Origin of the sequence: Paenibacillus antibioticophila, assembly GCF_000455265.1 — a bacterium.
Taxonomy (GTDB): domain Bacteria; phylum Bacillota; class Bacilli; order Paenibacillales; family Paenibacillaceae; genus Fontibacillus; species Fontibacillus antibioticophila.
Genome location: NZ_HG005140.1, coordinates 153139 through 268481, shown reverse-complemented (window position 1 = coordinate 268481; position 115343 = coordinate 153139). Strand labels below are relative to the sequence as shown.

103 protein-coding genes, 1 tRNA gene and 3 riboswitches (1 of these 107 running past the window's edge) are annotated in these 115343 nt (G+C 50.8%); of the genes, 71 read left to right on the top strand and 33 right to left on the bottom strand.

What is annotated here, in order from left to right; all coding sequences use genetic code 11:
• From TX85_RS15140 to TX85_RS15125, 4 genes are all read left to right on the top strand, one after another.
• A protein-coding gene (locus tag TX85_RS15140) for a carbohydrate ABC transporter permease (RefSeq protein WP_044480355.1) crosses the window boundary here: on the top strand, nt 1-319 show its 3' end. The gene continues 983 nt to the left of window position 1, outside the view; 319 of the gene's 1302 nt are visible here — the last part of the coding sequence; its start codon lies off the left edge, out of view; the stop codon is at nt 317-319.
• Nucleotides 316-1161: a sugar ABC transporter permease gene (locus TX85_RS15135; RefSeq protein WP_044480353.1), complete on the top strand. Its 846-nt coding sequence runs from the start codon at nt 316-318 to the stop codon at nt 1159-1161. Before TX85_RS15140 ends, TX85_RS15135 begins: the two co-directional genes overlap by 4 nt.
• Before the next feature lie 151 nt (nt 1162-1312).
• Nucleotides 1313-3400, top strand: a complete 2088-nt coding sequence (locus TX85_RS15130; RefSeq protein WP_044480351.1) for a methyl-accepting chemotaxis protein — start codon at nt 1313-1315, stop codon at nt 3398-3400.
• 286 nt (nt 3401-3686) lie between these two features.
• Nucleotides 3687-5378, top strand: coding sequence for a glycoside hydrolase family 13 protein (locus tag TX85_RS15125; protein ID WP_044480350.1), 1692 nt, complete (start codon nt 3687-3689; stop codon nt 5376-5378).
• 447 nt (nt 5379-5825) lie between these two features.
• Here TX85_RS15125 and TX85_RS15120 read toward each other — a convergent pair whose 3' ends face one another.
• The gene (locus TX85_RS15120; RefSeq protein ID WP_044480349.1) at nt 5826-7538 is read right to left on the bottom strand and encodes an alpha-amylase family glycosyl hydrolase; all 1713 of its coding nucleotides are present in this window, start codon (nt 7536-7538) and stop codon (nt 5826-5828) included.
• Nucleotides 7539-7886: 348 nt separating this feature from the next.
• Between TX85_RS15120 and TX85_RS15115 the strand changes: the two genes are divergently transcribed.
• From TX85_RS15115 to TX85_RS15105, 3 genes are all read left to right on the top strand, one after another.
• Nucleotides 7887-9281 (top strand): L-cystine transporter, encoded by a 1395-nt coding sequence (locus TX85_RS15115; RefSeq protein ID WP_044480348.1) that lies wholly within the window; start codon nt 7887-7889, stop codon nt 9279-9281.
• Nucleotides 9282-9524: 243 nt separating this feature from the next.
• Nucleotides 9525-9959 carry an NfeD family protein gene (locus tag TX85_RS15110; RefSeq protein ID WP_044480346.1) on the top strand — a complete coding sequence of 145 codons (435 nt, stop codon included), beginning with the start codon at nt 9525-9527 and terminating at the stop codon, nt 9957-9959.
• Entirely contained in the window at nt 9959-10885 is a 927-nt protein-coding gene (locus TX85_RS15105) for an SPFH domain-containing protein (protein ID WP_044480345.1), read from the top strand. Before TX85_RS15110 ends, TX85_RS15105 begins: the two co-directional genes overlap by 1 nt.
• Before the next feature lie 1393 nt (nt 10886-12278).
• On the opposite strand, the gene TX85_RS15100 is transcribed toward TX85_RS15105, so the two are convergent.
• Both TX85_RS15100 and TX85_RS15095 read right to left on the bottom strand, forming a co-directional pair.
• Nucleotides 12279-12950, bottom strand: coding sequence for a PspA/IM30 family protein (locus tag TX85_RS15100; RefSeq protein ID WP_044480344.1), 672 nt, complete (start codon nt 12948-12950; stop codon nt 12279-12281).
• 29 nt (nt 12951-12979) lie between these two features.
• Nucleotides 12980-13204 carry a PspC domain-containing protein gene (locus tag TX85_RS15095; protein ID WP_044480342.1) on the bottom strand — a complete coding sequence of 75 codons (225 nt, stop codon included), beginning with the start codon at nt 13202-13204 and terminating at the stop codon, nt 12980-12982.
• Nucleotides 13205-13455: 251 nt separating this feature from the next.
• Here TX85_RS15095 and TX85_RS15090 point away from each other — a divergent pair, with 251 nt between their 5' ends.
• From TX85_RS15090 to TX85_RS15045, 9 genes are all read left to right on the top strand, one after another.
• Nucleotides 13456-13995, top strand: coding sequence for a flavodoxin family protein (locus TX85_RS15090; RefSeq protein WP_044480340.1), 540 nt, complete (start codon nt 13456-13458; stop codon nt 13993-13995).
• Nucleotides 13996-14149: 154 nt separating this feature from the next.
• A complete protein-coding gene (locus TX85_RS15085; RefSeq protein ID WP_044480339.1) occupies nt 14150-14896 on the top strand; it encodes a glycerophosphodiester phosphodiesterase in 747 nt (248 codons plus the stop codon).
• A 4-nt stretch (nt 14897-14900) separates the two neighbouring features.
• Nucleotides 14901-16094, top strand: a complete 1194-nt coding sequence (locus TX85_RS15080) for an SLC45 family MFS transporter (protein ID WP_044480338.1) — start codon at nt 14901-14903, stop codon at nt 16092-16094.
• 273 nt (nt 16095-16367) lie between these two features.
• Nucleotides 16368-17345, top strand: coding sequence for a diaminopimelate dehydrogenase (locus TX85_RS15075; protein WP_044480337.1), 978 nt, complete (start codon nt 16368-16370; stop codon nt 17343-17345).
• A 427-nt stretch (nt 17346-17772) separates the two neighbouring features.
• A complete protein-coding gene (gene qoxA / locus TX85_RS15070; RefSeq protein ID WP_044480336.1) occupies nt 17773-18717 on the top strand; it encodes a cytochrome aa3 quinol oxidase subunit II in 945 nt (314 codons plus the stop codon).
• Nucleotides 18718-18773: 56 nt separating this feature from the next.
• Nucleotides 18774-20717, top strand: a complete 1944-nt coding sequence (gene qoxB, locus TX85_RS15065) for a cytochrome aa3 quinol oxidase subunit I (protein ID WP_044480335.1) — start codon at nt 18774-18776, stop codon at nt 20715-20717.
• A complete protein-coding gene (locus TX85_RS15060; protein ID WP_044480334.1) occupies nt 20714-21310 on the top strand; it encodes a cytochrome c oxidase subunit 3 in 597 nt (198 codons plus the stop codon). The genes qoxB and TX85_RS15060 overlap by 4 nt, the downstream gene beginning before the upstream one ends.
• Before the next feature lie 10 nt (nt 21311-21320).
• Nucleotides 21321-21605 (top strand): cytochrome aa3 quinol oxidase subunit IV, encoded by a 285-nt coding sequence (gene qoxD, locus TX85_RS15055; RefSeq protein WP_044480827.1) that lies wholly within the window; start codon nt 21321-21323, stop codon nt 21603-21605.
• A 955-nt stretch (nt 21606-22560) separates the two neighbouring features.
• Nucleotides 22561-24060 (top strand): glycoside hydrolase family 43 protein, encoded by a 1500-nt coding sequence (locus tag TX85_RS15045; protein ID WP_044480332.1) that lies wholly within the window; start codon nt 22561-22563, stop codon nt 24058-24060.
• A gap of 1 nt (nt 24061) precedes the next feature.
• On the opposite strand, the gene TX85_RS15040 is transcribed toward TX85_RS15045, so the two are convergent.
• Complete coding sequence (locus TX85_RS15040; protein WP_044480331.1) at nt 24062-24922, bottom strand: helix-turn-helix domain-containing protein; 861 nt, start codon at nt 24920-24922, stop codon at nt 24062-24064.
• Between the two features lie 203 nt (nt 24923-25125).
• Between TX85_RS15040 and TX85_RS15035 the strand changes: the two genes are divergently transcribed.
• The 4 genes from TX85_RS15035 to TX85_RS15020 all read left to right on the top strand — a co-directional run bounded on the left by TX85_RS15035 (nt 25126) and on the right by TX85_RS15020 (nt 30070).
• Nucleotides 25126-26832, top strand: coding sequence for an ABC transporter substrate-binding protein (locus tag TX85_RS15035; RefSeq protein ID WP_044480330.1), 1707 nt, complete (start codon nt 25126-25128; stop codon nt 26830-26832).
• Nucleotides 26833-27123: 291 nt separating this feature from the next.
• Complete coding sequence (locus TX85_RS15030; RefSeq protein ID WP_044480825.1) at nt 27124-27516, top strand: metal-sensitive transcriptional regulator; 393 nt, start codon at nt 27124-27126, stop codon at nt 27514-27516.
• 46 nt (nt 27517-27562) lie between these two features.
• Complete coding sequence (locus TX85_RS15025) at nt 27563-27769, top strand: copper ion binding protein (RefSeq protein WP_071784209.1); 207 nt, start codon at nt 27563-27565, stop codon at nt 27767-27769.
• Nucleotides 27770-27838: 69 nt separating this feature from the next.
• A complete protein-coding gene (locus TX85_RS15020; RefSeq protein WP_044480328.1) occupies nt 27839-30070 on the top strand; it encodes a heavy metal translocating P-type ATPase in 2232 nt (743 codons plus the stop codon).
• Between the two features lie 97 nt (nt 30071-30167).
• Here TX85_RS15020 and TX85_RS15015 read toward each other — a convergent pair whose 3' ends face one another.
• The 3 genes from TX85_RS15015 to TX85_RS15005 are packed head-to-tail and all read right to left on the bottom strand — an operon-like array spanning nt 30168 to nt 31826.
• Entirely contained in the window at nt 30168-30773 is a 606-nt protein-coding gene (locus TX85_RS15015) for a hypothetical protein (protein ID WP_044480327.1), read from the bottom strand.
• The gene (locus tag TX85_RS15010; protein WP_044480326.1) at nt 30754-30957 is read right to left on the bottom strand and encodes a hypothetical protein; all 204 of its coding nucleotides are present in this window, start codon (nt 30955-30957) and stop codon (nt 30754-30756) included. Before TX85_RS15010 ends, TX85_RS15015 begins: the two co-directional genes overlap by 20 nt.
• 14 nt (nt 30958-30971) lie before the next feature.
• On the bottom strand, nt 30972-31826 hold the full coding sequence (locus TX85_RS15005; RefSeq protein ID WP_044480325.1) for an SPFH domain-containing protein: 855 nt from the start codon (nt 31824-31826) through the stop codon (nt 30972-30974).
• A gap of 152 nt (nt 31827-31978) precedes the next feature.
• Here TX85_RS15005 and TX85_RS15000 point away from each other — a divergent pair, with 152 nt between their 5' ends.
• Both TX85_RS15000 and nfsA read left to right on the top strand, forming a co-directional pair.
• Nucleotides 31979-32545, top strand: a complete 567-nt coding sequence (locus tag TX85_RS15000; protein ID WP_044480323.1) for an LOG family protein — start codon at nt 31979-31981, stop codon at nt 32543-32545.
• A 63-nt stretch (nt 32546-32608) separates the two neighbouring features.
• Nucleotides 32609-33352: an oxygen-insensitive NADPH nitroreductase gene (nfsA, locus tag TX85_RS14995; protein ID WP_044480321.1), complete on the top strand. Its 744-nt coding sequence runs from the start codon at nt 32609-32611 to the stop codon at nt 33350-33352.
• 2 nt (nt 33353-33354) lie between these two features.
• Here nfsA and TX85_RS14990 read toward each other — a convergent pair whose 3' ends face one another.
• Both TX85_RS14990 and TX85_RS14985 read right to left on the bottom strand, forming a co-directional pair.
• Nucleotides 33355-34617, bottom strand: coding sequence for an MFS transporter (locus tag TX85_RS14990; protein WP_044480320.1), 1263 nt, complete (start codon nt 34615-34617; stop codon nt 33355-33357).
• Nucleotides 34618-34701: 84 nt separating this feature from the next.
• Entirely contained in the window at nt 34702-35289 is a 588-nt protein-coding gene (locus tag TX85_RS14985) for a DUF2087 domain-containing protein (RefSeq protein WP_044480319.1), read from the bottom strand.
• 264 nt (nt 35290-35553) lie between these two features.
• Here TX85_RS14985 and TX85_RS14980 point away from each other — a divergent pair, with 264 nt between their 5' ends.
• Nucleotides 35554-36168 (top strand): HD-GYP domain-containing protein, encoded by a 615-nt coding sequence (locus TX85_RS14980; protein ID WP_049894980.1) that lies wholly within the window; start codon nt 35554-35556, stop codon nt 36166-36168.
• A gap of 36 nt (nt 36169-36204) precedes the next feature.
• Here TX85_RS14980 and TX85_RS14975 read toward each other — a convergent pair whose 3' ends face one another.
• From TX85_RS14975 to TX85_RS14960, 4 genes are all read right to left on the bottom strand, one after another.
• Nucleotides 36205-37014, bottom strand: a complete 810-nt coding sequence (locus tag TX85_RS14975; protein ID WP_044480318.1) for an ABC transporter ATP-binding protein — start codon at nt 37012-37014, stop codon at nt 36205-36207.
• A gap of 10 nt (nt 37015-37024) precedes the next feature.
• Complete coding sequence (locus TX85_RS14970) at nt 37025-37798, bottom strand: ABC transporter permease (protein WP_044480317.1); 774 nt, start codon at nt 37796-37798, stop codon at nt 37025-37027.
• The gene (locus TX85_RS14965) at nt 37795-38091 is read right to left on the bottom strand and encodes a thiamine-binding protein (protein WP_044480316.1); all 297 of its coding nucleotides are present in this window, start codon (nt 38089-38091) and stop codon (nt 37795-37797) included. Before TX85_RS14965 ends, TX85_RS14970 begins: the two co-directional genes overlap by 4 nt.
• 289 nt (nt 38092-38380) lie before the next feature.
• A complete protein-coding gene (locus tag TX85_RS14960) occupies nt 38381-39373 on the bottom strand; it encodes an ABC transporter substrate-binding protein (protein ID WP_101781181.1) in 993 nt (330 codons plus the stop codon).
• A 185-nt stretch (nt 39374-39558) separates the two neighbouring features.
• Nucleotides 39559-39671: riboswitch (TPP riboswitch) on the bottom strand.
• A 257-nt stretch (nt 39672-39928) separates the two neighbouring features.
• On the opposite strand from TX85_RS14960, the gene TX85_RS14955 reads away from it, so the two are divergent.
• Together TX85_RS14955 and TX85_RS14950 are read left to right on the top strand one after the other, a co-directional pair.
• Nucleotides 39929-40129 carry a cold-shock protein gene (locus TX85_RS14955; RefSeq protein WP_044480314.1) on the top strand — a complete coding sequence of 67 codons (201 nt, stop codon included), beginning with the start codon at nt 39929-39931 and terminating at the stop codon, nt 40127-40129.
• Between the two features lie 95 nt (nt 40130-40224).
• Complete coding sequence (locus TX85_RS14950) at nt 40225-40434, top strand: cold-shock protein (RefSeq protein ID WP_044480313.1); 210 nt, start codon at nt 40225-40227, stop codon at nt 40432-40434.
• Nucleotides 40435-40554: 120 nt separating this feature from the next.
• Here TX85_RS14950 and TX85_RS14945 read toward each other — a convergent pair whose 3' ends face one another.
• Nucleotides 40555-41034, bottom strand: a complete 480-nt coding sequence (locus tag TX85_RS14945; protein WP_044480312.1) for a CcdC family protein — start codon at nt 41032-41034, stop codon at nt 40555-40557.
• Between the two features lie 223 nt (nt 41035-41257).
• Here TX85_RS14945 and TX85_RS14940 point away from each other — a divergent pair, with 223 nt between their 5' ends.
• The 5 genes from TX85_RS14940 (at nt 41258) to TX85_RS14920 (ending at nt 45844) form a co-directional block, all read left to right on the top strand.
• Nucleotides 41258-42307: a lactonase family protein gene (locus tag TX85_RS14940; RefSeq protein WP_044480311.1), complete on the top strand. Its 1050-nt coding sequence runs from the start codon at nt 41258-41260 to the stop codon at nt 42305-42307.
• Nucleotides 42308-42677: 370 nt separating this feature from the next.
• On the top strand, nt 42678-43739 hold the full coding sequence (locus TX85_RS14935) for a sulfate ABC transporter substrate-binding protein (RefSeq protein WP_044480310.1): 1062 nt from the start codon (nt 42678-42680) through the stop codon (nt 43737-43739).
• Between the two features lie 90 nt (nt 43740-43829).
• Nucleotides 43830-44660 (top strand): sulfate ABC transporter permease subunit CysT, encoded by an 831-nt coding sequence (gene cysT / locus TX85_RS14930; protein ID WP_044480309.1) that lies wholly within the window; start codon nt 43830-43832, stop codon nt 44658-44660.
• Between the two features lie 76 nt (nt 44661-44736).
• Nucleotides 44737-45579, top strand: coding sequence for a sulfate ABC transporter permease subunit CysW (cysW, locus tag TX85_RS14925; protein WP_233500762.1), 843 nt, complete (start codon nt 44737-44739; stop codon nt 45577-45579).
• A gap of 43 nt (nt 45580-45622) precedes the next feature.
• Complete coding sequence (locus TX85_RS14920; RefSeq protein WP_044480307.1) at nt 45623-45844, top strand: YezD family protein; 222 nt, start codon at nt 45623-45625, stop codon at nt 45842-45844.
• 117 nt (nt 45845-45961) lie between these two features.
• Here TX85_RS14920 and TX85_RS14915 read toward each other — a convergent pair whose 3' ends face one another.
• Nucleotides 45962-46876: a hypothetical protein gene (locus TX85_RS14915; RefSeq protein WP_044480306.1), complete on the bottom strand. Its 915-nt coding sequence runs from the start codon at nt 46874-46876 to the stop codon at nt 45962-45964.
• Nucleotides 46877-47039: 163 nt separating this feature from the next.
• Here TX85_RS14915 and TX85_RS14910 point away from each other — a divergent pair, with 163 nt between their 5' ends.
• Nucleotides 47040-47678, top strand: a complete 639-nt coding sequence (locus TX85_RS14910; protein WP_044480305.1) for an NAD(P)-dependent oxidoreductase — start codon at nt 47040-47042, stop codon at nt 47676-47678.
• 88 nt (nt 47679-47766) lie between these two features.
• Here the strand turns inward: TX85_RS14910 and TX85_RS14905 are convergent, their stop codons facing one another.
• Nucleotides 47767-48666 (bottom strand): SDR family oxidoreductase, encoded by a 900-nt coding sequence (locus TX85_RS14905; RefSeq protein WP_044480304.1) that lies wholly within the window; start codon nt 48664-48666, stop codon nt 47767-47769.
• 184 nt (nt 48667-48850) lie between these two features.
• On the opposite strand from TX85_RS14905, the gene ssuE reads away from it, so the two are divergent.
• Together ssuE and TX85_RS14895 are read left to right on the top strand one after the other, a co-directional pair.
• Complete coding sequence (gene ssuE, locus TX85_RS14900; protein WP_044480303.1) at nt 48851-49402, top strand: NADPH-dependent FMN reductase; 552 nt, start codon at nt 48851-48853, stop codon at nt 49400-49402.
• Nucleotides 49403-49427: 25 nt separating this feature from the next.
• Nucleotides 49428-50018: an AAA family ATPase gene (locus TX85_RS14895; RefSeq protein WP_044480302.1), complete on the top strand. Its 591-nt coding sequence runs from the start codon at nt 49428-49430 to the stop codon at nt 50016-50018.
• Nucleotides 50019-51319: 1301 nt separating this feature from the next.
• Here TX85_RS14895 and TX85_RS14890 read toward each other — a convergent pair.
• The 3 genes from TX85_RS14890 to TX85_RS14880 form a co-directional block, all read right to left on the bottom strand.
• Complete coding sequence (locus TX85_RS14890) at nt 51320-52036, bottom strand: Crp/Fnr family transcriptional regulator (protein WP_044480301.1); 717 nt, start codon at nt 52034-52036, stop codon at nt 51320-51322.
• Between the two features lie 28 nt (nt 52037-52064).
• Nucleotides 52065-53924: a heavy metal translocating P-type ATPase gene (locus tag TX85_RS14885; protein ID WP_044480300.1), complete on the bottom strand. Its 1860-nt coding sequence runs from the start codon at nt 53922-53924 to the stop codon at nt 52065-52067.
• A 66-nt stretch (nt 53925-53990) separates the two neighbouring features.
• The gene (locus TX85_RS14880; protein ID WP_044480299.1) at nt 53991-54212 is read right to left on the bottom strand and encodes a heavy-metal-associated domain-containing protein; all 222 of its coding nucleotides are present in this window, start codon (nt 54210-54212) and stop codon (nt 53991-53993) included.
• A gap of 209 nt (nt 54213-54421) precedes the next feature.
• Between TX85_RS14880 and TX85_RS14875 the strand changes: the two genes are divergently transcribed.
• From TX85_RS14875 to TX85_RS14860, 5 genes are all read left to right on the top strand, one after another.
• Nucleotides 54422-56203: an ABC transporter ATP-binding protein gene (locus tag TX85_RS14875; protein ID WP_044480298.1), complete on the top strand. Its 1782-nt coding sequence runs from the start codon at nt 54422-54424 to the stop codon at nt 56201-56203.
• The gene (locus tag TX85_RS14870) at nt 56184-58034 is read left to right on the top strand and encodes an ABC transporter ATP-binding protein (protein ID WP_044480297.1); all 1851 of its coding nucleotides are present in this window, start codon (nt 56184-56186) and stop codon (nt 58032-58034) included. Before TX85_RS14875 ends, TX85_RS14870 begins: the two co-directional genes overlap by 20 nt.
• Before the next feature lie 32 nt (nt 58035-58066).
• Nucleotides 58067-58783 carry an AAA family ATPase gene (locus TX85_RS14865; RefSeq protein WP_044480822.1) on the top strand — a complete coding sequence of 239 codons (717 nt, stop codon included), beginning with the start codon at nt 58067-58069 and terminating at the stop codon, nt 58781-58783.
• Between the two features lie 54 nt (nt 58784-58837).
• The gene (locus TX85_RS26545) at nt 58838-58978 is read left to right on the top strand and encodes a hypothetical protein (protein ID WP_233500761.1); all 141 of its coding nucleotides are present in this window, start codon (nt 58838-58840) and stop codon (nt 58976-58978) included.
• A gap of 167 nt (nt 58979-59145) precedes the next feature.
• Nucleotides 59146-59931, top strand: a complete 786-nt coding sequence (locus TX85_RS14860) for a class I SAM-dependent methyltransferase (protein ID WP_044480296.1) — start codon at nt 59146-59148, stop codon at nt 59929-59931.
• Between the two features lie 443 nt (nt 59932-60374).
• On the opposite strand, the gene nrdG is transcribed toward TX85_RS14860, so the two are convergent.
• Both nrdG and TX85_RS14850 read right to left on the bottom strand, forming a co-directional pair.
• Complete coding sequence (nrdG, locus tag TX85_RS14855; protein ID WP_044480295.1) at nt 60375-60896, bottom strand: anaerobic ribonucleoside-triphosphate reductase activating protein; 522 nt, start codon at nt 60894-60896, stop codon at nt 60375-60377.
• On the bottom strand, nt 60893-62869 hold the full coding sequence (locus TX85_RS14850; protein ID WP_044480294.1) for an anaerobic ribonucleoside triphosphate reductase: 1977 nt from the start codon (nt 62867-62869) through the stop codon (nt 60893-60895). The genes nrdG and TX85_RS14850 overlap by 4 nt, the downstream gene beginning before the upstream one ends.
• Before the next feature lie 175 nt (nt 62870-63044).
• Nucleotides 63045-63355: riboswitch (cobalamin riboswitch) on the bottom strand.
• 339 nt (nt 63356-63694) lie between these two features.
• Between TX85_RS14850 and TX85_RS14845 the strand changes: the two genes are divergently transcribed.
• The 4 genes from TX85_RS14845 (at nt 63695) to TX85_RS14830 (ending at nt 65756) form a co-directional block, all read left to right on the top strand.
• Entirely contained in the window at nt 63695-64006 is a 312-nt protein-coding gene (locus tag TX85_RS14845; protein WP_044480293.1) for an MTH1187 family thiamine-binding protein, read from the top strand.
• Nucleotides 64007-64319: 313 nt separating this feature from the next.
• The gene (locus tag TX85_RS14840) at nt 64320-64661 is read left to right on the top strand and encodes a hypothetical protein (RefSeq protein WP_044480292.1); all 342 of its coding nucleotides are present in this window, start codon (nt 64320-64322) and stop codon (nt 64659-64661) included.
• Nucleotides 64662-65156: 495 nt separating this feature from the next.
• Nucleotides 65157-65229: transfer RNA gene (locus TX85_RS14835), tRNA-Thr, on the top strand.
• Nucleotides 65230-65372: 143 nt separating this feature from the next.
• Nucleotides 65373-65756: a hypothetical protein gene (locus TX85_RS14830; RefSeq protein WP_233500760.1), complete on the top strand. Its 384-nt coding sequence runs from the start codon at nt 65373-65375 to the stop codon at nt 65754-65756.
• 134 nt (nt 65757-65890) lie between these two features.
• Here the strand turns inward: TX85_RS14830 and TX85_RS14825 are convergent, their stop codons facing one another.
• Entirely contained in the window at nt 65891-68023 is a 2133-nt protein-coding gene (locus TX85_RS14825) for a methyl-accepting chemotaxis protein (protein ID WP_044480291.1), read from the bottom strand.
• Nucleotides 68016-70544: a GH39 family glycosyl hydrolase gene (locus TX85_RS14820; protein WP_148444371.1), complete on the bottom strand. Its 2529-nt coding sequence runs from the start codon at nt 70542-70544 to the stop codon at nt 68016-68018. Before TX85_RS14820 ends, TX85_RS14825 begins: the two co-directional genes overlap by 8 nt.
• 688 nt (nt 70545-71232) lie before the next feature.
• Between TX85_RS14820 and TX85_RS14815 the strand changes: the two genes are divergently transcribed.
• From TX85_RS14815 to TX85_RS14780, 8 genes are all read left to right on the top strand, one after another.
• On the top strand, nt 71233-72723 hold the full coding sequence (locus tag TX85_RS14815) for a sugar ABC transporter ATP-binding protein (RefSeq protein WP_233500759.1): 1491 nt from the start codon (nt 71233-71235) through the stop codon (nt 72721-72723).
• 21 nt (nt 72724-72744) lie between these two features.
• On the top strand, nt 72745-73698 hold the full coding sequence (locus TX85_RS14810) for an ABC transporter permease (protein ID WP_044480286.1): 954 nt from the start codon (nt 72745-72747) through the stop codon (nt 73696-73698).
• Nucleotides 73699-73733: 35 nt separating this feature from the next.
• The gene (locus tag TX85_RS14805; RefSeq protein WP_044480284.1) at nt 73734-74888 is read left to right on the top strand and encodes a sugar ABC transporter substrate-binding protein; all 1155 of its coding nucleotides are present in this window, start codon (nt 73734-73736) and stop codon (nt 74886-74888) included.
• 67 nt (nt 74889-74955) lie between these two features.
• A complete protein-coding gene (locus TX85_RS14800) occupies nt 74956-75936 on the top strand; it encodes an ABC transporter permease (protein ID WP_158297333.1) in 981 nt (326 codons plus the stop codon).
• Nucleotides 75937-75972: 36 nt separating this feature from the next.
• A complete protein-coding gene (locus tag TX85_RS14795) occupies nt 75973-77676 on the top strand; it encodes a glycoside hydrolase family 3 protein (protein WP_044480282.1) in 1704 nt (567 codons plus the stop codon).
• A gap of 15 nt (nt 77677-77691) precedes the next feature.
• Nucleotides 77692-78570, top strand: a complete 879-nt coding sequence (locus TX85_RS14790) for an alpha/beta hydrolase (RefSeq protein WP_049894979.1) — start codon at nt 77692-77694, stop codon at nt 78568-78570.
• 4 nt (nt 78571-78574) lie between these two features.
• Nucleotides 78575-79243, top strand: coding sequence for a beta-phosphoglucomutase (gene pgmB, locus TX85_RS14785; RefSeq protein ID WP_044480281.1), 669 nt, complete (start codon nt 78575-78577; stop codon nt 79241-79243).
• A gap of 101 nt (nt 79244-79344) precedes the next feature.
• Nucleotides 79345-79446: riboswitch (purine riboswitch) on the top strand.
• A 105-nt stretch (nt 79447-79551) separates the two neighbouring features.
• Nucleotides 79552-80508, top strand: coding sequence for an EamA family transporter (locus TX85_RS14780; protein WP_044480280.1), 957 nt, complete (start codon nt 79552-79554; stop codon nt 80506-80508).
• A gap of 31 nt (nt 80509-80539) precedes the next feature.
• Here TX85_RS14780 and TX85_RS14775 read toward each other — a convergent pair whose 3' ends face one another.
• Nucleotides 80540-81601 carry a YVTN family beta-propeller repeat protein gene (locus tag TX85_RS14775; protein WP_044480279.1) on the bottom strand — a complete coding sequence of 354 codons (1062 nt, stop codon included), beginning with the start codon at nt 81599-81601 and terminating at the stop codon, nt 80540-80542.
• 161 nt (nt 81602-81762) lie between these two features.
• Between TX85_RS14775 and TX85_RS14770 the strand changes: the two genes are divergently transcribed.
• The 8 genes from TX85_RS14770 to TX85_RS14735 all read left to right on the top strand — a co-directional run bounded on the left by TX85_RS14770 (nt 81763) and on the right by TX85_RS14735 (nt 87824).
• Entirely contained in the window at nt 81763-82779 is a 1017-nt protein-coding gene (locus tag TX85_RS14770; RefSeq protein ID WP_049894978.1) for a sulfurtransferase, read from the top strand.
• A gap of 20 nt (nt 82780-82799) precedes the next feature.
• Nucleotides 82800-83189 (top strand): rhodanese-like domain-containing protein, encoded by a 390-nt coding sequence (locus TX85_RS14765; protein WP_044480278.1) that lies wholly within the window; start codon nt 82800-82802, stop codon nt 83187-83189.
• The gene (locus TX85_RS14760; protein WP_049894977.1) at nt 83186-83446 is read left to right on the top strand and encodes a sulfurtransferase TusA family protein; all 261 of its coding nucleotides are present in this window, start codon (nt 83186-83188) and stop codon (nt 83444-83446) included. Before TX85_RS14765 ends, TX85_RS14760 begins: the two co-directional genes overlap by 4 nt.
• Nucleotides 83447-83466: 20 nt before the next feature.
• Nucleotides 83467-84015 carry a TlpA family protein disulfide reductase gene (locus tag TX85_RS14755; RefSeq protein WP_049894976.1) on the top strand — a complete coding sequence of 183 codons (549 nt, stop codon included), beginning with the start codon at nt 83467-83469 and terminating at the stop codon, nt 84013-84015.
• A gap of 17 nt (nt 84016-84032) precedes the next feature.
• Entirely contained in the window at nt 84033-84740 is a 708-nt protein-coding gene (locus TX85_RS14750; RefSeq protein WP_044480277.1) for a cytochrome c biogenesis CcdA family protein, read from the top strand.
• Between the two features lie 56 nt (nt 84741-84796).
• Nucleotides 84797-85918: a YeeE/YedE family protein gene (locus TX85_RS14745; protein WP_044480276.1), complete on the top strand. Its 1122-nt coding sequence runs from the start codon at nt 84797-84799 to the stop codon at nt 85916-85918.
• A 6-nt stretch (nt 85919-85924) separates the two neighbouring features.
• A complete protein-coding gene (gene cysK, locus TX85_RS14740; RefSeq protein ID WP_044480275.1) occupies nt 85925-86854 on the top strand; it encodes a cysteine synthase A in 930 nt (309 codons plus the stop codon).
• A 163-nt stretch (nt 86855-87017) separates the two neighbouring features.
• Entirely contained in the window at nt 87018-87824 is an 807-nt protein-coding gene (locus TX85_RS14735; protein ID WP_044480274.1) for a glycosyltransferase family 8 protein, read from the top strand.
• 100 nt (nt 87825-87924) lie between these two features.
• On the opposite strand, the gene nrdF is transcribed toward TX85_RS14735, so the two are convergent.
• The 5 genes from nrdF to TX85_RS14705 form a co-directional block, all read right to left on the bottom strand.
• On the bottom strand, nt 87925-88884 hold the full coding sequence (gene nrdF / locus TX85_RS14730) for a class 1b ribonucleoside-diphosphate reductase subunit beta (RefSeq protein WP_044480273.1): 960 nt from the start codon (nt 88882-88884) through the stop codon (nt 87925-87927).
• A 43-nt stretch (nt 88885-88927) separates the two neighbouring features.
• Complete coding sequence (nrdE, locus tag TX85_RS14725; protein ID WP_044480272.1) at nt 88928-91012, bottom strand: class 1b ribonucleoside-diphosphate reductase subunit alpha; 2085 nt, start codon at nt 91010-91012, stop codon at nt 88928-88930.
• Complete coding sequence (nrdI, locus tag TX85_RS14720; protein WP_044480271.1) at nt 90999-91358, bottom strand: class Ib ribonucleoside-diphosphate reductase assembly flavoprotein NrdI; 360 nt, start codon at nt 91356-91358, stop codon at nt 90999-91001. Before nrdI ends, nrdE begins: the two co-directional genes overlap by 14 nt.
• Nucleotides 91359-91695: 337 nt before the next feature.
• The gene (locus TX85_RS14715; RefSeq protein ID WP_044480269.1) at nt 91696-91854 is read right to left on the bottom strand and encodes a hypothetical protein; all 159 of its coding nucleotides are present in this window, start codon (nt 91852-91854) and stop codon (nt 91696-91698) included.
• 899 nt (nt 91855-92753) lie between these two features.
• A complete protein-coding gene (locus tag TX85_RS14705; RefSeq protein ID WP_044480267.1) occupies nt 92754-93833 on the bottom strand; it encodes an FAD:protein FMN transferase in 1080 nt (359 codons plus the stop codon).
• 230 nt (nt 93834-94063) lie between these two features.
• Here TX85_RS14705 and TX85_RS14700 point away from each other — a divergent pair, with 230 nt between their 5' ends.
• The 8 genes from TX85_RS14700 to TX85_RS14665 all read left to right on the top strand — a co-directional run bounded on the left by TX85_RS14700 (nt 94064) and on the right by TX85_RS14665 (nt 101947).
• Nucleotides 94064-94456, top strand: a complete 393-nt coding sequence (locus tag TX85_RS14700) for a NusG domain II-containing protein (RefSeq protein ID WP_044480266.1) — start codon at nt 94064-94066, stop codon at nt 94454-94456.
• Nucleotides 94440-94994 (top strand): Gx transporter family protein, encoded by a 555-nt coding sequence (locus tag TX85_RS14695; RefSeq protein WP_044480265.1) that lies wholly within the window; start codon nt 94440-94442, stop codon nt 94992-94994. Before TX85_RS14700 ends, TX85_RS14695 begins: the two co-directional genes overlap by 17 nt.
• A gap of 25 nt (nt 94995-95019) precedes the next feature.
• Nucleotides 95020-95862 carry an energy-coupling factor transporter ATPase gene (locus TX85_RS14690; protein WP_049894975.1) on the top strand — a complete coding sequence of 281 codons (843 nt, stop codon included), beginning with the start codon at nt 95020-95022 and terminating at the stop codon, nt 95860-95862.
• Nucleotides 95838-96722 carry an energy-coupling factor transporter ATPase gene (locus tag TX85_RS14685; protein ID WP_044480264.1) on the top strand — a complete coding sequence of 295 codons (885 nt, stop codon included), beginning with the start codon at nt 95838-95840 and terminating at the stop codon, nt 96720-96722. Before TX85_RS14690 ends, TX85_RS14685 begins: the two co-directional genes overlap by 25 nt.
• A gap of 3 nt (nt 96723-96725) precedes the next feature.
• The gene (locus TX85_RS14680) at nt 96726-97532 is read left to right on the top strand and encodes an energy-coupling factor transporter transmembrane component T family protein (protein ID WP_044480263.1); all 807 of its coding nucleotides are present in this window, start codon (nt 96726-96728) and stop codon (nt 97530-97532) included.
• An 85-nt stretch (nt 97533-97617) separates the two neighbouring features.
• A complete protein-coding gene (locus TX85_RS14675) occupies nt 97618-99615 on the top strand; it encodes a peptidase U32 family protein (RefSeq protein WP_044480262.1) in 1998 nt (665 codons plus the stop codon).
• A 132-nt stretch (nt 99616-99747) separates the two neighbouring features.
• Nucleotides 99748-101088: an aspartate aminotransferase family protein gene (locus TX85_RS14670; RefSeq protein WP_044480261.1), complete on the top strand. Its 1341-nt coding sequence runs from the start codon at nt 99748-99750 to the stop codon at nt 101086-101088.
• Nucleotides 101072-101947, top strand: a complete 876-nt coding sequence (locus TX85_RS14665; protein WP_044480260.1) for a UbiA-like polyprenyltransferase — start codon at nt 101072-101074, stop codon at nt 101945-101947. The genes TX85_RS14670 and TX85_RS14665 overlap by 17 nt, the downstream gene beginning before the upstream one ends.
• A 1185-nt stretch (nt 101948-103132) precedes the next feature.
• Here the strand turns inward: TX85_RS14665 and TX85_RS14660 are convergent.
• The 4 genes from TX85_RS14660 to TX85_RS14645 all read right to left on the bottom strand — a co-directional run bounded on the left by TX85_RS14660 (nt 103133) and on the right by TX85_RS14645 (nt 107713).
• Nucleotides 103133-104116, bottom strand: a complete 984-nt coding sequence (locus TX85_RS14660; RefSeq protein WP_044480259.1) for a polyprenyl synthetase family protein — start codon at nt 104114-104116, stop codon at nt 103133-103135.
• A gap of 161 nt (nt 104117-104277) precedes the next feature.
• A complete protein-coding gene (locus TX85_RS14655) occupies nt 104278-104742 on the bottom strand; it encodes a hypothetical protein (RefSeq protein ID WP_233500758.1) in 465 nt (154 codons plus the stop codon).
• A 128-nt stretch (nt 104743-104870) separates the two neighbouring features.
• Nucleotides 104871-106745 (bottom strand): FAD-dependent oxidoreductase, encoded by a 1875-nt coding sequence (locus TX85_RS14650; RefSeq protein ID WP_044480257.1) that lies wholly within the window; start codon nt 106743-106745, stop codon nt 104871-104873.
• 62 nt (nt 106746-106807) lie between these two features.
• Nucleotides 106808-107713 carry a hypothetical protein gene (locus TX85_RS14645; RefSeq protein WP_044480256.1) on the bottom strand — a complete coding sequence of 302 codons (906 nt, stop codon included), beginning with the start codon at nt 107711-107713 and terminating at the stop codon, nt 106808-106810.
• A 489-nt stretch (nt 107714-108202) separates the two neighbouring features.
• On the opposite strand from TX85_RS14645, the gene TX85_RS14640 reads away from it, so the two are divergent.
• The 5 genes from TX85_RS14640 to TX85_RS14620 all read left to right on the top strand — a co-directional run.
• The gene (locus tag TX85_RS14640; RefSeq protein WP_044480255.1) at nt 108203-109732 is read left to right on the top strand and encodes an HD-GYP domain-containing protein; all 1530 of its coding nucleotides are present in this window, start codon (nt 108203-108205) and stop codon (nt 109730-109732) included.
• A 97-nt stretch (nt 109733-109829) separates the two neighbouring features.
• Nucleotides 109830-111299, top strand: coding sequence for a sensor histidine kinase (locus TX85_RS14635; protein ID WP_044480254.1), 1470 nt, complete (start codon nt 109830-109832; stop codon nt 111297-111299).
• A gap of 103 nt (nt 111300-111402) precedes the next feature.
• A complete protein-coding gene (locus tag TX85_RS14630; protein WP_044480252.1) occupies nt 111403-111780 on the top strand; it encodes a RidA family protein in 378 nt (125 codons plus the stop codon).
• A 164-nt stretch (nt 111781-111944) separates the two neighbouring features.
• Entirely contained in the window at nt 111945-115100 is a 3156-nt protein-coding gene (locus TX85_RS14625) for a DEAD/DEAH box helicase (RefSeq protein ID WP_044480250.1), read from the top strand.
• Nucleotides 115097-115343 (top strand): hypothetical protein (locus tag TX85_RS14620; RefSeq protein ID WP_044480248.1); only part of this gene is annotated, 247 nt, incomplete at its 3' end. The genes TX85_RS14625 and TX85_RS14620, both read left to right, overlap by 4 nt.

The following is a 115343-nucleotide window of genomic DNA, read 5'->3' as shown; positions in this document are numbered from 1 at the left end:
TTATCAGAAATTTAGAATTATTACGCTGCCTATGGTGCTGTTTACCACTGCGCCGACGCTCATTACACAGTTTGCAGGCAATATCAACAACTTTAATATGATCTTCCTGCTCACCGGCGGTGATCCGGTTAAGGGCGACTACCAATATGCAGGTGCGACGGACCTGCTCGTTACCTGGCTGTATAAGCTGACGCTGACCCAGAACAAGTACAATATGGCGTCAGCCGTCGGGATCATTATCTTCGTGATCATTGCCTCGTTCTCGATTTATAACTATCGCAGAACCAAGTCGTTTAAAGAGGAGGACATGATCCAATGAGTAATCGCAAACAAAAAAACGTCGTGCGCTTGGCGCTCAGCTATCTTATGCTGACTATCCTTGCGGTCTGTGCGGTGTATCCGGCACTCTGGATCATACTGGGCTCCGTTCGTCCGGGGAAATCGCTCTACAGCAAGACGCTTATTCCTGAGAGCTTCACCTTGCAGCATTATAGCGAGCTGTTCAATTCCCGCATCATCTTGTTCCCGCAATGGTATATGAACACGCTCAAGATTGCGGTGCTCTCCATGCTGCTCGGCGTCGCATTAACGCTCTTGACAAGCTATGCGTTGTCCCGTTTCCGGTTCAAGAATCGTCAGAATTTTCTATCCATTCTGATGATTCTCGGGATGTTCCCGGGCTTCATGAGTATGATCGCAATCTTCCTGCTCTTGAAGGAATGGTCGCTGCTGGATAATCCTTATGCCCTGGTACTGGTATACTCCTGTGGAGCGCCGCTAGGACTAACACTGATTGCCAAGGGCTTCTTCGATACGGTTCCGCGCTCGCTTGACGAAGCGGCCAGAATTGACGGTGCAGGCAATTTCCGGATCTTTGCTCACATTATATTGCCGCTGTCCCGTCCGATTCTGACTTATCTGGCTCTTCTTCAGTTCGTAGGACCGTGGGTGGACTTTATCTTCGCCCGTCTGATCCTCCGTTCCAAGGAGAACTGGACGCTCGCTGTCGGGATGTGGGATATGGTGGCTTCGCAGCAGAACTCCAACTTTACCGTGTTTGCTGCCGGTGCTGTCCTCATTGCTGTTCCGATTACCATCTTGTTTATGATCATGCAGCGCTTCCTTGTCGAAGGTTTGACTTCGGGAGCGAGCAAGGGGTAAACATCCTTTTGTCCATCAGGGTATAGCTTACTTACAAGGGAGCTATACCCTTTTTTTAATACATATTGATTAAGATCCTTTCACACGCCTGCCTGATCCGGGACCATATTAGTTAAATTTTTATACAAGAGTTAAAAAGGGGAGACACAGGATGAAGCTGCAGTTCAAATCCGTGGGCACGAAGGTGTCTATGATTCTCTTTGTTACGGTTGTTTTTTTGTCTGCAATACTCGGCTACAGTTCCTACTTGATGTCGAAGGAGATCATCCGCGAGCAGGTGGGATTGGCGTCATCCCAGGCGATTGAGCAAGCAGCGGACAAGCTGGATTTCCTGTTCGCACAGTATGAATCCTCCTCCAGACAGCTGGCGGTAGACCAAGCTTTAAAAAGCGACTTGGAAGCGGTTTCGGATGCAAATATCGACATTATCAAGAAGACTGCCGCCGAGACCCGAATCAAGAACAAGCTGGATGCATTGAAGGGCTCTGACAACAGGCTGACAGGCATTCGTCTGATCAATCGCATGGATTCGTCCAAAACTTATTTTTCCTCCGGCGCCAGTGGAACTCAGACCACGGAGAATACCAAGTCCCGAATTCAGAGCATCGTGGATGCGGGCGGCAAGCCAGTCTGGATCCCTGGACTTCAGAAGGGCTTCTTCGAGTCATCCAATGAGCCGACGATTACGATGGGGCGGCTGTTGCAGAACCTGAATAATCAGGAGGCGGAGTATGTGCTGCTCATTGAGATTAAAAGCGAAGCTGTTACCGAGAGCTTGGCGAATTTGAAGATCGGAAATGGCGGCGAGGTCCGGATTGTGAGCCCGGAGCAGGTGATCGTGCATGCTTTCGACAAGAATCTCCTGGAGACGCAATCCTACATTACGGTCAGTGAGGAGCGGATCAGCAAGGGTGAGTCCTTCACCGCGAAGGATGAAGCGGGCACGAATCAGCTTGTTGTCTTCCGGCAGCTGCAATCTGTCAATTGGCGGCTGATCGGTTATGCGCCTGAAAGTGATTTCCTGAGCGCGGCGGACAAGCTGATCGGAGTTACGCTATATGTGTTGGTTGCCTCTATTCTGGTGGCCTTGGCCATTGGTTACTATTTGTACCGGATGGTCGGGAAGCCGCTGCAGAAGCTCTCGACACTGATGGAGCAGGGAGAGCAAGGGAATCTGAAGGTGCGCGCGGGCTTCAAAGGAAAAGATGAAATCGGGCGACTCGGCCATAGCTTTAACCGGATGCTGGAGCAGATTTCGTTGCTGGTGGAGCATACCCGGGGCACGACAGTAGCATTGTTGTCCACCGCAGAAAATTTGTCGAAGGCTTCTCGGGATACCGCGAACACTGCGCAAGAAATTGCTATGGCAACCGGAGAAATTGCTCGCGGAGCCTCCGGGTTAGCCGGAGAGGCGGAAAAAGGAACCGAGTTGGCCGAGGAGATTGGCGTTCAAATGAACCGTGTTGTTGAGCTTAATACCACGATGGATCAATCGGCAGGGCGGGTCATTGAGGTCAGCCGCCAGGGACAGGAATACATGGAGCATTTAGTTGAAAAGACGGAATCTGTTTCTCGAATGACGAGCCTCATTGAGGACAATTCCGATAAATTGAGCAAGAGCACCTATTCTATACGGAATATCCTGGCGCCAATGATTGAGATGACCAAGCAGACCAATATCCTGTCACTCAATGCTTCAATCGAAGCCTCACGGGCAGGGGCAGCGGGTAAAGGCTTTATTGTCATTGCCGATGAGATTCGGAAGCTGTCGATGGCCTCCAACGAATCTATCCAGAATGTATCCGCCATGACCGAGGAAATTCAGGAGGCGATTGCGGCCACGTTGCATGTGCTGGGCGAGGTCACGCCGATGTTTGCGGAACAGCTGGAGTCCGTGAAGGGAGCTTCGTCGATCTTCCGGAATGTTAGCACGGAAATGAACAGCTTCATCGAAGAAATCGAGAACTCTTCGGCTTCCGTGAAGGAATTAATCCGTTCCCAATCGCAATTAAGGGACTTTATCACAAATGTCAGCTCGGTAGTACAGCAGACGAACGCTTCGACGGAGGAGGTTGCCTCGGTCGCCTCAGAGCAGCATGGAGTCAGTGAGGAGCTTGTTAAGCTCTCTAATCGCCTGGAGGAGCTGTCGGAATCCCTCAAGCAGTCGCTCAGTGTGTTTCAGGTAGAAGAAAGTGAAGCAACCAAGCCCGGTGCAGAACGTCCAGAGCATGTTAAATAATAGTAGAATGCTCGCAAAGCCCGTCATTGTTCAAATGGCGGGTTTTGCTTCGTCCTTTGCTTGAAGCGCATTCAATGTACCATCGGATATGACTCGGGAAGCTAGGGGCGATTTATTGATCGTACGTATTCGATCTTTTCTACCTATTGCGCAAACGATTGCGCAACGCATAAGAAACCGCTATAATAAGTTGGACACAACAGCCGAAGTTGAATGCCGATACAGATAGCGGGCAACCCTTAAGATACCGGCATAGAGAAAGAGATTTGAGGAGTGAAGAAACGGCATGAAGAGAACATGGTGGAAAGAGGCAACAGCCTATCAAATTTATCCGCGGAGCTTCATGGACAGCAACGGGGACGGAATTGGCGATCTGCGCGGTATTATCTCCAAGCTGGATTATCTGAAGGAGCTGGGGATCGGGATCATCTGGATCTGTCCGATCTACAAATCACCCAACGATGACAATGGGTACGATGTGTCGGACTATCAGGGCATTATGGATGAGTTCGGCACGATGGAGGATTTTGATGATCTGCTGAGAGAGGTACATGCAAGAGGCATGCGGTTAATCATGGATCTGGTTGTCAACCATACCTCGGATGAACATCCTTGGTTTATTGAATCGCGTTCCTCGCTTGATAATCCGAAGCGGGATTATTATATTTGGGCTGATCCGAAGGACGGCAGGGAGCCGAATAACTGGGCCAGCTTGTTCGGAGGATCGATTTGGGAGTATGACGAGCACACTGGACAATACTTTATGCATGTATTTTCCAGACGGCAGCCGGACCTGAACTGGGAAAATCCCGAGATGCGCCGGGAAATTTACGAAATGATCAACTGGTGGCTCGATAAAGGAATCGACGGCTTCCGTGTCGATGCGATCTCCCATATCAAGAAAACGACGGGATTCCCCGATATGCCTAATCCGAGCAAGCTTCGCTATCTCCCTTCAGAGGCAGGACATATGAACCGTGAAGGGATTCATGAACTGCTGTCCGAGCTGAAGCAGGCGACCTTCGATAAGCATGACATTATGACCGTCGGGGAAGCCAGCGGGGTGAAGGCGTCGGAAGCGGACCATTGGGTCGGTGAAGAGCGCGGGAAGTTCAATATGATTTTTCAATTTGAGCACATGGGACTCTGGCAAAAAAGCCTGGATAACGGACTCGATCTGCCTCGCCTGAAGCAGGTGCTTACCAAATGGCAGAAAGAGCTGGAAGGGACCGGATGGAATGCCTTATTCCTCGAAAATCATGATCAGCCCCGTTCTGTATCGACCTGGGGCAATGACAGCAATTTCCGGATTGAATCCGCAAAGGCGCTGGCTACGATGTATTTTCTGATGCAGGGCACGCCGTTCATTTATCAGGGACAGGAGATTGGCATGACGAATGTGCAATTCCCTTCCATAGAAGATTATGATGATGTCTCGATGAAGAATTGGTATCGGATCGAGAAGGAGAACGGCAAGAGCCATGAGGAGATTATGCCGGTTATCTGGAAGAACGGCCGGGATAATTCCAGAACGCCAATGCAATGGAACAGCACTCCCCAGGCTGGGTTTACAACCGGCACTCCATGGATGAAGGTCAATCCGAATTATGTGGATATCAATGTAGAGTCGTCCCTGCGTGATCCGGACTCTATCTATCATTATTTCAAGAGCTTGATCGCGCTCCGCAATGCTCATGCTACTGCAGTGTATGGCAGCTATGACTTGCTGCTGGCGGAGGACGAGCAAATATATGCTTATACTCGCACACTGGATTCGGAGCGCCTTCTGATCATTACGAACCTTTCCGCCTCTCCGGCAGTCTTTACGATTTCCCCTGAGCTGCTGAACAGGGAGATGAAGACGGATCTGCTTCTAGCCAACTATGGAGAGCAGGCGCAAAACGGCATAGACCTCCAGGAACTGCTGCAATTAACGCTCCGTCCTTATGAAGCTCGAGTATATAGACTGCCAGTATAATAAGGTCCGCACTCGACGATATCGAGCTTGTGGCGGAACAAAAGAGGGCATCCCCAAGTAAAATTCTGTACCCCTTAATAACAAAATAGAGCGGTCTTCACATAGAAACCAAGGAGCTAAGCGGTCTTTTCTCGCTTGAATCCTTGGTTTCTTGCGTCCACTGCGGATTTCTAAGCGAGGAGCGCGGGAAATCCGCTCGGCCTTCAAACTGGTTTTGGCAAGCCTTGAAGCTTTTAGTGACATTGTGCATTAAAATCGCCGCACTATACCCACGCCAGCGATTTTAGTGACATTGTGCATTAAAATCACTTGCACGACCACCTACACCAGCAACTTTAATGCCTTTCGGCACTTATTTCGCAATGCACGGCGTAACCTCACTTTAAAAAAGGTGTCCCAACCATCTATGATAGGGCGCAGTTCAATGACTGGGACACTCTCCTTTCGTTATTGAAGTACGGTTGTAGTGTAGCCTGGAATAACAAGCTGATTGGCGCTGAGCTGTGCACCTTCCCTTGTGGTTCCGGCAATCTTCGTGAATGCCTGCTCTTCATCAGCTTCGAGAAGAAGGGTCTGTTCCTTGCCGGTCAGGTTATGCAGGACCAGTACAGATTCCTGATCATTCTGACGAAGATAAGCAATTACACCGTCATGGCCTGAATCAAATTCCTTAACGGCGCCATCCTTCAATGCACTGCTGACATTGCGCAGGGCGATTAATTTCCGGTAATGCGACAGTAGGGAATCCGGGTCCTGAAGCTGCTCCTCGACGCTGGTTCCGGGCTTGCCGGTATTGAATTGAATAGGTTCCCAGGTGGTCTGCCCAATCCCGGCCCCGCCTGCATGCCACTGCATCGGCTCGCGAATGCTCTCGTCGGGCTTGGCGCCGGTCATGCCGATTTCTTCTCCGTAATAGATGAACGGATTCCCAGGCAGTGTGAGCATTAATCCGGCTGCCATTTTGGCATGATCCGCATTTCCTTCCAGTTGAGTCATCACCCGGTTCATATCGTGATTGGTCAGGAAGGTGGCATCAACGAACTGGCCCTTTGATTTTTCTTCGAACAGCTTATAAGTTCTTTCCAGGGTGAAGGCAATGTTGTTGTCCTTCTCTTGCTTGGCTGCACTTAGAATCGTCTCGGCCAGTCCGAAGTTGAAGCCGGAATCCAGAGCGGAGTCCAAATAATTTGCAATCAGAGCCGGTGAAGGATCCCACACCTCGCCGACGAGATAAGCATCAGGGTTGACTTCCAGCATACTGCTGCGGAATTCTCGCCACCATGCCACGTTCTTGTCCGTGGTCTCTTGCCCTTTATCAGTAATCAGATCCTCATAAATATGCTTGGCCGCATCGAGCCGGAATCCATCCAGTCCCAATTCCAGCCAGAATCGTCCGGTCTCCTTCATCTCCTGACGAACCTCAGGATTATCGAAGTTCAAATCCGGCATGCCTTCCCAAAAAATCCCCATATAGTGGTCGCCTCGCGCTGTATGCCACGGACTTCCGCTTCCGGCAGCACTGGATCCTCCAGTCTGGCGGTTCTGATCCTCCGCCCAGATGTACCAGTCGCGATACGGACTGTTCTTGTCCGCTGCGGCCTCCAGAAACCAAGGGTGCTCTTTACTCGTATGGTTCACGACCAGATCCATAATCACCTTGATGCCGCGCTTGTGAGCTTCATCGAGAAATTCCTTGAAATCCTCCATCGTCCCATAATCAGGATGAATAGCGCGGTAGTCGGTTACATCATACCCATGATAGCTGGGGGAAGGATTGATCGGCATAAGCCAAATTCCTTCGATGCCCAGATCATTGTCTGTATCCGGGTTGCCGTCATTCAGATAATCCAATTTTTCAATGAGGCCCTTGAAGTCACCGATCCCATCTCCGTCCGAATCATAAAAGGAACGGACAAATATCTCATAATATACATCCGAAGGCTGGGTAGCAAGCATCGATACTGGGCTGCCACCAGGGACAGATTCGGAATTGGTCGGTGAATCTGCTTGTTGCGTGCTGTTCGCAGAGTCCCCAGAAGCGGAATTAATTTCCTGACTGCTATGGCCTCCGAGAGTACATCCTGTTAATATCACTATGATCAGGACAGCGCTTCCAAGCCATTTGAGATATCCGGGCTTTGTATTTTTATTACGATTCATTATGAGAGTTGCCTCCATTCAAGTTAGCATTCTATGTCCATCATAACCGAATAACTCGTTTTGTTAAAACGTTTGCACAACCGTAATTCTGACTATTGAAGCAAATTACCTTTTAATCCAACAAATTATTGGGTAAAAGATAGTATTATTGAAAATTACTTATATATACTTCATATATATGGTACCTTCGCATCGGGAGTTATAACGAAAATTCCTAGATAAATTAATCCTATCCATTTAGTATGATATGTGCTAAGATAACAGCTGAACAGATCCAACTTCTTTACACCAAGAGTCAGGTTGCCAATCTGTATGGTTCACAATAATTAGCAGGGGGAGTATTTTAAGATGGGTACATTTCAAGTTATCCTGAATATTGCAATAATGCTGGTATTGCTTGGCGTGCTGGTATGGATGCAAAAGAAACATATTTCATTTACGAAGCGGGTCTTCACCGGCCTCGGGCTAGGCTTGGTATTCGGTGTGATTCTGCAGCTGGTATATAATGCTGATTCGGAGGTGCTTGCAAATTCCACCGACTGGTTCAATTTGGTTGGACGGGGATATGTAGGCTTGCTGCAAATGATAGTGATTCCTTTGATCATGGTATCGATTATCTCAGCGATTGCGAAGCTGAAGGGCAAGCAAAATCTGGGTAAGATCAGCGGTCTGATCATCGCAGTGCTGTTAATTACCACGGCGATTGCAGCTTCGGTCAGCATCATCACGAGTATTGGCTTCGATTTGAAGGCCATCGAGATTGAAGCGGGTGAAGCGGAGCAAGCGCGTGGTGTTGCATTGGAAGAACGTGCGGGATCGGTCGCGAATAAATCTATTCCGCAGCAAGTATTGGATTTCATTCCAACAAATCCGTTTGCAGATATGACTGGTGCCCGCAGCACCTCGACACTGGCAGTGGTTATCTTTTCGGCATTTATCGGGGTAGCCGTACTTGGATTGGATAAGAAAAAACCGGAACAGGCAGACACCTTCCGCAAATTGGTTGACGCTGTCTATGCGGTTGTTATGCGAATTGTGACGCTGGTGTTAAGGCTGACGCCATACGGAATTCTGGCCTTGATTACAAATACGGTGGCAACCACCAATCCGCAAGAGATTCTGAAGCTGATCAAGTTTGTTGGTGCTTCCTATGTAGCGCTTATCGTTATGTTCATCATTCATCTGATTCTGCTCGCATTGTTCGGGTATAATCCGGTGCAGTATGTTAGAAAAGTATTGCCGACACTGATCTTTGCATTCACCTCGCGTTCGAGTGCAGCGACTATTCCGCTTAACGTAGAGACGCAAACGAAACGCCTTGGCGTATCGGACGGGATCGCTAACCTGTCTGCTTCCTTCGGAGCAACCATCGGTCAGAACGGCTGCGCAGGGATCTATCCTGCCATGCTGGCTGTGATGATCGCACCAACCGTCGGTATCGATCCTTTGAGCTGGGACTTTATCCTGACGTTGATTCTGGTGGTTACCATCAGTTCGTTCGGCGTAGCCGGCGTTGGGGGTGGCGCAACCTTTGCCTCGCTGATCGTCTTGTCTACGATGAATCTGCCGGTTGCACTCGCCGGTCTGTTGATCTCGGTCGAGCCGTTGATCGATATGGGGCGCACGGCCTTGAACGTTAACGATTCGATCACAGCCGGTGTCATTACGGGCAAGATTCTGGGCGAGAACGATCAGGACGTCTTTAAACAAAATGTAGATCTGGATAGTGCTGTACAGGCATAAAAGGGTTGAATAGGGAATTCAACAAAAACGCATGAATGTCCCTTTAATGAGCATTGAATAACTAAGCTGCGAGCTGGCGTCGGTACTAAACCGGCGTCAGCTCATTTCGTTTCTGCCGTTAACCTTTACCGTTTCTTACCTGCCTTCCGATAAATAGCTTGCTAAAGAAAGAAATTCCTGATACTTTTTTGTTCGAGCCTCGTATATATTACTATCATGCGGAAAGGTGGTGCATCTGACACAATGGATGCATGGATTGTATGGTTGATAGCCGCAGGTATCATATTGGTGCTTGAAATGTTTACGCTGACCTTTTATATGCTCTGGTTCTGTATAGGAGCCCTGGTGGCGGCGTTAGTGGCATGGATTGCCCCAGATGCATATTTGCTCCAGGTAGTGGCTGGAAGTATCGTGACGCTCGTGCTGACGATCTTCACCAAGCCAATTTCCAAAAAGGTTCGGAGTTCCAAAGGATTTCAGGACACGGGTACCGAATTAGTAGGGAGACAGGGAGTTGTCGTTGATCCGATCGAGCCGGGACAGTACGGAATCGTTAAGGTTGGGAGCGACACGTGGAGTGCCGTATCAGCTCAGTTGCTGGCCAAAGATGAGCGGGTAAGGGTGATTTCACGGAGCAGTACGATTATCGAAGTAGAACGATGGGAGGAATTCACTTAATGGAATGGGCTATTATTGCGGTCATTGCTATTGTTGTTGTTGTCTTTGTCTCACTAACTATCAAGATTGTACCGCAGCAGCGGGTTGGGGTTGTTGAACGTCTGGGTAGGTTCCACAGATTAATGAGTCCGGGTCTGAACATCCTGATTCCGGTGATCGATCAGGTGCGCACGTACCATGACTTGCGGATTCAACAAGCCAATGTACCGCCACAGACCGTAATCACGAAGGATAACGTGCAGGTTCAGATCGACACGATTATTTTCTATCAAGTTGTAGGTCCTGAACAAGCCACTTATGGTATCTCCGATTATGTATACGGGGTTCGCAACATTTCGACAGCAACCATGCGGCAAATCATCGGTAAGATGGAGCTGGACGAAACGTTGTCCGGGCGTGAAAAAATCTCCTCCGATATCCGTATTGCGCTGGATGAAGCAACCGAAAAATGGGGCGTACGGATTGAGCGCGTAGAAGTCATCGATATTAAACCGCCGCTTGATATTCAGGAAGCGATGGATAAGCAAATGAAGGCTGAACGTAACAAGCGTGCGATTGTCCTTGAAGCGGAAGCTGCTAAGCAAGACATGATCTTGCGTGCTGAAGGGGATAAGCAAAGTAAGATCCTCAAGGCGGAAGGTGACAAGGAAGCACGGATTCGCGAAGCGGAAGGTTTGCGCCAAGCGCAAGAGCTGGAAGCCCTCGGGGAAGCAAAGGCGATCGAAGCCGTTGCTGCTGCCGAACAGGCGCGGATCGAAATGCTGCGTAACGCGGCTCTGAATGAACAAGTCCTTGCTTACCAGTCCTTTGAAGCACTCAAAGAAGTGGCTAAGGGGCCTGCTAACAAAATCTTCATCCCTTCGAATGCGGTGGAGACGCTGGGCAGCCTCGGCGCAATGGGTGAACTGTTCAAGAGCGGCAAGTAAAATTTTATTTCATACGGTTAATAAGGAGCATAGCCGACAGGGGAATTCCTCTGAATGGCTATGCTTCTTCGTTTGCCGTTGTCTGCATGTGCAATAATGAGAAACAGTAAAACATAAGAGGGCGAGTTAGATGAGGCAACGTGTGAAGTATGCTTACGATCGCTGTTGTTCGCGGATTTCTATGATTGGACTAGGTTCTAACAAGGGAGAAATCCGCTCACAAAGGCGACCGCTGACGCTCTATGCTTCCGAAGTAGCTTTCTTATAAAAAGGTTTTAACACTGCACACTTTTGCCTTGATTACTTCGCTTTTGCAGTTTAACTGCAATGCAGTCTGCACATAGCTATGCCTAAGCAGCAATAACTTCACCGCTATTAACTTACCTCCCTGTGGCATACAAGCAGGAAACTACGCACAGCCTTGGGCTAAGCGCGAATGGAAGGTTGCGTGATAGCTTATGCACGACGTCAATGACCTACCGCGCCTAAAGTTGCGCCTCCGCCTCACGATGCTCCAAGCCTTGCCCCGAAACCTCGCCTGTCCTGCCAATACTGAAATTTTTTCCGAACTTAACTTGCCCCACCGGCATTCCAGTCTTGTTCTGAACTTCAATTGCCCTACAAGACGATATGAGCACCTCATTCTTCTGCTCATGCTCATCCGGTAACGATTTAATGAAATTACTTCCCTTAAAATCTTCGTTCGACGCACGAACCCACTTTTAGTGAAAAAACTTACCTTAGATCACCAGTAACTAGCCAAACCCGCGTTTTAGCCAACTTTAAGTACAAAAATTTCACTAAATCCGCATTTCAAGCATTTCCGCTGAATTTAAGGTAACTTTTTTCACTGAATGCGTATTTGGTGGGTATATTGCTGAAGTTACTGGAATAACCCTTGCTCTGCGTGCTTGTTGAAATTGGGGCATCCCCTAATAATGATGCGGTGTTGCCTATTTACTGTTTGTAATGTATCAGGCATCAAGATGCTATGCTGATGAACGAGCCTGTAGACTAGGCAAGTGACTCTGGTGCATTCTGCCATCCCTCAGACTTGCGGAGGGACGTGTGGAGCTTCTAAGTGCATTCGGCGGCGCATTACGATGCCGATCTAAAGTGCCTGCGTAAAAGGGTATAAGTGTGAAGGTTGGTGCAAAACGGAGTGGTCGCCTTTACGAGTGGATTTCTACGATACTGTGTTTTATTCAATCAAGAAATCCGCGAGCAACAGCGATCGAAAGCAACCTTCACACGTTACCCCCAGCACGCAGAATCAATCTTCAGACGGCCTCACATGGCTGCGCTCTCGCAGGATAATGCGCAAAGAAGCCGCACCGGAGGTCATTGGATCAAACCATCCGGCACAGCCTCTTAATTAACGCGCGTCTCCGAATTAACCTTCCTTGCGGCTGTTCAGTTGATCCTTAAGCCGCTGCAGTTCATCATTGACGGCGGAGTTGTCTTCTAGAGATGAAGAGCCCTCGGAGCCTGTGCTCGTTGTTCCTCTGAGCTGACTGCCGGCTTCCCATTCCAGAATCTTCTCTTCCATACGCTCGAATCCGCGGGCGGCTGCTCCTGACTCAAGGCCGGAGCTGAAGTTCGGACGTTGCGCCTGGTTCTGTTCTTCGACCTTGCGGGCGCGAGCCGCCAGCTCATTGCGCTTCTCCTTCAAGCGTGCATACTCCTGCTTGCCTTCCTCCAGGCGAATCTCAAGCTCGACCACCCGGCTGCGAGCTTGTGAAGCCTCCTCGCCGTATTGCCCCGCCAGCTCTTCATGGCGAATCTTCGCTGCCGCCGCCGCACGGGCCTTTACATCGTCACCGGCTTCCAGGGCTGCCAAAGCTTGCGCCTCGCTATAGCGTGCCGCTTCCAGGGCATCCTGCTGTTTGCGTTCCTGGATGCTGACATTCATGCGCTGCTCCTTCAAGAGCTTCTCAGCAATCCGAAGGTCTTCCTCCAAATTCCGTAAATACTGTCCGGTCATCAGAACAGGATTCTCCAGCTTATTCAAAGCTTCATGCAAGGTAGCCTTTGTTAAATTGGAAATTCGATCAAATAAACTCATGTTTATACACTCCTTTTGATAATATAGAATTAGAACTGGTTGAATGGATCATCGTAGCTGTAAAAGCCGGTCGGCTCCTTCGGTACGATCAAGCTGGCAATCAGGTAGATAAGGATCGTCGTGCCGAAGCTGCATATACCCAGCACGACAACGATCAGACGAACGACTGTCGAGTCAACTCCGAGGAAGCTTGCAAGCCCGCCGCAAAGGCCGGAGACTTGCTTGTCGGTGGAGGAACGAAATAATTTTTTCATAGGTGACACTCGCTTTCTTGGTTTATTTAAAGGGGATGGTTATGCGGTTCGTTTGTTATTCATGTCTTTATTCTACCGATTTCCGGGTCTCGGCATAACAGGCTGCAGACGGTTTTTGAACTGGACCTAAGGCCAGTAGCCACCTCGTCGCAGGGTCAGGGAGGGGGCGGACGGTGAAGGCTGCGTCGTAAGGATTGCAAATCTTGGAAGGCCATGGCGATGTCATTACAAGCAGGAGGATGTGGAGGAAAATGAGTATTTTGGTGCTGCAGGGAAGTAGTCGAGCGGATGGGAATACCGAGCAATTGACCCGGTTGGCCCTTGAGGGACTCCCTCATAAACAGATTCTGCTTCGCGAGCTGTCTATTTTACCGATTCGGGATCAGCGGCATGAACGAGGAGGCTTTGATCCGGTGGCTGACGATTATGAGTCGGTGATCATGGAGGTGCTCCGCCATGACAAGATTATTTTTGCTACGCCGGTATATTGGTATACGATGTCGGGAGTGATGAAGAACTTTATTGATCGCTGGTCGCAGAGTCTGCGGAGTGCTGACTATGACTTCAAGGCGAGCATGGCGCAAAAGAAGGCGTACGTCATTGCGGTCGGAGGAGATGATCCCCGCATGAAGGCGATGCCGCTAATTCAGCAGATGAAATATTGCTTCGAATTTGTCGGGATGTCATTCGAGTCTTACGTTATCGGCAAAGCCAGCCGTCCGGGAGACATCTTGCAGGATACTCGTGCGCTCTCTGATGCCATGCTGCTGAATCGGGAGCTAGGCTCTTAGGGCAACACTCGCCCTACCTTACAGACCTTTGGCCTGAATTTCAGGCTAAGGGTCTTTGTGTTTATATTCCGGTGACAATGCAGGATTATACTAAGGGTGTGGATAATACATATTTAATCATCTAAAAATGCAGATATATGGAGGAGGAACTGCTTTGTCTGAATTGATAAATTTCGCACATCGTGGTGCGGCCGGGCACCGTCCGGAAAATACGATGGTTTCTTTTCGATATGCTTTGGAGCTGGGCGCTACAGGGATTGAGACGGATGTGCAAATGACCCGGGACGGGCATCTGGTATTGATCCATGATGAGTCGCTGCAACGGACAACAGGATCTCCGGCATGGGTAAAGGACATTACGCTGGAGGAACTGCGCCAGCTGGAGGCAGGGTCTTGGTACGATGAAAAGTACAGAGGGGAGCGGATCCCGACACTGGAAGAATTGCTTGAGCTTGTCCGTCAGGCAGAAAGTCGAGTGGTGTTGAATTTGGAATTGAAGAACGGGCTAATTCAATATCCGGAACTGGAGCGGAAAGTGATTGAGGCCGTGAGAGCCTGTGGATTGTCTGAACAGACGGTCATTTCAAGCTTCAATCATTATTCCCTGGTTGAATGTAAAGCCTTGGCACCCGAGATCAAAACCGGCATTCTCTATATGGAAGGGCTGTATGAGCCTTGGAAGTATGCCGGGGCGATTAGGGCTGAGGCGTTGCACGCCATTCAGTATGCCGTGCGTCCGGAATTTGTTGCTGAAGCAACTGCTCATGGGGTGGCCTATCATCCCTTTACGGTTAATGAAATTCACGAGATGACCGCGCTGATTCAGGCGGGAGTGGCCGGGATGATCACCGACTACCCTGACCGTCTGGCCGGCCTGCTGTCAAACAAAACGGGAGCGTGAAGCAATGAAAAAAACATGGCTGCTGGGACTTGGCTTCTTCAGTATCAGCTTGACCTGGGCGCTGTATAATGCCTTTGTACCGCTGTTTTTGGATAACTATCTGAAAAGTGCGGCATTAATCGGGTTTATGATGACCATTGATAATTATTTCGCCATGTTTTTGCAGCCGTGGATTGGACATCGCAGTGATAAAATTCGTACACGCTTCGGGCGCCGCATGCCTTTCCTTCTGATCGGCATGCCGCTTGGGGCGGTATTTGCCTCCTTGATCCCGCTTCATAACAGCTTTGTGACGCTGGTGCTGTTCATGGTGCTGATGAACTTGTCCATGAGTCTGTTCAGAGCCCCTACCGTGGCTCTGATGCCGGATATTACGCCGGAGGCCAAGCGGACCCGGGCCAACGGGATCATCAACCTGATGGGCGGGATCGGTTCGGTGCTGGCGTTTGGTGTCGGCTCCAAGCTCTATGGAATCGGCTCGTTTGTGCCCTTTTTATTTGCGGGAATCACGATGCTGATCTGTATGGCCGTATTGAAGGCGGTAATCAAGGAGCCCATCGTTACAGGGCTTGCGGTGTCTTCCAAGAGTGAGACTCATCCGCCGGTGCGTATTAAGGATCAATTGGACCGGACGACTTTGTTTATCCTTGGGGCTATATTTTGCTGGTTCGTGGCTTATCAGGGCGTGGAGGCTTTATTTACGTTATATGGAACGAAGCATATGGGCATGACGGATGGAGAGGCCTCGTTTTCGCTGACATTTTTCTCGCTGGCCTTTCTGATCTTTGCGCTGCCAAGCGGATGGCTCGGGGCTAAGTTCGGCAAGAAGAAGGTGATCATGGCCGGTGTGGCCGGGTTATTCCTTGTGTTTGCTTCGATCGTCTTTCTCGACTCCATCCTGATGCTGCGGGTCATGTTGATTGTGGGCGGTGTTTTCTGGGCCTGCATTAATATCAATTCCTATCCTTGGGTGATTTCAACCGGTGCAGAGGAGAGTATCGGGACGCGGACCGGGATCTACTATTTTGTCTCCTCGCTTGCGGCCATTACCTCCCCTCCGCTGCTTGGTTGGGTGATTGATGTGTTCGGGTATTCGGCACTGTTCATAAGCGCCTCAGCGGGGCTGCTGTTGGCCTTGTGCTTCCTGCTGGGCGCCTCCTCCGGCGAGCGAAGCGCAGAGGATCGCAGCGCCGCATAAGAAATTTCTTTACTTTAAATGTGAGTTCAAAAAGTCGGCTTTTCAGCACCGAGAAGGTTGCGAGAATCCGAAGAAGGAGGAACGGAGTGTAGGCAGAACCTACATGAGTACCGGACTTCGAGGGTGAACGCAAGATTCGATGTCGAATCAACCTCTTGAACCCCTTCGTGATCAAAAGATGACTTTTTGAACAACCTCTTTAGTGTCAGCTATTTAAAAAGTTTGCTCGGTGCGCTAAAATGGGACATATTATTTTTGAAGGAGGACAAATAAGTGACCAAGGCCATCAGAGCAGGAATTGTAGGTTATGGAAATTTGGGACGAGGCGTGGAGAAGGCGATCCGGCAAAATCCGGATTTTGAGCTTCGTGCTATTTTTTCCCGGAGACATCCAAATGAGGTGGCAGCGTCACAGGGCGTTGTTCATATTTCGGAAGTAGAAAAGTATAAAGGTGAAATTGACGTGCTTATTCTGTGCGGCGGTTCCGCAACTGACCTGCCAGAGCAGGGACCGGAGCTGGCGGCTTTGTTCAATACGGTGGACAGCTTTGATACGCATGCCAAAATTCCGGCGTATTTCGAGGAAGTGAACGTGGCTGCGCTTCAAGGCGGAAATGTCAGCGTCATCTCAACGGGGTGGGATCCGGGCTTGTTCTCGCTAAATCGACTTCTGGCGGAAGCGGTGCTTCCTGAAGGCAAGGAATATACGTTCTGGGGGAAAGGCGTCAGCCAAGGACATTCCGATGCTATCCGCCGCGTAGCCGGAGTGAAAAACGGTGTGCAGTATACGATTCCTGTCGAAGCGGCAGTCGAACGTGTTCGCCGTGGCGAAAATCCGGAGCTAACCACCAGAGAGAAGCATTTGCGTGAATGTTTTGTCGTAGCAGAGGAAGGTGCAGATCGGTCGCAGATTGAGCGTCAGATCAAAGAGATGCCTAACTACTTTGCCGACTACGATACCACCGTTCACTTTATCAGTGAAGAGGAATTGAAGCGTGACCACTCGACCATGCCGCATGGCGGAACCGTGCTGCGTAGCGGAGTAACGGGTGAGAACAATAAGCAAATTGTGGAGTTCGGCTTGAAGCTGGACAGCAATCCCGAGTTCACAGCGAGCGTACTAGTTGCTTATGCGCGTGCCGCCCACCGCTTATCCCAGGAAGGGCAAAAAGGAGCCAAAACGGTATTCGATATTCCGTTCGGTTTATTGTCACAATTTTCACCTGAAGAGCTGCGTCAAAGATTGCTGTAAGGTGTAATAGAATAGATACAAAACATACAACTAAAGGATCTCCTGTCAATCGATAGGGAGGTCCTTTATTTGATTTTAAAATACATACGTAAGTGATTATTATCACAAGAATCTGTGATGAATATGACAAATTTCCGAACTAAAGGCGTGAAGGAAAGGTTTGTGAACAATTATCAAAATCGCCGAAAACGGTCTAATTCAACCGAATTTGCCCTTAAATCGAGAAATTATTGATTAAATAAAAAAATATAACGCTTTTAATTGTAAATATATTACATATATTCCTTTCTATATGAATTGTCAATGAATCGGGGCTTCCCTAACATAATCTTAGAGTGATGTTTGAGCGTGGTTGGGATCCGTCTGACCATGACATGAGAATTCTACAATGAGAAGTCTTACATTATGAAAGGGGAATCGTAATCCTATGAAGAGGAAGGGACTTCTGCTTGCGGTATTTTCGGCCCTGGTGCTCCTGCTGTCTGGCTGCAGCTCGCTGATGGTACTGAATCCCAAGGGACCGGTAGCCAAGACACAGTCGAATGTTATTATCTTTTCGATCATCGTAATGGCGCTTGTACTGCTAGTGGTGTATGTGTTGTACATTTATATGCTGACCAAATACAGAGCTTCCAAGGCAGCGCCTGACTATGAGCCGCCGCATGAGGAGGGCAACAAGTGGTTGGAAATAACCTGGATCGCGATCCCGGTTATTATCGTGGCTGTGCTTTCAGTTGTTACTGTTCGCAGTACGTATGCAGTTGAAACGGTACCGGCTGGGTATGAGGATCAAAAGCCATTAGTCATTTATGCGGCTTCATCTAACTGGAAGTGGCATTTCAGCTATCCGGAGGAAGGCATTGAGACGGTGAACTATGTGAACATTCCTGTAAACCGTCCAATCGAATTCAGACTTTATTCGTACGGACCGATTACCAGCTTCTGGGTGCCGCAGCTTGGCGGACAGAAGTACGCTATGAGTGACATGGTTACGAAGCTAAATTTGGTTGCCGAGCATCCGGGCTCCTTTATGGGCAAGAACTCCAACTTCTCGGGCGAAGGCTTTGCCCATATGGAATTTGAAGTTTACGCTACCTCGACTAAAGAATTTGAGGAATGGATTGACGAAGTGAAGATGACGGCTTCGGATTTGACAGAGGAAAAGTTCCAATCTCTGCTTGATGCGGACCATGTAGGTCGTGAGACCTTTACTTCCACACACCTGGAGTTCAGCCCGGCGCCTGAAGGGGAACATGCAGGACATAATCATGGCAGCACGGATGAAGAGAGCACGGAGATGGATCACTCGGAGATGGATCATTCCGAGATGGATCACTCCGAGATGGAGCATTCGGAACACAACCATGAGTAGCACTTGGAAGGCAGAACATTAACAGCAACTTATGAACGGAAGGGAGCAAGCTTGACATGAAATGGGACGAATTTTTCGTCACCGGCGAGCCGATGATCTATGGCGCGATGGTGAGCATCGTCGTGGCATCACTGGCGATTCTGATCGGCCTGACCTATTTTAAAAAATGGGGCTACTTATGGCGTGAATGGCTGACGACCGTGGATCACAAGCGGATCGGGATTATGTACATCATCTCGGCGCTGCTGATGCTGTTCCGCGGGGGCGTAGACGGGCTCTTGATGCGCGGACAGCTGTCAAGACCGGAGAACGGATTGCTGGATGCCCAGCACTATAATGAGATTTTTACAACGCATGGCGTAGTCATGATTCTGTTTATGGCGATGCCATTTATTATCGGCCTGATGAATGTGGTCGTTCCGCTCCAGATCGGGGCGCGCGACGTGGCGTTCCCTCGGCTGAATGCGGTCAGCTTCTGGCTGTTTTTCGCAGGGGCGATGCTTTTCAACATCTCCTTCGTTATCGGCGGTTCGCCGGACGCGGGTTGGACGGCTTATTTCCCGCTGGCGAGCATTGAGTTCAGCCCGACGGTAGGGAATAACTATTACTCGATTGCACTGCAGATAGCGGGGATCGGTACGTTGATGACCGGGATCAACTTCATTGTCACGATTCTGAAAATGCGTGCCAAAGGCATGACATTGATGAAGATGCCGATGTTTACCTGGTCTGTCTTGATTACTTGTGTCATTATTCTGTTTGCCTTCCCGGTATTGACCGTGGCCTTGGCACTGATGATGTTCGACCGCTTATTTGGCTCTCAGTTCTTCACGATGGCCAATGGCGGGATGGATATGCTCTGGGCCAACCTGTTCTGGGTCTGGGGGCATCCGGAAGTATATATCGTTATTCTTCCTGCGTTCGGGATTTATAGTGAAATTATCTCGACCTTCTCGCGCAAAAATCTGTACGGCTATAAATCGATGGTATGGAGTATGGTCGTCATCTCGCTCCTGTCCTTCGTGGTATGGGCGCATCACTTCTATACGATGGGACACGGCGCGATGGTCAACGGGGTCTTCTCGATCACGACGATGGCGATTGCGGTTCCTACAGGTGTGAAAATATTCAACTGGCTATTTACGATGCACAAAGGCAAGATCGAGTTTACGACGCCGATGCTGTATGCGCTCGCCTTTATCCCGATCTTTACGATCGGCGGCGTCACGGGCGTCATGTTGGCGATGGCCAGCGCCGACTATCAGTATCATAATACGATGTTCCTGGTGGCGCATTTCCACTATGTATTGATTCCGGGTACGGTATTTGCCGTTATCGCCGGCTTCTACTACTGGTTCCCTAAGCTGTTCGGCTTCCGGCTTAACGAACGTCAGGGCAAGCTTGCTTTCTGGACGATCGCGATCAGCTTCAACGTAACCTTCCTGCCGCTGTTCTTCCTCGGACTGAACGGGATGACGCGCCGGATGTACACTTATTCGGAAAGCACCGGCTATGGTCCGTTGAACTTGATTGCATCCATAGGTGCGGTGGGATTGGCTATCGGATTTATTATTCTGGTGTATAACATTTACTGGAGCTTCCGTTATGCGCCAAGAGATACTACAGGCGATCCTTGGAACGCACGGACACTGGAGTGGAGCACCCATAGCCCGGTTCCGGAGTATAACTTCGCGATTGAACCGACGGTTACAGGACTCGACCCATTCTGGGAAGCGAAAAAAGGCGGACATAAATTGTATCAAGGTAAGCTTGAAGAAATCCATATGCCGAATAACAGCGGCCAGCCGGTGATTTTGGCCATACTGTTCTTCTTCTGGGGCTTCTTCATGGTATTCAGCTGGTGGACTCCAGCCATTATTTCCGGGATCGGCATTCTGATCATGCTTGCAGTTCGTTCCTTCGAACGCGATCATGGGCGTCATATTCCGGTGAAAGAAATTCAAGAGACCGAGTCAAGATTGCGGGGTGAACAAGTATGAAGCTAGATAATACACTGCCGCTGGAGTACCGTTCCGAGGAGAATAGCAATCGGATTCTTGGCTTCTGGATGTTCCTTGGCGCTGAAATTGTTCTGTTTTCAACTCTGTTTGCCGTGTATTTTGCGCTGTGGAACCGGACGGGGAACGGCCCGGGCGGTCATGAGATTTTCGAGATTGGACCTGTATTGATTGAAACGTTTGTCCTGTTGACGAGCAGCTTCACAATTGGTCTGGTGATTAACAGTATGCGTCTGGGGTTGAAAAAGCCCGCGCTCCTATTCTTTGGAATTACGCTTGTGCTTGGTCTGGTGTTCCTTGGCGTTGAAATCATGGAATTCGTTACCTATGTGCATGAAGGAGCAACGCTGCAGACGAGCGCATTCCTGTCCAGCTTGTTTGTACTTCTCGGTACGCACGGCCTCCACGTGACCTTGGGTCTGCTGTGGGGCGGCGGACTGTTGCTGCAGATCAAGAAGGAGGGCTTCACGCTCGATACTTCGAACAAGACCTTTATCTTTTCGCTGTATTGGCACTTCCTTGACGTCGTCTGGATCTTCATCTTCAGCTTCGTATACTTGAAAGGAATGATGTGACATGAGTGACATGAAAAAATTGTTCCCGATTCAGCACATTCTGGGCTATGTATTATCCCTGCTGCTGTCGGTTGTTGCCCTGTCCGTAGTCTTCCTGGATATGTCTGCGGCAGTAGGCATGACGATCCTCATCATCAGCGCGGCGATTCAAATGGGCGTCCAGCTCTTCCTGTTCATGCATATCGGGGAGAACGGCTCCAAGACGGCACTTTACACTAACCTCATCTATGCCTTGTTTGTAGGCCTGGTGACGATATTCGGAACCCTGTTCACGATGATCTGGGGCTACCAGTAATCGATCGGGAGAGCCTGAGGCTTGGATGAACATGAGTTAGCAGATTTGAATAGAGATGAATTGTCAGGACCCTGAAGCATCCTTGTGATGCTCAGGGTCTTTACTATTTTGCGTTGAACTGAAGAAGTGAGGTAGAAGGGCATAAGTGCTTTTGAGCGTTTGTTTCTCTGCATGAACTCCCAAGCCAGTAATTTAAGTGCTTTTCGGCACTTGTTTCACCACATGAACTCCCAAGCCAGCAATTTAAGTGCTTTTGAGCATTTGATTCACGGCATGAATGTCCCTGCCAGAAATTTAAATGCTTTCAAGCATTTGTTTCGCTACCGACATTACCGTAACGCAAGTTGTGAGGACTGTTGGCTTGAGCTGCAGTGTACAAAAGTCCAAGGTGATTGTGCGAACAAAGTCAGCATGAAGTATTTGCAGCTAAAAACCAGGCAAGACAAAAGCCCCGTAGTGAAGAGGGCAATGCCTTTGGCAGTAAGGTGCAAGCTCGAGTCCTGAACCTGTGTTTGGTGATATAAGGATTTACTTAAGATAGCAGGCGTAGACGCCAAAAACCAAGGAGCTAAGCGGTCTATTTTTACTTAGCTCCTTGGTTGTTTATGAATATCACAATGTCTATATCATGCTAGTAGCATGACCCGAAAGTGAAGGTTCCATGTCCTATCGTGAAATATAATAGGGATTGAGAGCTTCCTCCGGCAAGACGGAGAAGTATTCTATATGAGTTGAATTCAAAAACTACTTCAAAGGGCATAAGTGTAAAGTGTTACGAAGAAACGATAGTGTTCGCCTTTGAAAGCGGATTTCTACCTTATCCTAATTAAGTTGAATCAGAGAATTCCGCGAACAACAGCGATCGTAGGAACACTTTACACGTTGCCCCTGGAAGTAATTATATTGATTCAACTTATACAGCACGCTAAATACGATTCAGACAGGAGTGCAATGGATGCAGTTCACGAACCCCGTTATCCCCGGCTTCTATCCTGACCCCAGCATCTGCCGGGTCGGTGAGGACTATTATTTGGTTACAAGCACGTTTGAATATTTTCCGGGCATACCTATTTTTCATAGTAAGGATCTGGTTCATTGGCGGCAGATCGGCCATTGTTTAACTACCGAAGAGCAGCTGCTGCTTTCAGGTTCAGGGAATTCTAGCGGCATCTATGCGCCCACCCTTCGTTATAATAAGGGATGGTTCTATATGGTGACCACCAATGTGGGCGGAATCGGAAATTTCTACGTGAAGACGAGGAATCCGGAAGGTCCTTGGTCCAAGCCGATAACGGTTGCTCAGGATGGCATAGACCCTTCCCTGTTGTTCGACGACGATGGCCGCGTGTACCTTCAATCCGCGCGTATCGGCGGTATTTATCAATGTGAAATCGAGATCGAGACGGGAAGCTTGCTGACCGAAAGCCGCCTGATCTGGAAGGGGGCCGGCGGAGCGCATCCTGAGGCCCCGCACTTATACAAAATCAAGGATTACTATTACTTGATGATCGCCGAGGGCGGGACTGAATACGGCCATATGGTGACCATTGCCCGGAGCACAGATCCGTACGGTCCCTATGAATCCTTCTCCGATAATCCCATTCTTTCGAACCGGAGCATGGACATTTCAATACAAGCTACCGGCCATGCGGATCTGGTCCAAGCCCAGGACGGCAGTTGGTGGGCGGTATGCCTGGGAATAAGACCGGTATCCTATCCGTATCGCCACCATCTGGGCAGAGAAGTATTTCTTGCGGGCGTATCCTGGATGGAGGACGGATGGCCGATCATCGGCAATCATGGTCATATTCATCCCGTCATGGAGGCTCCCGAGCTCCCCGAGACTCGTTGGCCTGAGAAGCCGGTAAGAGATGATTTCGACGAATCCCGTCTGGGCTGGGAATGGGCCTTTTTGCGGAATCCGAAGCCGGGCAGCTGGTCGTTGGAAAAGCGCCCTGGATATCTGACCTTATATGGTCAACCAGTGACGTTGAGCGATTACGGTTCTCCAGCCTTTGTCGGGCGCCGGCTCAGTCATTTCTCCAGCCGCATACAAGCAGCGATAGAATTTGAGCCGTTGAACGAGGGGGAAGAGGCGGGATTAACCATATACATGAACAGCAAGTATCATTATGAGCTCGCTGTAAGACTCGAAGGAGGCCGGAAGGTTCTGGTATTCCGGCGGACGGTCGGCTCGATGAAGGTAGAGGACCTTCGCGATTGCCCGGAGGGGAGTGGCGTGCTGCAAATCCGCGCGCTTCCGGAGAGGTTCGAAGCCTTGTTCCTTACGATGAAATCGCAGGTGCTTGAGATGGGCTGGGGCGAGTCGCATTTGCTGTCTACGGAAATCGCCGGCGGCTTTACAGGGGTCTTTATTGCGATGTATGCAACAAGTCCTTCAGAGCATGCGACTCCGGCGTATTTCGACTGGTTCGACTACGAACCGGTGAGCTAGTTCACCGGTTCTTCCGATAGGCTTGCGGCGACACGCCGTAAGCCTTTTTGAATTGGCGGGTAAGATAATTGCTGTCATTAAATCCGCAGGTATAAGAGATCTCCGTGACGGATAAGTGGGTCTGCTTGAGGAGCATACAGGCTCTTTCAAGACGAAGCCGTTGAAGGTAAGAGATCGGCGTGGTCTGATAATAGGCCTTGAAAATCCGGTTCAAATGCCGAATGGAAATATTGGATTTCGCAGCGATGCGTTCCAGCGTAATCGGCTCGAGGTAGTGATCTTCAATGTAGGAGACGGCATTCGCCAGATGCATCATGGCACTGTCCAGATCCTTTTCACCATGGTCATAATGTCTTGATAAGTAAACGACGAGTTCCATAAAGCGCGAAGTAAGCATCGTTTGACGGCCGGGAAGCCGGGATTCGTATTCCTCGATCATGGCAGCGACCAGATGCGCCACATACTCCAGACTGGACATGGTCAAGCTCAATTTGCTTTTATACGTCGTAATGTTCCGATAGAAAGGTTCCAGAATAAACAGTGCTTGAAAGCCGTTCAGCGTTCGCAGATCCTGGGCGGCGGATTCAAGCAACTCCGGTTTATACATAATGTTGCAGATCCTGAAGTCCTGAGGCTCTTTATAGGCATGGGAGGTGCTGCCGTTAATGACAAACACATTGCCCTTCTTGATAAAAGCTTCTTCATTATTCACGATATGTGTGGCATGCCCGTTCAGGACAATGACCAGCTCGGAGAAATCCTCATGGTTATGGGTGTTGGTGTCTTCATCATGGCCTCCATATTGAATGAAGAAAGGGAAATCCTCATCCATTGTAAACCAGTTCAAGTAGACGTTCGTCATGACCTCAATGCCCCCTTAGCCTGCATACATGTCTATATCATGCTATTGGATGACTTGAAAATCAAGGTTCGGTCTTATTCGGTACGCTAGAATAATACCTGTAAGCAAGACCACCATTCGCCGGCCATGATGGTTCGCTTCGATGAAAGTAAGCGCATTCAATTGAAATGAATCGGGAGATAGACAGGGGGAAGGATGATTAGATGCGAAGCTTGAACAAAAAAATTGGAGTTTTTGCACTGGCTGGCATGTTGCTCATGTCTGCAGGCTGCGGTAATTCAGGGGATAATGCCGTGGATTCAAATTCGGGGAATCGAACCGGCGGAGATGAGAATAGTCCGATCTCATTTACCTTTTTTGGTGCTGATGCAAGCCCGAACTGGAATAACATGAAGGATGAAGTCGGCAAGGAAATCACCGCTAAAACCGGAGTTACCCTGAATGCGGAGTTTGATGTTGGCAGCGGCGGCGGCCAGGATAAAATTTCACTTATGGCGGCCAGCGGCGATTATCCTGATCTTATTTTTGCAAAAGGCGAGCTCGGCAAGCTGGTAGACAGTGAGGCGATTATCGACCTTACGGAACTGATCGAGGAGCATGCCCCTAATATTAAAAAGCTGATGAGCGAAAATATGAACCGCATGAAATACAGTATTGAGGATCAGGCGATCTATTCAATTCCGACCAATATCGGCGTTGGACAGCAATATTTTGATGCCGTAAACGGCTTCCAGATTCAGCATCGCGTGCTGAAGGAGCTTGGTTATCCGGAAGTCAAAACGATCGATGACTTTGAGAACGTACTTAGAGCCTATGTGGAGAACCATCCGACCACGGACGGACAACCGACGATTCCTCTCACGCTGAATGCGGATGGCTGGAAAATGATGATAACCGTAACGAATCAAGCCAATAACACTACGAATGGAATGAATGACGGCGAATATCATGTGGATCCTGAAACCTATGAAGCGGTGCTTCATTATAAACGACCGGTTGAACGGGAATATTTCCGCTGGTTGAACAAGCTGTATCATAACGGATTGCTGGATAAGGATTCCTTTGTCCAAAAAGAAGATCAATACAAAGCCAAAATCGCCAGCGGCCGTGTCCTGGGTCTGACCTCAGTGGATTGGGAATACGGTGAAGCGGAGAATGCACTGAAAGCCGCGGGCAAACACGAGTACACCTACGCGCACTTTCCGGTGACGCTGAGTGAAGAATACAAGGACCATGCGATGCAGTCTTTCGGAGTGGACGGCTACGGAATCAGTATTACAACCGCTTGCAAAAATCCGGTGCGTGCGATCAAGTTCATTGACTGGCTGGCATCGGACGAGGGCCAGGTGCTGAGAAACTGGGGAATCGAGGGGAAACACTATAACGTGGAAGATGGCGTTCGTGTCATCCCTGAGGATGTGCTCAATCGAAAAGTAAACGATACCAACAATTTTGCCAAGGAGACGGGGATTGATCTATACACCATCTTCGGACCGCGTTACGGGGATGGCGTGAAGGATGCTACAGGCAACTACTATACAACCAATTTCCCGGAGCAGATTATCGCCAGTTATTCGGAGGTTGAAAAAGAAACTCTCGCTGCTTATAACGCCACGACCTGGAAGGATCTGTTCCCTAGTGAGGAGGAGCTTCCGGTCAAAGAGTGGGGGGCCTTGTACAATATGCAGGTTCCGACGGATGGAGACTATCAGGTTATCTATCAGAAAACACAGGATATTATCCAAAAGAGAATTCCAGCAGCCATCTTGGAAGCGCCGGATAAGTTCGATCAGGTGTATGATGAATTCCTCGCCAAATTAGATAAGGCTGGAGCTAGAGAAATGGAAGAGCAATACACGGCGCTGGTAAAAGCGAGAGTTGAGCTCTTTACAGGCAAGGCTATCGATTAAATCTGGACAGCAGATACGTTCTCCGGTAGTCCCTCGTCATAGCGAGGCATTACCGGATTTTTTATGCATGCGTAACCTGCTCGTGCGTCGAAACAAGCGCGGAAAGAAAGTTGCCAAATGCTCTTTATCTGTGCGAGTGGATACATAGATTGAATAGCAGGTGTGAAAAATAAAAAAGAAAGTCTCTTTACATACCCCCTGGGGGTATAGTATGATGTACTCAACGGCAGGAAGTTTGATGTGAATGGACTGTTGTTCCCTGGACAAAAGGATGGGGAGGAGGAAGTGAAGATGGTGAATGAACAAGAGTTAAGCAAGCTATCTGGTCATGGTGCTGCCGGACATCAGGATCAAGCTGCCAAGCCGGAAGCATGTTGTTCTCATGAGGCTGGCGAGCATGCTCATGCAAGGCACAGTCACCACTCTGATGCGGTGAAGAGCAATCTGATCAGCAGGTTGAACCGGGTTGAGGGACAGATTCGCGGAATTAAAGGGATGATTGAGAAGGATACCTATTGCGATGATGTGCTCAATCAGATTGCGGCTGTTCAATCGGCTTTAAATAGTGTGGGCAAGCTCCTTCTGGAGGGACATATGAAGAGCTGCGTGATCGAACGCATTCAGGCGGGAGAGACAGAAGTAGTTGATGAGCTGTTGTTAACCGTTCAGAAGCTGATGAAGTAGTAGGAAATTGAACTTCCTTTATAAAACTTTTAGGAGGATGAATAAGGTGTCGAATGTAACCTTGAAGGTAGAAGGAATGTCCTGTAACCATTGCGTAAAGTCTGTGGAAGGCGCGGTAAAAGAGCTTGGCGCTGAAGCGAAGGTAGATCTGGCTGCAAAGAGTGTCACGGTAGCTTACGACGCGGATAAGGTTACGGTTGAAGCGATCAAGGGAGCCATTGAAGAGCAAGGCTATGACGTGGTAGGCGAATAGACAGAAAGAAATTTCTGTCGCCTTCTATATACCCCCTAGGGGTATGGAGCATCGAAAGGAAGTGTGGGTATGGAAACGGCAAAGACAAATCCTGCGGCCATTGATCAAGCGGCAACCCTGCAAATTACGGGGATGACTTGCGCGGCCTGCGCCAACCGGATCGAGAAGGGTCTGAACCGGATGGAAGGCGTGGAGGCCAATGTCAATTTTGCGCTGGAGACAGCTCAGGTTAAGTATACATCTGGTCAAGTGTCGATGGATGACATCTTGAAGAAGGTGAGCCAGCTCGGGTATCAGGCGGCTCTGAAGCAATCCGAGCAGGACACGGATGAGGCAAGAAAGGCGGAGATCCGCAAGCAAAAGTTTCGGTTGATCGTCTCGGCGGCACTGTCCTCTCCGCTCCTGTGGGCGATGGCCGGGCATTTTTCGTTCACCTCGTTTATCTGGACCCCCGAGCTGTTCATGAATCCGTGGTTCCAGCTCATTCTGGCCACACCGGTTCAGTTCCTGATCGGAGGAACCTTCTATATCGGGGCTTATAAGGCCCTGCGCAACAAGAGCGCCAACATGGATGTGCTGGTTGCGCTGGGGACGTCGGCGGCGTATTTCTACAGTCTGTATCTCAGTCTGGACAGCTTGTCGATGAGCCACGGACATACCCCCCAGCTGTATTATGAAACGAGCTCGGTGCTGATTACGCTGATCCTGCTGGGCAAATGGTTCGAGGTGCTGGCAAAGGGACGGTCCTCCCAAGCGATCAAAACCTTGATGGGTTTGCAGGCGAAGACGGCGCTGGTGCTTAAGGACGGGGCAGAGATCAGCGTGCCGATTGAAGAGGTTGTGCCCGGAGACGTAATTATTGTAAAGCCGGGGGAAAAGATCCCGGTCGATGGCGAGGTTGTCTTCGGCACGTCGGCGGTGGATGAATCGATGCTGACCGGCGAGAGCATTCCTGTAGAGAAGCGGGAGGGCGATGCTGTCATCGGCGCTACCGTCAACAAGAATGGCTCGCTCCGCATCCAGGCGACCAAGGTCGGCCGCGAGACCGCACTGGCCCAGATCATCCGGGTTGTGGAGGAGGCACAAGGCTCCAAGGCGCCGATTCAGCGGGTGGCGGATGTCATCTCCGGCATCTTCGTGCCGATTGTCGTCGGGATCGCGTTGGTAACGTTCCTCGTCTGGTTCTTTATCGTTGAGCCGGGCAGCTTTGCGGGGGCGCTGGAAAAAGCAATCGCAGTGCTTGTCATCGCCTGCCCGTGCGCATTGGGTCTGGCAACGCCGACCTCGATCATGGCGGGTTCGGGCCGTGCGGCCGAATACGGCATCCTGTTCAAGGGCGGCGAGCATCTGGAAAGCGCTCAGGCGCTGGACACGATCGTGCTGGATAAGACCGGCACGATCACGCGCGGCCAGCCTGAGCTGGAGAGCGTCGTTCCTGCCGATGGCTGGAACGAGGCGGACCTGCTGCGCCTGGCCGGTGCGGCCGAGCGCAGCTCGGAGCATCCGCTCGCGGAAGCGGTGATCGCCGGGGCCCGTGCACCGGGCCACGAGCTGCCGGAGGCTTCCGCGTTCGAGGCGGTGCCGGGCCATGGCATCGCCGCCGTAGTGGAGGGCCGCCGCGTGCTGGCCGGAACGCGCCGCTTGATGGCGCGTGAGGGCGTGGACGCCGGCACGGCCCTGGACGGGATGACGGCCCTCGAGGAGGCCGGCAAGACCGTGCTGCTCTTGGCCGTCGACGGGCAGTACGCCGGCATGCTGGCCGTGAGCGACCAGGTGAAGGACAGCTCGCGGCAGGCGGTAGCCCGTCTGAAGGAGCTTGGCCTTCGGGTGGTCATGATCACGGGCGATAATGAACGGACCGCCAAGTCGATTGCCGCCGAGGTCGGCATCGATGAGGTGCTGGCCGAGGTGCTGCCGGAGGGCAAGGCAGCCGAAGTGAAGCGCCTGCAGGAGCAGGGCCGCAAGGTTGCGATGGTCGGAGACGGCATCAACGATGCGCCTGCCCTCGCCATGGCCGATGTCGGCATTGCCATCGGTACGGGCACCGACGTGGCGATGGAGGCCGCGGATGTGACGCTGATGCGTGGCGACCTGGAAGGCGTGCCGGATGCGATTCTGATGAGCAAGCGCACGATGCGCAACATCAAGCAGAATCTGTTCTGGGCGCTCGCCTATAACTCCATCGGCATACCGGTCGCTGCGGCGGGCTTCCTGGCCCCATGGCTGGCGGGGGCGGCTATGGCTCTCAGCTCGGTATCGGTGGTTCTCAACGCGCTTCGCTTGCAGAGAGTGAAGCTGTAGGTATCGGTAATTGGAATATGGAAGGACTAACACATAAAGCCTTTCCCGCACCGGAGTGATTCCGGCAAGGGAAAGGCTTTATGCGCTTCAACCATTCTTAACGATAATTCTCCCGAATGACTCCATGCTCCTCCAGGGCCGCGATAAAATACCGCATAAGCCGTACTCCTTGATTCAAGCTGTCGGCATCGGGTTTTTTGCTCGCTTCCGTCAAGGTTAGCAGCAGCCTGCGATCCTTTGTTTTCAGCGAGATATAAGCGTCCGGCTTGCTCTCCAACACTTCCTGAAGCCCTTCGAACTTCAACAGCTGACGGAGCAGGCTAGGGTGAGTGGCTTTGGCGTGAAAGCTCTTCTGCATCGCAGAATTCGGCATAGACGCATCCTTCAGCTCCGAATGAAACGGAATAAAGATTAGCCGATTGACCTTGCACAGATGAAACTGAAACTTTCTTCGAGGCTGAAAGGAGTACTGGATACTCGTAATGAGCTGGGAGGACTCGGAGCCGGAATCTTTTATGGTGACATATAATGTTCCGCGCCCGTGCCCCAGCTCGATGCGTACATGCTGTCCGGTATACTTCCAGTTTTTGAAGGAAGCGGGAACGAAGGAGCCGCCTCCGGTCTGGGCAAATTGCTGCAGCACAGTCGTGGCCTTGGATACCCACCAAGGCTTATTAAGCTTCTTACTCGTCTTCGTCTGCATGATCCTTGACCTCCTTGCCGGGAGCGCGCTTCGGAGAAGGCAGCCGTCCCTCTTTCCTTAGAGCCTCCCGCAGCAAATATTCGATATGGCCGTTCACGCTTCGGAATTCATCCGCCGCCCAGCGCTCCAAAGCTTCATACAACATTGGGTCAAGACGCAAAGGGAAGCTTTTTTTAGCTGGCATCGTCTGGATGTCCCTTAGTACAGCGAGCTTGTATTAATGACCGGCTGGGCGGAGCGGTCGGCCACGACGGCAACAAGCAGATTGTTGATCATAGCTGCTTTGCGCTCATCATCCAGTTCGACGACATTGTCGCTTTGCAGGCGCTCGATAGCCATTTGTACCATGGTAACGGCACCGTCGACAATTTTCTCGCGGGCGGCGATGATGGCCTCGGCCTGTTGGCGCTGCAGCATGGCGCTTGCGATTTCAGTGGAATAAGCCAGGTGGGTGAGACGGGATTCAATGACCTTTACGCCGGCAATTTCAAGCCGCTTTTGCAGCTCCTCGGTCAGCTCCAGTGCAATTTCTTCGGTGTTGCCCCGCAAGGAGAAGCCCGTACCGTCCGGTTGATCATAAGCGTATTTGCTGGCTACATGGCGCAGTGCCGTCTCGCTTTGAATTTCGACAAAAGTCTCGTATTCATCAACCTCGAACAAGGCGGCCGCCGAGTCCACGACGGAGAAGACAACGACCGTTGCGATCTCGATCGGATTTCCGTTCACATCATTCACCTTCAGCTTGGCACTGTTGAAGTTGCGAACGCGGAGCGATACCGCTTTGCGTGTGGAAAATGGAATCGAAAGATAGAAGCCGCTCTTGCGGATGACCCCCAGATATCGACCGAAGAAGGTCAGGACGCGGGCCTGGTTCGGCTGTACAATGGTAAGTCCGGTTAGCAGAATAAACGCAATCGCACATGCGATAATCCCGACAATCAGCGGGAGTGTGGATTGAAGGGAGATCAGATAGCCTCCTGCGACGCCGATAAGAACAATAAACAGCAGGCCAGCAAACCCGTTCAAATAGGACAACTCTTTCTCTTTTAACATAGCGAGCACTCCTTATAGTGGGATATTAATTTGATATTTTAATGATATCACTTTTGTATATTAATGTAAATAGGTAACTTCGGGATAGAGACAAACATATGTTCTGTGTTATGATAATTAAGCGACTAAGCAGGAAAGGAAGGATCAGATAGATGAATATAGCGGTATATTGCGGAGCAAGTTTGGGCAACTCGCCTGTTTATCAGAAGGCGGCGGTTGAGATTGGGGAGTGGATCGCCCGTCAGGGTCATGTGCTGGTTTATGGCGGCGGAAGAGCAGGATTGATGGGGATATTGGCGGATACCGTTTTGAGTCATGGCGGAGAGGTTATTGGGATTATTCCGGGCTTCCTGCGCGACCGTGAGCTGGCCCATCCTCATCTGACGGAGCTGATCGTGGTAGATTCCATGCCGGAGCGCAAGAAATATATGATGGATTTAAGCAAGGCGTATCTGGCCCTGCCTGGCGGTCCCGGTACTCTGGAGGAGATTACGGAATGCGTCTCTTGGGCGAGAATCGGACAGAATGAGCATCCGTGTATTTTTTATAATAAAAACGGGTACTACGATCATGTGGATTCCTTTTATAGCAAAATGGTGGATGAAGGCTTCTTGAGTACGGAAGATCGGAGTAAAATCCTGTTTTCAGATTCGATCGGGCAAATTGAGGCTTTTATTGAAAGCTACATACCGCCCGGCATTCGGCAATATCAAGTGTAATAGGAAGGACGTTCAACGCAGCACACCCTATTCATTAGTTCATTGAAGGGAGCGAAATCCGATATGAATGACACGATCTCATTATTGATGAATCATCGCTCGATCCGGAAGTATTCGGATGCACCGGTGACGAAGGAGCAGGTAGAGACGATTGTTGCCGCAGGGCAGATGGCCTCCAGCTCCAGCAATGTGCAGGCGTATACGGTGATTGCAGTTACGGACCCGGAGCAAAAGGATAAGCTGAAGGAGCTGTGCGGACAGCAGACTTACATCGCAGAGTGTCCGGTGTTTCTGGTCTGGTGCGGTGATTTGTCACGTTTGAAGCGCGCTGCTGAGCGTCATCATCCCGAGGCGCAAAGCTACGAGCAGACGACGGAAAACTTCATTGTGGCGACCGTGGATGCGGCGCTTGCAGCACAGAATGCGGCAGTGGCTGCGGAATCACTGGGACTTGGCATAGTCTATATTGGCGGTATCCGGAACCACAGTCAGGAGGTGTCCGAGCTGCTGGGTCTGCCAGAGCTGGCCTATCCGGTATTCGGCATGTGTCTCGGCTACCCCGATCAGAACCCCGGACAACGGCCACGGCTGCCGCAGGAAGCGGTGCTCCATTGGGAACAGTACCGCCCGCAGCAAGGGGAGGCCGCTGTGGAGCGGTATGATGAGGTCATGGCGGAGTACCTGCGGGAGAGAACCGGTGGTGCGAAGGATACGCCATGGTCGCTCCTGATGGCGGAGAAGCTTGTTCACCCGTCCCGGGCGCATATGAAGTCATTTTTGCGGGATAGGGGATTCCTTAAGGAATAGCATCAAGCCTGCAGGCGAGGGCGGAAAAACAGGTAAACGGCGGTGAAGCAAGCGCCCATCGTCATGAGGAATAGGCCTCCGGCCAGTCCAAGCATCCTCGGGGTGAGAACCTCCAGCAGAAATCCGCTCAGAAACATAGAAATGCCCATGATCGTGTTCTGCATGGAACCGAGTATGCCCATGAATCTTCCTCTCAGGTACTCCGGTACGGTATTCATCAGAAGGGTCTGGTTGCAGGCTCCGCCGATACTGGAGATGGCAGCTGTCAGCACCATAAGTCCAGCGGCAATCAGCATAGAACCGCTCTGGCTGACGAGGATATGGCATATTCCTTCGGCGAGCAGCGTGAGGATCGCGGCGATCCGAAGCTGACCGGCGAATCTTCCGGTCAAGGCTGAACCAGCGACAAGCCCGATGCCTAGCGCCCCGTACATGAGCCCGATTCCAAAATCACCCGCATGGAACACCTCTGTGGCATATATGCTGAGCAAAATATTAAAGATCCCGTCACCGATCGGCCATACCGCAAAGATAAAGAGCATGAGTCGCAGGTAGGGAGAGGCGGCAAGCAAGGACTTGAATTCAGCCCATCCCTGTCTGCGTGCCATCGGCTCTAATTGTGAATGATCCAGGGAGCCTGGGGAGGCTGATTGTGGCTGAGCGTGCTCGTCATGCTGCGCAGTCCTGGATAGCTGAGGCAGCCTCGCCAGCAGCAGTGCGGATATCAGGAAGGATACGGCATTACACAAGAACGAGGCCTCCGAACCGAGCCAGACCGCCACCGCGCCCCCGGTTACGGAGCCGAAAATTAAAATAAAGCCGGTCATTACCTCTTCCAGGCTGTTGATTTTCAGGAGATGCTCCTTCCTGACCAGAAGCGGGATTGCTGACATCCGGGCGGGAACATAGAGAGCTTCTCCGGCAGACAGCAGGAACATGGATAACCAGATGATCCAGATGTCCCCAACGTCTCTGACGAATACCGGAAGCAGGGCGAAGACGGCCCTGATGAGGTCCGCAGCAATCATTAATCGCTTCTTGGGGAAACGGTCTGCCAACCAGCCGCCAAGCGGCGCAAAGATCAGATAAGGAACGAGCCGGATTGCGAACGCGATTCCTACGGCAAGCCCGGAGCCGGTTAATGACAACAGAAGCCCCAGCACAGCCACCTGGCTAATGCGATCGCCAATTCCGTTCACGATTCCAGCCCCGAATAATTTTGCATAATCTCTTTCGTGGTGAAGTACTCCTTTTCGAATAAGCATGATAACTCCTTACTATTAAGTAAATTTAATAACAATCTAATTTGATATATATCTAATTAATATTTCAAAAAAGTAGGGAAGCCATCAAGGCTTCTCCCAGATTTCCCGAGGGTTCAATTCATAAATTTCATTCTCCCGGTACATGTATTGATGCATTATAAATTCGCGCCGGATCGTCGCATAATCCTCGTGGTATTGCTTGATATACTCATTAATCTCTTTCTCTGTATACTTCGTGTTCGGCTTCAAGCCCTCGACCAGATGCTCGAGCACGATCCGCTTCTTCTTCTGCTGGGCCGGCAAATGCTTGAGCCTGCCTTCCTTGGTAAAGAAATTCTTGATAACCGTCTGTTTCTGCAGGGCCAGGTCTCCGGCAGGCTCACGAGAAGAAGGCTCCGCTCCGCCGCCCCCGATGCTTAATATCGCTTCCGCCTGCAGATTCAGGCTCTTCTCATTCAAATAGAAATAAATCGTATTCTTCTCTCTGCGTTCGTAAATGAGGTCCGCCTCCCTTAATTTAGTCATGTGATGAGTAATCGTCGGAGGGGACACTCCCAGCTTTCCGGCCAAGGCCTGACCATGAAGGGGACCGTTTCTTAGCAAAGCAACTATACGTACACGGGTAATATCGCCCATCGTCTTATGGAACTGAACAATACGATCAATCTGCATTTCGATCCCTCCTTAACAAATTAAACATTCATCTAATTAGAATATAATTAAATTACCATGATCGGGTTTACAAGTCAATCGACAAAGTTGCAGGTAATTTTATATGCAACTAAAGGCCTGTTTTTGGCGAAAAGCTGGTATTTTGAAAGATTGTTGTCGCTTATTTCTATGCATTTAATAACTTTTGACCTATAATGTAAAAGTGTTCCAAAAGTAGAAGAGAAAATATAACGACTTGTGAAACAGGTATTAGGAGGCAGGCTGTTGGTTGCTTCAAGTATCAACGTGGATAATTCGGGATGGGAACGGGGTCCGGAAGCGAAAATATGGATTAAGAAGCTGAGAGATACGCATCCGGATATCTATCACCATTCGTCGCGCTTGGCCATGCTGGCCGAGAAGATAGCTGTTCCATTGGAGCTGAGCGAGGAGGCCGCAGGCCAGTTGAGCCGAGGATGCTTTCTGCATGATATCGGTAAGACGGCCATCTCTCGGGAATTGATCACGCAAAGGGATAGCTTTAATGAGGAGCAATGGAAGATCATCCGCAGTCATCCGGAGATCGGTGCGAAGATGCTAGAGGGAGACCCCGGCTTTGGCCCCGAGATCATCTCGATTGTAAGGCATCACCATGAGCGGTGGGATGGCAGAGGATATCCCGACGGGCTTGCAGGTACGAATATCCCGCTTGGGGCTCGGATCTGTGCGGTGCTTGATGCCTTTGATTCCATGACATCAAACAAAATATATCGGAGAAGAATCAGTCTGAGCGAGGCGAGACTCGAGCTGATCCGCAATGCCAACGCTCAGTTTGACCCGGAAATCGTGCATGCAATGATGGAAATATCGGAACAGACGCTGAATATATATTCCTTATAATAAATAAATGAAGCCAATCCGAGTGGGAAATGCAGCTCAGATTGGCTTTTTGCGTTGTTGTTCAACCATGCGTTCACTGACCTCGCGCTTAAGCCTGAGAAATTCGGGATCATTGGCAATATCCTTGCGGCGGGGCCGCTCAAAGGGGACAGCTACCTTATGGATAATGGAGGCGGGTCGATTGGAGAACAGGTAGACCGTGTCCGAGAGCAAGAGGGCTTCCTCAATGCTGTGTGTGATGAGCAAGACCGAACGGCGTTGTTCCTCCCATAGCTCCAGCAGCCATTCCTGCATTTCATGACGGGTTAATTCATCCAGCGAGCTGAAGGGCTCGTCCAGACAGAGCAGCTCCTGCGGAGCAATCAGACCGCGCAGGAAGGAGGCGCGTTGCTGCATTCCTCCGGACAGCATGTGAGGATAAGCTTTCTCGAAGCCTTTTAATCCGGCCTTCGCTATCCAGTTCTCCGCCTCGGCGCGAACATGCTGATCGATACCTCCGGAGATTTCTCTTGCCAGCAAAATGTTATCACGGGTCGTTCGCCAGGGAAATAGTGCAGGCCTCTGCGGAACATAGCTGATATAGCCCCGCTCTCCAGTCACATCTTGTCCGTGTATCCGTACAAGCCCCTGTTCCGGCCGAAGCAGACCGCCAATCACATGAAAGAGCGTGCTTTTTCCGCTGCCGGAGGGTCCGATAATGGAGACAAACTGACCGGAGGGCACAGTGAGGGAGATATCATTCAATACGGGCAGGCGCTGTGAACCATCGGCGAACGCAAGGCTGATGTTCTGAAGCTCAAGCGCAGCGGCTGGAAGATTCGGTTGCTGGGATTGAATCATGTTCATTGAATTCCCCTCATTTCTGTTTATCCTCTGTTGGATTGTAGCGGATCAGCCATTTCTCAAGCAAAGCGACCAATGCAAACATGGCGAGACTGACGATGACAATCACTGCGATGGCAACGAAAGTGCGGTCTGTCCGGAATGATGCTTTTTGCAGCATCATATAATATCCGATTCCTTTGTCCGCCCCGATCCACTCGGCAATAATGGCCCCCATAACGCTATAGGTTGCCGCGATCTTCAATCCGGAGAAAATCGATGGCAGCGCGTGAGGAACCTCCAGCTTGGTGAAGATAGCCTGTCTCGATGCCCCGGACATTCGCATATAGTCAAGCATAACCCGGTCCGTGCGCGTCAGTCCGTCCATGGCGGCTACGGCGACAGGGAAGAAGCAGACAAGTGTGATGACGATAATCTTCGGCAGCAGCCCGAACCCGAACCAGATCATCAGAAGCGGTGCGAGCGCAATCGTAGGTACATTTTGGCTCAGGATGATTAGCGGGTATAAGGCGGATTTTAGAAAAGGAATATAGTGCAGCAGAAAAGCAACCAAAAGCCCGACAACACTCCCGATAACAAAGCCAAGCAGCATTAGGCGAAGCGTTGCGAAGGTATGGACCCAGAGGCCAGCGGCTTCAGATACGGCCTGATCGGCAATGGTTGAAGGGCTGGGCAAAACCCACTGTTCAATATTAAATAGCGAGGTGGATACTTGCCATACCAGTATAAACAGGATGACCGCCGCAAGCGGCGGCCAAATCCTGTTCCAGAGACGGCGGGAATTCATGGACGGTATTTCTCGACCAGCTTATCCATGCTGACGCCTTTCTCAGGATTGTATACAATTTTAACCTGCGAAATGATGCTGTTGCTTCCGAATTCAGCGACCGCTGCATTCATCTTTTTCACGATTTCCAGCAGCTCATCCAGGTCTCCTTCCATCGTTGTCTCCAAGGCATTGACCTGATATTTGACCCCGGAGCTCTGGATAACCTCGATGGCACGATCTACATAAGGAATGGAATCCTCACCGTTAGGTGTCTTAGGAATAATCTGAATACTGAGCAATGTGTTTGACATAGCGAACATCCTCTCTTGAATTAATTTGATTAAGTTATCTGTAGAAGTTGAACAGAAGAATTTTACGCTGGGGGCAACGTATGAAGTGTCCTTACGATCGCTGTTGTTCGAGGATTTCTTTGATTAAACTAAGCCATCCATAAGGTAGAAATCCCACTCACAAAGGCGACCGCTTACGAGCGTATGCTCTCGATGTAGCTTTCTTACAGAAAGCTTTCACTACAGAACACATCATACTTATGCCCTTTTACGTAACTTCTAAGTTCAACATAAATAACTTCTGCTAAATTCAGTTCGTCTCAGGTAAAAAGTCGTTCGTAAAGGCGCTGTCGATATCCAGCTCTTGCTCGATCAGTCCGCGCTCGTACATCCAGTCGGAATAGTTCTTCCAGACTTCCGGCTTTTGTTCTCCCCAACGTGGTGCATCATCCTGATATTTCGGACTTAGCCATTTCTGGCTGGCATGCACCAGTTCTTTGTCCAACTCGGGTACAGCCTTCAGCAGCAGATCTGCAGATTCCTCCGGATGCTCGGCTGCATACTGATAACCCTTGGAGGCAGCACGCATGAATGCCCGCACCAGGTCCGGATCATTTGCAATAGTCTTCTCATTGGTGACGATGACCGGCGTATAGTAGTCCAGTTGGTCCGAATAATCTTTAATATATTGCATGTCCAGCGGTTCTCCGCGCAGCTCGGCCTCAATTCCGGTCCACGCATAGAAGATCCACGCAAAATCAATATCCCGCTTCACGGCTGTGAAGTAGTCTGCCTCACCAATATTGACGAGCTTGACCTTGGATATATCGCCGCCGTCCACATCCATAATGGACTTCATAATCGCTTCCTCGACAGGGGATCCCCAGCCGCCGTAAGTTTTACCTTCGTAATCCTTAGGCGATTTGATTCCGCGATCTACCGGAGCCGCGAAGCCTGACGTGTTATGCTGGATAACCGCCGCGATCGAGACGAGCGGAACCCCTTGCAAGCGGCTCTGGGTCACGTTCTCCTGAACGCTTACGCCGAAGGGCACTTCATCGGAAGCAACCATAGCATCTGCGCCGCCCGAGCCCGGGAGCGCGATCTCTACGTTCAATCCTTCCGCTTCGTAATACCCCAATTCTCTGGCGGCATAAAGTCCGGTGTGATTCGTGTTGGGGCTCCAGTCCAGCACAACGGTTACGTCCTTCAGGGCTGCTTGCCCATTTGTTCCTTCAGAGCTGTCTGTAGTGCTGCCCTGATTTCCGCAGCCCGCAAGCATGGCTGCAATCAAGACGGCCATAGCGAGCGGGAACAGCGTTTTTTTCTTCACAGAAATCCACTCCTTCTAGTGCATGAATTTCCGCAGCGATAGGTTTACGTTCTCCTGAACCGTGAAGAAAATGCGATAGAGTTCCTTGCACGGCGTATTGGGATAAAAAAAGCGCCCCGAATGCGGGACGCGTAGGTTCATGGCAAAATATACGAGCCATGCTCTGTCATTCTTCCTACGCTGGCATTACCCAGATCAGGTTAAAGGGTCAGTATCTTGATGGGATACAATCTCAGCCGGCCTTATTCCAGCTCCCCCGAACTATGTAACTGCGGATACACTAGTCATTATAGACACGTAACCCCTGTCTGTCCAGCAGGCAAGCTGAAAATTCCTCGGGTATCCTTGCTGATTGATTTGCTTTTTAATTTCCAGCAGAGTATAATTAATACATCTGGAAATTTAAAGAAGTGATATTCGCATGTTGAAAAGAGTGTCAATTTTTTAAAAGTGAACTTTTTTCAATGTGTGAATTTTTTTTACGAAAAAAGGAACATGTTAATCTGTATCGAGGAGGCAACAAACATGGAAACTGGAACAGTAAAATGGTTCAATGCCGAAAAAGGCTTCGGATTTATCGAGGTTGAAGGCGGCAAGGATGTTTTCGTTCATTACAGCGCAATTACCGGCGATGGCTTTAAATCGCTGGACGAAGGTGCACGCGTTCAATTTAATGTGGTTCAGGGCAACCGCGGGCCGCAAGCCGAGAATGTCGTAAAACTGTAATGCAGAGCCGGCTGCCCTTAACGCCCCCGCGTTGAGGGCGGCTTTTGTATTCTTTTTCGGCACGCTGGCAATAGATAACATTCTAGGAGGTAATCATGAACTACCGTAAAAAAACGATTGAAGAGATTCCTGAGGAGAACACCGCAGTTTGGTCTTGCATAAGCGATGATTGCAACGGATGGATGAGGGATAACTTTGCGTTTGATTATAATCCGGTATGTCCGCTGTGTTCCTCTGAAATGGTAAAGGGAACCAAGCTCTTGCCTCAGCTGATTAATTCCAGTTCCCTGAAATCCGAAGGCTAGTCCCAGATTAACACTGATTCTGCAACAACAAACAAGCTGCTTCCCGGCAAAGGCCGGAAGGCAGCTTGTTTTCATGAGAGCAGGGGATTGCATCCCCGAATGAAATGAAATATCTTGGAACTAATGCTGAATCGCCTTGAATTTCGTGTACATAAACAATCTCCAGCGGAGAATCATTCCGAACGCAAGGATGAAGAAGACGGAGCCCGTCTGCAGCACGGAAATATACTGCTCTACGACCTCATGCAGAGCAAGGCGAACAGCTAGCAGCCCGATCAGGATATAGGCGAAGCCTGGTGAACGCTTGGCATACACTTCTCCATCAACTGTCTCGAAATGGGTGGTACGAACCAAGGGGTAGGAGAACAGAAACCATCCGGCAGCAAACGCGACAATCACCCAGATCCATGGGATTCGCATTTGCGGCTCAATAAACATTAGGAAGCCGGTAGCCATTCCCAGCGGAGGGATGATAATCTTCTTGATCGTCACAGGCCGGCGGCTCGCCTTGAGCCGGACGATAAGGACGGATATGGCCATCAATGCGGCCCCGATTGTAAAGAACAGCTGGAAATACGGCGAATCTAATAGTTGGCTCATTTAACAGATCCCTTTCTTGACAGCAGATCATTAAGTGATACTTCGTGATTAGAAGACGACTTGTTGAACATCCTCTATAAGTTAGAACATTATAACATATTCTGCAGCTTCTGTTTCACTCGACCTGTAGGGAGGGAAAAAAAGGTGAACAGTGGATTTACGATCATAGTCCACTGCCTGCTCCATCTATCTTAAAGAACCTTTATTCCAGGGAGGAATTGCGATGAATAACATAAACCGGGATGATAAGCTGTTGTTCTATGTAGGATCTTATGCGGAGGAGAGCAACGATGGAATCCATCTCTGCGAGCTGGATAACAACACGGGAGCGCTTCAACTGCTGCATGGCGCTTCGGGTATTAAGAACCCTTCGTTCCTGGTCGTCAATCAGGATCATACCCGTCTCTATGCTGTCAGCGAGCAAAGTGAGGGGGCGGTGTTCAGTTATGAAATTGATCGGGAGAACGGGAAGCTGACCCAACTGGCTCGGATTTCGACAGAAGGTGCGGATCCATGTCATTTATCGCTGGATGGAAGGGGCAGCCTGTATGCGGCCAACTATTCCAGCGGCCATGTGAATCGTTATGTGCTGGATGAGCGGGGAGCCGCTGCCGAGCTTGCGGCCCTGGTCCAGCATGTGGGCCAGGGATTCCGCGAGGACCGGCAGGAGGCGGCCCATGCCCATAGCATTGTTCCTGATGCTAACGGACGCTATGCTTATGTATGCGATCTGGGACTGGATCAGATTATCTATTACGATCTAAGTGAAGGAAAGCTGACTACGGCAGGAGAAGTGGAGCTTCCGCCGGGTTCAGGGCCGCGCCACTTCCTTATTCATCCGAACGGGGAGTATGCCTATGCGATCAATGAGCTGAACAGTACGATTACGGTATTTGCCTATAACCGCATTCAAGGCCATTTGGAGATTCTCCAGCATGTTTCAACCGTACCGGAGGACTTCGGGGGAGAGAATTACCCGGCTGACCTCCATCTGTCTCCGGACGGCCGATACGTATACGGCTCTAATCGGGGCCATGACAGTATCGTCAAGCTCACAGTGAATTTGGAGACGGGAGCGCTGGAGACGCCGGAGTGGACCTGCGGAAGAATCAACTGGCCGCGTAATTTTGCAGTGCTTGAACGCTTTGTGCTGATCGCGAACCAGAACGGAGACGATATTGCCGTATTTCGCAGGGACCCGGCCACTGGAGGGCTGACAGCGACAGAGCATGGACTGGCGCTTAAGCAACCGTCATGCATAGCACCTTTATGAGGCGGTTCTCTTCGGGTTCTCGCAACCTTCCCGGTGTTGAACAACCGGCTTTTTGAACATGCGGTTTCAATTAAAATAATTGCTTGGAACACCGTAAGGTGTTCTTTTTTTTGTAAAAAAAAGGTTTGACAACCTATGCTCAGCCATATAGAATAGCACCATAACAAACTAAACAGGTAGGAATAATCAAGTTGTTCTGGCCGTACGCACGGAGGAACGCTCTGCTTGCCTTGGCAGACACGGGTAGCGGCTCGGTCTGACCGGTCAGGAGGCAGCGCGTTACTCCGTTTGCTGTATCGGCAAAACCTGTAAAACCAGAAATACTTGCTGAGAGAAATGAAAATTCGGGAAGAGGATGAGGAGTGATACGATGAAAAAGGGGATCAAAAAGGGAGTTCTGCTGGGAATAGTTGTAGCAATGACGGCGGTGCTCGCCGCCTGCGGATCAGATTCGGATGCGAAGAGCGCAAGCGGAGATTCCAGCGGTGAAAGCAAGGGAAGCGTAGAACTTTTGAATGTATCCTACGACCCGACTAGAGAATTATACGAGCAATATAACAAGGCATTTGCTGCTTATTGGGAACAGGCAAAGGGGCAAAAGGTAACGATCAAGCAATCGCATGGCGGCTCCGGCAAGCAAAGCCGGGCGGTCATCGACGGACTTGAGGCGGATATCGTAACCCTGGCGCTAGGCTATGACATTGACGCGATTCAACAAACCGGATTGATTGATGAGGGCTGGCAGAGTGAGTATGAGCTGAACAGCTCGCCTTATACCTCCACGATTGTATTCCTGGTTCGCAAGGGGAATCCGAAGGATATCCAGGACTGGGATGACTTGATCAAGGACGGGGTCGAGGTAATCACTCCAAATCCTCAAACATCAGGCGGAGCACGCTGGAATTATCTCGCTGCCTGGGGTTACGCGCTGCATAACAATAATAATGACGAAGCTAAGGCACAGGAGTTTGTGAAGGAATTGTTCGAGCATGTGCCGGTGCTTGACAGCGGCGCCCGCGGAGCTACTACCACTTTCGTGGAACGGGGACTTGGCGATGTGCTCCTGGCTTGGGAGAATGAAGCGTGGCTGTCGGTGAAGGAGCTTGGTCCGGACAAATTTGATATCGTCTATCCATCGGAGAGTATTCTGGCCGAGCCGCCGGTTGCCATCGTGGATAAGAACGCGAATAAACGGGAAACCGCCGAGGTTGCTGCTGCCTATCTGGAATATTTGTATTCGGAGGAAGGCCAGACCATCGCAGCCGAGAATTATTACCGTCCGACATTGGATCGTGTAAAAGAAAAGTTCGCGGATCAGTTCCCGGAGATCAAACTGTTTACCATTGACGAGGTATTTGGAGGATGGGCCGAGGCTCAGCCGAAGCACTTCAATGATGGAGGCATATTCAACCAGATTTATGCTCCGAAATAATCTTGACCATTACCGACCGCACGAAGCGGAGGGGCATTTTACGGACCGGAAGGAAGCCGTAGCGAAGCCCGAGGAAAGGATGAACTTTTGATGCAAACTGGCGTCTCCAAACGCGGGGTGCTCCCGGGTTTCGGGCTGACAATGGGGTATAGCGTTGTATATCTGAGCCTTGTTGTATTAATCCCGCTATCTGCTCTGCTGCTTAATTCGACCGGGTTGACCTGGGAGAAATTCTGGAGTGTTGCTACGGATCCGCGAGTGCTCGCTTCGTATAAAGTCAGCTTTATGACCGCAGCGGCGGCAGGCTTGATCGATACGCTGCTCGGTCTGCTGCTGGCCTGGGTGCTGGTCAGATATGATTTTCCCGGAAAAAGATGGTTTGATGCGATCATCGACCTGCCGTTTGCGCTTCCTACGGCAGTTGCAGGCGTATCGCTGACCGCCATCTATTCCCAGAACGGCTGGATCGGTTCCTGGTTCGAGCCGCTGGGAATCCGGCTTGCATTTTCCCCGATTGGAATTACGCTTGCCTTGATGTTTATAGGCATTCCTTTTGTCGTCAGAACGGTGCAGCCGGTGCTGCAGGATTTGGATGCAGAGGTGGAAGAGGCCGCTGCTACGCTTGGCGCCAGCCGTTTTCGCACCTTCTGGAGAGTGGTCTTTCCAGAGCTGCTCCCTCCGCTGTTGACCGGCTTCGCGCTGGCCTTCTCGCGGGGAATCGGCGAGTACGGCTCCGTGGTCTTTATCTCCGGCAATATGCCGATGAAGACCGAGATTGCCCCGCTGCTGATTATGTCGAAGCTGGAGCAGTTTGACTACGCTGGAGCCACTGCGGTAGCCATTATCCTGCTGACGATTTCGTTCGTGCTGCTTCTGCTGATCAATTCACTTCAGCGCTGGGTTCGCAAGACCGCACGCTAAGGATGAATTGGAGAAGACTCGCGACCTGACCTAAGGAAATTCGGAGAGGAGTATGCAAATGGCCGGTTCTGTACCTATGAATACAGCTAAAGCCCCGGTGTCAAGGAATCAGACTACCCGTTCTACCGGAGCCGTGAAATGGATTCTGATCGGCTCGGCTGTACTGGTGCTGTTATGGCTGATCGTATTGCCGCTGGCAGTGGTGATTACGGAAGCATTAAAGAAAGGATGGGGCGTGTACGTGGAGGCGATCCGCGACCCAGATGCCTTATCCGCCCTGCGGCTTACATTGCTGGTTGCCCTTATAACAATACCGTTAAATACCATCTTCGGCGTGGCTGCTGCCTGGGCGATAACCAAGTTCCGCTTTCGGGGCAAACAGCTTCTCGTGACTCTGATTGATCTGCCCTTTGCCGTATCTCCGGTGATTGGCGGCCTGATCTATGTACTTGTCTATGGGGCCCACGGATGGTTTGGTCCGTGGCTGCAGGCACATGATATCAAGATCATTTTTGCGCTGCCGGGAATTATTCTCGCGACGATGTTCGTTACCTTCCCGTTTGTTGCCCGGGAGCTGATCCCGTTAATGGAGGATCAGGGGCAGCAGGAGGAGGAAGCAGCAGTTACACTGGGAGCACGAGGGTTCCGTGTATTCTGGAAGGTGACGCTGCCTAATATTAAATGGGGTCTTCTGTACGGCATCATATTGTGTAATGCCAGAGCGATGGGAGAGTTCGGAGCCGTCTCGGTCGTGTCAGGTCATATCCGCGGCGAGACGAACACCTTGCCATTGCATGTGGAGATTTTGTACAACGAGTATCAATTTTCGGCTTCCTTTGCTGTAGCATCCTTGCTTCTGCTGCTGGCATTGGTCACATTGCTGCTGAAAGGCTGGTTCACACGCAAGAGCAGCCATTAGCAGCACAGATTTTTGAGGTTCCTTTGGGGAGGGGGCTGCAGACGTGGCGAAACCGTTAAAAGTGGATGGGGTATGGTTGGACCGGATTGCTGAGCTGCTTGATGAATTGGAGTTCGGATCGCTGAACATCGTGGTTCATGAAGGACAAATCGTCCAAGTAGAACGAACGGAACGAAAGCGATATGAGTTGAACGGCACAGCTAGCGGAAGAAAGGGAGGGCCTTCGCGTCAGGACCCGAAGCCTCGGCGCAAGGCGGAGATTTAAGTTCAGCGGAAGCAGAGGTTAGACTGCCTGTGCGGCTGCAAAATAAGGGGCAAAGCAGGAAAAACCTGCTTTGTCCCTTATTTTTAATGGGATGAAGTTTATCTTAACTTCAGAGAACTAGTCGCTGTTGGAATCGCTCGGGTAAGAAGTATCCGGGGCATCAGACTCTGCTATAGCCGGTGAGAGCAATTCCTGGGAGTCCTTCTGGTAATGACCCGCAAAAGGGCGGGATTTGCGCGGCTTTGAGCCGGTAAGACGGAAGCCGGCCAGAAATAATAGCAGCTGCAATACCAGAATGTATGGAGCGAATGACTCGCCGAGCAGATTCAAGAGATACAATGCGGCGATAAGAACAGACCAAAGACGCAGCAGTACGGAACCGACGTTCGGCCGATTCCCCCCCATCACTGCAGGATACAGAAGCAGCAGCGAGAACAAGGCGGAACCAAATTCGCTCCAGGGATTCACAAGCTCTAATAGACTTGTCGATGAGGGCTCGCTAAGCGCATAGATAAGAAAAAACAATCTTCTTAGCAACACTAATATTACAATGGCAAACACAAATGGAACAGCAGGACGGATCGTTTTCCATAGGGCATATCCCCATCCAGGTGATTCTGAGCGATGAAGCAGCTTATCCCGCTCCATACATAGGCGTTCACACTCTCTTTGGAGCGTCTTGAGCAATAAGGGCAGGCGAGCTGTATCGGGCTCCTCAGCACATGCGGATATCTGCATCAGCAAATCAGTAGTTATATAGGGAGCACTCCGGCAGGCGAGCATCCGATCAAACAGGATTTGTCTATCCTCCCGAGTTAGGTTATTCTGTTCAAGCGCGGAGATCAGTGCGCTTTCTGCTGATGTATACAGCTTCAGGGTTGCTCCAATCCGGTCGATCCGGCGGTGTTCACGTTCGGTTGAGAATTTAAGCGTTACACCATAAATAATGAGCAGTCCTACGACGCTTGCAAGGATTCCGACCCAGGACATTCCGAAGAACACGAGCGAGTCCATCGATTCCGACAGTGACAAACGGTATCACCCTTTCGATATTCCTTCCTCCACTATTGCACAATGATAATATAATTATCAAGCCCAGCGTACAATCATTAGCTCAACTTTTAATTAGCTTAACTAATATTAGGAAATACCATATAGCAAGCAACAGAATCTTGAATTCGGGAGGAAGTCATTTATGAAAATCGCGTTATTTGGAGCAACAGGGACAATAGGGAAGGGCATTCTTGAAGAGGCGCTGCGCAGGGACCATCAGGTCGTAGCTGTGCTGAGGGATCCGGAAAAGCCTTTGTCCAAGGATGGGCATGAAGGCGTGATAAAGGTGAGCGGGGATATGCTGATGCCGGATTCGATTGCAGCTGCAGTGGAAGGCTGTGATGTCGCCATCAGCGCCTATGGACCGAGGTTCGGAGCGGAGAGCGAATTGGTGGAAGCAACGCGTTCATTTATAGAAGGAGTCCAAAAAGGCGGGGTGCGCCGCCTTATTGCTGTTGGCGGAGCAGGAGGATTGGAGGTCGGGAACGGAGTCCGATTGTTGGACACGCCTGAGTTTCCGGATGAGATAAGGCCCTTGGCCCGAGCTCATGAGGATGCGCTTCAGGTATATCGGGCTTCGGATTCTGCCTGGACCGTACTCAGTCCTGCCGCTGTCATCGAGCCGGGATCCCGAACCGGCCAGTTCCGAATCGGGATCTCGCAGCTGGTGAAGGACGAACTGGATCAAAGCCGGATCTCTGTTGAGGATTTCGCCGTGGCTTTGCTGGATGAGGTGGAGGACCCCCAGTTCTATCAAGCGCGTTTCACCGTTGGTTACTGATAGTTACTGAACAGCCGTTAAGTAAGAACGTCTGCGCCTCAAAGGGCGCAGGGCGACGGCAAGGTGCAGCAATGGCTGCTGTGCTCGCCTAAGTAGTCACCATCGCACCGCCATTTACATGCAGCACCTCGCCGGTTGCAAACGATGAATCATCGCTGGCGAGATATACATAGGCCGGTGCCAGCTCGAACGGCTGCCCGGCCCGTCTAATCGGGGCATCCGTTCCGAAGGTTTTAACCTCCTCTGCGGAGAAGCTGGACGGAATGAGCGGAGTCCAGACGGACCCCGGAGCGACCGCATTGACGCGAATGCCGCAGTCTATCAACGAAAGAGCCAGTGACCGGGTGAAGGAGACAACCGCTCCCTTGGTCGCTGAATAATCGATGAGCGTCTTGTGACCGGCATAGGCCGTGATGGAGGCCGTATTGATAATGGCGCTGCCCGGCTTCAAGTGGGGAAGCGCGGCCTGTACCAGGAAGAAGAACGGAAAAATATTTGTCTGGAACGTCTGATACAGCTGCTCTTCAGATATATCGGCAATGCTCTGCTGCGGGTATTGAACGCCATGGTTATTGACCAGCACATCAAGCTTGCCGAAGCAGCGGACCGTCTCGGAGATGACATGCTCGCAGTTCTTTTTGTGCCGAAGATCAATCTTCAGCAAGAGACATCGCTGGCCGATCTGTTCGATGCGCCGGCGGGTCTCCTCGGCATCGGAGGTTTCCCAGAGATAGGGAATGACGAGATCGGCTCCTTCCTTGGCGAACGCGATGGCTGTAGCCCGGCCGATGCCGCTGTCTCCGCCGGTAATGATGGCCGTCTTCCCCTTTAACTTGCCGCTGCCGCAATAGGCTGGATTTTCAAAGATAGGTCTGGGATGCATTTTGCTCTCCAGGCCTGGTTGAACCGGCTGATGCTGAGGGGGAAAAGCAATCGGCTGCTCCTTGCACACTTGCTCAAAGCCGTAATAGGGATACACTGGAATCATAACGATATGAACTCCTCTCGAGTGGGGTACGCGATATAACATTCTTGCTATATATATGCATCCGCCCATAAGAGCGTGCTGGCATGGAGTGTGCGTTGACTTTTGCTGAAAATATTGATAGCATCAATTCAAAGTATACTAGAATAATCGGAATTGCTCCTCAGATAAAGGAAGGGATACGCTGATGACAAAGGTAACAGTGATCAATGGAACACCTACACCCGGCTCCAGGTTGACGGCCATTATCGCGCTGGCGGAAGAACTGCTCGCAAAGGAAGGCATTGAAGTAAATCATGTCAATGTGGGTGAATTGCCGCCGGAGGATCTGATTCATACGAAATTCGAGAGCGAGGCCATCGTCAAGGCGAATGCGCTCGTTGCCGAAGCGGATGCCGTAATCATAGCCAGTCCGGTGTATAAAGCTTCTTATACCGGCGTATTGAAGACATTTTTGGACCTTGTTCCGCAAAAGGGATTGGCCGGGAAAATCATTCTCCCGTTATTTATCGGGGGGAGCCTGGCACATCTGCTGACCATTGACTATGCCTTGAAGCCGGTCTTGTCCGCACTGGGTGCGCGCCATATTTTGGGCGGAGTCTATACCGTGGATTCCCAGGTTGCCAGAACAGAGCAAGGCGGCTTCGATATTGCAGAGGAATTGCAAGCCAGACTGCAGGATAACATTCAGGAGCTGTTACAGGAGACAAAGCGTCGGATTGCCTCGGCGGATGTATAGGTGAATGGGAGGAGACATTAGACGCATGCAAAAATTAGTGTTTTTTGTAGGAGTGGCTGGAACCGGCAAGACAACCGTGGCGCTTAAGCTGGCAGAACGGATTCAGGCGGCGTTTCTGGACCGGGATACGGTAGGCGGCAGGTTCGTGGAGAAGATGCTAGAAATGAACGGGCTGGACGTGAATGATCGGGATTCCGACTTTTACAAGAAGCATCTGCGCGACCTGGAATATGATACGACCAAGGATATCTGTATTGAGAATCTGGCTGCAGGACAGAATGTCTTCATGATTTCTCCTTTCACGGCCGAGCTGAAAAACAAGGCATGGATTGAAGAGGTGCTCGCGGCAGCTGGCAAGACTCATGCTGAAGTAGACGTGAAGGTGGTTGCTGTGACGCTCAAGGACATGGACCTGCAGAAGGAGCGTATTATTGACCGCCAGACAGAACGCGACACCTGGAAGCTCGAGCATTGGGATGACTTCAAGCACCGCGTCCAATTCGTACCGGATATTCAATGGGAGATCCCGGAATCATCCGTTCTTGTATTTGATAATAGCGGCGAACTGACCGAAGAGAAGGTTGAGAAGCTGTATCGGTTCGTAGCTGGAGAATAATCCTCTTCTAAAAAAGAACCCGGCCCTAGGGATTATGTGCGTTCGTGAACGACATATCCTTGGGACCGGGTTTGTTTGTTATGGCGGGAAAGTTTGCAATAGCAGGTAGTGCACAGGCACAGTTGACAGGCTGACGCCAATCAGCACCGCCGTTAGCACGTAGGGAGGGGCAGCCGTGTGAAATGATCTTACGATCACTGTTGTTCGCGGATTTCTATGATTGGACTAAGTTCTAACAAGGGAGAAATCCGCTCACAAAGGCGAACGCTGACGCTCTATGCTTCCAAAGTAGCTTTCTTGGAGAAAGCTTTTACCTTCACACTTATGCCCTGACTACTTCGCCTTTGCAGTTTAACTGCAATGCAATTGAATTGCCTGCGTTGCGCCCTAAACTGCAATGGGATAAGCTTGACCCTGCGGCGGCATCATGAGACTTAGGTAACTCTCGTGCTAGTGTTGGGCCCCGACCTAATGGTGCTCCGACCTTGCACTGTAATTCGCCTGTCCAGCCAGTACTAAAATTTTCTCCGAACTTCATCCGCCCTTCTTGACCAACCTCATTTAGCTCACCTCATCCGGCTACGCTCCAGTGAAATTACTTCCCTTAAAAACTTCATTCGACGCACATACCCACATTTAGTGAAAAAACTTACCTTAGATCACCAGTAGCTAGCCAAACCCGCGTTTTAGCCAACTTTAAGTACAAAAATTTCACTATATCCGCATTTCTATCATTTCCACTGAATTTAAGGTAACTTTTTTCACTGGATGCGTACAATCGTACTTTCATACCATCGAATGATCACTGTCATGCTGCGAAACACCGCGCCCTGAGAGCCGCGCTCGGTGCGAGGTTTACGCATGTTGCGCATGCGTACTTGGTCGGTATTTTGCAGAATCTGCTGGAATTGCCTTGCACTGCGGGCTAGTTGAAATGGGGGTATCCCCCAATGATGATGCGGTGTTGCCTATTTACTGTTTGAATGCATCTGCGTAATAGAGAGGGTACAGTGCATCCGGCACCTATAAAGCCGAACTAAGAGCCTGCGTAATAAGGGCATAAGGGTGAGTGTGCTGAAGTAAAAGCTTTCTGAAAGAAAGCTACATCGGGAGCATACGCTCGGAGTGTTCGCCTTTGTGAGTGGATTCATACAATTTCAGATTTTACTCAATCAAAGGAATCCGCGAGCAACAGCGATCGTAAGCACACTTCACACGTTGCCCCCAGCAACGCAGAATCATTGGTCGGCTTTTTTTGCTGTTGGTGTACTCGCACTGCTGCGCACTTGCATCATTCAGCGTCAGACAAGCAGCAACGCGTCCAGATCCAGGATGTCAATCTGCCGCTGCCCCTGCTGCGAGATCCAGCCTGATGCTTCGAAGTCGGCCAGCTTGCGGCTGATCGTCTCGGGGGTGGTTCCAAGATAGGAGGCCAGATGCTTCCGGCTCATCGGCAAGGTGATGCCGCTGTTCTTTTGCATTTCAGACAGGTTGGACAAGTACAATGCAATACGGGTTTCGACCGTTTCGGTAGCGATACGAGTGGCCTGCTTCTCGCTCTCCGCCAGACGGGAGGTGAACTCGCCCAGCATCTTCAGGGCGATCTGCGGGTATTTCAGCAGGAAGCTCTGCAGGCTGTCTCGGCTCATGATGCACAGCTCCAATGGCTCGAGCGCTTCGGCATAGGATTCGTGCATGGATGCGGAGAACAGCGATAATTCTCCGGTAAAATCTCCGGGGCCGAGAATCCGGATCAGCTGCTCCTTGCCGTTGCCGGAGAGGCGGTAGATTTTCATACTGCCTTTATGGACAATATACAAGCCCTCCGAGGTCTCGCCGGAATGATAGACGATCTGGCCCTTGGGGAATTGGTGGGAACGAGTCGTCTGGACGATCTCCTTCAATTCATCAAGATCCAGATGATTGAACAGAGGCACAATGGAAATACAATATTGCTGACGCTCCTCTGCGTCGGAGTTATGATGACAGCCATGGCTGCAGCTTGTGGAATCTTGCATAGTAGTATTCCTCCTGCAAAAAAGGTTCTTATGTGGTAACAGTAGCACGACCGCGGAAACGGTTCAACCGGATAGCATTCAGAATGACCGCCAGGACGCTGAGCTCATGAACCAGCATACCTCCGGCCAGCAGCACCTGGCCAAACAGGACGCCTGAAATAAGGAGCAGGGCGGTGCCGAGGGCCAGCGTGAGATTCTGCTTCATGTTGCGGACAGTCGCCTTGGCCAGCCCATGGGCATGCGCGAATTGATCGAGCCGGTCGGCCATAAGCACGATATCGGCGGTCTCCATAGCGATGTCGGTGCCGCCCTCACCCATGGCCAGACCGATATCGGCGGTTGCAAGGGCCGGAGCGTCATTAATGCCGTCGCCTGCCATAGCTACCCGAAATCCGTCGCTTCTTAAGCTCTGGATGAATGCCGCCTTTTGCTCCGGCAGCATCTGGGCATGAACTTCATCCAAGCCAAGCTGATTGCCGACAAGCTGTGCGGTATGGCGGTTATCTCCGGTGAGGAGGATCATTCGTGTCACACCGGACCTGCGCAGATGCCGGATGGCAGCGTCAGCTTCCTCCCGAATCGGATCGGCGATGGCGAACATCCCCGTCAGGCGTCCTTCCACGCCTATAAAAACGACGGTATTACCGAGCTTTTCAAGCTCCACTGCCTCTTCATCCGACCCCTTGCCGATGCCGATCCCGCTCGTCTCCAGCAGCTTGCGGCTGCCGATGACGATCTGCTGCCCAGCGATGACAGCCCGTATTCCGCCGCCTTTTATCACCTCTACTTGCTCCGGTTGTCCGGTAAGTTGAATCCCTCTGCGTAAGGCCTCCTGCACGACCGTATATCCAAGAGGGTGCTCGGAAGCCGTCTCTGCTTCGGCGGCAAGTCGGAGCACGTCATTTTCCTCGCCTTCGAATATCCGGATCGCTCTAACCTCCGGTCTTCCTTGGGTTAGTGTGCCCGTCTTGTCAAAGACCACCGTATTGATACGGGAGAGCCCTTCCATGGCTTCGCCTCCCTTGATAAGCACCCCGTGCTTCGCACCGTTGCCGATGCCGGACACCAGGGAAACAGGAACTCCGATGACAAGGGCGCCGGGGCAGGCAATGACAAGGAAGGTAAGGGCCATTTCCAGTTTCCCAGTCAGCACATAGACGAGCAGGGACAGAAGAACGGTTGCGGGCGTGTAGATGGCGGCGAAACGATCTATGAATTTTTGAGTGCGGGATCCCGATTCCTGGGCCTCTTCCACCAGTTGGATCATCCGGGCAAAGGTGGTCTCCTCGCCGACCCGTTCGGCAATGACATCGATGGAGCCGTTGTCGATCAATGCCCCGCTATAGACTTTATCCCCTGCCGATTTCATGGCCGGGCCCGGTTCTCCGGTGACCGCCGCTTCATCAATAGCCGCCTGTCCGGAAGCAATGGCGCCGTCAACCGCGATTCTCTCGCCGGAGCGGATTCTTACCCGGTCGCCTTGCTGGAGTTGATCGACGGGCACAGAGGCGGCGCTTCCTTCGCGAATAACGGTTGCGGTGGTTGGAACAAGTGCAATAAGCGATTGAAGCGAGTTGCGAGTCTTGGCTAATGACCTGGACTCCAGCCAGGCGCCTAGCAAGAACAGAAAGGTAACGGCGGCTGATTCAACGTACTCGCCCAGATAGACTGCACCGGCTACTGCCAGGGTGACGAGCAGCTCGATTGTAACGATGCGCATAACGGCTGCCCGGAAGGCCTTGGTCACAATCGGAGCAGCGGCAATGACGGTAGCGGTTAGCAAGACTCCCTGGCGCCAAGAGACGGCTCCTGATATTTCGAGCACTCCGGCTAACAGCAGTAAGATTCCCGCTAACAAGGTGATGACATGTATGGTTTTGGTCTGCATAGCATTCTCCCTTCTATATTAGCGCGTGTTCAAAAAGTTGACTTTTTAAGCAACCTCCATCAAGCATCAGGACAGCTTCATTGTCAGAACGGGGTAACCAAGCCGGTGGAGAAGATCGGACAGCTCATCCAGTGACACGTGTTGCTCCTGGAAGGCGATCCTCACTTTGCCTGAATGGAATAGGACCTTTGCTTCCTCCACGCCCGGGGTGCCAAGCAGTGCTTTTTCTATTTTTTTGATGCAAGACGGACAAGTCAGGGGCTCCAGGGAAAATACGGCTTTACTCATAAACATACATCCTCCAATATTCGTATTTGGCAAATCTGATGAATTAAGCATACGCCTGCTTGCGATGGAACACCTTGATCTACCTCAAGTTTATCGATGGATACGAAGGAGGCGTTTTACACATTCCTGTCCAACTGTTTTATAATGGAACAGTATGGTTCAAATATGGCAGGTTCGGATTTTGTAACCGCAGCAGGGAGAGGATTTTCATGAGGACGGTTCTATCGTTTTTAAGGAAGTACCGGGTTGCGGCTTGTGCTGCGCTGGCGATGATGCTGATTGAGCTGTCAGTGGAGCTGATTCAGCCGCTGATTATTTCGAGGATCATTGACGAGGGAATTGCGGTCAAGGATCTGAACGTAGTTTGGTTGTGGGGCGGTATTTTGCTGGTGAGTGCGGGAATTGCTTTTGTCGCGGGCCTAGCCAGTTCCTTCTTTGCCTCCCATGCCAGCCAGGGCTTTGGATTTGATCTGCGTGACCGGCTCTATGAAAAGGTACAGAGCCTGTCCTATCCGGTATTCGGCAGGTTTGCGACATCATCGTTGATTACCAGGCTTACCGGCGATGTGACACAGCTTCAAGACATGGTATTCATGGGGCTTCGCTTCGCCACCCGGGTGCCGCTCGTTGTCTTCGGCAGTATGATCATGGCTATCGTTGTTCACGGGAGACTCGGCTTGATGCTGGCGGTTTTAACTCCGCTGGTTGTCTGGTTTGTCCTATGGATGATCAATCGGACATCCGCGCGGTTCGGTCAGGTACAGAAGCAGATGGATGCCGTCAATGGCGTCATTCAGGAAAACATGACCGGCATGCGGCTTATTCGCGTATTTGTCAGGCGCAATCAGGAGAATGAACGCTTCCGCAAGCGCAGCGGCGAGCTGATGCAGGGCACGGTATCCGCGCTTCGGTTGTCCGAGACGACCACTCCGGTTCTGTTACTGATGATGAATGCGGGGATTCTTGCGGTGCTCTGGTTTGGCAAAATCGACATTGCAGCTGGAAACGCTTCAATCGGTCAGGTCGTCGCGGTTGTGAACTATGCGCTGCGCACCGTAGGCGCGTTGTCGGCCTTATCGTGGATTATGGCTTCGTACTCTCGCGCCTCGGCCTCGGCGGCTCGGACCATGGAGGTGCTGGGCACCGAGGATCCTTCCGAGGAACAGTGGGAGGAGAAACCGGAGTCTTCGAGAAAGGCAGTCTCTAATAAGATGGAAAAGAAGCAGGAAGATGATTGTATGAAAGGGGAAGTGGAGTTCTCGCGGGTTAGCTTTAGTTACCCGGGCAGCGATTTGAAGGTGCTGGAGGATATTTCTTTCCATGTCCGGCCGGGAGAACGGGTGGCTATTCTCGGAGCAACAGGCTCCGGCAAACCATCACTGGTTCAACTGATCCCCGGCTTGTATGAACCGACCGGCGGCGATATTGCCGTTGACGGCAACAAGATTGGCCTGCTCGGAGCCTTGCGCCTCCGAAGCGGAATCGGTTATGCGCCGCAAGAGGTGATTTTGTTCTCCGGATCGGTGCGCGACAATATCGCCTGGGGGCGGGAAGACGCTGCCTTTGAGGAGATTCAGGAGGCTGCCCGTCAGGCGCAAATCCATGAGACGATTCTCTCCTTGCCGCAGGGCTATGATACGATGCTTGGCCAGCGAGGGGTAAATCTGTCCGGCGGGCAGAAGCAGCGGCTCTCGATCGCGCGAGCGCTGGTGCGAAGGCCTGCCATTCTGATTCTGGACGACAGCACGAGTGCGCTAGATACGCGGACGGAAGCTGCACTGTTAATGGAGCTGGACCGGTTATCCTGCACTACATTCTTGATTACTCAAAAGGTCAGCTCGACAGTCTCCGCGGATTTAATTTTGCTGCTGGATGAGGGCCGTTTGATCGCGTGCGGCAAGCATGAGGAATTGCTGACGGATTCGCCTCTATACCGCCGCATCGCTGAATCGCAGCAGGGAGGAGATCGATATGTTCAAAGCGCTTACTGAGCCGTTTCGCCATCCGTATCCCGGCAAGCTTATTCAGCAAGGCGCCGGAACCGGGAGGAAACCGAAGGCGAGAGCCAGGAACTGGTCCGGCACACTCGGCCGTCTCTGGCTTTATCTGGCGGAACGGAAATACAAGCTGCTGCTGGTTCTGTTCATGGTGCTGCTCAACTCGGGGCTTGCGCTGCTGGGTCCTTATTTGATCGGGGTCGCAGTCGACGATTATCTTGAGGGTGCCGGCGGCCAGCCGTGGCTGCTGTTCCTGGGCGGCCTTGCCCTTGCTTACGGGGCAACGTCATTGACCGGTTGGCTGCAAAATATCTGGATGATCGAAATTGCGCAGGAGACCGTATTCCGGCTGCGCCGCGATCTGTTCGCCAAGCTGCACCGGCTTCCGATTCCGTTCTTTGCGAAGCGGCAGCAAGGGGAAATCATGAGCCGGGTTACGAATGATATCGATAATGTAAGCGTGACGTTGAACAGCTCGGCCATCCAGATTTTTTCGAGTGTTCTGATCTTGCTCGGCACCTTGACTGTGATGCTGATTCTGAGTCCGCTTCTTACCTTGCTCACCTTCCTGGTCGTGCCGCTGATGATGCTAGGAATGCGCTGGATTACAAGCCGGACAGGTCCGCTCTTCAAGCAGCGGCAGCGGGATCTGGGGGAGCTGAACGGATATATCGAGGAGACGCTGTCCGGGCAGCGGATTATCAAGGCATTCTCCCGCGAGGAGCGGGTAATTGGCGAGTTCCGGCAGCGCAACGCCGCCATCCGGGAATCCGGCTTCTGGGCGCAGGCGATCTCCGGCTTCATTCCCAAGCTGATGAATGCCCTGAATAACCTCAGCTTCGCACTCGTCGCCGGCATCGGGGGAATTTTGGCTATTCATGGTCAGGTGACGGTTGGTGTCATTATCGTGTTTGTCGAATATGCCCGGCAATTCACCCGTCCGTTGAACGATCTGGCGAACCAATGGAATACGCTGCTATCGGCCATCGCGGGTGCGGAGCGTGTATTTGAAGTAATGGATGAGCCGGAGGAATCCCGCGATGAGTCCGGAGCCAAGGTGCTGCGTGAGGTAGAAGGGGCTGTGGAATTCCGGGAAGTCAGCTTCTCTTACGATGAGGAACGGGATGATGATATTTTGGAAAGTATCAGCTTTCGCGCTGAGCCCGGGCAAATGATTGCGCTTGTCGGCCCGACCGGCGCAGGCAAGACGACGCTGATTCAGCTGTTGTCCCGCTTTTACGAGCCTACAAAGGGTGTCATTACCCTGGACGGCTATGACCTGTCGAAGATTACGCGAGACAGCCTGCGCGGACATATGGCCTTTGTCCTGCAGGATTCCTTCCTGTTTGCAGGCACGATTCGCGAGAATATCCGTTATGGCCGTCTGGATGCTACGGATGAAGAAGTGGAGGAAGCCGCCAAGCTGGCGAATGCGCACTCTTTCATCACGAGGCTCGCGGAAGGCTATGACAAACGGCTTGGCGTCGGAGGAGATGGCATCAGTCAGGGACAGAAGCAACTGCTTGCCATTGCCCGGGCGATGCTGGCTAATCCGTCCGTCCTTGTTCTGGACGAGGCGACAAGCAGTATTGATACGGTGACAGAGCTGAAAATCCAGGAGGGCTTGCAGCGCTTGATGCAGGGCCGGACCAGCTTCGTCATTGCTCACCGGCTGAATACGATTCGGCAGGCAGACAAAATCCTGGTGCTGCAGGGCGGCAAGCTGATTGAGCAAGGGGACCATGAGGCATTGCTGCGTCAGGACGGATTTTATAAGGAGCTGCATCAGGGGCATTTTGAGGAAGAGGGGGAGGACACGCAGTGAGCTTGTATGAGGCACAGAGCTATTTGCGGAGCATGATTCTGCTGCGTGACGAGGTGCCTACGTTCCGGCAATATCCGTTTGATCTTCCGGCGGTGTCTCGTCTGGACCGTCTTGATTTTCACCCTAAGGTGACCTATATCGTAGGGGAGAATGGCATGGGCAAATCCACCCTGCTGGAGGCTGTTGCCGTGGCGCTGGGGTTTAATCCGGAAGGCGGAACACTGAACTTCACGTTCTCTACCGCGGCGACTCATTCCGAGCTGTATAAATATTTGCGCCCTTCTCGCGGAGCGGCTCGGCCGAGGGACGGCTTTTTCTTCCGGGCAGAGAGCTACTATAACCTGGCGACGGAAATTGATATATTAGACCGGGAAAATAGCTTTGCGCCTCCTATCATCGATTCCTATGGAGGAAAATCGCTTCATGAAATGTCGCACGGCGAATCGTTCTTTGCGGCCTTTATGCACCGGTTCAGCGGGCATGGCCTCTATATTCTTGATGAGCCCGAAGCCGCGCTTTCTCCGTTCCGGCAGATGGCGATGCTCTCGCGTATTCACGAGCTGATCGGCAAGCGTTCGCAGTTCATTATCTCAACGCATTCGCCGATCCTAATGGCTTATCCCGATAGCCGGATCTATCAACTGACTCCTGATGGGATTGCTGAGACGACCCTGGAGGAGACGGAGCATTTCATCATCATGAAGGAATTCGTCAACAACCGGGAGCGCATGCTGCGTGAATTGCTATGAATTATTAGCATTGAAGCTGCGTTGAAAAAGAATACGGGCTGAACTTTCAAGCCTATGGAAAACGGAGGAGATATCTTGATACAGTGGGAATACCGGACTTTAAAAATGATGACCGGCGGTTTTTTGGGCGGCAAGCTTGATGAAGATGATTTTGAAGATGAGCTGAATCAGTACGGGTCATTGCCGCCAGTTTAGGTATAGTGTGAAAAGTTTAAAGGAGGGATGATGTGATGCTCTTCGGTAACTGCCCGGTGCAGCCTATACAAGCTGATAACCACATGTACCGGGCTGAAGGAAGTTAGGTTATCGGACGGCTGCACCTGCTCTTGATCAAGCCATGAATCCAAGAGAGGGGTAATCGTATGAAGAGAAATGAGAATGGACACAACGGGCAAGCTCAGCTTAGGGCTTACTGGGAAGCAGAGGAAGCTAAGGATTTTCAGGGATGGGACTTCTCCCGTCTGTCGGGCCGGATGTTGGAACAGGAACTTCCTTGGAATTACCGCGAGGCCGTGCTTGAACATATGAAGGATGGGACGACCTTGCTTGATATGGGTACCGGAGGCGGTGAATTTCTTTTGTCGCTCTCGCCTCCAAGAGGGAGCACCTATGCGACGGAAGCGTATCCGCCGAATGTGGAGTTATGCAAGAAGAAGCTCCCGGCCTATGGAATTGAGATCAGAGCAGTAGAAAAGGATGAAGAGCTGCCCTTCGAGAGCGGAATGTTCGATATGGTCATCAATCGTCACGAATCGTTCTGCATCTCGGAGGTACGGCGAATTCTCAAGCCGGGAGGTGTGTTCCTTACTCAGCAGGTGGGCGGACAAAACAACCGGGAGCTGTCCCGGTTTCTGCTGGGAGAGGATGCCTCGCATACGGATCCCGGATTCAACCTTTACAATACAGTGCAGGAGCTTGAGCTAAACGGCTTTTCGATTCTAAAACAGGAGGAATACTTTCCGGAACTGACCTTTCTGGACATCGGGGCGCTTGTGCAATTTGCCAGGATCATAGAGTGGGAATTCCCGGGCTTCACGGTAGAACGCTGTTATCCGCAACTGATGAGATTACAGAATCGGCTGCAAAAGGACGGAAAGATCACGAGCCGGGAGCATCGTTTTATGATCATTGCACGTAAGCCGACGTAAGCCGGAGCTTTGAACATAACAAAAAAAGCGGCGGGGCTGTCCCAGTAAGTCTCTAAACACAAAAAGCCGGAAGGAAAAGGTGATATTTTCCATTCGGCTTTTTTTGTGTTTGTAGGAAGTGGCCGCGGCGCGAATGCTTTTTGTACGAATTTTCGTATATAACTGCTCCTTGATGCCATCGACTGGAGGAGTTTGAACGATATTTCATACAAATTACCCTCGACCCCTCGCTTCACAGACGCTTTTATACGATATTTCGTTCAAAATCCTGGATTCAGGCGGTGCGGGAGGGATGTTGTGCGACTTTTCGTACAAAACTCCGCCATGGAACCGTCCACCGAGCGGGGCTGGCTGATATTTCGTACAAAAGTCCGGCAACGCTGGGCATTTAATTTGACGACCTTTCGGGACAGCCCTCCGCTTTTTGCTTTATGTTCTGCAATTTATTGAAAGGAGAGCGCTGGCTCCCACAGCACAACTCTGTCTTCCGCCAGGCTGCTCGGAATATCAATGAGCCGTTGATTGGAGCTGCCGCGATAGAGCAGGGAGGGATCCCGAAGCTCCAGAACGAAGCGGCCATCCACCAATACCTGACAGCGTGCCAGCAAGCCGTACTCGGCAGCATTTTTATCTGCAATCAATTCCTCATAGGTATACCCGCTATAAATCCAGATCGAAATCTCTCCAGCCTGGGCACGCAGCCGATCGATGAAGCCGCTGACCTCAGCCGCAGAGAAGAACGGATCCCCGCCGAGAATCGTCAGCCCGCTGAGTAATGGATTATTCTTAATGTCATTAATAATTTCCTGTTCTTTAACCTCTGTCAATTCCTCGCCATAATCGAAGTTCCAGGTAGCGACGCTGAAGCAGCCTTTACAGTAGTGTCTACAGCCGCTGATAAAGATGGCTGCCCGCAGTCCTTCGCCTTCGTTGATGCTCTCAGGATAGTAGCCGCAGATGTTCATGCTTGGTGCTTAACGCGGTCCCGGACCTCTGCTTGCTTGGCTGCATTGAAGCGAGTCTGGTAATCACCGGTCAGGTAGCCGGTTACCCGGCGAAGACGGCGGATATGAACCTCATTCTCGTGCTTTCCGCAGGAAGGGCAGTTCGCTCCGATAATCCCTTCGAATCCGCAAGCCGAGCAGCGGTCGATCGGATGGTTAATGCTGAAATAGCTGACATTTTGGGACAGCGCATATTGAATGATTTTCAGGAAAGCCTCCGGATTGCTGCGGGCGTTACCGTTCAACTCGATATAAGAGATTGCGCCGGCATTACACAATTCGTGGAACTCGGCTTCCAATGAAATCTTCTTGGCTGCGCTGATAGGGTAATAGACCGGAATATGGAATGAGTTTGTATAATATTCACGATCGACGATACCTGGAACCTTGCCATAGGTTGCGCGGTCGCGCTTTGTAAACTTGCCTGACAATCCTTCCGCCGGTGTGGCGAACAGGGTAATGTTCAGATTATGAAGATCGCTCTGACGGTCGCAGTAAGCCCGCATAAAGGCGACGATTTCCAGTGCCTTCTTGTAAACTTCCTCGTCTTCGCCATGATGCTTGCCGTACATCGCCTTCATGCATTCCGCCATGCCGATGAATCCGATGGACAAGCTGCCATGCTTGATCAGATCGCGGACCTGATCGTCCGGAGCAAGCTGTTCTCCGCCTTCCCAGACGCCTTCACGCATCATGAAGTCCGAGGCTTTTGCCTTTTGTGACGCCTGGATTTGGAAGCGATGAAGCAATCCCTCCAGGGCAATATCCATATAATGCTCCAATTCTTTGTAGAAGCCGCGTTCATCGGCGGTCCGGCGGCGTCCCAGCGCGATACCGTGCTCCAGTCCGAGCTTCACCAGGTTCAGCGTATTGAAGGACAGGTTTCCTTTGCCGGACAGATGGTTACGCCCGAATCGATCGCTCAGCACGCGGGTACGGCACCCCATGGTTGCAAATTCAGTGTCCGGGTTAGCGGGATCATAGTAAGCCAAATTGAGCGGGGCATCCAGGTTGGCGAAGTTAGGGTAGAGTCTTTTTGCCGAGCATTCTGCCGCCTTCAGGAACAACTCGTAGTTCGGTTCGCCCGGATTCTGGTTAACTCCCTGCTTGCACTTGAAGATCTGGATTGGAAATACCGGGGTCTCGCCGTTGCCCAGTCCGCGCATTGTGGCCGTCAGAAGGGCATGGATAACCAGCTGTCCTTCTGGAGAAGTGCATGTCCCATAGTTGATGCTTGTAAAAGGAATCTGTCCGCCAGCCCGGCTGGACATCGTATTCAGGTTATGAACCAGACTCTCTGCGCCCTGCAGCGCCTCTGCCTCGGTCTCTTTCATGGCATATTTGAATGTTCTAGGATATTGTTCCTTCAGATCGGCACGGCCCATATGGACTTCGCCAAGCTCGTCCGTAAATTCGCCTTCTTCGAAATATTCCAGTCCCTTACGGAAGTATTTACTGAAGGACTTGGCTACATAAGGAGCCAGATCATGATCCAGCTTATTCGCCGATACACCGCCGTATTGGGCATTTTGCTGAGATTGGAAAATAATCGCTACAAGCGCCATCGCGGTCATGATGGAATTCGGCGGACGAACGCTGCCGTTTCCCGTGTTAAAGCCTTCGCGGAGCAGACGCTCGAACGGAATGAAAATGCAGTTGGTTGTTCCAATCGCATATTGGTCCAGGTCGTGGACATAAACGACATTATCGCGGATCGCTTGAACAACGCGCGGCGGCATTACAAAATGGTTCGCATACCATTTCGCATATTCACTCCCAAGCTTACTCATCTTGCCGGAGAAGCTCTCCCCGTTCAAATTCGCATTCTCGCGCAGCACTTCAAGATTGCCGGACGAGACAATCTCTTCTCCGAGCTGAATGACCTCATCCAGCATTTGTTCCAAACCGTGACTGGCGTGATTTAATAGTGCCATCCTCATTTCCCTCCGACCCGATAATATAAAAAATAAAAAGGCATCTTTTTGACCCCGTATCGATCAAATGATGCCCATTTCCGCAGCTGAACAGCTTGCCATAACGGCAAAGCAACGATGTGTATGTATTCGCGGTTATCGGACACCTTGTCCTGTTCCTCGCAGGGTCATAACGGTGTCAAACTGCAAAGAGGCAGGTCTCCTGGCTTCCGGCCCGTTCGGCGCCTTCCCGCTAAGCGTTACTCACGCATGCTGCAGTGGTATTGCTGCATATAGCATTGTTGCATATTAGCCGATGGGGCATCAGGACGATGCAGGTTCACTTGGGAATTCACGATTTTCAGCCTTGATCGCATCAAGACCGATTCAAATCGTGTTGCCAAGCTCTCCGGTTACAGTGGCGGGACCGCAGCGGATTTGCACCGCGTTTCCCTATTAAGCTCCGGTAATAGATATTGCCGGAACACCTCTTTGGATACTATATTTGGTTGATGTTTCTAAGAATAGCCCAAGATGTAGTGTTTGTAAACGGACTAATGGCCCACTTCACTATGAAAATCCATTGAAAAAAATGAGAAAGCAAGAGGGATGCGGCGCCGAGAGTTTATGAAGAAATTGTAGAAATATTGGAAACTGTTTCCAAGATTATGAGTGATCCATGATTTTAAAATGGACATTTATTCGACGAGATTAGATGAGATTATGATGAGATGAAATGAAATGAGATTGGATCAGGTCAGGTTAAATCAGATTAGATGGTATCTGTCCTTGCGTGATACAATGGAGGGAGAACAATCGAGTTTCCAGAAAAGAGGAGGGATTCAAGTGGCCATTGCCGAAGTGACCGTCATTCCGATCGGTACAGGCTCAACCAGTCTCAGCAGCTATGTAGCTGATCTCCAGAAGGTGCTGGAGCAGCAGCCGGGGATTACCTTTACACTGACCTCAATGAGCACCATTATAGAAGGATCGCTGGACGATATTTTCTCCGCCGTCCGTGCCATTCACGAAGCCCCGTTCCATTCCGGAGCCCAGCGGGTATCAACCTCGCTTAAGATTGACGACCGCCGGGATAAGGCAGGCTCGTCCGCCCAGAAGCTGCGTTCGGTTCAGGAGAAGCTGGGGGAGTTGGGCTAGTGTAGCTCAGCTGGTAGAGCAACGCTGAAACTTGAATTGCCCATTATGAGCATAATGAGAATAAAATGTCTGTATTTATTTTAACCTAATGACACATCAAGACTCAGGCAGGGCGTGGCCTCCGAGGTTTTCGGGGGCCGCGTTTTTTAGTATAGTGTTTCAAGCTCCTGATCATATAACGTAGCTCATTGCTCTAGAGGGAGGGAATACATAATACGACGTAAATCTGCTATAAAGAAAAATATGATTATGTCGAAATAATAATAGAAAAATGGAATCTCGTTTTTATACAACAAGGAAAGGGGGAGAGTGCGTGATTTTTTGGAGAGGCTTGGGCTTTTTAAGTATTTTCATTCCAGCGGCGGTTTTTGCTGTAATCACCATTGTTTTCAATCTATTTGAGTTTGACACTTCTAGGATTGATGCTCAGCTGCCACTGGCCTTCAGCCTAATTGTTGGAGGAGTTATCGTGTGGCATTTAGGGAAGAAGCTTAACGCTGACTCGAACAAAGTGCTGGTTGATCAAGAGACGGGGCAACAATATCGATTGGGAGTTCTGCATAGCTTTTATTTTATTCCTATGCAAAACTGGGGGCTGATTGGATTGATTGGAGGCTTTATATTGATAATTAATTCTATATTTAGACTTTTTTGAATGGAAGGATTTATGCGAAATATCGTATAAGTCCTGCCTGATTACCTTGAAAAAGCACTTTTTATACGAAATATCGGATAAACTACGGCCAATTCTGCACATAATGTAGAGGCATGTACGAAATATCGTACAAATTCGGCCCGATTTCACCTAGAATGAAGAATTTTATACGATAAACCATACAAAACATAATCGTTTACCGTATGAATTTATGGATTTGTACGAAATTTCGTATAGATGTTTCAGCCTCTTCAACAGAAAATGGGGTGGGATACCGGATCGATTCTGATCGCCCTGTCCTATAGGAACCGTGGTCCCGAACAATTATAAGGCGATATTATCGTGGTAACCGGAATGATCCCAATGATCACAATGATCACAGTCCTGGCGTAGTCCGAAAGGATTTTGCGACATATCCATGTTTTGATCCACGTTTTGAGGCTTGCAAAATTCTAAAAACGAGTTATAATAATTTTCGTTCACTTTTAGTGAAACGCTGGTGTAGCTCAGCTGGTAGAGCAACGCATTCGTAATGCGTAGGTCGGGGGTTCGAATCCCTTCACCAGCATACTTGATAATGCAAGCGTGACGCGGCTTCCGGAGGTTTTCGGGGGCTGCGTTTTTTGTTGAATTATCGAAACGACCGATTGATGAAGGTATAAAAAGTGATAATATGGAAGTGAACACTATAACAAGGTATAACTATAATATATGGATGATCTAATGGGAGATGGGACTAATTTGAAAATATATAAAAGTAAAAAAATTCAAATAAGTATTTCCCTTCTCTATCCGATAGTAGTATTTCTGATACTAAACTTAGCTCCATTACTTCATTCATGGTTATTACCTGCTATTGTTTCAATCGGCTTTTGTTTGTTGTGGGGAAATTTGAGGTATTTATTTTTTTCGACACTTCTTATGTGGATTACCTCAGTTCCTATTTGGTGGTTATTTATTGAGCGATCTAGGGAAGGGGACGGGGCAGAAATATTTATTTCCTCCCTGCCGTTTATCATAGTCGCATTTGTATTTGTGGTATTATTGCCTGAAATTTTGTTGGTGCTTGTCAGAAACAAGTATTTTCTTAAATAGGTAAGACTGAATAGGCAATTGAAGAGATGTTACAAAAGAAGCCCATTCAGCCACCGAATTGAATTTGATTTAGGGAACAAAATAGGGGATTCCCTTTTCCTCCATACAAAGCCAAGCGAGCCTTGGTCCCTTATTCACTGGACCAAGGCTCGCTCGGCTATTTGTTTTACACTTTTGAAAAGAGCCATCTTGTCCGTCAGCTCTTGAACAAGCGTGCTGAGATGAGCCGCAGCCGCCGAGATTTCTTGCATCGTGGATAGCTGCTGCTCGGAAGCGGCTGCTGCTTGCGCCGTTTGGGACGTCGATTTCTCTGTAATGCCGGACACCAGTTCAACGGCTTCGGCCACACGGAGGGCACCTGTCGACATGTCATGCACCTCGGACGATACCTCCTGAGCACGAATACCGACGAGCTTCATCTCTTCCATGATCGAGGAGAATAGCCGCCCGCTTTCTGTGACGCTGATCAGTCCCTTCTCAACCTCAAGCGCAGTGCGGTCGATCAATTGCTCTGCTTGTTCGGTATCGGCACTGATCTCGGAAATCCCAGCTTGTACCAGGTCAGCGGCATCCTTCGTCTGCTCCGCCAATTTGCGGATTTCCGCAGCGACTACGGCGAAGCCTCGGCCTTGCTCCCCGGCACGGGCGGCCTCGACGGAGGCATTCAGGGCGAGAATTTTCGTCTGGTTGGAGATACCGGAGATCAATCCGACCAACGATTCTATCTCGCCGGAGCGCATCCCGAGCCGCTTCATGGCTTCATTGGAAGCTTCCATAGAGGCGGAGATCATGTTCATCTCTCCAACGGCTCGTTGTACAACCTGATTCCCGTGCTCGGTTTGACTGATAACATCCTCGGCGGATGCCGATACGGCTTCGGCCGAGGTAGAGACTCGCCCGACGCTTTCCGTCATCTCCTGCATCATGCTGGCGGCCTGGGAGGCCTCGCTATGCTGCTCCTGCATTCCCTCTGCCGCCACCTCCATGGATGCGGATATCGTCTGGGCGGCCAGCGCGGTCTGCTCTGCGCTGGAAGTCAATTGCTCGGAGGTCGCGCTCACGGTGAGGGCGATTTCCGAGGTTTGTTTCAGCATGTGCCGCAGGTTGGTGGAGGCCTCATTCAGATGAACCGCCATTTGGCCAAATTCATCTTTGGCCCGGATATCCACGGTTTGGGTCAAATCTCCCTTAGCCATGCCCTGCAAGGCATGAACCATCCGCTGAATATTACTGATGACGATGATCCGGGCCAGCAGCCAAATGCCTGCTCCCAGCAGTAGCAGAGCTACAATCCCGATAACCACAGATTCATTTCGGTTAGCGGTATAGGCTTTTAAAATTTCGGATTTAGGAATTGCCGTCTGCACATACCATAACTCATCATCGATAATAGGAATGGGCTTGAACGCCCGGATGATCGCCGCGCCGCTGGCATCTATACTTTGATGAACCAATTGTCCCTGCTGTACCTTTTCGAATACCTGATGGTTATGTTCGGAAGCGAGGAAGGAATTCCCGGCATCTTCCGCATTCTCTCCATTGGCTATGTATAGCCCCCCTTGGGACAGCAAAGAGACATTGCCGCCAAGCGGGTGCTCTTGCTCCGCCGATTGCTGAAATGTATCGAGAAGGAAGGCGCCCCCGATCACGCCAAGAAATTGCCCGTCCTGATCCAGAACCGGCAATACGATCATCGTGAGCAGTTCGGAATTGCCATCCTCGGTGGAGGCATTATAAGGCTCCATGACGATGGCTTGCTTTTCTGATTTGGCTTGCTCATAGGCGGTAAAGGTATCCAGGCCGCCGAAGGGGACAGGCATGATCTGCCCATCATCGAACCGAATGGCGAGGGTTGCCATCCGGCCACCGTTCACGGCATACAGCGGGTCGGCGGTATAGTCCAGATCCTTGCCGTAAGCGTTCGGCTCCCAAACCGTAAATATAGAACTGACGGAGTCGTTATCGTTCAACAGACTTCCAAGAAGGCGAACCATTCGCTGGCGATCAGGATTCCCTTGGGACACCTCATCAAGAAAGGTGGAACGTAAGGATGCCAGTGAGGCCACAGTGTTTTGCACAATTTTGGTATGATTATCCGCGAAATTTTGTCCTGTATTCTGGGCCTCCAGCATCCCTAGATCCATACTCACTTTATTTAGCAGCGTCAAGTTCCAGCTAATCAGAACAGTAAAAGCAGCCACGAGAATCACAGTAGATAAGGCGATGAACTTGACGATCACCTTCTGATTTCTAAACCATTTAAACATGGATGGTCTCCCCCTCATAAATTTCGGAAATTTCGATCAAGCGGATTTCGAAGGGCTCCAACACCGTGTGGATCGTTAATATGTCGCTGGTGAAGCACAGTTCTTTTTCAATCCTGGGAATGGATATTTGGCGCAAGTAATCTACATCGGTAGCGGACCAATCGGCGGCCTGACCCAGATTCAAGGCGTTATCATACGCGCTGCCGTAGCTGCGGTTGACGATAGAATGCTTGATCTCGTAATGTCCGGCCAAGGGGGCAAGCTCCAGCCGAAGCTCTCGTTTGGTTTTGTTGGGAAAATGCGAGTAACGCTCCTTGTGCGAGATGCTGATTGAGATGCCATTGGCGTAAATATCATCATAATGGTGGTAGTTATGCAGCAGAATTTGGTAATTCCTCCCTTGCCGGGCGATGAAATAGCCCTCTCCCCGATCTACCAGCTCATCCCCAAGCCGATTCAAGAAGCAGAAGGCATGATAGGCCGGCTTCTTGATGTTGTTATACGTAAATAAGCCCAGCCCGCCATGGAACAATTGCTGCGGCAACCGGTTCTCTTCGTGCATGTCGGTCAGGAGCCAGTAGCCGAAGGAGTCCAGGCGATCATAGTTTTCAGTAATATTTTTAATCACATAGGAGGATTTGAAGCAGGTATCGCTCATCAAGTCCTTGTGAGATACGGTGGAGTTCCACTCCGTCATATATACCGGCAGATCGGACAAGCTCTCTTCCAGAAGCCGCTCCTGAAGCCGATCGATGAATTGCTGGAAGGAATCGGTCACCGGGCTGAGATTAAGCTGCTTGTCCATGCTGAGATGGTTGTTCTGCGGCACAAGGTCGATATCGTAATAATGGACGGTGATAAAGTCGGGTAGACAGGCATGATCCCGGCTGAAGGACAGGAAAGAGAACAGCCAATCCTCGCTTTTGTTGTAGGTCGAGAATGCGGCAGGTCCGCCGAAGGATAGCAGCGGGTCGATGCTCTTCACCGTATCGTAGGTATTCTTGTAGAGGGAGAAGAACGTCTCGTCCTGCTTAAAGCCAAATAGCAGATTGGACGAGCTGGGCTCGTTCCATACGCAGAACATCCAGCTTCGCACCTCCCTGATGCCGTATCGTCCGATCAAGTGCCGCGTCAGCGTCTCGACCAGACGGTTCCACTTGTCCATATCCTTGGGCGGACTGGTGTTCATGTTGGCATAGAAGACGGTTTTGGACAAATCGCTGGCCAGCTTGCCGGGCATGAATGAAAATTGGACCAACGGCTTCAGTCCAACGGACAGCAGAAAATCGAACGCCTTGTCGATGAGTCGGAAATTATAGATGGCCTTCCCCTCAGAATCCTCGCCGTACACCATAAGATCATCATCCAATAGCCCATGCATCTTGATATAACGGAACCCGATTTCCTGCTGCGCCGTACGCAAGGCTTCCTGGACATCGGCAAATAGCACTTCCTTCACCCGGCTCACGCCGATGAAGTTCTTGAAGTGGTGCTTCAGCTCTACGGTCGGCTTGTTCACATCAACCTGGCATATGGTGGAGAGCTGCTGCAAATAAGTCTGTGGTGGTGCTGCGACCAAGGGCTCCCCCAAATTATTCTCGATGAACAGGGAGATTTCCTCATGATAGGAGTGGGGCTCGTCCTGATAATAATTGACGGACTTCTCCTTGGTCGTCTCGATGCTTCCCGATACTTCTTCCGCATGCTTCTTGCGCCATATGCTAGGAAGCTCTCCGTATTTCTCGCTGAAGGCCGTCACGAAGGAACGTACATTGGGAAAGCCGTTCTTGGCGGCAATCTTGTCGATTGTCAAAGACTCATTCAACAAATCGTTCACCGCATAGTGCAGGCGCAGGTCCTTTAAATACTCACTGAAAGATAAACCAAGCTTCTTCTTGAAATACTTGGACAAATAAGGAACGGACAAAAATTCTTGCTTTGCCACCTCTTGCAAGGACAACGGTTCATTGTAATGACTGTTCACATAATCCAGAATGCGGCGCAGCCGATCCAGGGCTTCCTTGGGCTGGCGGGTGCCTCCCTGTTCCTCGCTGCTGAAATGGGTGCATAGCTCGTATATCAATTCATAGACGAGGGAGGCATTCTTGAGATCAATAAACTCTGAAGCATTGATGTTATGCTGGAGGATTTGAGCGACGATCCGTTTGATGTTCCTGAACATTTCGGGTTGGTTCGTCTTGGCCGTATTGCAGTCAAAGTACATCTTCTTGAGATCCACGACCACTTCCTTGAGCAGCTCAAGCTTGATTTGCAAGGCAACCATGGTCGCGTCCTCGGAATGCAGCTCATGCACCTCGTTGGAGTTAATGAGAATCAGATCTCCGGCGCCTAGCTGATAGGAGACATTATTGACATTGATATCGACCTGTCCTTTCATGGTTACAATAAGCTCTAAGGACTGATGCCAATGTCGGCTAACATTGCCGATCCGGTGCAGGAAAAATTTGATGGGCAGCTTTTTCGGGAAGTTGATAATCTCATGGCGAAATTCCAAGCTCAAGCACTCCTTGATGGTTGGTTTGTTAATTCCATGCTTTTTCCAGAGTGTACTAAATATTAATTCAATCCACAATACTAAAGAGTGAAATGTTGGAAAATGGGGATTTAGGTTAAATATTTGCTCTATGAATGATAAAAAGTACAGTTAAATTTTAACCCCTCCTATGCTAAGATATTTAGTTTCCCAGGATATAGGATCCTTGGAAACTAGATTTGGGACGCTTTCAGCAGAAAGTGTGCTTTTTTGTTGTCTGCGGCTCTCATAAGGGGGAGATTTTTAACTTTGTGTCAGCATTTCTAGGATTTGGCGATTATGATTGGTTAAATTATTGCCCTAATGAAGATAAAAGAAGCAGTTATCGCTCATTCTCAATCATGTTACACTGGGGCCACGGGAAGTAAGCGATATCAATTAAAAGGATGTTCAAAAAGTCGTCTTCCCAGGACGAAGCTGTTCAAGAAGTGGATTCGACATCGAATCTTGAATTCACCCGGGACAAGCGTATGCTTTCGGAGTATGTTTCTTTCAGAAACATTTGAGGTGCTCACGTACCCACTACGTACGCTCCGCTCCTCAGTCCCTAGCTTCATCCAACCTTCTTGGTCCTGAAAACACGACTTTTTGAACAACACGTACTTGAAGGAAGGTTGACATGGACAAACCCGTTTTTTTAGAAACCAGAAACATCGTGAAGAGATTTAATGAGGTTTTGGCCGTGAACAAGGTGAGCATGAAGATTTATCGCGGGGAGATTCGCGGGCTGATCGGTGAGAACGGTTCCGGTAAATCAACGATCTCTGCCATGATCAGCGGCTTGCTGCCGAAGACGGATGGGGACATCTATGTCGAGGGTGAGCCTTATGCTCCCAGGAACCCGCTGGATGCCCGGGCCAGAAAAATCTCCATGATTGTGCAGGAGACCGGAACCATTGGTCCTTTATCCATTGCGGAGAACATCTTTCTGGGAGATGAGGATCGTTTCCTGCGCAGAGGCTTTGTGGATCGCAAGCGAATGCTTGAGGAAGCGGAGAAGGCGCTGGAGCTTGTTGAGTTTGGTCCGGTAGATGTAACGAAGCCCGCCTTCACCTTGAACTTCGAGCAGCGGAAGCTGATCGAAATTGCGAGAGCGTTATATCACGAGCCGGAATTGTTCATTGTAGACGAGACGACCACCGCATTGTCGCATGACGGAAGACTTCTGATTCATCGGTTGATGCACAAGCTGCGTGATCTTAATAAAGCAGTCTTATTTATCTCCCATGACCTTCCCGAGTTAATGGAGGTCTGCGATGCGCTGACGATCATGCGGGACGGTGATTTAATTACGACAATTGACCGCGAAGACTTTGAAGAGAATCATATCAAGCAGTCTATGGTCGGCAGAGTGATCGAGGGGGACTACTATCGAAGTGATGATGTTGCTTCGCGTGGAGAGCAGGCCATGATTCAAGTGAAGGGCGTTCATACGGACATGCTTCACGATATTCATCTTGATCTGTATCAAGGTGAGATTCTCGGAATCGGCGGATTGTCCGGCAGCGGTATGCATGAGGTAGGGAAGGTCATTTTCGGTGAGCTCAAGCCCGATCAGGGGGAGGTTATCGTATACGGGTACGGGAAGCAGGCCGGGGGAGAGCTATATCCCAACAAGGTAAGAAATGTTCAGACTGCGATTGCCAACCGGGTCGGATACGTGTCCAAGGACCGGGACCGGGAGACCTTGATCATGGAAGCCTCAATCAAAGAGAACCTCGTACTGTCGGCTCTCGGGAAGCTGACTCAATTCGGTCTCGTCTTGCCTGGAGCGGAGAAGAAGTCCGCCCGTAAGCAGATCGAGGGGCTGAATATCAAGGCCAGCGGGATGAATCAGCGGGTAGGGGAATTGTCGGGGGGCAACAAACAAAAGGTGTCTTTCGGTAAATGGATCGGCAACGATTCCAAAATTCTGATCCTCGACAGTCCAACCCGCGGCGTTGACGTTGGCGTGAAGACGACGATGTATCAACTGCTCTACTCGCTGAAGCAGCAGGGCTATGCGATCTTGATTATCTCGGAGGAGCTCCCCGAATTAATCGGGATGAGCGACCGGATTCTGATGATGAAGGACGGGAAAATCAATAAGGAATTCCGGCGGGACGAGCATTTAAGCGAATCTATGCTGATCGACTACATGATTTAGGCAAGGCGGTGAGAAACAACCATGAAACTATTTTTCAAAAAGCATCAACATACGCTGATCCAGTATGCCGGACTGGCGCTCGTATTGCTTGTGTTTACGCTCATGACAGATGGAGCTCTGTTATCTGAGTTCAACGTTCGAACAATACTCAAGCAGCTGGTCATTTTATTTACGATAACGGTGGGCATGATCTTCATCTTCTCGCATGGCGGGATGGATATTTCCGTAGGGGCGGTGCTGGCGTTAAGCTCGATGGCGGCTATCTACACGATGAACGCAGGCGCGCCGCTTGCGCTAGGCATTCTGGTGGCTGTATTGGTATCGGTCATCTGTTATATGGTCAATGTGCTGATTGCCAACCAGTTTGGCCTCATGGCCGCGATTGCTTCACTAGCGATCATGATTGTATCCCGAGGGATCGTCACCTATCAGGTGTCAACCTCTGTGACCAAAATTGCTCTGGAGGATGCCAAGCCATTAAGGGAATTGGGAAGAAATATGCCCCTGATTGTGACCATTATCGTGCTGGTTGGCGTGGTTGGTTATGTATTGTTCCATTTGACGAAAATGGGCAAGCAAAACAAAGCGATTGGCGATAACCCGCTGGCCGCGTCACAGAGCGGTGTGCGAGTAAAAAGAACCAAGGTGATTGCCTATCTGCTGGCAGGTATTCTGGTGGGCTTCGCTTCCGTTCTCTCCTTGTCCCGTTCAGCGGTCATTAGCGAGAATACCGGGATGGGGCTGGAGATGGATGTTATCGTCGCGCTGATCCTTGGCGGCATGGCGCTCAACGGGGGCAGCCGCTCCAGAATGAGCTCGGCCTTCGTGGGGAGCATTACATTAGTATTGCTGAACAACGGCTTGGTGATGGTGGGCGTTCCGCCTGAGGTGGTATCGCTGGTGAAGGGTGTGATTTTCCTCGCTGTCGTGTTCCTGCTTCTGCGGAGACCGGCCACTGAGGTCATGCCGAGATAAACAACAATAATAGATGAGAAAAGGGGTACATTCAGATGAAAAGAAAACAGTGGATCATCTCTTTGGCAGCGTTGATGCTTCTGTTCAGTGTGGTTCTGTCCGGCTGCGGCGGAAACGGTAATAGTGCGAACAGCAATAGTGCAAACGGCAATGAAGGCGGCAAGGCGAAAGACAATTATACCATTGGAGTCATGCTCTACAATTATACCGATATTCAAGGACAGCAAATTAAAGCCTACTGCTCCTATCTGGAGAAGAATTTCAATGTGAAATTCAACTTTGCAACTGTAGGGCCTAGTGAAGAAGGTCATATCAGCGGTCTGGAGAACCTGCTTGCCTCCGGCGTGGATGCGATCATTAGCGGTTATGATACCGCGCTGGAGCAAAGCGTCAGCCTGACGGAAGAAGCGGGTGTATATTATGCCGTTGCTCTGGGTGAGGTGGACGAGAACGTATCCGGTGATTATTTTGTCGGCGGGATCAAGCAATTTGGCGAGAATCCTGAGGAACTGGGTGCCAAGTATGCGGAACAAGCTTATGCTTCCGGTGCGAAGCATATCGGCATGACGTCGTTCCTGGAATTTGCCTTTGTCGATGCTCCAGCCATTATCAAGGGCTTTACGGATAAGATGAGCGAATTGGATACGCAAGGAGAAGTGACTGTGTATCCGACAGAATTCCACTCCTTTGCTCCGGAAAATGCGGCCGATGCCGTGACCAAGGTGATCTCCGATCATCCCGAGGTCGATGCCATTGTAGGCTTGGGCTCAGGTATGGATTATGTGTACCCAGCTATTCTTAACAGCACGAAGCCGGATATTCCTATGCTGGCGCTTGGTTATAACGACAGCACGGAGGATGGCTTTGCCAGCGGCAAGGTGCTGATGGCCGGAACAAACAATTATGGTCAGCTTATCGCTAACTCCTTCGCCCAGCTCTATGATCGGCTGAGTGGCAAGACGTATACGGATTGGAAGGCCAATGGCTATATCAGTTATGTCACCATGACTTCAATCGAAGAGGTACAGGATTTCAAGAAATACGTGATTCCTGAAGACTATTCTCAAGGTCCTGTGACGGCAGAGGAATTGAAGAACGTCATGCTGACGTACAATGACGCAGCCACTTGGGAATCGTTGCAGGAGTTGACGAACCGTACGCTTGCCGAGATTAAGGCGGCTAGAAATTAAACCTTGCTTGCTTGGGAAAGAAGTCTGACGGGCAAGCGGATATTGGAGTGAAACTATGCAAGCCTCAATGTTGAAATGGGCAGTGAATCTGCTGAAGACGTTCATGTTTCCGATTGCTGTGTATCTCAGCATTCTGATTATAACCCTGCTCATGAGCAAGACAGGGTATGTATCCTTCGGTGCCTTCGACCGGATTGTGCGGGGCAGTGTGCTGACAACAATTACGGCTTACGCGATTGCCTTGCCTCTATCTGGAGGGAGATGGGACTTTGCGCCAGGGATCATTATCATGCTTGCCGGCATCATTGGCAGTAATTTGACAATTGACCTGGGGCTGGGTCCGGTGATGCTGCTTGCAATTACAATGGCGGTTGCCATTTTGCTGAGTTTATTTGAAGGGCTCCTTTATGTGTGGATCCGGGTGCCTACCATCATTGTCTCGCTTGGCGTGGTGATGATGTATGAAGCGATATCCGGCGTGGTCTACGGGGGCTCGGGGACACAGCTATTCATGCATGCCAACCTGACGATCTTTGCCAGATCCCCATGGATCTATATCCTGCTGGCCGTGGTGATGGTGTCGTTCTATTACCTTCTAGGTCACACCAAATTCGGCTATGATACGAGATCGTTGTCCGCCAATCCGAGGCTTGCGGTCAACATGGGCGTGAAGGAGAAGAAGAATATTCTGCTGACCTATCTGGTCGTGGGGGGTCTTCTTGGCATCTCGGCTGTTATCAACGCCTCCACCGTCTTAGTATCGCCAGCCGGAAATCTCAGCTCCACCGCCTTGATGTTCTCTTCCATGGCTCCGGTATTGATGGGTCTGCACCTTGCGCAATTCACGAACTTGCCGTTGGGCATTTTTGCAGGGGCGCTGGGGATGAATGCCTTGTCCTACGGGATGGTTGTTATGGGCATCAACAGTTCCCTGCAAACCGTGGTTATCGGGGTGTTCATTGTGGTCTTCATGGCCTATACGACTAATCAGGAGCGCATTCGCACCTATCTTAACCGAACCAAGGCAGGGAGAAAAGCAAGCGCATAGAGAGAACGAGCATCTGGAGAGGAGAGAGATAAGCCAATGGACATCAATTTGCTGCGGCAGAAGCCGTTTAATTTACAGGATGAGGATATGCAATGGGTGACATCTACCTTCGAGGGGCTGACAACCCATGAGAAGATCGGACAGTTGTTCTTCATGGTTGGATATAAGCAGGACGAGCCATTTCTGACCCGGCTGGCGGGAGAGCTTGGCATAGGAGGGTTGATGTGCCGTTCGATGGACAAGGAGAGTGTGATGGCCACCGTCTCTACCTTGCAATCTGCCGCCAGAATTCCGCTGTTGATCGCAGCCAATCTGGAGGCCGGAGGACAAGGCATTACCAAGGATGGGACGAAGATTGGCTCCAACATGGCAGTTGCCGCAACCGACGATCCTCAGATGGCTTACGAACTTGGAGAAATCTGTGCCCTGGAAGGGAAGAGCGTTGGCGCCAATTATGCGTTTGCCCCTGTGGTCGACGTGGATTATAACTTCCGCAATCCGATTACCAATACCCGAACCTTTGGCAGTGACCCGGAGCGGGTAAAAACTATGGGTGCTGCCTATGTCCGGGGAGCCCAGGAGCAGGGGATAGCGACCTCGATCAAGCATTTCCCCGGGGATGGTGTAGACGAACGGGATCAGCATCTTGTGACCTCCGTCAATACACTAACTACAGAGGAATGGGACCGCAGCTTCGGCAGCATCTACCGTCATTTGATTGACGAGGGAGCCAAGACGGTCATGATCGGGCACATCGCGTTGCCCGAATACTCCAAGAAGCTTGATCCATCGCTGAAGGACGAGGAAATATTGCCGGCTTCGCTGGCCAAGGAACTGCTCTTTGGATTGCTTCGGGATCAGCTCGGCTTCAATGGCCTGATCTTGACCGATGCCACCACCATGGCGGGGATGAATATCCCGATGCCGAGAAATGAATTGGTTCCGCGCTCGATTGAGAACGGGTGCGACATGTTCCTGTTCACCAAGAATCTGGACGAGGACGTTGCCTTCATGAAGCAGGGGCTGGAGAATGGCCTGCTGTCAGCGGAGAGACTGGATGAAGCGGTGCTGCGTATTCTCGGGTTGAAGGCCTCGCTAGCTCTGCATAAGTCCAATAATATCCCCTCGCCGGAAACGGCGGAGAACACACTTAGACATGAGCGCCATTTGAATATCGCCGAGCAGGTGGCTGATCGATCCATCACGCTCGTGAAGGAGGAGCAGGGCGTATTGCCTATCACCAGCCAGCGCTTCAAGCGTGTATTGCTCTATGATATCGAAAGTGAAGCCAATGCCCTGGGCTACAACAAATCAAGCGGACTGGCCGCTTCATTCATTCCATTATTGGAAGCGGAGGGCTTTGAGGTGACGCGCTTCGAGCCCAGCGGCATTTACGAAGGACTTCAAGGTTCGTTCCAGGACATGCAGGATCGCTACGATTTGATCCTCTACCTGTGCAATCTGGCGACCAAATCGAACCAGACCGCCGTGCGCATTGAATGGATTAACCCGATGGGGATTAATGTGCCGATCTATATGCAGTCCATCCCGACGATCTTTATTTCGACAGAGAATCCATATCATCTGCTGGATGTTCCTCGGGTCAAGACCTTTATTAATACCTACGGAGTTAACGATTATACTTTGCCTTTGCTGGTTCGCAAGCTGACAGGGAAGTCGGCATTCAAGGGCAAGAGTCCTGTAGATCCATTCTGCGGAAAATGGGATACTCGATTATAGAAAGAAGGAACTCATGTGATTCATGAAACGATACAGCTGTTTGAACATTCCTCAGCAACCTTGACGACTTACGTGCAGCAGGACGGGGAGTATGACCGGAAAGGCTTGCTTCGTCCGGCCATTCTGATCTGCCCCGGGGGAGGTTATGCCTTCATCTCTCAAAATGAGGGAGAGCCGGTGGCGCTGGCATTTGCCAGAATGGGCTACCATGCCTTTGTCCTGACGTATTCGGTTAAAATTGACAATCCGTTCCCAACCGCCTTGCGCGAGTTGGCTCAAGCGATGTCCATCATCCGGACGCGGGCTGGCGAGTGGCGGGTGGATACGAATGATATTACCGTGGCCGGCTTCTCGGCCGGGGGCAATTTGGCCCTGAGCCTGGGGGTTCACTACCATAATGTGATGATCACGGAAGAAATTGGGTTGACTTCGGAGCAGATCAAGCCCAACCAGTTGATTCTGGGTTATCCCGCGGTCACCTTGGAGCCGCGTTCGACAGAGACTCCTCCCTTCCTCATCGAGCTGATGGACAAGGGACTGATGCCGGATTTCCGCGGCCCGAATATTCGGGAAATCCTGATGGGCAAGGAGAATCTCACTGAGGCAGAGGAGCAGTCACTTAATCTTCTACCCCTTGTAAATGGCGACACTCCTCGCACCTTTATCTGGGGAACCTATGAGGATACGGTGATTCTGCCAACAGATCTGCTCGGACTCGCCACTAAGCTCCATGAGCATCAAGTGCCTTGTGAATTGCATCTGTTCGAGAAGGGACCTCACGGCATGTCACTTGGCGATGCCACCGTTAAGCCCGAGGACCAAGTGAAAGAACTAAGCCTGGGAGCCTGGGTGGAGCTAAGCCGGAAATGGCTTGAGCAAGGAAGAGGGAGGTAACAAAATGCAGCCGCAAGCCTTTATCTTCGATTTGGACGGAGTCATTACGGATACCGCCGAATTTCATTATTTGGCCTGGAAGCAAATTGGAGAAGAGCTTGGCATTCCCGTGGACAGGGAACTGAACGAGCAGCTCAAGGGAGTGAGCCGGCTGGAATCGCTGGAACGGATTCTGTCCGCCAGCCCGCGTCCCCTAAGCCTGTCCGATGCGGAGAAGGAGCAGTTGGCGACTCGAAAAAATAATCATTACCGTGAGCTAATTGAAGCGATTCGCCCCAGCGATATCCTTCCCGGAATTACGGAACTGATTGAGGCGATTCAGGCAAGCAAGCTGCGAATCGCTCTGGGATCGGCCAGTAAGAATGCGACCTTCGTCCTGGACAAGCTGGGACTTACCGAAGCGTTCGAGTATATTGTGGACCCTGGGCGCATTGCCTTTGGCAAGCCTCATCCGGAGACTTTCCTGAATGCCGCCGATGTTCTGGGTGTTCCTTATGCGGCTTGCATCGGCGTAGAGGATTCCGAGGCGGGGATCGAGGCGATCAATCAAGCCGGAATGTTCTCGGTAGGGGTGGGCGCACCGGCATTTCTGCATGAAGCGAATTATTTGGTGCCGGATACCTCTCGGCTCAAGCTGGACGAAATATTGAAGGCTTATTTGAACATTACGTAATCGGTTTGTTTACTAAATGGCCCGGAAGGCGAATGATAATTATACCAACCGCTTGACTAGCGCTGATACTTGTTGCATAATATGACGTGCTGGTTTGAAAGCTAAGCATAACAATTTTCATTCGTATAACTCTGCCAAAGATAGGGGCGGGGGTCTCTACAGGAAGCCTATACTTCCTTACTACGAATATCTGATCGAGAAGCGATGGACGATCAATATTCCGTGTAAGGAAGTTTTTTTGTGTCCAGCCTTATCTCTTGGTCGGAGAGACTTATGCCATTATGTCATCAAGGAGGACAAAACAGGTAATGAAAAATAAACTGCTTTTATTATTAGGGGCAATCAGTTATGGCGTGCTGTCAACGATTGTCACCAAGGCTTATGGGCAAGGATATTCGCTTGGTGAGGTTGTGGGAAGTCAGCTTTTGACCGGATTTGTTCTGATCTGGCTGCTTGTCTTGGTCGTCAAGTTAAGAGAGAAACGATTAGGAAGCCGGGCTGCTTCAAATACGGCGGTTCAGCGTACTACAGAAGCATTAACGTGGAAGAAGCGGTTGATTCTGCTTGCAGCCGGTGCTCCCACGGCGGTAACCGGGCTATTATATTATCAATCTCTGCATTATATTGAGAATTCACTCGCTATCGTGCTGCTGTTCCAGTTCACCTGGATGGGCGTGCTTATTCAGACGATGATTCAGCGCAAACGCCCGCAAAAAATCGTCATGTTCACCTTGCTCGTTCTGTTCGTTGGAACCCTGCTTGCAGCAGGTGTCTTTGAGCGGGGCATGGATGGGGGATATGACTGGCGGGGGATCGTATTCGGACTTCTGGCAGCCGTCAGCTACTCTTTATTCGTTCTGTTAAGCGGAAAGGCCGTTCCGAATGCCAATCCGGTGTACCGCAGCGGCTGGATGATCAGCGGCGGTATGGTGCTTGTATTTATCTTATTTCCGCCGACATTCCTGTTTGATGGAACCCTGTTCTCGGGTCTGCTTCCTTACGGCTTCTTCCTGGGTCTGCTCGGCGCCTTCCTGCCGCCGCTGCTGTTCGCCATCAGTGTTCCTCATACCGGAGAGGGTATGGCCGCCATCCTTGGCGCCTCAGAGCTGCCGGTTGCGGTAATGCTATCCAGTGTTGTGCTGCATGAGCATGTCAGCCTGATCCAGTGGTTCGGGGTCCTGCTGGTGCTGCTCGGGGTCGCGCTGCCAGAGCTTTACAAGCGCCTGAAGTTAAGACGGGGAGCGCGCATTTGGCAGACCGAATAAAGCGGGAGGGGGCTTAATGGCCCCTCCGATATCAGCAGCTGCCGCCAATGCCGGGAAGCGCCTTTAACTGAATGCCGTGCGGGCGTACGCCTACTTCAAGCTTGTACTCCACCTTGCGGCTTTCCATATCAATCACAGCGACTTCATCGGATTCGCTTAATGTAACATAAACCCTGCTCTCCAGTCGGTTGAAGGCCAGATGCTTGGCTCCCGGCAGGTCTTCTATAATAGCAAGCGCCTGGCCTTCCTTCAAATCGAGGAAGGCTATTGCATTTCCCTCCACACCGCTGATTACTGCTACAGATTCGTCTTCTGTAATGACGATATCCGTTGCTCCTTCCACAGCGGCTATGACCTGAAGCAGCTCTCCCGTAGCCGTATCATAGATTTCCAGATTGCCGTCATTCGCGGTCGGAACAAAGAGCTTGCTGCCATCGCCAGACACTTTGACTGCGCGGGGCAGGCTTCCTGTAGAAAGGGTTCGCTCCAAGGAGTTTGTCGTCATATCGACGATATAAACCTTGTCATTTTCATGGTCGCTGACATAAATCGTTTTGCCATAAGAGGCAATATAGTTTGTCTTGGCGCCTTCTCCCATGTCGATGGTTTGCGTGACTTCTGCCTTCTGGGTATCCAGAACGTAAAGATATTGGTCGGCCACCGTAGCGACATAGAGAGTCTTGTTATCCGGTGACAATACGAGCCCGTGAGGCATGGGTCCGACTTCTACCTCTGCCGTCTGCTTCAAATTCATCGTGTCGATAAAGGAAACCGTACTGCTCAGATGGTTGGTCACATAGGCCTGCCGCATAGTACTGGAAAAGACCGTATTCATCGGTCCTTCGCCAACCTCAATCTCTCCAACGACAGAGGCATCAGCTATATCTACGATAGCAACTTTATTCTCATTCTCCACAGGAACATAGAACTGTACGGATGTCAGCTTTCCTGCTGATCCAGTGTCCCTCAACCTCTTTTCAGCCTCTTCTTTCGTCTCCAGTGCGCAAGACGTAAGGATGGCGCTAAACAACGCTAATACACTCCAATAAATCAGCCATTTCCGGCCCATATTTGAAGCCCGTCCAATCTGCATAATTATACTCTCCTTGTGTATAAAACTCATTGTACAATCGTTAAAAATAGTTCACTGAAAATAATCATTGTTATTCGATAGGAATAATGCTAGTATATGTTTCAAATCAAGTTAAATCAAGCTTGAAATACAAAATTTTAAAGTAAAAGGAGAGAGGCTACATGAATAAAACTAACACTAACCGTCGCTATACAAGCTTAGCTCTGCTTGTATTTTCATTTATTCTGGTCCTGACGGCTTGCAACAGCGGCGGAAATTCTGTGGCAAAAGACACGAACTCAAGCGCCGTGAATGCTTCCCGCACAAATGACAGCCAGGTGAAGGATAGTGATGAGGGAACGCAATCTCCTTCTGATTATCCGAACGCCCATCTGTTGGCGGATGTCTCCTGGGTGGCGGAGCATCTGAATGATCCCGCCGTAGTGATCATTGATGCCCGGTCTAAGGGCTACGAGGAAGGCCATATCCCTGGAGCTGTATCGTTGAGCAGCGGGCAACTGAATGACCCTGACAATGAGATTGCCGGCTTTATTTTGCCGGAGGATAAGTATACAGAAGTCGTCCAGAATGCCGGAGTCAATCAGGATTCGACGATTGTCGTCTATGATGACGGCAACGCCCTGAGTGCAACGCGCGTCTTCTATACGCTTGAATATTATGGCCTGCAGGATCAGGTAAAGGTGCTGAACGGCGGCTATGCCGCATGGTTGACGGAGGGGCACGATATCGACATCGATCCGGCCGCGCCGGAAAAGGGCAACTTCGTAGCCAAAGCCAACGAGAATCTCGTTTCCACAAAAGCTCAGGTGGAGCAAGCGATCGGTACAGCTGATGTCGTCTTTCTCGACACACGCTCTGCAGAGGAATATGAAGGCACTGATTTGAGAGAAAATCAGCGAGGCGGTCGTCTTCCCGGAGCGGTCCACAAGGAATGGACCACGGCGGTAGCCGAGAACGAAGAAGGCCTGGAGAAATTTTTAAGCTATGAGCAATTGAAGCAGCAGTTTGAGGCGATTGGCGTTGTGGAAGATAAAACAGTCATTCCATACTGCCAGACGAATGTGCGGGGTTCCCACTCCTATTTCTCCCTTCGGCTGCTCGGCTATTCGGATATCAGACCTTATGAAGGTTCCTGGGCAGAATGGGGGAACTCGGCGGATACAGATATTGAAATATAAGAGAGGAGTTGCGAACAGCAATGCCTGAAACCATTGAAGGAGTCTCCCATGTAAGTGCCGCAGAGCTCGCAGAAATATGGAATGATCCGGAGCAGCGGAATATTTATATCATCGATGTTCGCGAGCCCGAAGAATACCAGGAAGCCCATATTCCGGGCATTCCGCTCCTCCCTATGGGAGAAATTCCGGAGCTTATCGACCAGTTCGACAAAGAAGCGGAATATATCCTGGTTTGCCGTAGCGGCAGAAGAAGCCTTGAGGTCTCCAAATACTTTCAATCGGAAGGTATTCAGAAGGTGCACAATTATGCCGGAGGCATGCTGGCTTGGGAGGCGGACGTTATTGACGGGCTGGAGCATGTCATTACATCATTTTCTATGAAAAATCTGGAGAGGAAGTTGGCGAAATGAGCTATACCCAAGAAGACTTGAGCAAGTTGAAAAAAGACCATGTCATCGACGCCATCGGGGAGGTATGCCCCCATACCCTGGATTTGGCATTGAAGGGGTTGAAGAAAGCCGAGCCTGGCGAAATTGTCGTTGAGGTGACCGACCATACGATCGCCACGAAGACGATCCCCGCTGCTGTAAAGATGAACAAGTTAGCCGAATTTCTCGGCATTATAGAAGAGGATGGCAATTATCATATCTATCTGAAGAAAAACTGATACCCAGCGAGGATAAAGAAATGAAGAAGAACATAAAGAACTTTTTCGCGGGCTTATCACTTGTTGCGGTGATCATTTCGGGCTGTTCCGGCAGTTCCCCGACACCCGTTGCAGATGTTGCCAAGGAACAGGTGGAAGCCGTGCCAGGCTTTGAATTGGCCGCGATCCGGAGCGGTGAAGAGTTGCTGAATACCTCTGACATCGACGGCCCCATTCTGTACAGTTTCTGGGCTTCGTGGTGCAATTACTGCCAGAAGGAAATTCCGTATATCGATAGTCTGTATTCGGAATACAGCGATGAGATCTCCTTTATTTCCGTGAATGTCACACCGGACGACTCTGTGGATGGAGCCAGAGGCTTTATTGAACAGTATGATTTGCAGATGCCGGCTTACTTTGATCTTGACGGAATAGCCAGCAGTTCACTGGGAGTGCTCGCCGTGCCTACGGTTGTCCTGGTGGATCGGCAGGGCCGTATTGTTGAGAAGCTGATCGGACCCCGTGCGATGCAATCCGGAGAGGAGTTCGTCGGAAAGCTGGAATCGTTGATTCAGATAGGCAAGAACTAAGGAAGGGGAGATGGCTGGTGATTGTTCAACTGGCTTTAGCAGGTACCGCCGGGCTGCTCTCCTTTTTTTCGCCTTGCATGCTCCCTCTCGTTCCTGTCTACCTCTCCAGAATTACCGGTTTGGAGGCAGGCTCACTTCAAGGGGGACAGCGCAGCGGCTTAAGGATTAAAGTCATTTTCCATACCTTGCTGTTCGTATGCGGAATTTCAGTCATCTATTTGGCTTTAGGTTATTCGGCCAGCTTTATAGGACGTCTATTCATCGAATACCAGAAGGAACTCCGGATAGGCAGCGGACTATTCATGCTTGTTATGGGACTTGTCTTGCTCGGACTGATCTCTCCCTCGTGGCTTTTGCGCGAGCGCCGTCTGAATATAACCGGAAGGACCGGAAGCTATGCCGGTTCCTTTATCCTGGGCATCGGCTTTGCCGCAGGCTGGACGCCGTGCATCGGTCCGATGCTGAGTTCCATCGTCGGTCTGTCCGCCTCCGAGCCGGAAACGGGGATGCTGCTTATGCTGGTGTACATAGCCGGCTTTACGATTCCTTTTCTGGGCTTCGCCTTGTTCTATTCTTTCTTTAAAAAGTGGTCCAAAATGACCGGGGTATTATCCAGAGTCGGCGGAGGGATATTTATCGTGTTCGGAGTGCTCCTGCTCTTAGACAAGCTGTCTGTGCTGTCACTTTGGCTCAATGAGTGGTTTAACTTTCAGCCGATCATCTGAACTGAACTTCAGCTCGTCCCGGCAATTCAAACTTTTACACGAAATGGATGATCATTATGACCTTTACCATCGACATGTTTATTATAGCCGGGATCTTCGGCTTTCTATATGGATTCCTGCTGCAAAAGGCTGATTTTTGCTTCACGGCTTCCATTCGGGATTGGATCACGGTACGGGACACCCGGATTTTACACGGAGTGCTTGTTCTGATCGCTGTCTCCCTGGTAGGCTGGGCGACTGTGCTTAGTCTGGGAATCCGCGGGGTCGCAGATGTGTGGACGGTGCCTATCGGGGGAACCAACCTGATCGGCGGACTCCTGTTCGGGATCGGCATGACCATGGCCGGGGGATGCGGCTCGGGTACGTTGTACCGCTGTGGAATGGGGTATGTTCAGTTCTGGATTGTGCTGCTGTTTGCCATGATCGGCAATTTAATCTTTGCCTTTATCTATGATCCTTGGGCCAGGGATTACTTCATTCAGCCTCTGACTGTCTCGGAGTCCGGCTATACCTTCTTCTCCTTGCCGCTTCCTCCGGCGGTGATTCCGCTGCTGCTCGTAGGCGGCATGGTTCTGATCGCTTTCAAAAAGTATGGGATCAAGGCCTTCTTTCAAGGGTTCAAGGATACCTTCACCGATTGGAAGAAGAACCCTTTAAGGCAGTCGCATTGGGATATTCGTCTGGTTGCGGTGCTGATCGGGCTCCTTGCAACCATCCAATTCGCAGTGCTGTCCAACTTCGGAATTACCGGCCCGCAGACCCGTGTCGCAGCAACGGCATTATCGCTGGTTGCAGGTGAGGAGGTTGTGCTCAACAATACCTATCTGAACGGCTTGTTTGCCAATTTTCCGAGAATCGGAATCGGGCCGGAGGAGATCCTGATCATATTCCTCGTTGTTGGTGCATTTACAGCTGCCTTGCTTAGTCGTTCTTTCAAGCTTCGTATACCGAAGCTTTCCAGAATACCGCATGCCGTCATTGGCGGCCTGTTAATGGGCGTAGCTTCCCGCATTGCGCCGGGGTGCAACATTGCCAACGTTATAACAGGGATTGGCGGCTTATCCGTAAGCAGCCTGCTTGTGATTGTCGGTATGATGCTTGGTATATTTGTCGTTATTGCGTATGTTTACAAGATGCCGATGATGCTCTTTTATCGGGATACAGACCTGGAGGGATGACAGAAGATGGGGAGAAAAGTCGTTGCCTCTATCTATGAGCTGATAGGGGATACCCCTGCCGTGAAGCTGAACCGTCTGGTTGGCGAGCAGGATGCGGAGGTATATGTCAAGCTGGAATACTTCAATCCAAGCGGGAGCGTCAAGGATCGGGCTGCGTTTAATCTGATTGCGGAAGCGGAACGGCAGGGGAAGCTTCAGCCTGGCTCCGTCATTATTGAACCAACAAGCGGGAATACGGGCATCGGGCTTGCGATGAATGCAGCCGCGAAGGGCTATCCTGCGATTCTGGTCATGCCCGATAATATGACCAAGGAGCGAATCAATTTGCTTAAGGCCTATGGCGCGCAAGTCGTGCTCACTCCTGCAGCCGAGCGTATGCCCGGAGCGATAAAAAAAGCTTTGGAATTGCATGAATCCATTCCCGGCAGCTTCATCCCGCAGCAATTTGAGAATGAAGCCAATCCGCAAATCCATCGTGTGACTACAGCGCCGGAAATTTTGGAACAGCTGGACGGGAAGCTGGATGCGTTCGTTGCTACCGCTGGAACCGGAGGGACGATAACCGGAACCGGAGAAGTGCTGCGGCAGCATCTTCCGGATATCCGTATTCTTGTAGTGGAGCCGCAGGGCTCTCCGGTATTGTCCGGGGGAGAGCCGGGCCCCCATAAGCTGGTAGGAACCAGTCCTGGCTTTATTCCTGGTATTTTGAATACGGACATTTATGATGAGATTATTCAGGTCGCCGATGACAACGCGCTGCAGACAACCCGCGACTTGGCCAGACACGAAGGCATTCTGGTCGGTCCCTCCTCGGGGGCCTCGGTCTGGGCGGCGCTTCAGGAGGCGAGACGGCTCGGCCCCGGTAAACGGGTGCTTTGCATAGCCCCGGATACGGGGGAGCGCTATTTAAGTATGCCAGGCTTGTTCGGGGAATAGATAACGTGTGCTATGAAGGAGGGTGCCTTGTCCAGAGGCGCTCTCTTTTGCGTGCAGGAATAGTTGCGGACAGGCTGCAGCCTCTCATACAATAGATATAGATGGCCACCGGTAGGAAGCTATCGGAGAACAGAACTATTCCATAGAAGAAGCGAGGCGGCTTATGAACATTCTGGTCACTTTAAATTCCAGGTACATCAAGGCGCTAGAGGTGATGCTGACATCTCTGTTTCTAAGTAATCCGGAAGAATCGTTTCATATTTATCTTATGCATTCGAGCATATCGGATGAGGAGTTGGCTGATCTGGACCGATATGTCGGGCAGAGGGGACAGCGGCTGTCTGTTGTTGCCGTGGAAGAGGATGTTTTTGCGGATGCGCCGGTGGTGAAGCATTACTCCAAGGAAATGTATTACCGGATTCTTGCCTTTAAATTTTTGCCGCTGGAAATAGAGAAAATTTTGTATCTTGATCCGGATCTGATCATAATTAACGAAATTCGCAGTCTGTATGATACGGATCTGGAAGGCTGCATGTTCGGAGCTGCCTATCATGACCGGCTATCGGTCAAAGAGGTGAACAAGCTTCGCCTGCTTCCTTATGAGATTGAGGCTTATTATAATACAGGCGTGCTGCTGATGGATCTGGCGTTGCAGCGCCAGAGCATAAAGGAGCGGGAACTATTCAGCTTTGTGGAGGAGCACCGGATCAAGCTGATTTTGCCGGATCAGGATATCATCAACGCCCTGTACTCCAAGAGTATTAAGTCGGTGGATGAAGTACGCTACAACTATGATCCGCGCTACTTTAAATATTATAAGCTGGTGAGCAACGGCAAGTTTGACATGGATTATGTCATCAAGAACAGCTCGATCATTCACTTTTGCGGGAAAAGAAAACCCTGGAACAAGAACTACTCCGGTTACTTTCATTCTCTGTACAAGCATTACGAAAAATTAGCAAAGGTATAAGAGGTAGTCTGCTCACGCAGGGTTCGCCTACTACACGCATGATCATAAAAAATGTCCGGCGGAAGGGATAAACCCGACTGCCGGACATTTATGGTTTTATTTAGAAGACAAAGTCTTCATCCGTTAACGGCTCGACCTTCATGGCGCGAACATAACCGTTGCCCTTCTTGGAGAAGAAATCATGCTGCTTGGTGTGCGTGCTGATGCCGTTCTGGACGATCGGATTAATCTCTTCGTCCGGGAACAACGGATCGTGACCCAGGTTCATCATCGCCTTGTTGGCATTGTAGCGAAGGAATGACTTCACCTCATCGACCAGTCCAATAGAGGTATAGATTTGTTCGGTATACTTCTCTTCATTCGCATGCAGCAAGCGCAGCAGACCTACGAGGGTCTCGTACGTATCATGCTGCTCATCCTCGGACAGTTCATCGAAAATTTCCTGGGCCAGCACGCCGACATAGACGCCGTGAATGCTCTCATCCCGAAGAATCAAATCGATGATCTCGCCGCTGCAGGTCATTTTGCCTTGACCAGCCAGATAAAGCGGATAGAAGAAGCCGCTATAGAACAGGTAGCTCTCCAGCAGGACAGAAGCCGCCATAGCCAGATAGAGGTCCTTCGTTGTCTTGATGCTCTTGTAATAATCAGAGATCGTCGATGCCTTGTACTGGAGGAACGGATTGTCCTCTACCCAGCGGAAAATGCTATCGATCTCCTCCGTAGTAGCCAGGGTAGTAAAAATACTGCTATAGGATTTCGCATGAATCTGTTCCATCATGCCCATGAAGCCGAGTACGGCTTTGCGCTGCAGTCCGCCGACATGCTCCATAATTTGCGGCATGCCTACGCCGCCCTGAATCGTATCGAGCAGGGTCAGACCGCCGAGCACCTTCATATAGGCGTCCTTCTCCTGATCGCTCAGCGTCAGCCAGGACATTTTATCATCAGATAGCGGAATTTCATCGTCCGTCCAGAACTGCATAATATTCTGGTTCCAGAACATCAACGAAAAATCATCGTCCGGACGATTCCAATTCACGGCTTGAATGGCATTCATTATCGTTCAATTCTCCCCTCTGTTGCTGCAGTGCGCCTTTTCCTTAGATGGAGCAGGTCAGGCATTCTTCAACGGACAGCTTGTTCGTCCGGGTGTAATACAGGGATTTCAGTCCTTTATGTGCCGCATACAGGTAGCAGCGGGCCAATTCCCGGGTTGTTACGTCACTGTTGACGTGCAAGACCGTCGAAATGCCTTGGTCGATATGAGGCTGAATCTCTGCGATCAGATCAATAACCTTGAACTGGTTCATTTGATAAGCCGATTTATAATAGAACACATTGTCCGGCTGCAGGTAAGGCATCGGATAGTAAGTCGTAGAGTTTGCATAGGTCCGGGTCTCGATTTGCTCGACAATCGGCATGACGCTGGACGTGGCATTCTGGATATACGAAATGCTTGCCGTCGGCGCAATGGCGAGACGATAGGCGTGATACAGACCATGCTTCATCACCGCATCGCGCAGATTCTTCCAGTCCTCCGGCGTCGGGATGTAGATTCCTTCAAACAGCTCCTGAACCTTGGCTGTAACCGGACGGTAATCTGTCGTTAGGTAACGCTCGAAATATACCCCGGTGGCATATTCGGATTCCTCGAATCCCTGGAACGTTCTGCCTGTCTCTTTGGCGATCTCCATGCTCTTCTCGATGGAGTGGTAGTTCATCGTCATGAAGAAGGTACGGGCAAAGTCGCGGGCCTGCTCGCTTTCGTAGGAAATCTTGTTCTTGGCGAAAAAGCCGTGCAAATTCATAACGCCCAGGCCAACGGAGTGCATCTCCTCATTAGCCTTGGCCACGCCAGGGGCGTTGGAGATATGAGTCATATCGCTGACCGAAGTCAGGGCGAGCATGCCTTCATGCACGGACTCGCGGATCTTCTTATGCTGCATCACGTTAACAATATTCAAAGATGCAAGATTACAGCTGATGTCCCGGCGGATCGTGTCTGATTGGCCATAATCAGCGATTTCGGATGTCTCCTGTACCTGGAAAATCTCGGTGCACAGATTCGACATCTTGATCTGTCCTACATTTTTCAAAGCATGTGCGGCATTCGCGTTACTCTTATTCATAATATATGGATAGCCCGATTCGAGCTGGGTAATCGCAATTTTGGTCAGCATATCGCGCGCGCTCATCGCTACTCTCTTCTTCACGCGGGGATCAGCGAGCAGGGTATCGTACATTTCATCCAGGTCCATGTCATCCAGGTGGGTGCCATAAGCCTTGTAGACGGTGTACGGAGCAAAGACATGCAAGGGTTCATTGTCCTGAGCCAGCTTATAGAAGCGGTTAGGAACGATCAGACCGATCGACAGCGTCTTAAGCCGCGTCTTCTCGTCGGCATTGATCTTCTTGCTGTCCAGCAATTCCAGTACGTCCCAGCCAAAAATATTATAGTAAGCCGCTCCGGAGCCTTTGCGCTGACCCATTTGGTCTGCATAGGTGAAGCCATCCTCCATCAGCTTCAGAACAGGCATGATTCCTTTAGCCGCGCCTTCTACGCCCTTGATGGTCTCGCCGCGAGCCCGCAGCTTCGACAGATTGACAGCAACCCCGCCGCCGATCTTGGACAGCTGCATGCAAGTGTTAAGCACATAGTTAATCGAGTTAAGCGAATCGTCCATTTCCAGCAGGAAGCAGGAGACCATTTCGCCGCGCCGGCTTTTTCCGGCGTTCAGGAAGGTCGGTGTAGCCGGTTGAAGCCGCTGCTCCATCATGGAGCGAACAAGAATGCGCGCCGTATCGGCGTTGCCGCGAGCCAGGTACAGCGCAACTACCGCTACCCGGTCCGGATAATGCTCCAGGTATTGCTTCCGGTCATTGCTCTTGACGGCATAGTCCGTATAGAACTTGGATGCTGCCATATATGAAGGGAACTGAAAATTGTATTCATGAGCAATTCGATATATATCTTCGATTACATCGATGGTATAACGGTCGTACAGATTCTCGTAATAATCATTGTCGATCATGTAATCGACCTTAGCCTTTGTATTCGGGAAGCTCAGACTGCGCCGCTCCACGTCCTGCATAAATTCTACGACGGCCTCCCGATCCTTTTCCAGTTGGAAAAAGCCCGTTTCATCCCGTTTCATCAACATATTGTTTAACTCAATGTGCCGCAATCCGATCCACCTCCTGTTTTATGCGTTGTACGTCGCCAAAGGTTCCCGACAGCTCGAACTTACCGATCACCGGGACATTGTAGCGCTCCGAGATCAAGTCAGCGCTGTGCGCGAACAGTTGGCCCCAATTTTTGTTGCCGCTGGCGGCAATGCCCTTCAAGCCGGAGTGATTCTTCTCCAGAAAGGCGGATACCTTCGCCGGAATTTGGCCAAAACCGGTGGTATATGTAACAAGCACATAGGGCTCGTCTATTGTCATAGTCTCCTCGATCTGAACCGCTGGAAGTTTCAATTTGTTAATGAACCGCCGGACGTTTCCGGTCTTCGAATCGTACGCAATAAGCATGGCCCTGATCCTCCTGGACTCTTGTTATGTGTCTAGTAACTAAAAGCAATGATTTTTATCATAAATACGGCTGTACTTACTATATACACTACATTTAGTTATGCCTAATCAATTTTACTACTATATGTTGGAAAGTCAATAGACGATAGTCCTAGAAATTTTCCTCTGAAAACACGTTGAAAACCCTGAAAGAGCGAGAGGATGCAGGCTGAACGGATGTTTTGTACAAATTTTGTACATATTTTTTTCATAGATTTTTAAGTATAACAGCAAATGCTAAAAAAGCTATCCTGACAGACCCGAAAGTCTGCAGAATAGCTCTGTCCTTCTCGTTAGGCTAGCGGTGCTCAATCAGGTCGATCGCGCCCAGCACAATGTGGGCCAGACCAAATCCAAGAACTCCGGTTGCAGCAAGCTTGTACTTGCTTCCAAGCAGTGATGCGGCTGATGCAGTGACGACCGTTCCAAGAACAGCAGGAATTAACCCTTCACGCATTGTTCAACACCCCTTTGGACTGAATTGGAAAGACATCTGTAGTGTGGGACGGAGGGAGGGAGAATATGCATGCTGCTTTACCCGGAACAAGCTTATGCCCGTTTCTCCCCAAAATGGACGCAAGCGTCCGCCGGATCACAAAATCCGTGGGACGCTTGCATTTGGGTTCCCGAATCAGCGGGAAATATTATTGTAACCCGGCCTTCCAGCTTGCATGAAGAACCATGGGATGTTCCTGCTCAGACTACAACCGTATCTACGGTTTCTAATACAACAAAAGCCCTACCTCTCAATTGTCCTTGCGGCTCCGATGACCGCGCCAGCTTGAATCAGAAATACTCGAATACTGCCAACATTCTTACTCTTAGGGTCATAAATAAGGAATTTTCATACCGGAATGGTATGTGAGGGTTATAATCTTTTGAGGAACATGATATGGGGTTTACAATCTAAGATGTAATATTACAGGAATTTTCATGAAAAGTCAAGAAAACGTCCTTTTTGTTGTTGCTTCGATCTAATATCACTATTCTCCTATACCTATAAGAGTCATCAACTAAGAGTCATTAACGACATCAACGAATCATCATAAACGAATCATTATAAATGTGAAATGAGGTGGGTTTGTACGATATTCCATATAAAAAAATCCGTCTAAGCACGGATGGAAGCATTTTATACGATTATTCGTACAAAAATGGCCTATCCAAGGCATAAATGAAAGTTTTTGTATGTTTTTTCGTACAAAGTGGCTTGTCTTCGACTGTAACGACAACTTTTTGTACGATAATCCGTACAAAAGTGAAATAGCCGCTCTCCAAGAAGAACAGTTAAACCTCTAGAGCGCGAGTTAAATGGGGCAACCTTCACACGTTACCCCCTGCATGCAGCATCATTAATCAGTTAGCGTAGCTATAATCGTCATTGCTCTTATTGAGCAATTCTTTAAAGCCCGGAGTGGCATAGAGCTGCTTGTCCTTGGTAATGAACAAGGCTTCTGTGTTGTTCTCCTCGGCAAACTTCAAGCCATCCTCGATGCCCATAATGAGCAGTGAAGTGTCCATCGTATCGGCAGCCGTAGAGGAATCGGCAATGATCGTGACACTGCTGATATTGTTATCTGCCGGATAGCCGGTCCGCGGATCAAGAATATGCATGTAGAACTTGCCGTTCTCTACGAAATAGCGTTCATAAATGCCTGCGGTTACGACGGTCTTATCGATCACCTTGACGGTGCCAATATCATTGCCTCGTTCCTGAGTCGGATCCTGAATGCCAACCGTCCATTCCAGATTGCCGGGCTTGCTGCCCATGGCGAAGACGTTGCCGCCGAGATCAATGATAGCACTGTCAAAGCCCTGTTCTTTCAATTTATCGTAGATCAGGTCAGCCGCGTAGCCCTTGCCGTAGGAGCCAAGGTCGAGATCCATTCCCTTGTCCTGAAGGTAAATTTCAAGCGTATCTTCATTTAACTCCACCTTCCGGTAATCGATCAGCTTCTGAGCTGCGGCAATATCCTCAGCAGGTGGAACATGGGCGTCCTCGTGGCCGATATTCCAGAGGCTGACGAGCGGTCCGATCGAGGGATCGAGCAGACCATTGGTCTGCTTGGCATAGTCGACCGCAATCTTGACCAGATCGAAGGTCTCTTGGGACACCTTAACCGGGGCAATGCCGGCGTTGGCATTCACAGCATAGATTTCACTGTCCTCGTTGGAACGGTTAATTTTATAATCGATATCCTTCATCAAGTCCTCGAGCTCTTCAAAGTTTTTCGTAGTCGCACGGTTATCATAAATTTTAATGGTCACGACGGTATCGAAGATGAAGAAGGTTTCGCTTACAGGCGTGACGGTCTGAGCTTGTCCGTTAGCGTTGACTGCGCTGCTGTTTTTACTTGAAGTGCTGCCACAGCCGCTGAGCAGGCCTGTCAGAAGAGCTGCGGATAGCAGCAGGACGACCGCTTTATTTTTGAACATAGGTATGCATCCTCATTTCTCATTCATGTCGACCTTGATTGTAGCAGAAAAGAAACTGCACTAAAAGTATCAATCCTCACAGAGGCTCCTTCCTGCATTATACCCTTCCTAAGTGATGATTTTGTGAAATGCGGCAAAAAATGATACATTTATCACACGGATGATTGGAGCCTAACAGGTATAATGGTTTCATCTAAGATTTATATAATTAAAAAATAAGGGAGTTTGTCATGAAGCGCGGAGATATCATACTCATCGGTTTGGTCGTCGTCATTGCTGCTGCATTTCTAGTGCCCAGATGGTTTGGCGACAGCCCTAGTGAAAACAATCACAACACACAACGCATCGCTAAAATTACGGTGGATGGCAAACTGTTCCGCACGGTAGAACTGACCGGTGAAGAACAGGAAATCGAGATAAATACGGAACATGGGTATAATTTACTTAAAGTTCATGATTACGGTATTGAAATGATCGATGCGGATTGCCCGGACAAGGTATGTCTTACCTTCGGATTTATTGAGCGCAATGGAGGTACGATTGTCTGCCTGCCTCATAAATTATTAGTAGAGATCGAGGGCGCGCCTTCAGAAGGAGATGACATCGATGCCATCGTTAAATGAGCAGGCCAATCTCTCTCTGAAGAGGACGGTCATCGTGGCGATTTTTGCAGCGGTAGCCGTTGTTCTCAGTCTGATCGAGGCTTCGATCCCTGTGAATATGGGGGTCCCGGGCGCCAAGCTGGGCCTGGCTAATATTATGGTCCTTACTTGCCTGTACTTCCTAAGAGGAAGAGACGCCCTCATGGTTGTTATATTAAAAACCTTACTCAGTTCGTTCATGCTGGGGACCTTCTCCAGTTTGTTGTTTAGCATCAGCGGAGCCCTGTTGAGCTTTCTTGCGATGTGGGGACTGCTCAGCTTCGGACGTGAAAATTTCAGTATGGTCAGCGTTAGTATTGTTGGGGGCATTTCTCATAATGTCGGGCAGCTTGGAGCTGCGGCGGTATATTTGAAAACAACTAAAATCATGTCCTATTTACCGGTATTGTTAATTGCCGGCGTATTGACCGGTATTGCCGTCGGGCTTGCGGTACGGTATCTGATCCCTTCCTTGTCGAAGTTATCCTTGTTTGAGGGGTTCTTGACAAAGCCGGTATAGATATAAATAGACAGGAGGGGTAAGGATGACAGAAGAGCAACCCGCTTATCATGTGCAGCATGTTTCTTTCGCGTATTCACCGGAGCAGCCGGTATTGAGCGATCTGTCATTCAGCATCCTTCCGGGAAGCTGGGTATCGCTGGTAGGCCCGAACGGTTGCGGCAAATCCACGCTGGCCAAGCTGCTCGGGGGATTGCTGGCAGTCAATGAGGGGATGATCGAGGTGCAGGGCATTCATCTCTCCAGCGCCACCATCGGGAAGCTGCGCTCTCATATCGGAATGGTATTCCAGAACCCGGACAATCAGTTTATCGGCTCGACCGTAGAAGAGGATATTGCCTTCGGGCTGGAAAGCCGCTGTATTCCGCGGGAAGAAATGAAGGAACGGGTACATAGCTATGCAGAGAAGCTGGAGATCGGCCATCTGTTATCGAAGCATCCGGCAGAACTGTCCGGAGGACAGAAGCAACGGGTAGCCATTGCTGCAATCCTGGCGCTGGAGCCGGACATTATCATTTTTGACGAAGCTTCGTCCATGCTGGATGAGCGAGCACGAGGAGAGCTGCTGGATATTCTGCGAGGAATGAAGGAAGAAGGCAGGTACACCATGATCTCGATCACGCACGATGCGGAGGAGATCATGGCTTCAGACCGAGCCATCGTATTGAGCGACGGCGGGATTGCCGCAGATTTGACTCCCTGGGAGCTGTTCCAGGATGATCAGCTGCTGCAAGCCTGCCGTCTTATTGCCCCTTACCCTGTCAGGCTGGAGAAGGAATTGAACAAGCTGGGAATTACCGTGCCGCAAGAGATCCGGCAGAGCGGGGAAGTGGAGGATCGGATATGGCCGTTGATTTTGAAAAAGTAAGCTTTGCCTACGATGCCAGAAATATGTGGAGTCATTCCGCCCTTCATGAGGTGAGCCTCCGCCTGGAAGAGGGCGTGTTTACCGGTATCGCGGGGGCTACGGGCTCGGGGAAGTCCACGCTGCTGCAGCATTTCAACGGCTTGCTGAAGCCGACGGAAGGCAAGGTTCGCGTGCTGGACTTTACGCTTGAAGCAGGCGGCAAGCCGCTGCTGCAGGAATTGAGGCGCAGAGTAGGACTTGTCTTTCAGTTCCCGGAGCAGCAGCTGTTTGAAGATACGGTGGAGAAGGATCTGATGTTTGGCCCGCTGAATTTCGGAATGGACCGGGAAGCTGCGCGCCAAAGTGCAATCCGTGCTTTGCGGCAAGTGGGGCTGGATGAATCCTTCCTGCCCCGGAATCCCTTTCATCTCAGCGGAGGACAGATGCGTAAGGTGGCGATAGCCTCTGTGCTGGCCATGGATCCGGAGGTCATCGTTCTCGATGAGCCGACGGCCACGCTGGACCCGGAGAGCCGGGCAGAGCTGGCCGAATTGCTGGGAAGAATGCAGCAGGAGGAAGGCAAGACGGTGATCGTCGTGACCCACCGGATCGAAGAGATGCTTCCTTATGCGGGCACCTGGATTGTCATGCACCAGGGCAAGAAGGTATTTCAGGGAAGTCCGGCCGAGCTTGTCCATGAAGCTGCAAGGCTGGAAAGTGAATACCATCTGGCGGTTCCGGCCTGCATCAAGGTATGGAACCGGCTTGCGGAGCAATACGGGTTAGAGCAAGAGGAGCCTTGTCTGACAGCGGAGCAAACGGCTGCACGCATCAGCCGATTGCTGGAAGCGGGAGACATCGAGCGGAAAGGGGGCGGATAGAGGATGCGCAACAGACTATTGTTCGGACGGAGCATCGAGACCGGCTCCTGGATTCATCCGATCGATCCGAGAGCCAAGCTGACAGGAATGGTCCTCTATTTGGCAGCACTCCTTCTGGTGGATTCCTGGATTCCGCTCCTTGCGGCGGCGATATTTTCGCTCATCTATATGAAGATGACCTTGATCCCGCTTAAATATTACGCCAAAGCCGCCAAACCCTTGTGGGTACTGATGGTTTTTATTTTTGTCGTGCAGACGCTGACCGTGGATGAGGGAAGACTGCTCCTGGAAATCGGCAATGTGACGGTATACGCCGGGGGATTATCACGAGGATTGATCTCGGCAAGCCGGATGCTGCTGTTAGTGTCATTTACGGCGATGCTGACCTTCACAACCACGCCGGGGCTGCTGAACCAGGGGCTTGGCGGCGTGCTTGCTCCCCTGAAAAAAATCGGGGTGTCCGCAGATCGGCTGACCTTGATGATGGGGATTGCGCTGCGTTTTATTCCAACAATTCTGGATGAGACTCACAAGATTCTTAAAGCACAAGCGGCGCGGGGCGCAGACTTGAAAGAGCTGCCTTGGCTGGAGAAGGGCAAGCTGCTCGTCTCATTGCTCGTGCCGGTTACGGTAAGTGCCTTTCGCCGTGCGGAGGAGCTGGTGCTATCCATGGAGGCCCGGGGATTTATTATTGGGGAGCCGCGCTCGGAGTACCATAAGCTGGTCTGGAGTACAAAGGCTACGGGGTTCGTCCTGTCCTTTGTTGTCCTGATTGCTATCGTGCTTGTGCTCAAGCTGGTTTTAACTTGATTCTTTGAATCACGAAAACATATAGAGGAAGATAAAATCCGTTAAATAACGCAGTTATTTGCGGTACCTGGGGAGGAGAAACACTGTGGCACGCTGTTTTAATGGAAAAGAAGTCGAACTGCTTGCGCCGGCGGGAACCTTTGAAATCTTCGAGGAGGTTATCAAAGCCAACTGTGATGCGGTCTACTTCGGCGGACCAAGTCTGAATATGCGCATGATGCGCAAAGGGTATAACTTTACCCATGAACAGATCACCGAGGCGGTGCAAATCGCCCGCGCCTTAGGCAAAAGAGCTTATGTGACCGTAAATAATTTGCTGAATGAGGGAGAGCTTGAGGAAGCGGCTGACTATTTGCGGTTTCTGGAGAGCGCGGCTCCGGATGCGATTATTGTCCAGGACTTTGCCGTGCTGGAGCTGATTCGGCAGTTAGGCCTCTCGATCCCGGTGCATTCCTCGGTGATGATGAATGTGCATAATATTGAAATGGTAGAGGCCCTGAAGGAGCTAGGCGTCACTCGGGTCGTAACCTCGCGCGAGATGGATTTGGCTTCAACCCGTTATTTAAAGGCACAAACAGGAATGGAGCTGGAGTACTTCATCCATGGCGATATGTGCTCTGTCCACGGGGCGAATTGCTATTTCAGCTCCCTGGTCTTCGGAATGAGCAGCAACCGGGGAAAATGCCTGAAGCCTTGCCGCTGGGATTACCGGGTTAAAAAGGACGGCTTCGTCTATCCTTCCGAATATCCGCTGGCGGTGAAGGATATGTACATGTATGAGCATATTCCGGAGCTGATTCATGGCGGAATTACGTCCTTCAAGATTGAAGGCCGGATGCGGGATACTGCCTTTGTGCTGATGCTGATCAATGCTTACGGAGACGCAATTGACCGTTATATTGCCGATCCGGTCGGATTTGAGCGGGCCAAGGATCGTGATCTGCTGTACGAGAACCGGAAGCGTGATTTTTCTACCGCCTATGCCTTTGGCCGTCCCGGGCTATCCAACATGAATAAGCGGTATGAGGGAACCGGAAAGTTCTACAGTACGGGCAAGGTGTTCAGTACACCGACGGAAGAACGGGAGCTTGGGGAGAAGCGGCTGAACGAGATTAAGGAGATCTGGTCTGAATTTTCACCGTCCAGGAAATCGGGGACCAGCCGTCTTGAGCTTTCCGTACATGTGAATAATGTCACACAGGCGGAGGCGGCCATGAAGGCCGGGGCAGATCACATTTACCTTTCAGGAGATGTATATGAGCCCGATCATGCGTTTACCAAAGAAGAGATTAAGCAGCTTGCTGCGCAAAAGGGCGATGTGAAGCTATATGTTTGCTTGCCGCGGATGATGACGGAACTGCAATTTGAAATTTACGACGGTTTACTCTCCGGTGAACGTCTGCCGATTGATGGGGTTATGGTAACGAATCTGGGGGCCGTGCGTAAATTTGCAGGGAAGGGCTATCCGCTCGTTGGGGATTTCAATTTAAACGTGTATAACAAGCTCTCTGCGGGCTTCTATCACAATATGGGAGTAACACGGCTCACAGCTTCCATGGAGCTGCCTGCGATCGATTTGCGCGCGCTGCTGGCTGAAGCGCCGGCACCGATGGAGGCCCTCGTGCATGGCTCTCCGGCCTTGATGTATATGGAGCACGATCTGTACGAAAATACTGAAGTATTCGAACCGGTTGGCGAAGAGGATAATACTTATGTCGCTAATTCGATTCTGGTGCTCAAGACAGATAAGGGCGAAAGCCCGGTATACCGTGATGTGCATGGACGCAATCATCTCACCTTGGCCAAGGAGCTATGTCTTCTGCCGCTTGTGCGTGAGCTGAAGGAAGCCGGGCTGGAGGTGTTCCGGATTGAAGGCACCACCTATAGCCCGGAGCAATTGGCGACGATCATTGCAGCCTATAAGGCGGCGCTGAATGAGCCGGACCGTGCGGAGGAGCTGTTCGCTTCTCTTCAGCCGGTCTATGCCGGATATACGCTGGGGGCGCTTCAGTTTGACGGTGGGGCAACTCAGGCTAATACTACATTAAGCACCTTGCAAGCAGAGCCAGCAGGGCAAAGGTAAGCATAGATAGACCTGGTGCCGTACAAGTGGATAGACCTAGTGCCGTACAATGCCATGGCTATGTTCATAACTGGCTATGTTCATAGTGAAGTGAATAGAGAGCAGCAAATAGGGAAGAGAGGCGAATGAAGCATGAATCCATTCATCGGGCCTGAAGGAATCTTAGAGAAGCGCAGTCAATATTTTTATCCTTGCACCAGTTACTTCTATCGGAATCCCCCGCAGCTTGTCCGGGGAGACATGCAATATCTGTACGGACATGACGGCAAGAGATATACCGACTTTTTTGCCGGGGTTTCTGTGGTCGCCAGCGGTCACTGCAATCCGGAAATTGCGGAGAGAACCGCAGAGCAGCTAAGAACGCTGCAGCATACCTGCACCATTTACTTAACGCAGCCTAATGTGGATCTGGCGGAGCGGCTGGCAGAGGTGCTGCCTGGGGACCTGCGCCGCACCTTCTTTGTTAACAGCGGCTCCGAGGCGAATGAAGGAGCCCTGCTGCTTGCCCGCCTGCACACCGGACGCCGGGGATTCATCGCATTGGAGCAAGGCCTGCATGGACGGACCTATTTGACGATGAGCGTTACAGGGCTGCAAATGTGGCGGACAGACCCGCAACTGGCTGTGCCGGGTGCTGAGGATGTTACCTTTATTCCGCGGCCGTATGCACAGGGAATGAGCGCTGATGATGCAGCAAGACGCTCCATCGACGCGCTGAAGACAGTGCTTGAGGAGAGGGGCGGCGAGATTGCAGCGATGATCGCAGAGCCGATCCAGGGCAACGCAGGCATCATCGTGCCTCCGGATTGGTACTTCCCTGAAGTGAAGGCGCTTCTGGAGCAGTACGGCGTACTGCTCATCTCCGACGAGATTCAGACCGGCTTTGGCCGCACAGGCCGCATGTTCGCCATGGATCGCTGGGGCGTGACGCCCGATATTATCTCCATGGCGAAAGCGCTCGGCAGTGGGGTTCCGGTCGCTGCGTTCGCTTCGACGGACGCGATTGCCGCCAGCTTCAACCGGCCTTCGGCCTCCACCTTTGGCGGCAATCCGGTCTCGTCCGTCACGGCGCTCGCGGTGCTCGATTACATCGAAGCGCACCGCCTGCCGGAACGCGCCGAGCGCCTGGGCGGCCAGCTCCGCGCCGGCCTAGAGGACCTGGCAGCACGCTATCCGCGCGTGCTGTCCGAGGTGCGCGGCGCCGGTCTGATGCTCGGCGCCGAGCTGAGTGCGGGCGCCCCAGAGCTTGGCGCCCGCCTTGTCGATGATGTGCTGGAGGCGATGAAGGATCGCGGGTTCATCATCGGCAAGAACGGCGTCGGCCGGAATGTACTGGCCTTCCAGCCGCCGCTCGTCATAACAGAGCAGAATATCGCAGAGATGCTCGCTGCGCTTGGTCAGGTATTCGAAGAGGCCGACCGTGCAGCTGCATCCTGGACACAGGAGGGAGCAGGCGATGGAAATCGCGCGTAAAATCGGTCACCGCATTAAGCTTTACGGAGAACTGGTGATGTTCTCGCATACGTTATTCTCGCTGCCGTTCGCTATCATCTCGATGATCTGGGCGGCAGGCGGGTTCCCGTCCTGGCGGATTATGCTGTGGGGACTGATCGCATTGATCGGCGCCCGCAATGGGGCTAATGCATTCAACCGGGTTGTGGACCGGACCTTCGATGCCCAGAATCCCCGTACAGCGCACCGGCATTTGCCGCGGATGCTGCTGGGAGAGAAGGAAGTGCTCCTGTTTGTTTTGATTAATTATGCTATTTTCATTTTTGCCGCCGGGATGTTGAATCCGCTCTGCTTAATTCTATCGCCGGTAGCTATTTTTCTGATCTCATCCTATTCGTATACAAAGCGTTTCACCTACATGAGCCATCTGTATCTCGGATTCACCATTGCTTCGGCTCCGATCGGCGCCTGGTTTGCGGTCACAGGTAAATTTGCCTTCACGCCGTTCATCCTGGGAACCATTGTTATGCTGTGGATTGCCGGCTTTGATATTATCTATGGATCCCAAGATATCGAATTTGACCGCGAGCATAAATTATGGTCCATTCCCAGCATCTTCGGTCTGAAAAACGGGCTGAGAATCGCTGCGGGATTACACTCGATTATGGTGCTTCTGCTGATCGTCCTGATTCCGATTCGCGGGCTCGGTTGGCTATATATCGCAGGCCTGATCCTAGCCATCCTGCTCCTGATGACCGAGCATAAAATCATCAAGCCCTCCAATCGCAGAGTGATGAAGGTCGCTTCATACAATCTGAACCAGGTGATCAGCATGGTCATCCTGTTCTTCACCATGGCAGACTTTTTCCTGCTGAAGTAGGTTGTTTGCCCGGATGAGTGGCTGGTGCAGTAAATATAGAGCTGTCTCAGCGTTAATGCCAACGTTCCCTTCGTCGTAGTTTCGTGCAATAGCGCAGCAACAGCCAATATAAAACCAACCAATGATTTTGCCGCGTGCCGGAGGGCAACGTGTGAAGTATGCTTACGATCGCTGTTGTTCGCGGATTCCTTTGATTGAGTAAAATCTGAAATGGTAGGAATCCACTCGCAAAGGCGAACACTCCGTTTCTTCAGCACACTTCACACTTATACCCTTATTACGCGGGTTTTAGTTCGGCTTTATAGGTGCCGAATGCACTATAGTAACTCCCCCTCCGTACGTCGGAGGCATGGCAGAATGCACCAGAATCACTTGCCTAGCCTACAGGCTCGTTCATTCAGCATAGCATCTTGATGCCTGATGCATTACAAACAGTAACATCATGCATAACTCACACTGCGCAAAGCTCCCAACGTACGGTGCTTCACAGCATGGTGACGATCGGCAGACCCCATACATAAACGGATCACACTCATGTAGTGAAAAAAGTTACTCTAAATTTAGGTGAATTGGTGGAAATACGGAAATAGTGAAATTCTTTCGCTTAAAGGCGGCTATTCCTTGGGTTTAACTAGTTACTGGCGATCTAAGGTAAGTTTTTTCACTAAAAGTGGGTTCGAGCATCAAATGAAGAATTTAAGGTAAGAAATTTCACTGGAGCGCGACCGTAACGAGGCTGATCAAGCAGGACGAGTAAAGTTCAGACCAAGACTGGAATGCGTAGTCGGATAACGAAGTTACTCCCAAGGCCAGAATAACGTGCGAGCGAGCTCAACTCCAGGCGCCCAGGCCATTGGGACTGGACGTAAAGTGAATTGCGTACGCTACTTTTGGCGGGTATAGTCGCCACAGGCGGCAAGCTTTTTGCAGCGCAGCTTATGGCATAGCCATTCACACGGCTGCCTTCTCTACGTGCTAACTGCGGTTCAGCCTGATAACTGCTATCGCACACTTTCCTGCTTACATACCACACGTTGCCCCCTCTAACGTGTCCTTTTCTGATAGCTGTTCTCCCGCTCATTCCACATCCTCATTCGAACCTTCAGCCAAGAAAATCGCTGCCATGCGTAACACAAACAAGGGCTATCCCGTAGATCAAGTCTTGGGGATAGCCCTTTCTGGCATTCAGTTGTCGCGGCCGCTAAAGTAATTCAATAGAACATTCAAGTCCTGATGGGCGGGATAGGCTTCCAATTGGCGGATCAATTCCCGGGCTTCATCCAGATATTGCTCACTCACCAGCTCGCTTTGGCGGAGCGCATCGGATTGCTGAATAGAAGCAACAACGGCATCCACTTGCTCTGATGGGGTATCGGGGCCGATAGAACGTATCCGGGAAGCCAGCGCATCTACCTCTAACGCGAACAGCACGGGCAAGGTCACCTGACCTTTGCGCAGATCGCTTCCCGCAGGCTTTCCAAGCTTCTGGGCCGATTGGGTAAAGTCCAGGATATCATCGCGAATCTGGAAGGCGATGCCCAGCTTCTCTCCGAAGGAGTAGAGCAAATCAGCGGTATTCTCTTCAGCACCACCGGCCAACGCTCCTATTTTCAGACAAGAAGCCATCAGCTGTGCCGTTTTGTTCCGGGATTTCTCCAAATACTCCTCAATATGAACGTCGTAATCGTATAAATGGGATAATTGCTGGTATTCGCCCAAGCATAGCTGTGTGGTAACAAGGGAAGACAGGTCGTAAGCAAAACGCTCCCGTTCCGCAGAGTATTCGGAGATCAATTCTACAACCCGTGCCGACATATAATTACCGACATGCAGTGCATCGTGAACGCCCAGCTTAACGTGCAGCGCAGGCTCGCCTCGACGAAGCGGAGAATCATCGATAATATCATCGTGAATCAGAGAAGCTGCGTGGATAAATTCAGCAGCCGCCGCAAGTCTCATTGTCTTTTTCTCATCCTTGGAAGGTCCGAAACGGGAGCCTACGATAACCATGAGCGGGCGAACTCTTTTGCCGCCGGAATGAATCAATTGAAGAATATGCTGGGCAAGCGGGGAAGAGCGGGGAATATCCTTATCGAATTTAACCATATTCTCGATTGCACGATCAACGGAGCGAAGCGAGATCCCTAGTTCCTCATCCAGTCTTGTCATTTGGATCCTCTCCCGATGAATGTTAATATACACTACCATATAAGTTGAACTAAAGATTGTACATTGGAGGCGAAGAGTGTAGTGTGCCTTCTTGCATAAAGCTTTTGCACCTATACTTCTACCTTTTCTACGTAGCTTCTTTAGTTCAACTTATATAGGTCCTACATAGCACGGCTTTTGCGTACAGACTCTTTTTCCAGCTCGAAAAACAGCTCCCAGCATTGAAGCAGTACGTCATGGTAAGCGGCGCCTTCGATTCTGCGGATTTGAATCTGCTTGATGACCGGGGCCAGATGAGCCAGCAGATCATATTCGTTCCATTGCAGGCAGAGCTGCACATAGAAGCTGTATAGATAGTCGCCGTCCAGTACCTTGCGGGTCAGATTCTCTCCATGAAGGGAGTTACTGAAATCCGAATGGCGAAGCAGGGCGAGCTTGATTGCGATGTAAATGGACAACAGCCGGGTGGAACGGAGCGTGGGAAGGCCATACTCAAACAGCAGATTCGCCATCTCTTCCGCTTCTTCACAAGGCATATCCAGTTGAATTCCCGTATCGGGCGAAATTTCTCTCTGCAACGTTTGAAATGCGTCCTGGATCAGCTCATATTTATTCAATGATGGCACACTCCTTGAGGCGTATTGCCGGGCAAGTAAAGATGAAAAGTAGTAAAAATTAGAGTAATGCACACGAGCGTGCATTACTCTAATGAAATTATGAAATAAGATACTCTATGCTTGGCGAAGATACTGCGTCAGTCTGTGTACAAGTACCATCTTCGAACGAGGGGGATCTTCTTCCATTGCTTTTTGAGCCAAGGAAGAACATAGTAGTCAAGTCCAAACGCACTGCCGGATCCGCCGATCAACGCGACACCTGCAGTCATGTACCAAAGCATTTCTGTCGAAGCCATGCTGGAGGACCAGATCATGACGCCGAGTGCGACTGTTATTGCAGACGATACAGCAGTGAACAGACCTACAATGATCATCACACCGACTGCGATTTCCATGAATACCATGAAGAATTGGAATACAGTCGCCAAAGCGGTATAACCGCCATCTGAAGTATAGAAGAAGATGTCCATGAACCAGTTCACAATACTCTTTATGAATCCCGGAACCGGCAGAGCCGTTACGGAAGTCGAAGCGCTCTCTACAGCCGATGCTGCGGAAGAAGCGTCAACCGTCGTCTTAACTTCCTCAGCCGCCTGACTCGCTGCAGTAACAACGTCGGCGTGCGGTGAAGGAGGAATCAGGAAGATATTCGAAGGATCCTTCAAGATCTTAGGAAGCTTATCGATCCCTTCTTCCAGCCATTTGTAACCGACGAAGATGCGCAGCGGCAGCAGCCAGAAGTTCGGAGAACGCTTGGCAAAGTGTCCGCCGACAAAGCTTCTGCGGTTGTTCACATGGAAGAATTCATGCATCATGTATGTCCATACCTTATGGAAGCCTGCTACGGTGAACAGGTAATACATATTGATCAAATGCTTGGAGAACATAGCCATGAATCCGGTCAGCATGAACATTTTATTCGGAAGACCGACATTCGCTACACCATAACGGCTGCCGATACATACCATGGTGCCGTGGAAGCCTGGCTTGTAGGGCTTCTTAGGCTTGTTATGAACGTCAGCATAGATATTGTGCGCAATAAGCGGGCCAGCCTGCTCGGCATTTTCAACCATTTGCGGAACCGGACGAGTCTCGCCTTCAGGAATAAAGAAGATGTTATCGCCAACGATGTATACATCGTCATGGTCTACGCTTTGGAGCTTGTCGTTCGTTACGATCCGTTTACGGCCTTCTTGTTTAACATCCAGCTTGCCAACGAGATCGGAGCCTTCAACACCGGCTGTCCATACAACGGTGTCAGCTTCCAGCGACTTGTCGCCGAGTACGACGCCAGACGGCGTAACACCGGTGATTTTTGCGCTAGTAACGATTTCGACATTCATCTTGTTCAGGCGCTTAGCGGCCTTCTCAATCAACTTGTCGGGCAGAATCGGCAGGATTTTCGGAGCCATATCGGCCACAACAAGGCGTACCTCGCTAGGATCGATATAGAATTCCTTGCAGAGCTCATTCCGGAACTCAGCCATCTCGCCAACCAGCTCGACACCCGTAAAGCCGGCACCTACTACAACGAAGGAAAGCATCTTCGAGCGTTTAACCGGATCGGTTTCTTTCGCAGCTTTGCCGAACTTGTCGCGGATTTGCTCCTTGAGACGAACTGCATCCTCATAGGACCAGAGCGTCAAAGAGTGCTCTTCTGCACCTGGAATCCCGAAGAAAGTCGGCTTACAGCCCGTACCGATAACCAGGTAGTCATATTTGTAGGTTGATTTAGCGGAACGAAGCTCTTTGGATGCAAAATCGATATTATCGATAGAGTCCAGAACAACGTCAACCTTTTGACCGGCAAAAATCTTTTTAAGCTCGATTTTAACCGAATCTTCAGGAGCGCGGTTAGCCGCGACCTCATGCAGCTCCGTCAGGAGCGTATGGTAAGGATTACGGTCGATCAGCTGGATCGAAACATCCTTATCCTTTTTGAACAATTTGGCGAGGTGTTTGGAAGTAACGACACCGCCGTAGCCTCCGCCAAGAACGACAATTTTCTTCAAAAGATTCACCTTCTTAAATAGGGTGGTGGGACTGAGAGTTTATTTATACTTTCTATTTAAACTTATTTTGCACCTTCAAGCGCTTTTGATACAAGATCGAAGTAACTTTGCAGGGAGATCGATACGCCGCTCAGAGCATCGGTCTTGCCATCTTCGCCAAATGTAAGGGCAGCGGGATCTTGAGATTCTACAAGGTTAGCTTCAGCCACTGCTGCTTGCTCATGCCATTCGGACGATGCGCCGCCAGCCTTCATACCGTATTTGCCATCGATGGAGTTTTGCTTCTTGTCTTCGCCTGCTGCGTTCACACCGCTGAAGTTAACGTGGATGATCTTGCCTGCAGCGATAACAACGTCAGCAGTTTCCTTCCAGCCGGAGTTTGCATCGAATTCAGCGCCTTCAGCATGGTAGTAACCGTCTTTGTATACGCCCAACTCAACCGGACCAGCTGCGAGAGCCTTGTCAGCCAGATCGAAGAACTCGTTTACGTGTACAGATACGCCGGAGATTGCGTCGGTCTTGCCATCCTCACCCAAAGTGATATCCTTTGGATCTTGCTTTTCAAGCAGGTATTGCTCAACAAGTGCAGCCTGTTCATGCCATTCAGATTGAGCGCCGCCGGCTTTCATGCCATACTTGCCGGATTCGGAGTAGGAAACCTTGTCAGGACCAACAGTAGCGTTGATGCCGTTCCAGTTTGCCTCAGTAATTTTGCCGCCGTCAACCTTCAAAGTAACATAATATTGCCAGCCGGATTTTGCGTCTGCTTCACCGATTGCATAGTAATCGCCGTCTTGGTATTGACCTTGCTCAGCAGCGGTATTTTCGCTGTTAGTGCTGTTCGTTGCCGGTGCTTCTGTTGATGTGTTGTTTGCAGGGGCTGCATTGTCTTTACTGTTGTTGGAGCCGCAGCCGGCAAGAACGCCAATCAACAGGGCGGTGCAGAGTAGAATAGATGCTTTTTTCATGTTAAATGACCTCCAGTTAGATAAAATATATATATTAAAATGTGCAGACATTTTAATAACGACAGGAAGAATGAAAATCGTTGCGGGACAAGGCCTTCCGGTTTCGAGGGAGTCTCAAAACCATTGTTCGATGGAATTTTAGCATATAAAAATAGGTGATAATGTGAAATAGATCACTTGGGGTGTGATTTTAAATATTGTCGAAAAAGGCTGAAATTCAGACGGGCAGCGGGTTTGAGCCTCAATCTATTCTTTAAAATTTTAATTTTATTTTTAAAATTTTATCTTATTTTTTACTCAAACTTCTCATTTTCATTTGGATTCTGAAAACCCAGAGTTTATTTTATACGCATATGAAAGTTTAAGCAAATTAATATTTTTGTATGAAAACAAAAACTATAATCTTCCCAACTGCGTGCCGATAAAGATGGAAGACAAAAATGATGAAAATATGAAAATTCGGAACTTCATGGAAGGATGACTACGCCGTTGACCATATATAAGAAGTTTATTTCAAGCTTGATCGTTAATTACTGTGTGGGAATGTTAATGGCAGGAACGGCCGGAGTCGCTCTGCTTATGATATCGCCGCCCCAAATTCCCGCTGAAGAACGGCTTCTATTTATAGGAATTCATCTTTTCTCGGGGATCGTTATGATTGTGCTCGGCTGGGGGGTCTATCACATTCAGCTTCGTCCGATTCGTAATTGCTTCGTCAACAATATTGAGAGCTTCGGTTATCTTCAAAGTGTATACATTCGAACCCACCGTCTTCCCTCGTTGGTCGCAAAGCGGATTATGGGGCCTCATTTGATCGGTTATTTGCTTCCGTCAACTGCACTATGCCTTTGGTTTACCCACACCGGACAGCTCACGATCAACTACTATCAGGTGTTCTTGACAGCCGCTGCAGCGATTCTAGTTACCGGCATGCATGCACTTATTGAGTTTTATATGACGTCGAACAGTATCCATCCGGTGCTGTTGGAGTTGAATAACTGGTCTTATATTCTCTACGAGAAGGAGCTGTCGCTTCATGGACGAGTACTGATCTCGATTAAGAGCAAACTCAGATGGAGCCTGTTTGTTATTGTCGCCGTCCCGTTGCTGCTCTATAGTATGGCGATCGAGTACCGCTACGGAGGGGACATTTTTATTAATGATTATTTTTGGAGAGGAGCCGCTGCCATCCTGTGCGTTGGATTGGCCTTTGCATTTATCGGCTCGAGATTAATGACTCGGGATACGGTTACGCCGATCCAGCTCTTTTATGAAAAAATGGCGGAAGTGCACAACGGATATCTGCGGTCCGGTGTCAGCGATCTTTTCTCTGACGAATTTTCCAGACTCGTATCCGGCTTCAATCATATGATGCGCGGCTTGAAAATTCAGGCCGAACGAAATAACCAGCTCCTGGAAAGCTACTTCTCGACTTTGGCGGCGGCACTGGACGCTCGTGATCCCTATACGGCAGGGCACTCCGAACGGGTTGCGGAATACGCGGTGAGAATCGGCCGGCTGGCGAATCTTCCGGAGAAGGAAATACAGGACTTGCGGAAGTCGGCACTGCTGCATGATATCGGAAAAATAGGAATTAAGGATGCTGTTCTATTAAAGGAGGGACGATTGACGGAGGAAGAGTGGGATCAGATCAAACAGCATCCTGTGCTTGGCGAAGCCATTCTGAAGCAGATTGAGCCGGTGGACGCCATGGCTTCCTTCCTGCCGGGAGTACGCTCGCACCATGAGCGGTATGACGGGGCAGGCTATCCGGACGGGCTCTCCGGAGAAGACATCCCGTTGTTTGGCAGAATTATTGCCGTTGCGGACGCCTTTGACGCGATGACCTCGGATCGTCCTTATCGTAAGGGAATGGACGAAGAGAAGGCTATTGCGATTTTGGAGGAGGGCGGAGGCACCCAATGGGATCCGTATTTCTCCCGTTTGTTTACGGAGGACTACCGGAAAATGCTGGCGGAATCGGCGCCGCAGAAACCATTGCCCTATGAACGGAAGTAGGGTTAAAGTCTGAATGAAAAAGACCGCGGTTGTGTTAAAATGAAGGAAGAATAAGGAACAGAAGGATACAACCCAACTCATCCGCGGGAGGGACTATATGGGCTTTGGCAAAATCTTTTTGCTTAACATGGCGCTGTTGATTACGATGGCATACTTGGCCAATATTCTATATAAATACATTCTTGTGAAAATATCAGGCAAGATTAATTATATTTTATCTGTTCTGTGGTTTATCTTTGCAGGCTGGATTTGCATGAAGTTCGGATTTCAGTTGAAGGGCGATGTCCTCTTTGATCTTCGGATTGTCCCGCTAATTATTGCTGCGATTGTTTATGCGAAGCCTGTAGTCGTGATGATCATTTCTTTCGGGATCGGCTTTAGCCGGTTAACCTTTGGAATCAGCGAGGCTGCGATTGCGGGCACGATCAATTTTGTTATTCTAGGCATTTTATGCGCATTCATGATTACCTGGATGAACAAGAGGCAGTACAAGCAGAGCACCCGGGGAATCCTGACGATTCTGGTGCTGAATACCGTCAATGTATTGGACATTGCCATCTTCGGAGTAATCCCATTCAAGGAATACATACTTACGATCATGCCCTCCACACTGCCGATCACCCTGCTGTTTAGCTGCATATTTGCCCTAATATTGCTCGACTTTCAAATGGATCAAAGGCGAAAGCTGGAGCTGCTGCACACAAATGAATTGATGACCCGTCAGACGGAAGAGCTGCGGCAGGCAAAGCTTTCTTTAGAAGAGCGGGCCCGCCAATTAACACAGGCTTCCCAATACAAGTCTGAATTCCTGGCTAATATGTCGCATGAACTCCGGACCCCGCTCAACAGCATTATTAATTTAGCCGAGATGATTTCAGAGAGCGAAGAGGGGCATGAAGAGGAATCGCTAGAGAAGGATACTCCGAATTATGGTACTATCATTTATAAGTCTGGAAGAGAGCTGCTGCAGCTAATCAATGATATTCTGGACTTGAGCAAAGTAGAGGCGGGCAGACTGGAGGTCGTCCAGGAAGAAGTCGTTCTTGCGGAAGTTGTTCAACTGATGGAGCTGCAATTCGAGCATGATGCCGAGCAAAAGGGAATTGAATTCGAGGTTACGATGATGCCCGAGCTTCCGAGTACGATTCAATCGGATGCCCAGCGGCTATGTCAGATTTTGCGCAACCTGTTATCCAATGCCTTCAAGTTTACGCATCAGGGGCGGGTGGATCTGATGATTCATAAGGACAACTCAGCGAGCTCGATGTCAGGAGAATGGATTGTATTTTCGGTGGCAGATACCGGAATAGGAATTCCGCAGGACAAGCATGAAGCGATCTTTGAGATGTTTCGGCAGGCGGATGGCTCGATTAGCCGGAAGTATGGAGGTACAGGATTGGGCCTGCCCATCAGCCAAGACTTGGCCCGTTTAATGGGAGGCTTCATCCAGGTTGATAGCCGCGAAGGAGCAGGAAGCCTATTCCATCTTTATCTTCCGTTAATACAGAATGAGACTGGCCACGGCCTATCCGATGAAGAGAAGGAAGCTCACGGGGGCGCAGACTAGCTGGTATTTGGACGAGTTCTTATTGCAGTTGAACAAAAGTAGCTTTTAGAGAAGGCATAAGCAGGAATGGCAACAGATAACAAGAAAAGAAGGAGAGATAATGATGAGCAAGCAAGTAATATCAACGACACAGGCACCGGGTGCGATTGGCCCGTATTCTCAAGCTGTACAGATCGGAAATCTGCTCTTTGCTTCCGGGCAATTAGGGCTTATTCCGGAAACGGGACAGCTGGCTGAGGGGGTCGAGGCACAAACCACTCAGGCGTTGAACAATGTGAAGGCGATTCTGTCGGAAGCCGGCTTGGGTCTTGAGCATGTAGTCAAAACAACGGTCTTCTTGGCTGATATGAATGACTTCGCCAAGGTAAATGAGATTTACGGCGGGTTCTTCTCACAGCCCTATCCGGCCAGAAGTGCGGTACAAGTAGCTAGACTGCCGAAGGATGGACTTGTAGAGATTGAAGTTATTGCGACGAAATAGGACGAAATAGATGGGGACCTCCGGGAGCGCTCCGGCCTGAAAAGGCAGGACGCTCCTTTTGATTTGCCCGCAGCTGCAGTTTTATATCGGGACGGTTTCGTATAAGATAGTAATTATTGCGGTTTTTCATAATTCGAAGCATGCTTGCATGACGGGAGATCAACATGAATCAACGTCTATATGGAATTTGGCTTGGAGAGGTAATGTTCTGCTTCTCTGGTGAAATATCGGAAATGAAGGTGGATGCATGGACGGCTGCAATCCGTCCTCTGGAGCCCGTCCAGGGACTGCGTCCGTTTCAGCACGCTGCCTTACGGCTTGCCGAGGTCAGATATCCGGTTTATGGCGGTCGGAAATGGTCGGGGGCTGGTGAACGGAGAGGCCTGATCGGCAGGACGCTGGAGGGTGTCGCGCTGTCTGTTACGGAAACCTGGCAGCTCTTGCTGAATTGGGATGAGAGCTATTATAAATCCAAGGGGATTCAACCGGGCGGAGAATTTGAATATTGGAGCATCGCGGCGCAATTTGCTCGCAGTCTGCTGGCTAAGGGCAGAATTGCGCCGGGCATCAGGGCAGGTGCAAACCCGCTTGGGCGCCGGCGCACCAATCAGTCATCGGCTGCGGCTGAATGGGGACCGGAGCTTAAGGGGGACGATCTGGACAGATTTCATAGTCTGGCTGCATCGATGCCGCCAATCGCCCTGGCTGCAGTGCAGTCAACTGCCGAGGAGGGTTCGCTGGAGGAGCGGCAAGCCGCCGTGCTGCGCTCCTTTCTTACTGCGATGATTGATCGGGAGACCCGGCTGGCGGTAGGGGAGCTTGGCAGAAAGCTGAACCCGGCAAGAGCCGGCTACAGCCGGGGCTATTCACCGCTTGCCGAATTGTGGTGGAACCATCTGCTCAGCGCTTCTATACCGCCGGACATCCAGGGAAGCAGTGCCGAGATCGAGCAGTTAACTGCGGAAATTGAGCGCGTGCAAGGCAAGCACCGTGGCCCGGAAGGCCTCGAGGCGGATCACGACGACGGGCTCGAGCCGGGCTCAATTCGGTTATGCCTGAGAATTGAGCCGCTTGCAGAGCATGGAGATGAATTAGCGGAGGACGGGTCGCTTCTTCGCTGGAGACTCTCTTGCTGGGGAGAAGGGGTTGAAGATCCTGCAGTTCTGTTGCCTGCCGGGATCATCTGGAGTTATCCCGAGCCGGATATGGAACTGCGGGGCCGAAGGTATAAAGGTATACAGCGGAGCTTGCTGATCCGGCTGGCTAAGGCTGCCGAGTACAGCCGGGAGCTTGAAGAGCTTCTGATGTCGCCGCGTCCGGAGGCCCTCACGCTGAAGCCGGAGGATGTGTATCAATTTCTGCGCCGCTCTGTTGCACCGCTTAGAAAGCACGGAGTAACCGTGCAAATGCCGTCCCGCTGGACAGGAGAGGGACGGAGGTCGGCCGGGGTAAAAATCAAGGCGCTTAACTGGAAGGCAGCCGCTGCTTCCGCGAATGGAATGGAGCATGGCTCGTGGAGAGAGTCTCAAGGGCTGGGTGTTCAGCAGTTGATCTCGTTTGAAATAGAAGCGCTCCTGGATGGAGAACCGTTAAGCAGGGAGGAGCTTGCAAAGCTTGCCGCCTCGAAGTCTCCTCTGGTGTGGTTCCGTGGAGAGTGGATCGAGATTGACAGCAAGGAGCTTCGGCAGGTGCTGAAGCTCCTCAAGAAGCAGGAGCAAGGGGAGATGAGCTTCCGTGAGTTCATGGCCCTTGCAGCGGGCACCGAATCGCTTCTGCCCGAAGGACTGCAGGTGGAGCATGTCGAGGCCGAAGGGATGCTGGCCGCCTTCCTGGAAGGTGGCGTGCTGCATGCTTCAAGCCCTCGCCCGGTGCCCGAATCCCTGAACGGCACGTTAAGGCCGTATCAGGAACGGGGGTTCCAATGGCTGGCCGCCATGCGCGAGCTGGGCTTCGGCGCGCTGCTTGCCGATGATATGGGACTGGGAAAGACGGTCCAGGTCATTACAGAACTGCTGGATGGTCAACGGGAGTCATCAGAACCAAGCCTAATCATCTGTCCTACCTCTCTGCTAGGGAACTGGCAGCGAGAGATCGTCCGATTTGCTCCGGGACTCCGGTTGTATATTCATCACGGCGGAGATCGTCTTCATGAGGAGAAGTTCATTAAGGCTTGCCGCGGCAGCGACATTGTGCTGACGACCTATCAGCTGGCCGGCCGGGATGCAAAGGATCTGCGGGATATGGAGTGGAGGACGATTGTTCTCGATGAGGCTCAATATATTAAGAACTTCGGCACGAAGCAGGCGCAAAGCGTCATGAAGCTTCAAGCGCCGCAGCGGATCGCAATGACCGGTACACCGGTGGAAAATCGGCTCAGTGAGCTGTGGTCCATCTTCCAGTTTTTAAATCCAGGCTACTTGGGGACCCATGCCGCATTCCGTGCCCGTTACGGAAGTGCTGCAGACTCCCCGGGAGGAGAACTGGAGAAGCTGAGGAAGCTGGTTGCTCCTTTTCTGATGCGCAGATTGAAGAGCGATCCGGATATCCGCAAGGATCTGCCGGAGAAAATTGAGCTTAAATCCTACTGTTCACTTACGGTGGAGCAAGCGGCTCTGTATGAGGCCGTCACGGAGGAACTGATTTCCTCGCTGGACGGAATGAGCGGCATTGCCCGGAAGGGGCATGTGCTGTCCTCCTTGACCCGGCTGAAGCAAATCTGTGACCATCCTCAGCTTGTTCCGAGCAGAGGGCGTGCGGGCGGCGGACGATCCGGGAAGCTGGATCGGCTGTATGAGCTGCTCGATTTGATTATGGATAATGGGGAGGCAGCGCTGATCTTCACCCAATATGTGCAAATGGGTGAACTGCTTAAGGATCGGCTGGCTGAGCGGTATGGCGAGGCTCCCGGCTTTCTGCACGGAGGCATGCCGCGAAGAGAACGGGATGAGCTGGTGGAGGCGTTTCAAAAAGGGACGGCCGCGCCGATTTTCGTGCTGTCGCTTAAGGCTGGCGGCGTCGGTCTCAATCTGACCCGGGCCAACCACGTGATTCACTATGACCGCTGGTGGAATCCGGCGGTGGAGAATCAGGCTACAGATCGGGTATTCCGAATTGGACAACAGAAAAATGTCGAGGTCCATAAGCTGATTACACAAGGCACGCTGGAAGAGAGAATCGACGAGCTGATTGAACGGAAAAAGGCGCTCTCCGAGCAGGTTGTCGGCGCGGGCGAGCAATGGCTTACCGAGATGTCCGATCAAGAGCTGGCCGATCTGATTATGCTGCAGACCGGCGGCTATCTGGAGGTGGACCGGAAATGAAGCGGAGACAAGAAAGCCGCGGAGAAGCAGGCAAAGCCCGCGTGGAACTGGTGCCGGAAGGGCTAAGGGTTGAGCTTCCCGGAGGTAGAGGAGCGCGGGTGCTGCTCCGGGCGTGCAGCACCGCCATGCGGGAGCGGCTGGAGCTCCCGCTGCAGGTGAGCCGGCAGCCGTTGTTGCTGGCGCGGCTGCTTGAGGAAGGCGCAGGCGCGCTTGGCGACCTGCTGCCAGCTTCGCCGCCATGGC

Coding starts and splice junctions, on each gene's coding strand:
- TX85_RS15135 (WP_044480353.1), top strand. CDS start 316: ATGAGTAATCGCAAACAAAAAAACGTCGTGCGCTTGGCGCTCAGCTAT.
- TX85_RS15130 (WP_044480351.1), top strand. CDS start 1,313: ATGAAGCTGCAGTTCAAATCCGTGGGCACGAAGGTGTCTATGATTCTC.
- TX85_RS15125 (WP_044480350.1), top strand. CDS start 3,687: ATGAAGAGAACATGGTGGAAAGAGGCAACAGCCTATCAAATTTATCCG.
- TX85_RS15120 (WP_044480349.1), bottom strand. CDS start 7,538: ATGAATCGTAATAAAAATACAAAGCCCGGATATCTCAAATGGCTTGGA.
- TX85_RS15115 (WP_044480348.1), top strand. CDS start 7,887: ATGGGTACATTTCAAGTTATCCTGAATATTGCAATAATGCTGGTATTG.
- TX85_RS15110 (WP_044480346.1), top strand. CDS start 9,525: ATGGATGCATGGATTGTATGGTTGATAGCCGCAGGTATCATATTGGTG.
- TX85_RS15105 (WP_044480345.1), top strand. CDS start 9,959: ATGGAATGGGCTATTATTGCGGTCATTGCTATTGTTGTTGTTGTCTTT.
- TX85_RS15100 (WP_044480344.1), bottom strand. CDS start 12,950: ATGAGTTTATTTGATCGAATTTCCAATTTAACAAAGGCTACCTTGCAT.
- TX85_RS15095 (WP_044480342.1), bottom strand. CDS start 13,204: ATGAAAAAATTATTTCGTTCCTCCACCGACAAGCAAGTCTCCGGCCTT.
- TX85_RS15090 (WP_044480340.1), top strand. CDS start 13,456: ATGAGTATTTTGGTGCTGCAGGGAAGTAGTCGAGCGGATGGGAATACC.
- TX85_RS15080 (WP_044480338.1), top strand. CDS start 14,901: ATGAAAAAAACATGGCTGCTGGGACTTGGCTTCTTCAGTATCAGCTTG.
- qoxA (WP_044480336.1), top strand. CDS start 17,773: ATGAAGAGGAAGGGACTTCTGCTTGCGGTATTTTCGGCCCTGGTGCTC.
- qoxB (WP_044480335.1), top strand. CDS start 18,774: ATGAAATGGGACGAATTTTTCGTCACCGGCGAGCCGATGATCTATGGC.
- TX85_RS15060 (WP_044480334.1), top strand. CDS start 20,714: ATGAAGCTAGATAATACACTGCCGCTGGAGTACCGTTCCGAGGAGAAT.
- qoxD (WP_044480827.1), top strand. CDS start 21,321: ATGAAAAAATTGTTCCCGATTCAGCACATTCTGGGCTATGTATTATCC.
- TX85_RS15045 (WP_044480332.1), top strand. CDS start 22,561: ATGCAGTTCACGAACCCCGTTATCCCCGGCTTCTATCCTGACCCCAGC.
- TX85_RS15040 (WP_044480331.1), bottom strand. CDS start 24,922: ATGACGAACGTCTACTTGAACTGGTTTACAATGGATGAGGATTTCCCT.
- TX85_RS15035 (WP_044480330.1), top strand. CDS start 25,126: ATGCGAAGCTTGAACAAAAAAATTGGAGTTTTTGCACTGGCTGGCATG.
- TX85_RS15030 (WP_044480825.1), top strand. CDS start 27,124: ATGGTGAATGAACAAGAGTTAAGCAAGCTATCTGGTCATGGTGCTGCC.
- TX85_RS15020 (WP_044480328.1), top strand. CDS start 27,839: ATGGAAACGGCAAAGACAAATCCTGCGGCCATTGATCAAGCGGCAACC.
- TX85_RS15015 (WP_044480327.1), bottom strand. CDS start 30,773: ATGCAGACGAAGACGAGTAAGAAGCTTAATAAGCCTTGGTGGGTATCC.
- TX85_RS15010 (WP_044480326.1), bottom strand. CDS start 30,957: ATGCCAGCTAAAAAAAGCTTCCCTTTGCGTCTTGACCCAATGTTGTAT.
- TX85_RS15005 (WP_044480325.1), bottom strand. CDS start 31,826: ATGTTAAAAGAGAAAGAGTTGTCCTATTTGAACGGGTTTGCTGGCCTG.
- TX85_RS15000 (WP_044480323.1), top strand. CDS start 31,979: ATGAATATAGCGGTATATTGCGGAGCAAGTTTGGGCAACTCGCCTGTT.
- nfsA (WP_044480321.1), top strand. CDS start 32,609: ATGAATGACACGATCTCATTATTGATGAATCATCGCTCGATCCGGAAG.
- TX85_RS14990 (WP_044480320.1), bottom strand. CDS start 34,617: ATGCTTATTCGAAAAGGAGTACTTCACCACGAAAGAGATTATGCAAAA.
- TX85_RS14985 (WP_044480319.1), bottom strand. CDS start 35,289: ATGCAGATTGATCGTATTGTTCAGTTCCATAAGACGATGGGCGATATT.
- TX85_RS14975 (WP_044480318.1), bottom strand. CDS start 37,014: ATGAACATGATTCAATCCCAGCAACCGAATCTTCCAGCCGCTGCGCTT.
- TX85_RS14970 (WP_044480317.1), bottom strand. CDS start 37,798: ATGAATTCCCGCCGTCTCTGGAACAGGATTTGGCCGCCGCTTGCGGCG.
- TX85_RS14965 (WP_044480316.1), bottom strand. CDS start 38,091: ATGTCAAACACATTGCTCAGTATTCAGATTATTCCTAAGACACCTAAC.
- TX85_RS14960 (WP_101781181.1), bottom strand. CDS start 39,373: ATGGCCGTCTTGATTGCAGCCATGCTTGCGGGCTGCGGAAATCAGGGC.
- TX85_RS14955 (WP_044480314.1), top strand. CDS start 39,929: ATGGAAACTGGAACAGTAAAATGGTTCAATGCCGAAAAAGGCTTCGGA.
- TX85_RS14950 (WP_044480313.1), top strand. CDS start 40,225: ATGAACTACCGTAAAAAAACGATTGAAGAGATTCCTGAGGAGAACACC.
- TX85_RS14945 (WP_044480312.1), bottom strand. CDS start 41,034: ATGAGCCAACTATTAGATTCGCCGTATTTCCAGCTGTTCTTTACAATC.
- TX85_RS14940 (WP_044480311.1), top strand. CDS start 41,258: ATGAATAACATAAACCGGGATGATAAGCTGTTGTTCTATGTAGGATCT.
- TX85_RS14935 (WP_044480310.1), top strand. CDS start 42,678: ATGAAAAAGGGGATCAAAAAGGGAGTTCTGCTGGGAATAGTTGTAGCA.
- cysT (WP_044480309.1), top strand. CDS start 43,830: ATGCAAACTGGCGTCTCCAAACGCGGGGTGCTCCCGGGTTTCGGGCTG.
- cysW (WP_233500762.1), top strand. CDS start 44,737: ATGAATACAGCTAAAGCCCCGGTGTCAAGGAATCAGACTACCCGTTCT.
- TX85_RS14910 (WP_044480305.1), top strand. CDS start 47,040: ATGAAAATCGCGTTATTTGGAGCAACAGGGACAATAGGGAAGGGCATT.
- TX85_RS14905 (WP_044480304.1), bottom strand. CDS start 48,666: ATGATTCCAGTGTATCCCTATTACGGCTTTGAGCAAGTGTGCAAGGAG.
- ssuE (WP_044480303.1), top strand. CDS start 48,851: ATGACAAAGGTAACAGTGATCAATGGAACACCTACACCCGGCTCCAGG.
- TX85_RS14895 (WP_044480302.1), top strand. CDS start 49,428: ATGCAAAAATTAGTGTTTTTTGTAGGAGTGGCTGGAACCGGCAAGACA.
- TX85_RS14890 (WP_044480301.1), bottom strand. CDS start 52,036: ATGCAAGATTCCACAAGCTGCAGCCATGGCTGTCATCATAACTCCGAC.
- TX85_RS14885 (WP_044480300.1), bottom strand. CDS start 53,924: ATGCAGACCAAAACCATACATGTCATCACCTTGTTAGCGGGAATCTTA.
- TX85_RS14880 (WP_044480299.1), bottom strand. CDS start 54,212: ATGAGTAAAGCCGTATTTTCCCTGGAGCCCCTGACTTGTCCGTCTTGC.
- TX85_RS14875 (WP_044480298.1), top strand. CDS start 54,422: ATGAGGACGGTTCTATCGTTTTTAAGGAAGTACCGGGTTGCGGCTTGT.
- TX85_RS14870 (WP_044480297.1), top strand. CDS start 56,184: ATGTTCAAAGCGCTTACTGAGCCGTTTCGCCATCCGTATCCCGGCAAG.
- TX85_RS14865 (WP_044480822.1), top strand. CDS start 58,067: ATGATTCTGCTGCGTGACGAGGTGCCTACGTTCCGGCAATATCCGTTT.
- TX85_RS26545 (WP_233500761.1), top strand. CDS start 58,838: ATGGAAAACGGAGGAGATATCTTGATACAGTGGGAATACCGGACTTTA.
- TX85_RS14860 (WP_044480296.1), top strand. CDS start 59,146: ATGAAGAGAAATGAGAATGGACACAACGGGCAAGCTCAGCTTAGGGCT.
- nrdG (WP_044480295.1), bottom strand. CDS start 60,896: ATGAACATCTGCGGCTACTATCCTGAGAGCATCAACGAAGGCGAAGGA.
- TX85_RS14850 (WP_044480294.1), bottom strand. CDS start 62,869: ATGGCACTATTAAATCACGCCAGTCACGGTTTGGAACAAATGCTGGAT.
- TX85_RS14830 (WP_233500760.1), top strand. CDS start 65,373: ATGGATGATCTAATGGGAGATGGGACTAATTTGAAAATATATAAAAGT.
- TX85_RS14825 (WP_044480291.1), bottom strand. CDS start 68,023: ATGTTTAAATGGTTTAGAAATCAGAAGGTGATCGTCAAGTTCATCGCC.
- TX85_RS14810 (WP_044480286.1), top strand. CDS start 72,745: ATGAAACTATTTTTCAAAAAGCATCAACATACGCTGATCCAGTATGCC.
- TX85_RS14805 (WP_044480284.1), top strand. CDS start 73,734: ATGAAAAGAAAACAGTGGATCATCTCTTTGGCAGCGTTGATGCTTCTG.
- TX85_RS14800 (WP_158297333.1), top strand. CDS start 74,956: ATGTTGAAATGGGCAGTGAATCTGCTGAAGACGTTCATGTTTCCGATT.
- TX85_RS14795 (WP_044480282.1), top strand. CDS start 75,973: ATGGACATCAATTTGCTGCGGCAGAAGCCGTTTAATTTACAGGATGAG.
- pgmB (WP_044480281.1), top strand. CDS start 78,575: ATGCAGCCGCAAGCCTTTATCTTCGATTTGGACGGAGTCATTACGGAT.
- TX85_RS14780 (WP_044480280.1), top strand. CDS start 79,552: ATGAAAAATAAACTGCTTTTATTATTAGGGGCAATCAGTTATGGCGTG.
- TX85_RS14775 (WP_044480279.1), bottom strand. CDS start 81,601: ATGCAGATTGGACGGGCTTCAAATATGGGCCGGAAATGGCTGATTTAT.
- TX85_RS14770 (WP_049894978.1), top strand. CDS start 81,763: ATGAATAAAACTAACACTAACCGTCGCTATACAAGCTTAGCTCTGCTT.
- TX85_RS14765 (WP_044480278.1), top strand. CDS start 82,800: ATGCCTGAAACCATTGAAGGAGTCTCCCATGTAAGTGCCGCAGAGCTC.
- TX85_RS14760 (WP_049894977.1), top strand. CDS start 83,186: ATGAGCTATACCCAAGAAGACTTGAGCAAGTTGAAAAAAGACCATGTC.
- TX85_RS14755 (WP_049894976.1), top strand. CDS start 83,467: ATGAAGAAGAACATAAAGAACTTTTTCGCGGGCTTATCACTTGTTGCG.
- TX85_RS14745 (WP_044480276.1), top strand. CDS start 84,797: ATGACCTTTACCATCGACATGTTTATTATAGCCGGGATCTTCGGCTTT.
- cysK (WP_044480275.1), top strand. CDS start 85,925: ATGGGGAGAAAAGTCGTTGCCTCTATCTATGAGCTGATAGGGGATACC.
- TX85_RS14735 (WP_044480274.1), top strand. CDS start 87,018: ATGAACATTCTGGTCACTTTAAATTCCAGGTACATCAAGGCGCTAGAG.
- nrdF (WP_044480273.1), bottom strand. CDS start 88,884: ATGAATGCCATTCAAGCCGTGAATTGGAATCGTCCGGACGATGATTTT.
- nrdI (WP_044480271.1), bottom strand. CDS start 91,358: ATGCTTATTGCGTACGATTCGAAGACCGGAAACGTCCGGCGGTTCATT.
- TX85_RS14715 (WP_044480269.1), bottom strand. CDS start 91,854: ATGCGTGAAGGGTTAATTCCTGCTGTTCTTGGAACGGTCGTCACTGCA.
- TX85_RS14705 (WP_044480267.1), bottom strand. CDS start 93,833: ATGTTCAAAAATAAAGCGGTCGTCCTGCTGCTATCCGCAGCTCTTCTG.
- TX85_RS14700 (WP_044480266.1), top strand. CDS start 94,064: ATGAAGCGCGGAGATATCATACTCATCGGTTTGGTCGTCGTCATTGCT.
- TX85_RS14695 (WP_044480265.1), top strand. CDS start 94,440: ATGCCATCGTTAAATGAGCAGGCCAATCTCTCTCTGAAGAGGACGGTC.
- TX85_RS14690 (WP_049894975.1), top strand. CDS start 95,020: ATGACAGAAGAGCAACCCGCTTATCATGTGCAGCATGTTTCTTTCGCG.
- TX85_RS14685 (WP_044480264.1), top strand. CDS start 95,838: ATGGCCGTTGATTTTGAAAAAGTAAGCTTTGCCTACGATGCCAGAAAT.
- TX85_RS14680 (WP_044480263.1), top strand. CDS start 96,726: ATGCGCAACAGACTATTGTTCGGACGGAGCATCGAGACCGGCTCCTGG.
- TX85_RS14670 (WP_044480261.1), top strand. CDS start 99,748: ATGAATCCATTCATCGGGCCTGAAGGAATCTTAGAGAAGCGCAGTCAA.
- TX85_RS14665 (WP_044480260.1), top strand. CDS start 101,072: ATGGAAATCGCGCGTAAAATCGGTCACCGCATTAAGCTTTACGGAGAA.
- TX85_RS14660 (WP_044480259.1), bottom strand. CDS start 104,116: ATGACAAGACTGGATGAGGAACTAGGGATCTCGCTTCGCTCCGTTGAT.
- TX85_RS14645 (WP_044480256.1), bottom strand. CDS start 107,713: ATGAAAAAAGCATCTATTCTACTCTGCACCGCCCTGTTGATTGGCGTT.
- TX85_RS14635 (WP_044480254.1), top strand. CDS start 109,830: ATGGGCTTTGGCAAAATCTTTTTGCTTAACATGGCGCTGTTGATTACG.
- TX85_RS14630 (WP_044480252.1), top strand. CDS start 111,403: ATGAGCAAGCAAGTAATATCAACGACACAGGCACCGGGTGCGATTGGC.
- TX85_RS14625 (WP_044480250.1), top strand. CDS start 111,945: ATGAATCAACGTCTATATGGAATTTGGCTTGGAGAGGTAATGTTCTGC.